Source organism: Pontibacillus salipaludis (genome assembly GCF_014642405.1).
GTDB classification, from domain to species: Bacteria; Bacillota; Bacilli; order Bacillales; family BH030062; genus Pontibacillus; species Pontibacillus salipaludis.
Map to the genome: position 1 here is coordinate 230,687 of NZ_BMIN01000001.1, position 115,343 is coordinate 346,029.

The 115,343-nt window shown below is 38.3% G+C and carries 127 protein-coding genes and 1 other RNA gene (2 of these 128 running past the window's edge); 23 read left to right on the forward strand and 105 right to left on the reverse strand.

Going from position 1 to position 115,343, the window contains the following annotated elements:
* The 4 genes from IEW76_RS01150 to IEW76_RS01165 all read right to left on the reverse strand — a co-directional run.
* On the reverse strand, window positions 1-1,117 hold the 5' portion of the coding sequence (locus IEW76_RS01150) for an ABC-F family ATP-binding cassette domain-containing protein (protein ID WP_188650119.1). It extends 509 nt beyond the left edge of the window; only the first 1,117 of its 1,626 coding nucleotides appear in the window; it begins with the start codon at window positions 1,115-1,117; its stop codon lies off the left edge, out of view.
* Window positions 1,118-1,242: 125 nt separating this feature from the next.
* Complete coding sequence (locus IEW76_RS01155; RefSeq protein WP_188650121.1) at window positions 1,243-2,025, reverse strand: sulfite exporter TauE/SafE family protein; 783 nt, start codon at window positions 2,023-2,025, stop codon at window positions 1,243-1,245.
* Window positions 2,026-2,169: 144 nt separating this feature from the next.
* Window positions 2,170-2,649 (reverse strand): DsrE/DsrF/DrsH-like family protein, encoded by a 480-nt coding sequence (locus tag IEW76_RS01160; RefSeq protein ID WP_188650123.1) that lies wholly within the window; start codon window positions 2,647-2,649, stop codon window positions 2,170-2,172.
* Window positions 2,650-2,728: 79 nt separating this feature from the next.
* Window positions 2,729-2,953: a sulfurtransferase TusA family protein gene (locus IEW76_RS01165; RefSeq protein ID WP_373285915.1), complete on the reverse strand. Its 225-nt coding sequence runs from the start codon at window positions 2,951-2,953 to the stop codon at window positions 2,729-2,731.
* Window positions 2,954-3,127: 174 nt separating this feature from the next.
* On the opposite strand from IEW76_RS01165, the gene IEW76_RS01170 reads away from it, so the two are divergent.
* Entirely contained in the window at window positions 3,128-4,219 is a 1,092-nt protein-coding gene (locus IEW76_RS01170) for an NAD(P)/FAD-dependent oxidoreductase (protein WP_188650128.1), read from the forward strand.
* 534 nt (window positions 4,220-4,753) lie between these two features.
* Here the strand turns inward: IEW76_RS01170 and IEW76_RS01175 are convergent.
* The 5 genes from IEW76_RS01175 to IEW76_RS01195 all read right to left on the reverse strand — a co-directional run bounded on the left by IEW76_RS01175 (window position 4,754) and on the right by IEW76_RS01195 (window position 9,218).
* Complete coding sequence (locus IEW76_RS01175; RefSeq protein ID WP_188650130.1) at window positions 4,754-5,542, reverse strand: carbon-nitrogen family hydrolase; 789 nt, start codon at window positions 5,540-5,542, stop codon at window positions 4,754-4,756.
* Between the two features lie 119 nt (window positions 5,543-5,661).
* A complete protein-coding gene (locus tag IEW76_RS01180; protein ID WP_036779151.1) occupies window positions 5,662-5,865 on the reverse strand; it encodes a cold-inducible protein YdjO-related protein in 204 nt (67 codons plus the stop codon).
* Between the two features lie 144 nt (window positions 5,866-6,009).
* Window positions 6,010-6,210, reverse strand: coding sequence for a cold-shock protein (locus IEW76_RS01185; protein WP_036779154.1), 201 nt, complete (start codon window positions 6,208-6,210; stop codon window positions 6,010-6,012).
* 321 nt (window positions 6,211-6,531) lie between these two features.
* Complete coding sequence (locus IEW76_RS01190) at window positions 6,532-8,325, reverse strand: M3 family oligoendopeptidase (RefSeq protein WP_188650132.1); 1,794 nt, start codon at window positions 8,323-8,325, stop codon at window positions 6,532-6,534.
* A 122-nt stretch (window positions 8,326-8,447) separates the two neighbouring features.
* Window positions 8,448-9,218: a DUF4397 domain-containing protein gene (locus IEW76_RS01195; protein ID WP_188650134.1), complete on the reverse strand. Its 771-nt coding sequence runs from the start codon at window positions 9,216-9,218 to the stop codon at window positions 8,448-8,450.
* Between the two features lie 185 nt (window positions 9,219-9,403).
* Between IEW76_RS01195 and IEW76_RS01200 the strand changes: the two genes are divergently transcribed.
* Window positions 9,404-10,165, forward strand: a complete 762-nt coding sequence (locus tag IEW76_RS01200) for a SurA N-terminal domain-containing protein (protein WP_188650136.1) — start codon at window positions 9,404-9,406, stop codon at window positions 10,163-10,165.
* Window positions 10,166-10,252: 87 nt separating this feature from the next.
* Here IEW76_RS01200 and IEW76_RS01205 read toward each other — a convergent pair whose 3' ends face one another.
* From IEW76_RS01205 to IEW76_RS01215, 3 genes are all read right to left on the reverse strand, one after another.
* The gene (locus IEW76_RS01205) at window positions 10,253-13,891 is read right to left on the reverse strand and encodes a dynamin family protein (protein ID WP_188650138.1); all 3,639 of its coding nucleotides are present in this window, start codon (window positions 13,889-13,891) and stop codon (window positions 10,253-10,255) included.
* Between the two features lie 159 nt (window positions 13,892-14,050).
* The gene (locus IEW76_RS01210; protein WP_188650140.1) at window positions 14,051-14,701 is read right to left on the reverse strand and encodes a nucleoside deaminase; all 651 of its coding nucleotides are present in this window, start codon (window positions 14,699-14,701) and stop codon (window positions 14,051-14,053) included.
* 61 nt (window positions 14,702-14,762) lie between these two features.
* Entirely contained in the window at window positions 14,763-15,701 is a 939-nt protein-coding gene (locus IEW76_RS01215; protein WP_188650142.1) for a helix-turn-helix domain-containing protein, read from the reverse strand.
* 174 nt (window positions 15,702-15,875) lie between these two features.
* Between IEW76_RS01215 and IEW76_RS01220 the strand changes: the two genes are divergently transcribed.
* Entirely contained in the window at window positions 15,876-16,973 is a 1,098-nt protein-coding gene (locus IEW76_RS01220) for a tyrosine-type recombinase/integrase (protein WP_188650144.1), read from the forward strand.
* A gap of 64 nt (window positions 16,974-17,037) precedes the next feature.
* Here the strand turns inward: IEW76_RS01220 and IEW76_RS01225 are convergent, their stop codons facing one another.
* Both IEW76_RS01225 and IEW76_RS01230 read right to left on the reverse strand, forming a co-directional pair.
* Window positions 17,038-17,844: an ABC transporter permease subunit gene (locus IEW76_RS01225; protein WP_188650146.1), complete on the reverse strand. Its 807-nt coding sequence runs from the start codon at window positions 17,842-17,844 to the stop codon at window positions 17,038-17,040.
* Complete coding sequence (locus tag IEW76_RS01230) at window positions 17,844-18,752, reverse strand: ABC transporter ATP-binding protein (protein WP_188650148.1); 909 nt, start codon at window positions 18,750-18,752, stop codon at window positions 17,844-17,846. The genes IEW76_RS01225 and IEW76_RS01230 overlap by 1 nt, the downstream gene beginning before the upstream one ends.
* A gap of 156 nt (window positions 18,753-18,908) precedes the next feature.
* Here IEW76_RS01230 and IEW76_RS01235 point away from each other — a divergent pair, with 156 nt between their 5' ends.
* Window positions 18,909-19,313, forward strand: a complete 405-nt coding sequence (locus tag IEW76_RS01235; protein ID WP_188650149.1) for a hypothetical protein — start codon at window positions 18,909-18,911, stop codon at window positions 19,311-19,313.
* A gap of 263 nt (window positions 19,314-19,576) precedes the next feature.
* Here the strand turns inward: IEW76_RS01235 and IEW76_RS01240 are convergent, their stop codons facing one another.
* Complete coding sequence (locus tag IEW76_RS01240; RefSeq protein WP_229721081.1) at window positions 19,577-20,632, reverse strand: class I SAM-dependent methyltransferase; 1,056 nt, start codon at window positions 20,630-20,632, stop codon at window positions 19,577-19,579.
* Window positions 20,633-21,187: 555 nt separating this feature from the next.
* Window positions 21,188-22,060 (reverse strand): alpha/beta hydrolase, encoded by an 873-nt coding sequence (locus IEW76_RS01245; RefSeq protein ID WP_188650151.1) that lies wholly within the window; start codon window positions 22,058-22,060, stop codon window positions 21,188-21,190.
* 362 nt (window positions 22,061-22,422) lie between these two features.
* Here IEW76_RS01245 and IEW76_RS01250 point away from each other — a divergent pair, with 362 nt between their 5' ends.
* Both IEW76_RS01250 and IEW76_RS01255 read left to right on the forward strand, forming a co-directional pair.
* Window positions 22,423-22,683, forward strand: a complete 261-nt coding sequence (locus tag IEW76_RS01250) for a transcriptional regulator SplA domain-containing protein (RefSeq protein WP_188650153.1) — start codon at window positions 22,423-22,425, stop codon at window positions 22,681-22,683.
* A 73-nt stretch (window positions 22,684-22,756) separates the two neighbouring features.
* Window positions 22,757-23,029: an acylphosphatase gene (locus tag IEW76_RS01255; protein WP_188650155.1), complete on the forward strand. Its 273-nt coding sequence runs from the start codon at window positions 22,757-22,759 to the stop codon at window positions 23,027-23,029.
* A 45-nt stretch (window positions 23,030-23,074) separates the two neighbouring features.
* Here the strand turns inward: IEW76_RS01255 and IEW76_RS01260 are convergent, their stop codons facing one another.
* Window positions 23,075-23,824 carry an SDR family oxidoreductase gene (locus IEW76_RS01260; RefSeq protein WP_036779183.1) on the reverse strand — a complete coding sequence of 250 codons (750 nt, stop codon included), beginning with the start codon at window positions 23,822-23,824 and terminating at the stop codon, window positions 23,075-23,077.
* A 225-nt stretch (window positions 23,825-24,049) separates the two neighbouring features.
* On the opposite strand from IEW76_RS01260, the gene yfkAB reads away from it, so the two are divergent.
* Window positions 24,050-25,171, forward strand: coding sequence for a radical SAM/CxCxxxxC motif protein YfkAB (gene yfkAB / locus IEW76_RS01265; protein WP_373285916.1), 1,122 nt, complete (start codon window positions 24,050-24,052; stop codon window positions 25,169-25,171).
* Between the two features lie 83 nt (window positions 25,172-25,254).
* Here yfkAB and IEW76_RS01270 read toward each other — a convergent pair whose 3' ends face one another.
* A complete protein-coding gene (locus tag IEW76_RS01270; protein ID WP_373285917.1) occupies window positions 25,255-26,217 on the reverse strand; it encodes a TIGR03571 family LLM class oxidoreductase in 963 nt (320 codons plus the stop codon).
* A 190-nt stretch (window positions 26,218-26,407) separates the two neighbouring features.
* Here IEW76_RS01270 and IEW76_RS01275 point away from each other — a divergent pair, with 190 nt between their 5' ends.
* A complete protein-coding gene (locus IEW76_RS01275) occupies window positions 26,408-26,755 on the forward strand; it encodes a winged helix-turn-helix transcriptional regulator (RefSeq protein WP_188650157.1) in 348 nt (115 codons plus the stop codon).
* A gap of 89 nt (window positions 26,756-26,844) precedes the next feature.
* On the opposite strand, the gene IEW76_RS01280 is transcribed toward IEW76_RS01275, so the two are convergent.
* On the reverse strand, window positions 26,845-28,446 hold the full coding sequence (locus IEW76_RS01280; RefSeq protein ID WP_188650159.1) for an amidohydrolase: 1,602 nt from the start codon (window positions 28,444-28,446) through the stop codon (window positions 26,845-26,847).
* Window positions 28,447-28,574: 128 nt separating this feature from the next.
* On the opposite strand from IEW76_RS01280, the gene IEW76_RS01285 reads away from it, so the two are divergent.
* Window positions 28,575-28,949: a cbb3-type cytochrome c oxidase subunit I gene (locus tag IEW76_RS01285; RefSeq protein WP_188650160.1), complete on the forward strand. Its 375-nt coding sequence runs from the start codon at window positions 28,575-28,577 to the stop codon at window positions 28,947-28,949.
* Window positions 28,950-29,111: 162 nt separating this feature from the next.
* Here IEW76_RS01285 and IEW76_RS01290 read toward each other — a convergent pair whose 3' ends face one another.
* The 11 genes from IEW76_RS01290 to IEW76_RS01340 form a co-directional block, all read right to left on the reverse strand.
* On the reverse strand, window positions 29,112-29,315 hold the full coding sequence (locus tag IEW76_RS01290) for a DUF6501 family protein (RefSeq protein ID WP_188650162.1): 204 nt from the start codon (window positions 29,313-29,315) through the stop codon (window positions 29,112-29,114).
* An 84-nt stretch (window positions 29,316-29,399) separates the two neighbouring features.
* Window positions 29,400-30,113, reverse strand: a complete 714-nt coding sequence (gene sfsA, locus IEW76_RS01295; protein ID WP_188650164.1) for a DNA/RNA nuclease SfsA — start codon at window positions 30,111-30,113, stop codon at window positions 29,400-29,402.
* Between the two features lie 51 nt (window positions 30,114-30,164).
* Window positions 30,165-30,767 (reverse strand): alpha/beta hydrolase, encoded by a 603-nt coding sequence (locus IEW76_RS01300; protein WP_188650166.1) that lies wholly within the window; start codon window positions 30,765-30,767, stop codon window positions 30,165-30,167.
* A 270-nt stretch (window positions 30,768-31,037) separates the two neighbouring features.
* Window positions 31,038-32,000 (reverse strand): peptide-methionine (R)-S-oxide reductase MsrB, encoded by a 963-nt coding sequence (gene msrB, locus IEW76_RS01305; protein WP_188650168.1) that lies wholly within the window; start codon window positions 31,998-32,000, stop codon window positions 31,038-31,040.
* Between the two features lie 85 nt (window positions 32,001-32,085).
* Window positions 32,086-32,745: a VrrA/YqfQ family protein gene (gene vrrA / locus IEW76_RS01310; RefSeq protein WP_188650170.1), complete on the reverse strand. Its 660-nt coding sequence runs from the start codon at window positions 32,743-32,745 to the stop codon at window positions 32,086-32,088.
* Between the two features lie 683 nt (window positions 32,746-33,428).
* Window positions 33,429-34,118, reverse strand: coding sequence for a uracil-DNA glycosylase (locus IEW76_RS01315; RefSeq protein WP_188650172.1), 690 nt, complete (start codon window positions 34,116-34,118; stop codon window positions 33,429-33,431).
* 336 nt (window positions 34,119-34,454) lie between these two features.
* Window positions 34,455-34,703, reverse strand: a complete 249-nt coding sequence (locus IEW76_RS01320; protein WP_188650174.1) for a DUF2584 family protein — start codon at window positions 34,701-34,703, stop codon at window positions 34,455-34,457.
* 68 nt (window positions 34,704-34,771) lie between these two features.
* Window positions 34,772-35,164, reverse strand: a complete 393-nt coding sequence (locus tag IEW76_RS01325) for a DUF5365 family protein (protein ID WP_188650176.1) — start codon at window positions 35,162-35,164, stop codon at window positions 34,772-34,774.
* Window positions 35,165-35,296: 132 nt separating this feature from the next.
* Window positions 35,297-38,413 (reverse strand): AAA family ATPase, encoded by a 3,117-nt coding sequence (locus IEW76_RS01330; protein ID WP_188650178.1) that lies wholly within the window; start codon window positions 38,411-38,413, stop codon window positions 35,297-35,299.
* 1 nt (window position 38,414) lies between these two features.
* A complete protein-coding gene (locus tag IEW76_RS01335; RefSeq protein ID WP_188650180.1) occupies window positions 38,415-39,566 on the reverse strand; it encodes an exonuclease SbcCD subunit D in 1,152 nt (383 codons plus the stop codon).
* An 83-nt stretch (window positions 39,567-39,649) separates the two neighbouring features.
* Window positions 39,650-39,850, reverse strand: coding sequence for a hypothetical protein (locus IEW76_RS01340; protein ID WP_188650182.1), 201 nt, complete (start codon window positions 39,848-39,850; stop codon window positions 39,650-39,652).
* A gap of 98 nt (window positions 39,851-39,948) precedes the next feature.
* Between IEW76_RS01340 and IEW76_RS01345 the strand changes: the two genes are divergently transcribed.
* Complete coding sequence (locus tag IEW76_RS01345; RefSeq protein ID WP_188650184.1) at window positions 39,949-40,272, forward strand: YolD-like family protein; 324 nt, start codon at window positions 39,949-39,951, stop codon at window positions 40,270-40,272.
* Between the two features lie 47 nt (window positions 40,273-40,319).
* The gene (locus tag IEW76_RS01350; RefSeq protein ID WP_373285923.1) at window positions 40,320-40,442 is read left to right on the forward strand and encodes a YjcZ family sporulation protein; all 123 of its coding nucleotides are present in this window, start codon (window positions 40,320-40,322) and stop codon (window positions 40,440-40,442) included.
* A 139-nt stretch (window positions 40,443-40,581) separates the two neighbouring features.
* Here IEW76_RS01350 and IEW76_RS01355 read toward each other — a convergent pair whose 3' ends face one another.
* From IEW76_RS01355 to IEW76_RS01395, 9 genes are all read right to left on the reverse strand, one after another.
* A complete protein-coding gene (locus IEW76_RS01355) occupies window positions 40,582-40,803 on the reverse strand; it encodes a YozE family protein (RefSeq protein WP_036779227.1) in 222 nt (73 codons plus the stop codon).
* A gap of 107 nt (window positions 40,804-40,910) precedes the next feature.
* Window positions 40,911-41,693 carry a twin-arginine translocase subunit TatC gene (gene tatC / locus IEW76_RS01360; protein ID WP_188650186.1) on the reverse strand — a complete coding sequence of 261 codons (783 nt, stop codon included), beginning with the start codon at window positions 41,691-41,693 and terminating at the stop codon, window positions 40,911-40,913.
* Between the two features lie 89 nt (window positions 41,694-41,782).
* Window positions 41,783-41,983, reverse strand: coding sequence for a twin-arginine translocase TatA/TatE family subunit (locus tag IEW76_RS01365; RefSeq protein WP_188650188.1), 201 nt, complete (start codon window positions 41,981-41,983; stop codon window positions 41,783-41,785).
* A 19-nt stretch (window positions 41,984-42,002) separates the two neighbouring features.
* Window positions 42,003-42,233: a twin-arginine translocase TatA/TatE family subunit gene (gene tatA / locus IEW76_RS01370; RefSeq protein WP_036779237.1), complete on the reverse strand. Its 231-nt coding sequence runs from the start codon at window positions 42,231-42,233 to the stop codon at window positions 42,003-42,005.
* A gap of 389 nt (window positions 42,234-42,622) precedes the next feature.
* Window positions 42,623-43,114 carry a dihydrofolate reductase gene (locus tag IEW76_RS01375; protein ID WP_036779240.1) on the reverse strand — a complete coding sequence of 164 codons (492 nt, stop codon included), beginning with the start codon at window positions 43,112-43,114 and terminating at the stop codon, window positions 42,623-42,625.
* Window positions 43,115-43,137: 23 nt separating this feature from the next.
* Window positions 43,138-44,070 (reverse strand): thymidylate synthase, encoded by a 933-nt coding sequence (locus IEW76_RS01380; RefSeq protein ID WP_373285924.1) that lies wholly within the window; start codon window positions 44,068-44,070, stop codon window positions 43,138-43,140.
* A 200-nt stretch (window positions 44,071-44,270) separates the two neighbouring features.
* Window positions 44,271-44,861 carry an HD domain-containing protein gene (locus tag IEW76_RS01385; RefSeq protein WP_188650193.1) on the reverse strand — a complete coding sequence of 197 codons (591 nt, stop codon included), beginning with the start codon at window positions 44,859-44,861 and terminating at the stop codon, window positions 44,271-44,273.
* Between the two features lie 9 nt (window positions 44,862-44,870).
* Window positions 44,871-45,725, reverse strand: a complete 855-nt coding sequence (locus tag IEW76_RS01390; protein ID WP_188650195.1) for a DUF72 domain-containing protein — start codon at window positions 45,723-45,725, stop codon at window positions 44,871-44,873.
* Window positions 45,726-45,833: 108 nt separating this feature from the next.
* Entirely contained in the window at window positions 45,834-47,504 is a 1,671-nt protein-coding gene (locus IEW76_RS01395; RefSeq protein WP_188650196.1) for a formate--tetrahydrofolate ligase, read from the reverse strand.
* Between the two features lie 351 nt (window positions 47,505-47,855).
* On the opposite strand from IEW76_RS01395, the gene IEW76_RS01400 reads away from it, so the two are divergent.
* From IEW76_RS01400 to IEW76_RS01410, 3 genes are all read left to right on the forward strand, one after another.
* Window positions 47,856-48,056 carry a cold-shock protein gene (locus tag IEW76_RS01400; protein ID WP_036779253.1) on the forward strand — a complete coding sequence of 67 codons (201 nt, stop codon included), beginning with the start codon at window positions 47,856-47,858 and terminating at the stop codon, window positions 48,054-48,056.
* Window positions 48,057-49,263: 1,207 nt separating this feature from the next.
* Window positions 49,264-49,947, forward strand: coding sequence for a queuosine precursor transporter (locus IEW76_RS01405; RefSeq protein WP_188650197.1), 684 nt, complete (start codon window positions 49,264-49,266; stop codon window positions 49,945-49,947).
* Between the two features lie 13 nt (window positions 49,948-49,960).
* Window positions 49,961-50,350 carry a ribonuclease HI family protein gene (locus tag IEW76_RS01410; protein ID WP_188650199.1) on the forward strand — a complete coding sequence of 130 codons (390 nt, stop codon included), beginning with the start codon at window positions 49,961-49,963 and terminating at the stop codon, window positions 50,348-50,350.
* Window positions 50,351-50,362: 12 nt separating this feature from the next.
* On the opposite strand, the gene IEW76_RS01415 is transcribed toward IEW76_RS01410, so the two are convergent.
* The 6 genes from IEW76_RS01415 to IEW76_RS01440 all read right to left on the reverse strand — a co-directional run bounded on the left by IEW76_RS01415 (window position 50,363) and on the right by IEW76_RS01440 (window position 54,606).
* Window positions 50,363-50,665: a DUF6123 family protein gene (locus IEW76_RS01415; protein ID WP_188650200.1), complete on the reverse strand. Its 303-nt coding sequence runs from the start codon at window positions 50,663-50,665 to the stop codon at window positions 50,363-50,365.
* 27 nt (window positions 50,666-50,692) lie between these two features.
* Window positions 50,693-51,526 carry a sulfurtransferase gene (locus tag IEW76_RS01420; RefSeq protein ID WP_188650201.1) on the reverse strand — a complete coding sequence of 278 codons (834 nt, stop codon included), beginning with the start codon at window positions 51,524-51,526 and terminating at the stop codon, window positions 50,693-50,695.
* Between the two features lie 182 nt (window positions 51,527-51,708).
* Window positions 51,709-51,858 (reverse strand): hypothetical protein, encoded by a 150-nt coding sequence (locus IEW76_RS01425; RefSeq protein ID WP_188650202.1) that lies wholly within the window; start codon window positions 51,856-51,858, stop codon window positions 51,709-51,711.
* Between the two features lie 123 nt (window positions 51,859-51,981).
* On the reverse strand, window positions 51,982-52,494 hold the full coding sequence (locus IEW76_RS01430) for an isoprenylcysteine carboxyl methyltransferase family protein (protein WP_188650203.1): 513 nt from the start codon (window positions 52,492-52,494) through the stop codon (window positions 51,982-51,984).
* Complete coding sequence (locus IEW76_RS01435; protein WP_188650204.1) at window positions 52,491-53,579, reverse strand: type III polyketide synthase; 1,089 nt, start codon at window positions 53,577-53,579, stop codon at window positions 52,491-52,493. The genes IEW76_RS01430 and IEW76_RS01435 overlap by 4 nt, the downstream gene beginning before the upstream one ends.
* 259 nt (window positions 53,580-53,838) lie before the next feature.
* Window positions 53,839-54,606, reverse strand: coding sequence for an SDR family NAD(P)-dependent oxidoreductase (locus IEW76_RS01440; RefSeq protein ID WP_188650205.1), 768 nt, complete (start codon window positions 54,604-54,606; stop codon window positions 53,839-53,841).
* 345 nt (window positions 54,607-54,951) lie between these two features.
* Between IEW76_RS01440 and IEW76_RS01445 the strand changes: the two genes are divergently transcribed.
* From IEW76_RS01445 to IEW76_RS01455, 3 genes are read left to right on the forward strand one after another with little or no spacing between them, the layout of a single operon-like run.
* The gene (locus tag IEW76_RS01445) at window positions 54,952-55,104 is read left to right on the forward strand and encodes a cytochrome c oxidase subunit 2A (protein WP_156969047.1); all 153 of its coding nucleotides are present in this window, start codon (window positions 54,952-54,954) and stop codon (window positions 55,102-55,104) included.
* A gap of 33 nt (window positions 55,105-55,137) precedes the next feature.
* Window positions 55,138-55,644, forward strand: a complete 507-nt coding sequence (locus IEW76_RS01450) for a cytochrome c oxidase subunit II (RefSeq protein WP_036779273.1) — start codon at window positions 55,138-55,140, stop codon at window positions 55,642-55,644.
* Window positions 55,641-57,293 carry a b(o/a)3-type cytochrome-c oxidase subunit 1 gene (locus IEW76_RS01455; RefSeq protein ID WP_188650207.1) on the forward strand — a complete coding sequence of 551 codons (1,653 nt, stop codon included), beginning with the start codon at window positions 55,641-55,643 and terminating at the stop codon, window positions 57,291-57,293. Before IEW76_RS01450 ends, IEW76_RS01455 begins: the two co-directional genes overlap by 4 nt.
* A 35-nt stretch (window positions 57,294-57,328) precedes the next feature.
* Here IEW76_RS01455 and IEW76_RS01460 read toward each other — a convergent pair whose 3' ends face one another.
* The 7 genes from IEW76_RS01460 to IEW76_RS01490 all read right to left on the reverse strand — a co-directional run bounded on the left by IEW76_RS01460 (window position 57,329) and on the right by IEW76_RS01490 (window position 62,897).
* The gene (locus IEW76_RS01460) at window positions 57,329-58,840 is read right to left on the reverse strand and encodes a carboxypeptidase M32 (RefSeq protein ID WP_188650208.1); all 1,512 of its coding nucleotides are present in this window, start codon (window positions 58,838-58,840) and stop codon (window positions 57,329-57,331) included.
* A 149-nt stretch (window positions 58,841-58,989) separates the two neighbouring features.
* Entirely contained in the window at window positions 58,990-60,132 is a 1,143-nt protein-coding gene (locus IEW76_RS01465; RefSeq protein ID WP_188650210.1) for a THUMP domain-containing class I SAM-dependent RNA methyltransferase, read from the reverse strand.
* A 93-nt stretch (window positions 60,133-60,225) separates the two neighbouring features.
* An RNA gene (gene rnpB, locus IEW76_RS01470) (RNase P RNA component class B) lies at window positions 60,226-60,607 on the reverse strand.
* Window positions 60,608-60,717: 110 nt separating this feature from the next.
* Window positions 60,718-61,044 (reverse strand): cell division regulator GpsB, encoded by a 327-nt coding sequence (gene gpsB / locus IEW76_RS01475; protein WP_188650212.1) that lies wholly within the window; start codon window positions 61,042-61,044, stop codon window positions 60,718-60,720.
* A 69-nt stretch (window positions 61,045-61,113) separates the two neighbouring features.
* The gene (locus IEW76_RS01480) at window positions 61,114-61,680 is read right to left on the reverse strand and encodes an SLOG family protein (RefSeq protein WP_188650214.1); all 567 of its coding nucleotides are present in this window, start codon (window positions 61,678-61,680) and stop codon (window positions 61,114-61,116) included.
* 59 nt (window positions 61,681-61,739) lie between these two features.
* On the reverse strand, window positions 61,740-62,183 hold the full coding sequence (locus tag IEW76_RS01485) for a CotD family spore coat protein (protein ID WP_229721082.1): 444 nt from the start codon (window positions 62,181-62,183) through the stop codon (window positions 61,740-61,742).
* Between the two features lie 315 nt (window positions 62,184-62,498).
* Window positions 62,499-62,897 (reverse strand): cytidine deaminase, encoded by a 399-nt coding sequence (locus tag IEW76_RS01490; RefSeq protein ID WP_188650216.1) that lies wholly within the window; start codon window positions 62,895-62,897, stop codon window positions 62,499-62,501.
* Between the two features lie 189 nt (window positions 62,898-63,086).
* On the opposite strand from IEW76_RS01490, the gene IEW76_RS01495 reads away from it, so the two are divergent.
* On the forward strand, window positions 63,087-66,158 hold the full coding sequence (locus IEW76_RS01495; protein WP_188650217.1) for an efflux RND transporter permease subunit: 3,072 nt from the start codon (window positions 63,087-63,089) through the stop codon (window positions 66,156-66,158).
* Between the two features lie 82 nt (window positions 66,159-66,240).
* Here IEW76_RS01495 and IEW76_RS01500 read toward each other — a convergent pair whose 3' ends face one another.
* The 4 genes from IEW76_RS01500 to sigY form a co-directional block, all read right to left on the reverse strand.
* Window positions 66,241-66,561, reverse strand: coding sequence for a YbjQ family protein (locus IEW76_RS01500; RefSeq protein ID WP_036779312.1), 321 nt, complete (start codon window positions 66,559-66,561; stop codon window positions 66,241-66,243).
* On the reverse strand, window positions 66,542-66,730 hold the full coding sequence (locus tag IEW76_RS01505) for a hypothetical protein (RefSeq protein WP_188650219.1): 189 nt from the start codon (window positions 66,728-66,730) through the stop codon (window positions 66,542-66,544). The genes IEW76_RS01500 and IEW76_RS01505 overlap by 20 nt, the downstream gene beginning before the upstream one ends.
* Window positions 66,731-66,922: 192 nt before the next feature.
* Window positions 66,923-67,246 carry a DUF5345 family protein gene (locus IEW76_RS01510; RefSeq protein ID WP_188650221.1) on the reverse strand — a complete coding sequence of 108 codons (324 nt, stop codon included), beginning with the start codon at window positions 67,244-67,246 and terminating at the stop codon, window positions 66,923-66,925.
* Complete coding sequence (gene sigY, locus IEW76_RS01515; protein WP_188650223.1) at window positions 67,239-67,751, reverse strand: RNA polymerase sigma factor SigY; 513 nt, start codon at window positions 67,749-67,751, stop codon at window positions 67,239-67,241. Before sigY ends, IEW76_RS01510 begins: the two co-directional genes overlap by 8 nt.
* Window positions 67,752-67,906: 155 nt before the next feature.
* On the opposite strand from sigY, the gene IEW76_RS01520 reads away from it, so the two are divergent.
* Complete coding sequence (locus IEW76_RS01520; RefSeq protein ID WP_188650224.1) at window positions 67,907-68,047, forward strand: hypothetical protein; 141 nt, start codon at window positions 67,907-67,909, stop codon at window positions 68,045-68,047.
* A gap of 24 nt (window positions 68,048-68,071) precedes the next feature.
* Here the strand turns inward: IEW76_RS01520 and IEW76_RS01525 are convergent, their stop codons facing one another.
* Window positions 68,072-68,449, reverse strand: a complete 378-nt coding sequence (locus tag IEW76_RS01525; protein WP_229721083.1) for a DUF1798 family protein — start codon at window positions 68,447-68,449, stop codon at window positions 68,072-68,074.
* A gap of 45 nt (window positions 68,450-68,494) precedes the next feature.
* The gene (locus IEW76_RS01530) at window positions 68,495-68,806 is read right to left on the reverse strand and encodes a hypothetical protein (RefSeq protein WP_188650225.1); all 312 of its coding nucleotides are present in this window, start codon (window positions 68,804-68,806) and stop codon (window positions 68,495-68,497) included.
* A gap of 172 nt (window positions 68,807-68,978) precedes the next feature.
* Here IEW76_RS01530 and IEW76_RS20925 point away from each other — a divergent pair, with 172 nt between their 5' ends.
* Window positions 68,979-69,107 carry a hypothetical protein gene (locus IEW76_RS20925; RefSeq protein ID WP_256438005.1) on the forward strand — a complete coding sequence of 43 codons (129 nt, stop codon included), beginning with the start codon at window positions 68,979-68,981 and terminating at the stop codon, window positions 69,105-69,107.
* A gap of 48 nt (window positions 69,108-69,155) precedes the next feature.
* On the opposite strand, the gene IEW76_RS01535 is transcribed toward IEW76_RS20925, so the two are convergent.
* The gene (locus tag IEW76_RS01535; RefSeq protein WP_188650501.1) at window positions 69,156-70,097 is read right to left on the reverse strand and encodes a DUF2515 family protein; all 942 of its coding nucleotides are present in this window, start codon (window positions 70,095-70,097) and stop codon (window positions 69,156-69,158) included.
* Window positions 70,098-70,225: 128 nt separating this feature from the next.
* On the opposite strand from IEW76_RS01535, the gene recU reads away from it, so the two are divergent.
* Window positions 70,226-70,819, forward strand: a complete 594-nt coding sequence (recU, locus tag IEW76_RS01540; RefSeq protein ID WP_188650226.1) for a Holliday junction resolvase RecU — start codon at window positions 70,226-70,228, stop codon at window positions 70,817-70,819.
* 18 nt (window positions 70,820-70,837) lie between these two features.
* Window positions 70,838-73,492 carry a penicillin-binding protein 1A gene (locus IEW76_RS01545; RefSeq protein ID WP_188650227.1) on the forward strand — a complete coding sequence of 885 codons (2,655 nt, stop codon included), beginning with the start codon at window positions 70,838-70,840 and terminating at the stop codon, window positions 73,490-73,492.
* A 32-nt stretch (window positions 73,493-73,524) separates the two neighbouring features.
* Here IEW76_RS01545 and nth read toward each other — a convergent pair whose 3' ends face one another.
* The 17 genes from nth to IEW76_RS01630 form a co-directional block, all read right to left on the reverse strand.
* On the reverse strand, window positions 73,525-74,178 hold the full coding sequence (gene nth / locus IEW76_RS01550; protein WP_188650228.1) for an endonuclease III: 654 nt from the start codon (window positions 74,176-74,178) through the stop codon (window positions 73,525-73,527).
* 17 nt (window positions 74,179-74,195) lie between these two features.
* On the reverse strand, window positions 74,196-74,888 hold the full coding sequence (locus tag IEW76_RS01555; RefSeq protein WP_188650229.1) for a DnaD domain-containing protein: 693 nt from the start codon (window positions 74,886-74,888) through the stop codon (window positions 74,196-74,198).
* A gap of 151 nt (window positions 74,889-75,039) precedes the next feature.
* Window positions 75,040-76,332: an asparagine--tRNA ligase gene (asnS, locus tag IEW76_RS01560; protein ID WP_188650231.1), complete on the reverse strand. Its 1,293-nt coding sequence runs from the start codon at window positions 76,330-76,332 to the stop codon at window positions 75,040-75,042.
* Window positions 76,333-76,352: 20 nt separating this feature from the next.
* Window positions 76,353-77,537 (reverse strand): pyridoxal phosphate-dependent aminotransferase, encoded by a 1,185-nt coding sequence (locus tag IEW76_RS01565; protein WP_036779339.1) that lies wholly within the window; start codon window positions 77,535-77,537, stop codon window positions 76,353-76,355.
* 24 nt (window positions 77,538-77,561) lie between these two features.
* A complete protein-coding gene (locus tag IEW76_RS01570) occupies window positions 77,562-78,095 on the reverse strand; it encodes a cell wall elongation regulator TseB-like domain-containing protein (protein ID WP_188650233.1) in 534 nt (177 codons plus the stop codon).
* Complete coding sequence (locus tag IEW76_RS01575) at window positions 78,049-78,222, reverse strand: YpmA family protein (protein WP_084599266.1); 174 nt, start codon at window positions 78,220-78,222, stop codon at window positions 78,049-78,051. The genes IEW76_RS01570 and IEW76_RS01575 overlap by 47 nt, the downstream gene beginning before the upstream one ends.
* Before the next feature lie 257 nt (window positions 78,223-78,479).
* Complete coding sequence (locus IEW76_RS01580) at window positions 78,480-79,265, reverse strand: ComEC/Rec2 family competence protein (RefSeq protein ID WP_188650235.1); 786 nt, start codon at window positions 79,263-79,265, stop codon at window positions 78,480-78,482.
* Between the two features lie 58 nt (window positions 79,266-79,323).
* Window positions 79,324-82,125, reverse strand: coding sequence for an ATP-dependent DNA helicase DinG (dinG, locus tag IEW76_RS01585; protein ID WP_188650237.1), 2,802 nt, complete (start codon window positions 82,123-82,125; stop codon window positions 79,324-79,326).
* Between the two features lie 162 nt (window positions 82,126-82,287).
* On the reverse strand, window positions 82,288-82,671 hold the full coding sequence (gene panD, locus IEW76_RS01590; protein WP_188650239.1) for an aspartate 1-decarboxylase: 384 nt from the start codon (window positions 82,669-82,671) through the stop codon (window positions 82,288-82,290).
* Window positions 82,672-82,693: 22 nt separating this feature from the next.
* Window positions 82,694-83,542: a pantoate--beta-alanine ligase gene (panC, locus tag IEW76_RS01595; RefSeq protein WP_188650241.1), complete on the reverse strand. Its 849-nt coding sequence runs from the start codon at window positions 83,540-83,542 to the stop codon at window positions 82,694-82,696.
* Complete coding sequence (gene panB / locus IEW76_RS01600) at window positions 83,539-84,378, reverse strand: 3-methyl-2-oxobutanoate hydroxymethyltransferase (RefSeq protein ID WP_188650243.1); 840 nt, start codon at window positions 84,376-84,378, stop codon at window positions 83,539-83,541. Before panB ends, panC begins: the two co-directional genes overlap by 4 nt.
* Window positions 84,378-85,367 carry a biotin--[acetyl-CoA-carboxylase] ligase gene (locus IEW76_RS01605; protein WP_188650245.1) on the reverse strand — a complete coding sequence of 330 codons (990 nt, stop codon included), beginning with the start codon at window positions 85,365-85,367 and terminating at the stop codon, window positions 84,378-84,380. Before IEW76_RS01605 ends, panB begins: the two co-directional genes overlap by 1 nt.
* Window positions 85,343-86,554 (reverse strand): CCA tRNA nucleotidyltransferase, encoded by a 1,212-nt coding sequence (locus IEW76_RS01610; protein WP_188650247.1) that lies wholly within the window; start codon window positions 86,552-86,554, stop codon window positions 85,343-85,345. Before IEW76_RS01610 ends, IEW76_RS01605 begins: the two co-directional genes overlap by 25 nt.
* Entirely contained in the window at window positions 86,551-87,687 is a 1,137-nt protein-coding gene (bshA, locus tag IEW76_RS01615; protein WP_188650249.1) for an N-acetyl-alpha-D-glucosaminyl L-malate synthase BshA, read from the reverse strand. The genes IEW76_RS01610 and bshA overlap by 4 nt, the downstream gene beginning before the upstream one ends.
* 7 nt (window positions 87,688-87,694) lie before the next feature.
* Window positions 87,695-88,108: a methylglyoxal synthase gene (mgsA, locus tag IEW76_RS01620; RefSeq protein WP_188650251.1), complete on the reverse strand. Its 414-nt coding sequence runs from the start codon at window positions 88,106-88,108 to the stop codon at window positions 87,695-87,697.
* 13 nt (window positions 88,109-88,121) lie between these two features.
* Complete coding sequence (gene dapB, locus IEW76_RS01625; RefSeq protein ID WP_188650253.1) at window positions 88,122-88,922, reverse strand: 4-hydroxy-tetrahydrodipicolinate reductase; 801 nt, start codon at window positions 88,920-88,922, stop codon at window positions 88,122-88,124.
* Entirely contained in the window at window positions 88,915-89,277 is a 363-nt protein-coding gene (locus IEW76_RS01630) for a nucleotide pyrophosphohydrolase (protein ID WP_188650255.1), read from the reverse strand. Before IEW76_RS01630 ends, dapB begins: the two co-directional genes overlap by 8 nt.
* Before the next feature lie 148 nt (window positions 89,278-89,425).
* Between IEW76_RS01630 and IEW76_RS01635 the strand changes: the two genes are divergently transcribed.
* On the forward strand, window positions 89,426-90,307 hold the full coding sequence (locus IEW76_RS01635; protein WP_188650257.1) for a YitT family protein: 882 nt from the start codon (window positions 89,426-89,428) through the stop codon (window positions 90,305-90,307).
* 125 nt (window positions 90,308-90,432) lie between these two features.
* Here the strand turns inward: IEW76_RS01635 and IEW76_RS01640 are convergent, their stop codons facing one another.
* From IEW76_RS01640 to der, 29 genes are all read right to left on the reverse strand, one after another.
* Window positions 90,433-91,107, reverse strand: a complete 675-nt coding sequence (locus tag IEW76_RS01640; protein ID WP_188650259.1) for a zinc metallopeptidase — start codon at window positions 91,105-91,107, stop codon at window positions 90,433-90,435.
* An 83-nt stretch (window positions 91,108-91,190) separates the two neighbouring features.
* Window positions 91,191-91,952 carry a sporulation protein YpjB gene (locus tag IEW76_RS01645; protein WP_188650261.1) on the reverse strand — a complete coding sequence of 254 codons (762 nt, stop codon included), beginning with the start codon at window positions 91,950-91,952 and terminating at the stop codon, window positions 91,191-91,193.
* A 66-nt stretch (window positions 91,953-92,018) separates the two neighbouring features.
* The gene (lhaT, locus tag IEW76_RS01650; protein ID WP_188650263.1) at window positions 92,019-92,606 is read right to left on the reverse strand and encodes a lipoprotein heptaprenylglyceryl N-acetyltransferase LhaT; all 588 of its coding nucleotides are present in this window, start codon (window positions 92,604-92,606) and stop codon (window positions 92,019-92,021) included.
* A gap of 70 nt (window positions 92,607-92,676) precedes the next feature.
* Entirely contained in the window at window positions 92,677-93,447 is a 771-nt protein-coding gene (locus tag IEW76_RS01655) for a menaquinol-cytochrome c reductase cytochrome b/c subunit (RefSeq protein ID WP_188650265.1), read from the reverse strand.
* A 29-nt stretch (window positions 93,448-93,476) separates the two neighbouring features.
* Entirely contained in the window at window positions 93,477-94,151 is a 675-nt protein-coding gene (gene qcrB / locus IEW76_RS01660; RefSeq protein WP_036779379.1) for a menaquinol-cytochrome c reductase cytochrome b subunit, read from the reverse strand.
* Between the two features lie 3 nt (window positions 94,152-94,154).
* Window positions 94,155-94,667 carry a Rieske (2Fe-2S) protein gene (locus IEW76_RS01665; protein WP_188650268.1) on the reverse strand — a complete coding sequence of 171 codons (513 nt, stop codon included), beginning with the start codon at window positions 94,665-94,667 and terminating at the stop codon, window positions 94,155-94,157.
* A gap of 127 nt (window positions 94,668-94,794) precedes the next feature.
* Entirely contained in the window at window positions 94,795-95,262 is a 468-nt protein-coding gene (locus IEW76_RS01670) for a DUF2487 family protein (protein WP_188650270.1), read from the reverse strand.
* Between the two features lie 135 nt (window positions 95,263-95,397).
* Window positions 95,398-95,952, reverse strand: coding sequence for a ReoY family proteolytic degradation factor (locus IEW76_RS01675; RefSeq protein WP_188650272.1), 555 nt, complete (start codon window positions 95,950-95,952; stop codon window positions 95,398-95,400).
* A 31-nt stretch (window positions 95,953-95,983) separates the two neighbouring features.
* Window positions 95,984-97,246 carry a tetratricopeptide repeat protein gene (locus IEW76_RS01680; RefSeq protein ID WP_188650274.1) on the reverse strand — a complete coding sequence of 421 codons (1,263 nt, stop codon included), beginning with the start codon at window positions 97,244-97,246 and terminating at the stop codon, window positions 95,984-95,986.
* A gap of 15 nt (window positions 97,247-97,261) precedes the next feature.
* Window positions 97,262-98,134, reverse strand: coding sequence for a hypothetical protein (locus IEW76_RS01685; protein ID WP_188650276.1), 873 nt, complete (start codon window positions 98,132-98,134; stop codon window positions 97,262-97,264).
* Window positions 98,135-98,228: 94 nt separating this feature from the next.
* A complete protein-coding gene (gene aroA / locus IEW76_RS01690; RefSeq protein WP_373285926.1) occupies window positions 98,229-99,527 on the reverse strand; it encodes a 3-phosphoshikimate 1-carboxyvinyltransferase in 1,299 nt (432 codons plus the stop codon).
* 16 nt (window positions 99,528-99,543) lie between these two features.
* Window positions 99,544-100,644 carry a prephenate dehydrogenase gene (locus tag IEW76_RS01695; protein WP_188650278.1) on the reverse strand — a complete coding sequence of 367 codons (1,101 nt, stop codon included), beginning with the start codon at window positions 100,642-100,644 and terminating at the stop codon, window positions 99,544-99,546.
* 3 nt (window positions 100,645-100,647) lie between these two features.
* Window positions 100,648-101,745 (reverse strand): histidinol-phosphate transaminase, encoded by a 1,098-nt coding sequence (hisC, locus tag IEW76_RS01700; RefSeq protein ID WP_188650280.1) that lies wholly within the window; start codon window positions 101,743-101,745, stop codon window positions 100,648-100,650.
* Window positions 101,742-102,125 carry a chorismate mutase gene (gene aroH / locus IEW76_RS01705; RefSeq protein WP_188650282.1) on the reverse strand — a complete coding sequence of 128 codons (384 nt, stop codon included), beginning with the start codon at window positions 102,123-102,125 and terminating at the stop codon, window positions 101,742-101,744. Before aroH ends, hisC begins: the two co-directional genes overlap by 4 nt.
* A gap of 2 nt (window positions 102,126-102,127) precedes the next feature.
* Entirely contained in the window at window positions 102,128-103,207 is a 1,080-nt protein-coding gene (gene aroB, locus IEW76_RS01710) for a 3-dehydroquinate synthase (protein ID WP_188650284.1), read from the reverse strand.
* A complete protein-coding gene (gene aroC / locus IEW76_RS01715) occupies window positions 103,207-104,373 on the reverse strand; it encodes a chorismate synthase (RefSeq protein WP_188650286.1) in 1,167 nt (388 codons plus the stop codon). Before aroC ends, aroB begins: the two co-directional genes overlap by 1 nt.
* 157 nt (window positions 104,374-104,530) lie before the next feature.
* A complete protein-coding gene (locus IEW76_RS01720) occupies window positions 104,531-105,307 on the reverse strand; it encodes a CheR family methyltransferase (RefSeq protein WP_188650288.1) in 777 nt (258 codons plus the stop codon).
* A 268-nt stretch (window positions 105,308-105,575) separates the two neighbouring features.
* Window positions 105,576-106,022 (reverse strand): nucleoside-diphosphate kinase, encoded by a 447-nt coding sequence (gene ndk, locus IEW76_RS01725; RefSeq protein ID WP_188650290.1) that lies wholly within the window; start codon window positions 106,020-106,022, stop codon window positions 105,576-105,578.
* Window positions 106,023-106,118: 96 nt separating this feature from the next.
* The gene (gene hepT / locus IEW76_RS01730) at window positions 106,119-107,090 is read right to left on the reverse strand and encodes a heptaprenyl diphosphate synthase component II (protein WP_188650293.1); all 972 of its coding nucleotides are present in this window, start codon (window positions 107,088-107,090) and stop codon (window positions 106,119-106,121) included.
* A 24-nt stretch (window positions 107,091-107,114) separates the two neighbouring features.
* On the reverse strand, window positions 107,115-107,828 hold the full coding sequence (gene menG, locus IEW76_RS01735; RefSeq protein ID WP_188650295.1) for a demethylmenaquinone methyltransferase: 714 nt from the start codon (window positions 107,826-107,828) through the stop codon (window positions 107,115-107,117).
* A gap of 3 nt (window positions 107,829-107,831) precedes the next feature.
* Window positions 107,832-108,629 (reverse strand): heptaprenyl diphosphate synthase component 1, encoded by a 798-nt coding sequence (locus tag IEW76_RS01740; RefSeq protein ID WP_188650297.1) that lies wholly within the window; start codon window positions 108,627-108,629, stop codon window positions 107,832-107,834.
* 150 nt (window positions 108,630-108,779) lie between these two features.
* Window positions 108,780-109,010, reverse strand: a complete 231-nt coding sequence (gene mtrB / locus IEW76_RS01745; protein ID WP_036779413.1) for a trp RNA-binding attenuation protein MtrB — start codon at window positions 109,008-109,010, stop codon at window positions 108,780-108,782.
* A 147-nt stretch (window positions 109,011-109,157) separates the two neighbouring features.
* A complete protein-coding gene (gene hbs / locus IEW76_RS01750) occupies window positions 109,158-109,430 on the reverse strand; it encodes a non-specific DNA-binding protein Hbs (protein ID WP_036779415.1) in 273 nt (90 codons plus the stop codon).
* Between the two features lie 387 nt (window positions 109,431-109,817).
* Window positions 109,818-111,296, reverse strand: a complete 1,479-nt coding sequence (gene spoIVA / locus IEW76_RS01755) for a stage IV sporulation protein A (RefSeq protein ID WP_188650299.1) — start codon at window positions 111,294-111,296, stop codon at window positions 109,818-109,820.
* 981 nt (window positions 111,297-112,277) lie between these two features.
* Window positions 112,278-113,012 (reverse strand): YphF family lipoprotein, encoded by a 735-nt coding sequence (locus IEW76_RS01760; RefSeq protein ID WP_188650301.1) that lies wholly within the window; start codon window positions 113,010-113,012, stop codon window positions 112,278-112,280.
* An 18-nt stretch (window positions 113,013-113,030) separates the two neighbouring features.
* Window positions 113,031-113,228: a DUF2768 domain-containing protein gene (locus IEW76_RS01765; protein WP_188650303.1), complete on the reverse strand. Its 198-nt coding sequence runs from the start codon at window positions 113,226-113,228 to the stop codon at window positions 113,031-113,033.
* A gap of 247 nt (window positions 113,229-113,475) precedes the next feature.
* Window positions 113,476-113,730, reverse strand: a complete 255-nt coding sequence (locus IEW76_RS01770; RefSeq protein WP_036779430.1) for a stage VI sporulation protein F — start codon at window positions 113,728-113,730, stop codon at window positions 113,476-113,478.
* Window positions 113,731-113,805: 75 nt separating this feature from the next.
* Window positions 113,806-114,834, reverse strand: a complete 1,029-nt coding sequence (locus IEW76_RS01775; protein ID WP_188650305.1) for an NAD(P)H-dependent glycerol-3-phosphate dehydrogenase — start codon at window positions 114,832-114,834, stop codon at window positions 113,806-113,808.
* A 15-nt stretch (window positions 114,835-114,849) separates the two neighbouring features.
* Window positions 114,850-115,343, reverse strand: partial view of a ribosome biogenesis GTPase Der gene (der, locus tag IEW76_RS01780; protein WP_188650306.1) — the final stretch only. The gene runs 817 nt beyond the window's last position; the window shows 494 of its 1,311 coding nt (coding positions 818-1,311); the start codon falls outside the window, past its right edge — the gene reads right to left on this strand; its stop codon occupies window positions 114,850-114,852.

A 115,343-nucleotide genomic window follows, 5' to 3' on the forward strand; every position in this document is an offset into this window, starting at 1 on the left:
CGTCCGCTTCCATTTCACCCATGATAATCTTGAATAGAGTTGTTTTCGCGATTTCATTATCGCCTACAAGCGCAATTTTATCATCTTTATTCATTGTGAATGATACGTTATCTAATACTTTTACGCCATCGATTGTCTTGGTAAGTCCGTCTACTTTTAGAAGATCATTCCCGATTTCGCGATCCGGCTTGAACGCTACATATGGGTAACGGCGGCTTGATGGTTGAATGTCATCAAGTGAGATCTTATCAAGTAGTTTCTTACGAGAAGTGGCCTGTTTAGATTTTGATTTATTCGCACTGAAACGCTGAATAAATTCTTTTAGTTCTTTAGCTTTTTGTTCGTTTTTCTTGTTCTCTTCTTTTGCTAATTTTTGAGCTAGTTGACTGGATTCATACCAGAAATCGTAGTTTCCGACATAAATTTTTATCTTACCAAAGTCAAGGTCAGCAATGTGTGTACAAACACTATTTAAGAAGTGACGGTCGTGGGAGACAACAATAACTGTACCTTCAAAGTTAATTAAAAATTCTTCTAGCCATTGAATAGCACGAATGTCCAGGTGGTTAGTAGGCTCATCAAGAAGAAGAACATCTGGGTTACCGAATAGAGCTTGTGCTAGTAATACTTTTACTTTCTCTGAACCTGTAAGGTCAGACATCTTCTTGTCGTGAAGATCTTCTGAAACACCAAGGCCCGTCAATAAACGTGCAGCGTCAGATTCAGCTTCCCAACCGTTCATCTCTGCAAACTCACCTTCAAGTTCTGCAGCACGCATACCGTCTTCTTCAGAGAAATCTGCTTTCATATAGATTTCATTCTTTTCTTGCATGACTTCATACAGGCGTTTATATCCCATCATAACAACTTGCATAACTTCGTATTCTTCATATTCAAAGTGGTTCTGCTTAAGCACAGCCATACGATAATTTGATGCTAATGATACATCTCCGGACTGGGATTCAATTTCTCCGGAAAGAATCTTTAAAAATGTTGATTTACCAGCACCGTTAGCGCCAATTAGACCATAACAGTTCCCGGCAGTGAATTTTATATTGACGTCTTCAAATAATTTCTGATCGCCAAATCGTAAACTAACGTTATTAACATTAAGCATATGGGTTGTATTCCTCCAATATTTAAATGGTACCAACGTGATTATATCACTGTGAGCTCAATATAGATAGTGGTTCAACAAGAAAAAGGAGACGAACACTTTTCTAAAGTCGTCTCCTCCATTATTTACACTCCAAAAAATTCTAACCAAATTTTTATTGCACTTCCTAAAATTAAGAGAGCAAGTATTGTTTGTAGAATCTTGGTGTTTATTTTCTTAGCTGCATTTGCACCTAGTGGTGAAGCCAGAAGACTAGCTACGATCATAATTGCAGCTGGTCCATATTCTACTTGCCCCGTTGTAATCTTACCAATGGTAGCTCCAATCGATGAAATAAATGTGATCGCAAGAGAACTTGCAATCGTCATGCGAGTAGGAATCTTTAAGACTACTAGCATGATAGGCACTAATATGAATGCACCCGCAGCACCTACAATTCCAGCTCCAATACCAGTAACAAATGCTAGCACAGATGCTAATGCTTTTGGAAACGTTACTTCACTCATGTTCTCATCGTCAATACCTTTTTTAGGGATGAACATCATGATAGCTGCTATAGTGGCTAGTAAGCCATATACCAGGTTCACTCCAGTATCAGACATCAACCTAGAACCGTAACCTCCTATGAAGCTACCGAGTAGAATACTTACACCCATATAAGCAATAAGCGATTTATTTAAATAGCCGCCTTTTCGATAAGCCCAAACGCCTCCAATTGTAGCAAAGAATACTTGCACAGCACTGATCCCTGATACTTCATGGGCTGTAAAGGCTGTGAACCCTAGTAATGGAGGTATATATAATAACATTGGATATTTAATGATAGAGCCACCAATTCCAACCATACCGGAAACGAATGATCCTATAAATCCAATGAGGAAGATTGTAATAATAAATGAAAATTCCATGTCGTGTCAGCCTCCCCTATTCCTCTATAACGCTGAACAATACCGATCCAATAAAAAGATCAGTTCCCTATCTTAATTTATGCTTTTACTTTCTCAAAAGATTGGGAGCTGATCTTTGAATCGGACGGACTTAATTAAGAATCATTAAATAAATAAGTTCACATTTCCTTCTTCTGCATCTGCAAGATAAGCGGCTACACCAGCATAGGTAATGTCATCTAATAACTCTGCTTTTTGGAATCCAAGCAAATCCATAGTCATTTGACAAGCTACTAGATTAATCTCTTGCATTTGAGCCATCTCAATAAGAGCTGGTAATGATGTAGTATTGTGTTTTTTCATGACTTTTTTAATCATTTTAGGACCCATACCAGCCATATTCATATTGGATAGTCCCATTTTGTCTGCACCACGTGGCATCATTTTTCCAAACATTTTCTCTAGAAAACCTTTTTGTACATCCACCTGTTCATCTTTACGAAGTGCATTCAATCCCCAAAATGTATGGAAAATCGTAACTTCGTGATCATAAGCCGCTGCTCCATTTGCAATAATATAGGCAGCCATCGCTTTATCGTAGTCACCGCTAAATAGGATGATATTTGTCTTTTTTGTAGTAGACATTTATAGGTTCCTCCTTTTATACTAATACAAGTAGGGGTATAGGAGAGGGTGTGATTTCCTCTCCTACCTTCACCTTTTATTATCCTTTACGGATCCAGAACGTAATAACTCCATCTTCTTCTTTATGATCCATTACTTCGTGTCCGCCAGATTTAGCCCATGCGGACAAGTCTGCAACCGCACCTTGGTCTGTTGTGTGCACTTCTAATACATCTCCAGTATTTAGATCCTGCATCGATTTTTTTGTTTTAATAATTGGCATTGGGCAAGCCATTCCTTTAACGTCTAATACAGTTGTATTCATTTTCATACCTCCAAGTTGTTTTTTTCTTTAAATACCTATATGGGTATCTTAATACGGATTTACACAAACGTCAACCCCTAGGGGTATATTTGTATAAGAAAAGCTAGTGTTGGTTTAGGAGATCTATATCTGATATAGTTTGAGGCAGATGAGAACGAGGAGTGAAAACAACACATGAACAGGTTAGTATTAATTGGTGCAGGCCATGCACATTTACATATTATTGATCAACTACGTAATGAACAACTTCCAGAAACGGAAGTTATTCTGATTTCTCCGTCTCCTTATCAATATTATTCAGGGATGTTTTCTGGATACGCTGAGGGGTTATATAACGAGGAAGAAATCAGAGTGTCCCTTCCACAGTTATGCGAGAAAGCTTCCGTTGAATTTAAAGAGGAGTTCATTGTCTCAATTGATGCAGAGCAGAAAATTTTACTCACCGATCAGGGGAACGTTCTCTCCTATGATGTGGTGTCATTTGATATCGGATCACTCACAGCACATACGGAAATAAAAGGTGTTAAAGAACATGCGAGACGGATCAAACCAAATTATCATTTTCCCGCGATGGTTGATGAAGTTCGACAGACGGATCATTTATCAATAGTCGGCGGGGGAATTGCAGGGGTTGAACTGGCTTTATCTCTGCAGTCCTATAGAACACACCATAACGAGGGTAAAGATGTCACCATTATAAGTGGTGCTGATCGATTACTTCCTGGAGAAACGATAGACATTTCGAAAAAAATCGAACGAATTGTAAAAGATAAAGGTATAAAACTCCAAAAAGGAAGTCACGTCACTGAGATGACAAATGATAAAATTTATACGGATCAAAGTACTGAGATTAAGTATACAGATGCCCTATGGTTAGCAGGTCCAAAAGCTCCTAGTGTATTTAAACAATCGAAGCTTCCCATCGATGATGAGGGTTACCTTCAAGTAGAATCAACATTACAAGTGAAAGAACATCCTTCAATATTTGGAGCAGGAGATTGCATTAGCCTTTCTGAAAAACCTGACCTACCAAAGAATGGGGTGTTCGCAATACGTCAAGCCCCTATACTTTGGGAGAATATCAAAGGGTTTCTTTCAACAGGGGATGGTAGCCATTATATCCCCCAGAGTAAATGGCTTGCCATTATGTCCATTGGCCAAAAAGAGGGTTTTCTTCTCTATGGAAAATGGTCATATAAAGGGAAGATTGCTTGGAATTTAAAGAATCGTATTGATCGTAAATTTATGAAACAATATCAAACATAAAGAAGCGAGCCTATTGGTAGGCTCGCTTCTTTTTATATTGGCTCTGTTGAAGTTTAATGTTGTTATTCTTTATAACAAGCTTGTTCAAAAATGAGGCAGGATTGTTGAATACTCAAGAAGCTCAGACACTTGGTCAGGATGGGTCCGTCGCCAAAAGAGTGGTTGGACAGGCTTGGGGACCACTCGCTTTCCTGCGGGGAGCTGGGAAGTCTCCTCAGCCGGCAAGCCGTCTTGCGGGGTCTCCCCTAGGCTCCTCACCCCGCGGGAGTCTCGCAGTCCCCAAGCCTGCCTTGACGTTAATAAGGTGAACAGACCCGCTTATTATAGTTGCTCTTAAGCCCCAAACCTCCCATATGAGGCTAGTTTCCAGGCCCTCCTTAGGCTCCATTAAAGCAGACGGAAACCTCCTTCCGACTACCGAATACATCTCATCACAACTTGATTTCTTCCATATAAGGGGCTTATGGAACAAATCAACACTAAACAGTAACAAAGTAGCCTTTATTTTAATGGTACGCATGTAGGATAGAGTTTTTATTCGTAAAGGTCAGTTCGGCGATCTTGAAAAATAGGGATTTGTTTTCGAATGCCTTCGACTATACTCATATCAAGTTCTCCGGTAAGGATCATTTCGGTATCATCTGCCTCTGAGATAATATCTCCCCAAGGACTGATGATAATGGAATGGCCACCAAATGAGTTCTTAGGATCACTCCCGATTCGGTTGCATGCTACAATGAAGGACTGGTTCTCTATCGCCCGACTAATGAGCAAGCTTTTCCAATGATCTATGCGAGGGGTTGGCCATTGAGCTACGACAAACAAAACTTCACTTCCACTGGTGGTATGGGTTCTCATCCATTCAGGAAAACGTATGTCATAACATATAAACGCAGCACTCGGGTATCCATTTAATTCAAAGTGGCTTTTATTCTCTCCAGCATGTAAATATAAATGTTCATCCATTAACTTAAATAGATGAACCTTGCTGTATTCTTTCTTGAGATGCCCTTCTTTATCAAATACATACAACGTGTTTGTGTTCTTTCCGTTCTCCTTCTTCGCTACTGATCCTCCTACGATATTTACACCGTATTGACGAGCTAGACGAGATAAGAAGCTTTGACTCGCTTCTCCTGAAGGATCAGCAATTTCATCCAATCTAGTAAGGTCATATCCAGTGTTCCAAAGTTCAGGCATTACCACTACATCTACCTGTTCAAGTGACTCGAGCTGCTTCATTTGTCTTTCAATGTGCTTTTGGTTTTCTACAGGATTTCCATATGTAATATCTATTTGAAGTATGGCAACATGTAAACTCACAAAAATCCTCCCCATCTAGTTTGTTTACACGATAGCGCACATCCCTCTCTTTTTGCAAGAAAATTCTTTCAATACGACATAAAAAAAGACCTCACTATTAGTGAGGTCTTTTTTATTCATCAATTCCATTTAGCGCTGTTATTTTCTACAACTTGTAGCTCTTTGACAGATGTCACCATTTTGCTTTTGCAAATTGGGCATGTAGGGGTTTCTTCTGATTTAAAATTATCCCGCATCCATGCATTGCAATCTTCAGAGGAGCATTCCCAAATTTTAAGGTCTTGTTTCTTAATCTCTTCTTGTTTCTTCTTACCAAATGCCATCTACTGAACGCCTCCTTGGAAAAGACTTATATTAGAAAAACAAACGATTTTTCGTTTGCTCCTCTCATACCTTCATCTTTTAGAGAACTGAAACTTAGAGAAAGTATATATAAAAAGCTACCTTAGGAGGTAGCTTTTTAACTCTTATAATTTAGTTACGTTAGCCGCTTGTGGTCCACGGTTACCTTCTGTTACTTCAAATTCAACGCTTTGGCCTTCTTCAAGAGACTTGAAGCCTTCTTCGTTGATCGCACTGAAGTGTACGAATACATCGTCTTCACCTTGTACTTCGATGAAGCCAAAACCTTTTTCTGCGTTAAACCATTTTACTGTACCTGTTTTCATTAGAGAAAACCTCCATTACTAATTTCTAATATGTTACTTTTATTGAAGTAATAAAAAATCACATATTAGAAAAAGTACTAATGTGAATTAATACTCTTTCTGATATGTGAATCGGAGTATCTTTCAAATCGTAACTCATTACTTATCTTATGTTTCTAATGGTGTTTTATTCGTTCGAGTTCATATTCTGTTGTTTTCTTTATTAATTCTATAATACTCCCTTCTTACACATAAGTCAAGTGAATAAGTGAAACGATTTCATTTTGTATTAATATGAGAGTGGGATCAACTCTTTCTATAAGAGCCAATCCCACCTCCCTTTTATTGGCTTAGGTGAAGGAATTCTTCAACATCTTTCACACATAATTTTATAGCATCTTCCCAGAATTCTGGTTTTTCAATATCAACGTTTAGATGTTTCATGGCTAGGTCTTCAACTCTCATACTACCTGTATCTTTCAATAACGCGATATACTTCTCTTCGAAGTCGCTTCCCTCTTCTAATGCTTTCGCATAAATCCCTAGGCTAAATAAATAACCAAATGTGTACGGGAAGTTATAGAATGGAACACCTGTGATATGGAAATGAAGTTTAGATGCCCACATATGTGGATCATATTCTCCTAGCGCATCACAGTACGCTTCTTTTTGCGCTTCTTCCATTAGCTCATTAAGGCGTTCGACTGAAACTTGACCTTGTTTACGCTCTTCATAAAACCTCGTTTCAAATAAGAAGCGAGCATGGATGTTCATGAAAAAGGCCACACTTCGATTCACCTTGTCCTCTAAAAGGGATAATCGCTCTTGTTCCGTCTCCGCTTTCTTAACAGCAGCATCTGCTACAATCATCTCAGCAAACGTCGATGCCGTTTCAGCCACGTTCATGGCATAGCGTTGATTTAAAGGGTGAACATCATCCATTACATGTTGATGGAAAGCGTGACCTAGTTCGTGAGCGAGTGTAGCAACATTTGAGGCGGTTCCAGAATAAGTCATAAAAATGCGCGTTTGTTTGCTGTCAGGAAAGCTTGTGCAAAAACCACCTGGTCGTTTGCCGCTTCGATCTTCAGCTTCAATCCACCTTTTTTCAAAGGCCATTTCTGCAAATGAAGCCATTTTAGGACCGAATTGATTAAACTGATCCACAATAAACTTTGCCCCTTCATCATAAGAAACTGTTTGTTCCTCATTTGTAATCGGTGCACCGACATCATACCAATTCAGTTTTTCAAGACCAAGTAAATGTGCTTTTCGTTCAAGATATTTTACGAAAGTACCCTTATACTTTGTAATCGAAGACCACATCGTATCAAGTGTTTTCTCACTCATTCGATTAATTTCAAGCGGCTCCTTAAGCACATTATCCCAATTTCTATGCTTATACGTTTGTAGTCGAAATCCTGACAAGTGATTAATCGTTTCGCCAAATAAGTCTTGTTGTTCTGTCCAAGCATTTTGTAACTTGTGAAAAACGGCTTGCCTTACATCTCGATCAGCAGAGCTCAATTTGTTCGAAGCTTGTCCGACAGATAAATGATGAGATTCTCCATCTTCTTCTACTTCTACACTCATCTTGCCAACGATCGTATTATACATTTGACCCCACGCGTGATATCCATCAATGCTTAAGTCATTAATAATTGCCTCTTGCTCAAGGGGTAAGTTTTCATTTGCTCTTCTTCTTTTTTCATTTAATACAAATTGTAAATTGGATAACTCGGGAGAATCGAGTAGGTCATTCCACACGCTTTCTTCAACTTGAACCAATTTTTGATCAAGCTGTGTCATTGTTGTGGAAAACAAAGCTCCCATCTGACTGACTTGCGCTCTTAATAAACTAGCTTTTTTGTCGTCAACATTTTGAGCAGACAAACAACTAATAAATGCACCGCTTTCTCGTATTTGCGTCGTAACGGTTTCTAAGTGTTGAATAATCGTCGCAAGTGCCTCCACTTCATTTACACTTTCAGGGGTAGTAAATTGATTTACCTTTTCACTCAAGCCTTGCAGATTATCATTTAAGGTATGTAAATATTGCTTAAAAGCCTCTGATTCACTGCCTCCCTCAAAGATTACATCTAAATCCCACGTTAAATCATAAGACGTTTTCGTCATTGAATATCCTCCTTCATTATTTCGTAACTCTAAGTATATTAAATTTTCATAATATTTTCTACACTTAAGCACTTTTATTTACAAAAACAAACAACACCCCTTCCACAGGGAAGGGGTGTTGTTTATATAAATATGGCTTCTAGTGTAGGTTCACCATTAGCATATCCTACTGCTACAGCATTATAGATTCCTTCAGACTCTAACATTACACCTGGGACAGTGAGGACAACTTGTTTAGATCCTGCCGGCCTAACTTCTAAGTCTACCTGTGTCGGAGGAAGAGTCACATAGTTGGTTGCCTCCTTAAAGCCTACATTCGGAAATAGAACTTCCCCTCCTTTAACCGCAATGTCGACACGCGGAGCATCTGGGGATAAATGAATGAACCGCGCTTTCGCTTTACCTTGAGCTGGTGTCATATCATCAACATAAGGTACCAGAGTTAGTTCTTCAACATTCCCGGCAGCGGCAACCGTATAAGCCTGACCTGGGTCTACTCGAACATCTTTCGTCAGTACCGCCTCAGATTTTCCAGTTGGAGTAATCTTAATACGATAATCACCCGCCATAACCGGTACGTATTGACTGACTTGTTTAAAGGCTACATTTTGAAGAAGCTGCTGACCATTTACATACACATCAACATTAGGAGCATTAGGTGATGCGTGAAAAACCCTTACATAAGACATGTTCTGATGATTTGCCTGTTGGGTGTTCTGTTGTTCTGTTGAACGGTGCATCCCCGTTAGTTGACGCATGCACTCATAATGCTTCATGTAATACATCATATGTTTATTAGGATCTATATACTTGTAGTAATTAGCGAGCAAATCGTACATTGAAGCATTTTGGATGAGGCTTTGTTCATATTGATTGTAATAGTATGGATTCATTTTGCTTAATTCCCCCTTAAATAGCAATCTTCACTAATGACTATGTGAAATAGTTCCTAAACATGCCTTTAAAATTGGTATTTACATACTGAACAAGCCTCAATGTGAGAGGATGTATTTTACAAGAGTCTTTGTGGTATGATACAGTCTAACAGAATTGAATTTTCAGCAAGGGAGATGTTCTTTTGACATTCAAGAAAAAACTGGCCACATTGCTATTTGGCCTTGTCCTTTCCGTAGGAATCGTAGGGTGCTCAAGTAGCGAAGAAGGCTCTAATGATAATGACTCCAAAGATACTGAAACGACAGAAGAAAGCAAGGATAGCGAAAACAAAGAAGAAAAAAATTCAGAAAACAATGACAAAGAATCTGAAGGAGACGTAGCCGCTGTAGTAAATGGCGAAGAGATTCCTATGTCTCGCTTAAACGATTCCATTGAGCAACAAAAGCAGATGGCGAAGCAACAAGGTATGGAGCTTAAAGATGAACAACTTACACAAATGAAAGATTCGATCCTGACTCAACTCATTAACCTAGAAGTTGTTAAACAAGAAGCGGAATCTTCGGATATTAACGTTTCTGATGAAGAAGTACAAAAAGATTTAGATAACATCATCAAGCAAAATGGTGGCGAAGAACAGTTTAACAAGCTCTTAGAAAAAGAAGAAATTTCTAAAGAGGAAGTAAAAGATCAACTTCGCACTCAAATCATGCTTGATAAATTTATTGCTGAAAACACAGAAGAAGTAAAAGTAACAGACGAAGAGATTCAAAAGCAATATGATCAACTAGCTAAAAGTAGTGAAGGAAGTGAACAGGAAGTTCCGGAGCTAAAAGAAGTGAAAGATCAAATTAAACAAAGCATTCAGCAACAAAAGAAACAACAGCAAGAAAAACAGCTAGTAGACAAGCTGAAAAAAGATGCTGAAATCGAAAAGAAAGTATAATGTATAAAAAGCAGCCATAGCATGGCTGCTTTTTTTATTAGACAAATTCCGCTTTTAAAGCTATTTTTTCTATTACAATCTTGCTTATTAACGAATCGAGTGTTCGATCTTTTGTTTTGTGGTTTTAAGTTTGTCGAGGTCAACACGCTCTTCAAGGGAACTTAGTAAACCATTGTAATATTCTTCTACGCTTCTTTTTGACTTCTCTTGGTACTCTTCAGTGAGTGTCTTCCATTCTGAAATATAATAACGGATAAGCCATTCATCATTGGATTTTATTACCGATTCTACATGAGGTAGCAAACCATCTAGGAGAGCCTCTTTCATTTTTTCTTTCTCATTTTGTTCGAAAAATGCTTTAGGGTTTCTAAATAAACCTAGTGCCTGCTCAATAGCTTTATCTTTCTTTGAAATAGGTAGATCTGGTTGAATCTCTGGTGTCTGGATCTTCTTATCTTCGTAATAAGGAAGTGATACAGATGCTATTTCCCTTTTACACTTCTCCTCGAGGTCATGTTTCCATTCTTTGGCTGTTGTATTTGTGAACGTTTCTAAACGAATGGTTACAGCTCTCAGTTCCTGAAGTAATTCATGCTCAAGCATTTCTTTCAAGTGATTAAAACTTTTTTGAAGTGCTTCTTTTGCCTCTTTACCATTGCCTTTTATTACAGCCGGATTAAACGATTGCTTAAATAGATCAGAAAAAGCTAACGATAAACGCTCTTGAACATAATAGATTTGTTTGGTCACTTTATTTTCAATGGATTGCTCGTAGCGTGTTTTATCTGAACCTTCAATTTGAGAGACTAAGTCTTTTTTCTCTTTTTGATATTCAATTTTCTTTTCTTCTTTTTGCTTCTGGTCTAAAGAGGCGGATTGAATATATTGTTCAATTGTATTCCTTGCTCGCTCTAGATCATGAAAAGCAGCGTGAATAAGGAGTTGTACTAGTTCTTGTTGTATAAACTGATAGAACGACTTTTCAAATTCCACTATTCCCGATGTACCAGTAACAGATGTTATTTCGGATTTTCCTGTACGTTCTTCTATAGCCATTTTACTGGATACAGGAAATAACCGAGGTAAGCGAATTCCATATTGAAGTAATTGTTCTTCTACATAGTTTGTAACGAGATCTAATTCTTCGCTTGTTTTAGCAAGATCTGAAGCGTTAACGACAAAGAACATTTTATCCATACTAAATGCGTCTTTCACTCGTCCGAGTTGTAAAAGGAAGTCCCGATCTGCACCTGAGAAAGCATGGTTATAATAAGTTACAAATAGAATTGCGTCTGCCTCTTTAATGTATTCAAAAGAGGTTTCTGTATGGCGCGCATTAACTGAGTCAGCACCAGGTGTGTCTACAAGGGTGATTCCTTCTCTGGTAAGGGCACAATCGTAGTACAATTCCATCCATTCAATGAAGCAAGATCGCTCTTCATTCGCGACAAATTCCTTGAATTCTTCTACGCCGACTTCAAGCGTTCCTCCAAGATGATCTCTAATGTATGAATACCCATTTGTGACAGCTCTAAGAAAGGACCATCTTTTTTGGTCAGGGGTGATCGAAGATATGCGATCGTTATCTTCTTCTATCCATTTTACTAAGTGATCAATAGTCTTAAATTGATCACTATAGTGATCTGTCGCATAAGCGAGATCCTCTTTTAAATCTTCTAATTCTTTCACTTTTACTCGAACACTACCATGAGGGTATTCCTCTGTAACGGGTAGTATTTTATTAATAGTTGCTGTTGTAGGATTAGGTGACACAGGTAAGACTGCTTCACCTAACAGAGCATTTGCAAACGATGATTTCCCAGCTGAGAAAGCCCCGAATAAAGCGACTGTGTAATGCCTGGATTGTAGGCGACTCTTCTTTTCTAGTAAATCCTGTTGTAACGAACCGAACCCTTGCAAGGGTTGTAGTGCAGCATATGTCTCATCTAATCGCTCAATCGCTTTTTCAATTGTAACCCCTTTTTTGTTTTGAAAATTGGAATTTTCCTCATCCTCATTACTGGATTGGGGCTTATCATTCTTTTTAGGTGCTTTGACATCTAGCTCTACACCTCTACGAACACGATGTTCTCGTGTGAATAGTGTTGAAGTAGCATCATCAAGCGCTCCTTCAATATCATGAGCTCCTTTTCTGATATTCATTAGAGAATCTTTTCTTTCAGATAGGTCATTATGAAGGGAATCAAGCTGTTGTTTATAAGATAAGTATTGATTCTCGGATTCTTCCTTCGCCTTAAGCTGTTCTAATTTCTCTGCTTTTTCATTCTCTAGAAATTGAGAAGCTTCTCCCCAAAGTTTAAGCGCCTCGTCTTTAACCAAACGCTTAATCTCACGTGAAACATCTTCAGAATACTGAAGTACATAATCTCCACCAGACCCAGCACCTTTTTGAATGGTGTTGTCAAGTAAATCAGAAGCAAAAGTAAAGGTGAAATTCTCAAATTTTTGCAAAGTAGTTTCATCGAAAACATTGTATGATTTCGCTGTTTCGACAAGAGCTTTCCTTACCGGCCATTCCAGTTTCGCCTTAGCCTGTTGAGATAATGCTTCATGAAATGCTTCTAGCCTTTCTTCTCGAGCTGCTTCTGTTTTCGATTTCGAGAAGAAAATCCCCACCTTAAAATTTGATTGTTGAGACTCTATATATGAACGGGCTTTTTCTCTAACTTCATAAGGCATAAGGGTCGCATTTCGTAATGAATGATCCACTCGCTTTCTTAAATCATCTTCCGCATTCTCTGGTATGGCTTTCGTTTCATTCATTTGTTCTTGAGATGAAAGATCCCTAACTTCATTTTGAAAAGAAGCTAGTTTCTTTTCAAGACCCTCTTGTACGTCTTTGTTATCTTCCTTTAATTGAGCGATATATTCGGTGATAAGCGTTTTGCTGGATTGATTGATCGTTTCTTTAATAATTGTTCTCTTCTGGTTAATGAATTGATTAAGGGTTGACTTCATTTCCTCGAATTGATTCAAATGTAGTTCGAGATTTGTCAGTGTAGTAAAGAAGACCCCTTCTGTCTTAATACTCCAATTGTTTAGCGCGTCGTATACACTTTGCTTAAAAGAAGAAAATGTTAATTCAGATTCATCGTGTTTATCGATCTGATTCACTATAATGTAAATGGGCTTCCCTTTTTCCTGCATTTCTGATAAAAAGGCTAAATTCACCTCAGATTGAACATGATTGTAATCCATCACATAGAACAATACGTCCACTACATGGAGAGCTGACTCTGTCATTACTCTATCGGCATCATTTGATGAATCAATCCCCGGAGTATCAAGAATGGTTACGTTCTCAGGTAAATGAGTGTCTTGTTTAGTCAGTTCAAGTTCTTTAATGGCATCGCCATCTTTACAGAATTGTTGTATTTGATCCATATTATATGGTTCAGGGTATTCAATTGGATCTTCCTCAGTGAAATAAACACGAGCATACCCCTCCCCCTTTTTAACTTTCACAAGATTGGCGCTCGTTGGAATAGGACTCGATGGTAAAAGTTCCTCTTCAAGAAGCGTGTTAATCATAGTTGATTTCCCAGCTGAAAAATGTCCGGCAAAGCCAATCACAAGCTCTTGATTTTGTTGTTTCTCCAATAAATCCAGCGCTTTCTCAGCTGATTCTTGAGCTTCATACATGGTAAATTGCTTAAATAAACTAGCTAATGGATGTAAAGAATCTTGGTACTGGTCAGTTGTCATGATACTGGTAACTCCTTTATAAACAGTTCATTCTTTATTGTATTGAAATTGTGCGTCAATTGATAACGGTTACCATGATTTTAACATCTCTTCCCTTTTTATTCACGAAAAAACCAGGTACACTTTAATCCATACATGTACCTGGGTGCATTCATTCACCTAGAGGTGTAAACTTTTTGATTGTTTGATTAGTGATTTTTGTATTAATAGATACACATTTTCAAACGGGAGATGCTTGTACTGCTGAAGTGTACCGTGACTTGCAAATTCCCTTCCCACTTCAACGGCCTCAGGGTATTCCCTTTTCATCTCTTCTATAACGAATGTTTTTTTAGGGTCATGTTCAATGTCATAGGCAACGTTTAAAACAATAGATACTTCTTCAATGTTAGCGAACGGGCCTTTCACTTTAATGATTTTTCGACTCATATAAGGCGTCGCCCCTAGTAAATTAACACTCCCCCCGTACTCATCTTTTGCGGCATACTTTAAATTTTTTATACCAGACATGTATAACGCTCCCATGCATAGAGGACATGGTTCTAACGTCGAGTAAAGAGTATAAGAACCTCGGTATGTATGTACACGATTATCGATATTTAAAAGGGCATTTACTTCAGCATGCGCAATTTCATTACAACTAACCCCTTCACCAGGAAGCTCACAATGAACCGCGCATTTTCCTTCAGCAATGATCTCTCCATCTTCATTTGTGACTAATGCAGCTATTGGCTTAGACCCTAGTGAATAGGATTCCCAAGCTAATTCAAAGCCCCTTTTCCACTGACTAGATAATTGATACCATTCCACAAAATCCCTCCTTCCATCTTCTTGTATCTTATTAGACTTTGAAAGAAGAAAATCCTCCTAGTTACAAATAACGACGTAACGCTTTTAAGAGTAATTCTTCTACAGGGAGGCCAAGTTCTTCAGCTTCCTGTTGATACCGCTTCAGTATTTTGGTTGGTATATCAATGGAAGTTGTAGTAAAGCCCGACATTAGGTGAGCAACAAAAGTTTTAGGATCATAATAGATTTCTCCCTTTTCTATATACCGTAGTAACAATTGTAGTTCATCCTCTGTAATCTTTAATTGTCCTAACCTGCATCGAACGTAAAAATCACCTAGATCTGTTTCATAGATTTGTATATTTTTTTTGCCTAGCTGTAAGATCATTTTGTACAACAAATCATATACAGGGTGATCCATATTACGAGGAATAGGTACAGAGAATTCTGCAAATCCTTTTTGTTTAATATAATCTCGCTCCGGCCATATTCCTTTTCCTTCAATATTTTCATGTATATGGATTTCTTTGCCGTTACTCATCAAAGTTTTTAATGGAGATGTACTCACAACCCGCGTCATGACGCCATTTATACGCACCTTATCAAAAATACGGACTTCTCGCGAAATTAGTTGCACCAAAGCCCCATATTCCCCTTCTCGATTCGACACAGTTCGCTCCTTCAAACGGTCTTTAAATCGTTCAATTTCTTCCAATTCAAAAAAGCGCCGCTTTTGTTTTCCGATGATCTTCGTGAAACTTTCCACCTCTCCTTTCCCCACAAACTGCATTAAGTATTGCGGAGAAATTCCAGCTCGTTTCGCTGCCTCCTTTACAGTTAATCCATTCATATCATAAGTCCTTCTAATATGTTCAATCTCTTCTTCCTTGAATCGATACCCCCCATCTCGTCTGTAAGTATCTGGGTTAACCGGCATGATTTGCTCTTGTTTGATCATGTATCGTATTTGCCTCTCTGATTTATGTAACTTTTTGGAAACTTGCTGAATAGACAAGTACATATTCGCTCCCCCTATTACAAAAATATATAATAACTATATATTCTATTATAATTTATACATTTGTAACTGAACATAGAATAATAAACAATTTTTCTAGGTTTATAGAAAAATGCTATGTTATAGTATAGATAGAAAGTTTTGGTTTTGTCATTTAATAAACGAAGGGAGAACATTATGAATAATCAAACAACAATCCAAACCATTCATCACATCACCCAACAACAAATCGATTGGAGTTCTCCTGATTTGTACCATAAGATTATGCAAGTTGGTTTCAGGGATATTCCCTGGGGACAAGTTCCGGATGAGCTGCTTCTTTATTTGTTCCTCCATGACGACCCTACACTTGGGTCACGCCGGAAGACTTCTACCCTAAAAGAGTATTTCCGTGATGTTCGTCAGTTTATCGAATACATACAAACGGATGGCCATACAATCCAAACCATTCATCACGAAGACTTGGGGCGCTATCAGCTGTATTTAGAAAGCTGCTCATACCGTCCCACTACCTTACGTCGCAAAAGTACCGTTGTTAGTCAGTTTCTCTCTTATTTACATAATCGCGATATCGTAAACTACGACCTTACAAAAAGTATGAAACGAATCTCTGTAAAAAAAGAACAACTCGTCAATCGAGACTTTTATGAAGAAGAAGTTGAAGAACTCCTTAAATACTTCAAAGAGCATGACTATTATATGTATACAATGTTGTATACATTGGTTTCAACAGGCCTTCGTATTCAGGAATTTGCAGAAGCTAAATGGTCTGAAGTTTTTTATCAACCAGATGTTGGGCTTTATTTTGTATCTGTTATTGGGAAACGAAGTAAATTGCGAGAAGTCCCTTTATTTGAAGAAGTACTAGAAGTGATTAGTGAATTTAGAATGAGGCGAGGCTTTTCAGGAGACTTAGACGGAGATGAGACCCCTCTTTTCCCTAAGCCTAACGGAGAACATTATAATTTTAAGTATTTAAGTAATGAATTCACTAAACAAATAGAAAACTTGCATACTATATTTCCATTCATCCAGCAACGCTTAGATCGCCAGGAACGTTATGCGAAAACCTCTAATCCTATTAAATTTAAGATTACTCCGCATACGTGTAGACATTACACGGCTTCTTATTACTTATCTAAAGGAGCAGATTTAAAAGCGATACAAGACTTGTTAGATCATGAATCGTCCTCTACCACTGATAATTACCTCCGTCGTAAGCGAAAATTCCAGGACCATGCTGCTGTAAAAATTGGAGGTCAGTTTATGAAATAGTTTCTTCTTGTACTAAAGAGCTAAAAAAGCGCCCAGCTAAATGCTAGGCGCTTTCAATTTATTTTTATAAAGGTAAATCTCTTTTCTTAAATATCCACAAAGACATACTCAAGGCTGCTATACCAATCACTATAAGCCAAAAATAGGAATAAACAGGGGCCGATCCACTTCTTAAAATATCACTTGCTTGAAAGAAAGAGAATAATGTAGCATACTCCAACCAACTTAACTTCTCTGTTAATTTTGCTATAATATCAAACCCGTACATGAGAAAAACCACCAAGGAAGCAGCACCTAAAGCTTTCTTCTCATCGTTCAATAAACAAGATAAGAGGAAATTCAAACTCCCAAGAGCGAAAAATAAAAGTGTCCCCATTAGATTCACTTCTAAAAACGCTTGGACATCCATTTGATTATCGCTTGTAACGATCACCGTTTGAGCCCATATCCCTATAGCTGTCGTCACAACCATAATAGTGAGTAATCCTGTGAGAAATACCGAGAAGTGTATGAGTGCAATCTTGATTCTTGAATAGGGTGTCGCCAGTAAATAGGCCATTGATCCCCGATCTATAAATTGGGAGATGAGTTGATTCGTAATCATAATACTGTAGATTGATAGAATAATGATAAAGATCATATCGTAATACTTGCTTGATAAAAATTCTCCAAGACTCCCCATTCCTGCTTCTAAACCGAAGGCTTGAATAAATCCAGCGGGCATACCTGATATTAGCTCATTCATAACATCCATCTTATCTGCAAACGTTGGGAAAATCCAAATAATGAGGGTCATATATAGTACAGAGACTGCGGTAAACCCAACAATACTCATAGCATGTAGTTGTAACATACGTTTATAAAGGCTCATTATAACTCCTCCTCTTGATCAGAAGGCGCGTTCTTATGATTATAGATATCCATAAAGACCTCTTCAAGTGTTTGAGACTCCATTTCCATATTTGTAACTGAGTGATTTTGTAGGGAAGTAACAAAAGCATCATAGCTTCCTTTTATAGGAACTATAACCCGGTTATAGGATCTACTTTCCACTTGATCAGGAAACTGATCTGCGTAGGAACGAGCCTCTACCTCATCTTCAAATGTGACTTCTACTTTTTTTGTTTGTAAGGAACGAAGATCTGTCATAGAATCTGTCCTTACGATTCTACCTTCCTTAATGATAGAAGCTCTGTTACACGTACGCTCCACCTCAGGGAAATAGTGGGAACTCATTAAAATGGTTTTCCCCCTCCCTCGTTCTTCGCCTAACAAATTAAGAAACTCCCTTTGCATAAAGGGGTCAAGTCCTGATGTAGGCTCATCTAATATGTAAATGGATGGATCGTGCATAAAGGCAGCTACAATACCCACTTTTTGCTTCATCCCTTTAGACATCTTACGTATTTGTATAGAAGGGTCAAATTGAAAACGATCAATTAAAGCGTCTTTTCTTGAGGTACCACGCAATGATCTCATATCTTCAAGTAAGTTAAGAAATTCAGTTCCTTTCATCTTTTCAATAAGAGCAATTTCACCTGGAAGATAGCCTACAAATTTCTGGATGGTAGGCGCGTCTTCCCAGCAGTTATATTTTGAAATAGATAAATTCCCTTCATTCGGATTCATAAAGCCCATTAGCTGACGTATGGTAGTTGATTTCCCAGCCCCATTAGGTCCAAGAAAACCAAATATATCTCCTTCTTCTACCCTAAAAGAAACATTGAATATCCCCTTGCCATTAGAGAAAGACTTTGTAACATTTTCAACGTTAATCATCTAAATCCCCCTTTCTAATGAAAAAGCTGTATTTTAGTGACTTATGATTATCGTAAGCTCCCCCTCTTAGTCTGTCAATTTAATCCTTTAGTGTAAGTATAGTTTTTTTACCCATCGTACATACTATCCGTAACAACATGTTAAAGGATGAAATATATGTCTTCACATGACACATCAATTATTTATCGCCCTCTTGTATACGACGGACAACTGAAAACATATATCGGTAGTCCGAATGCCTATCACACTTCTGTAGAAGCTATTATCGAAGCAATGAATTTTGCAGAGCTTTATAATGAGGATATGTACGACGGAGCTATATTATGGGAAGATTCTGAAGTCACTAGAGGTACTAATAACAACTTAAGAATTTTAAGTGGTACATTAAATAGCGATACTCCACCTACCTTTTTTATTGAGATTAAGCAACTATTGGATAATGGTACCATCAAGGTTTCTGAGAAATCCCGCGCTAAACCAGTAGCAAGAGAACGTAATGAGGCACTTGCTATGCGAGTTGGTGAAGAAATTGACTTAATGGACTATCCTGTGAATGAATAGAAATCAGCTCTTTTGTTGAGCTGGTTTTTTATTTTGTTTCTTGTTTGTTTTTTTTAATTGTTCGGAGTTACTACTAAGTATGATTATATGTTGGAGTTTGTTTTTGAGTTGTTAACTTAGCAGCCCATTTTACAGCCAATTGAACATGAATTCTCATGTGGTAAAGTTAATCTCCTAATGGTTTACGCCCCTTGTATCTATGTCCGCCTTCATTGTATTTTATATAAAAAGAAGAATCCACCTCACATGAGGTGGATTCTTCTTTATCTTGATTGTGCAACTATCCCATTGTGCACTTTAATAAAGCCATGCTGCTTGATGTCAAACCCATTCTCATATACGTATAACCCCATTTGTTCCACAGTCATTAGTTCTCGATACGTATGGTTCATTACATCGGCCATTACATTATAATAGAGCCTTGAGCGTAATTGATTTCTCGGTGTTGTTAAAATAGCATAGCCACCCGGTTTTAAAAACTTTCGGTGCCAGTCCATAACCTCAGGCTTGTAGCCATCAGGGAAATGTTCCAATAACCCTACAGATAAGACTATATCAAATTCTTTACCAAATGGAAGGTTCCTTATGTCATTTACAATATAATCGATTATGAAATCACCTTTGTAATAGACTTTCTGTTGTCCTGTAGATGGATTCTCTCCTAAAAATGGGTATGTATCGGGAAACTCTTCAAAGCGAGTGTTTCTACAGTAATCATCGTAATCAACCATTGTTATATGAGCTCCAGGATACATCGCTCCTAACTGCATACCTTCGTATCCTTCTGCTGCTCCGAGGAATAGTATTCGTGGGTTTGTTACATCTAAACCTTCAAATAATGCTCTTTTCCCCCTCGGATCCCACACCCCATCCTGAATACGGTGAGCATAATTCCAAAGCTGTATTTTGGCCACATCTCCTAAAGCACTTTTAATTTGTTGAGGATTAAAAGACTTTAGGCTTTTGAAAAACTGATTTTTTTGTTCTTTCATTTCGTTCGGTACATCTTTTACAAACCATTCATGAAATGCCTTATTAAAATATTGCCACGATGTAAAAGGTTTCATTTCTTCTCCGTAAGATTCTTCGTATTGCTTTCGATCGTTTGAATATTTCTTGACTTCTAAAGGTTTTCCTACATCTTTCCAACTTAGAGAAGACCAATCTTTCACACGATCCATCTTTACCAACTTATTATATTCCCTTTCTGTAAAGTTTCTTAAATCTACTCGGTGGCTAGGAAGGAGAGCCGTTCTGCCAATATGCTCTTCAATGAAGGGCTTTCCATCTTTAGAAACCCAAATTGAATTTGTTTCCACTACCTCACCTCTTACAGAATTTTCTTACATTATATACGATTCTGATACCGCTTACAATTAAGTTTCTTCTATTGCTATGTCTTAGACGATTTTGTATTTATTGTATGGTTTAATTGTTTTCATTTTTGTTCGGAGTTGCTACTAAGTTTCTATATGGATGATGTTGTTATATTTCTCTTACTTCTCTCAAACGGTATGGGGGGGCTAGCACTTGCAAGATTAAAATCTTTAATGTTCTTATTAAAAAAAGCCCGCTGCCTTATATTCTTAAGACAGATGGCTGGTTCTTACGATAATTCTTTACAAATATCCAAGGATTTAGCGCAGAAAAAGGATTCTTTTTTGAATGTTATGGTTTCTTCCTATCCTAGTTCCTTTTTCGTTGGATCTTAACAACCTAGGTAGTCACTACTAATTAAATAAAACGAATAATGGACTAGATTATTAGGATTACTTGTGTGATTCTTAATTAAGTTTTTTAAATGGTTTTATCATTCGGAGTTGCTACTAAGTTTCGTTCGGATTGACTACGCACCATTAGTTAACATAATATTTTTATGGTTCACTTGTAACTTTAGTTTGTTTATCGAAGATTGTTTTTACCCAATCTAATACTTCATAAACGTTCGAATCCTCAGATATTATAGTATTGTGATTGTGCCCTTTTTGCATTTTATATGGGTGGTTTGTCCGCCCTTTCCACCATTCAGCAAGCTTTGTAGCATTCGTTACTTCATCTTCATCCCCAATCATCATAAACAAAGGAATTTTTGATTTATACAATGTGTTTAACATCCTTGCATCGGGAATACGGGAAATCATTAGACGAAAGCTTAAGTGTAGCAGTTTATTTTCATGGAAATCATCTGGAACCTTTACGACTTTAGTCTTACTGAAAATTTGTACCTTAAATTGGTGGAGTGTGTACAGTAAAATTGATTTTAATAATTTTAATTCATAAATATCATTAAGGTCCTTATTAGAGGAATTTTGAAAGTTGTAAACTGGCAAAGTAGGATGAAAAAATGGAGAGAGAAAAATGAAACCTTCACTTAATTTTGAAACAGTTTCCTTTTTGAGCACTCTCAATAAATTCCCGCATCCCATTGAATGGCCACACCAATATACATTTTGAAGGTCTATTGACTGTAAATACAAACATAAGTCTTCCAAGTCATCATCATACTGCCCCTTATATTGTAAATCACCTCTAATAAGATTAGGGTGATACCCCCTTAATATTGGGATAATTACATTTGCTTCCTTTTTGGCTTTAGAGGCAAATTGTCTTATATGGTGCAATTCAGCAGTAATTCCATGAATAAATATAATGGTAGGCTTGTTTTTTTCGTTCCCTTCGCTATAAAGGTAATATTGAAGATCCGCTTCATCCCTGGCTTTAAATGTACATACTTTTTCTTCTACCATGCTGCACCTCTTTCTGAACTATGTAAGCTACTTGTATACTCATTTCATCTTCTCCTATTAAGGAAGGTTTATTACAAGGTCTGTATGGAAACATTGTCTCAGTATTAAATCCTCATGATTCCTGACCTTTTCTTGAGACCTATATCATAACAACATGAATCATTTAATGAGCCAATTTAAAAGTAGAACAATGAAACATGTATATTCTCCCCCATTTATTTAAATATAAAACGAACTTAAGCGATGAATATACGATAACATTATTATGTAAACTAACGTGACAAATATTAGCAAGATGAAATATGATTAGTTCTTTCTCATTTATATAAACTAATGATAACTATTATAAAGGTGGGATATAAATGGATATGATTGATCCTAAGGAGATTAAATCTGGAGATGAAGTATTTGTGCTCTACCGAAACCCTCACACTCCTACAGTAATGAATATTAAACAAGCAGAAATTGTACCTCATCCTCATAACCCTGAACAAAATGCACTATTTCTTCATGAGACCTATCACCTTATTGAAGAAAATGATGCCCTCTTCACTACAGAGGAAGCTGCACAAGCAGCCTATGAAGAAATATATGGAGACTACCCCTCTGACGAGTATATGTAACCTCTCTCCTAGTTTAATTCATCTCATAAAAGGTAATGGTTCTACGTATCTTAACTAGACATGAGGTGATAGGATGAAACGTATTCATATGATTGTAACTGGTCGTGTGCAAGGTGTTGGGTTTCGTTTCTCTGCACAACAAAAAGCACAAGAATATAACGTAGTTGGATGGGTGAAAAATAAGTCAGACGGGACCGTAGAAATTGATGCACAGGGCGAGAATGATCGCGTACAATCTTATACTGAAGCCATTAAACACGGACCAAGTCCATATGCTAAAGTATCGGATGTAACCATTGAAGAATTAGAAACAACTAATGAATTCCAAACCTTTGAAATTCGCTAAAATAAATGCTGTCCTCATAAAAAAGGGACAGCATTTTCTATTTCTTTATTTACTTTCTTTTTGCATGGGACGAACAATAACTTCGTTTACATTTACGTAGCTTGGTTGTGAAACTGCGTATACAACAGAACGTGCTATATCTTCAGCTTCTAGAGTGATGCGACCTTTTCGATCCGAGAACATCTCAAGCACTTCTTCGTCTGTTATATGTTCAGGAAGTTCTGTTGATACAGCGCCCGGGGATATATTCGTTACCCGTACGCCTGTTTTAGAAAGTTCTTTTTCCATTCCTTGTGAAAGGGCTTTAACTGCGTATTTCGTGGCACTATAAACCGTACTAGACGGAAATACTTCGTGCCCTGCTACAGATGATACATTAATGATATGACCACTCTCTTGCTCCAACATCGTTGGTAGTGTGGCATGGATCCCGAAAAGGACACCTTTAATATTTACATCAATCATTTTCTCCCATTCATCAACTTTATCATTTTTTAAGAATGAGAGAAGCATAACACCTGCATTATTAATGAAGTAATCTACAGATTTAAACTCTTCTTTGGTCTCTTTAACAAGTCGTTCCATGTCCTCTTGCTTCGTCACGTCTGTTTGAACCACTTTCACCTGAATGTTATGTTCTGTTTTTAATGAATCAGCCAGCTTGTGTAAACGCTCTTCGCGCCTTGCAGCTAGTACTACGTTGGTCCCTTCAGCTGCGAAATGTTGAGCTATTGATTCACCAATACCACTACTAGCACCTGTAATAACTGCTGTTTTTCCTTTTAAATGTGACACATAAAGTCCTCCTCTTTTATCTTTTACTTAATCACATTACCCTTTTGTGAAATGGTGTATTCACGATTTAACGCATATCAGCACATTGTGTTCAGACAACAGCAACCTTAACAGAGCCTTTTATTAAAGGCTTATCAAACATTATGTTATGGTTCTTTTAATGATCCTTTAGTGATACAATAGTGACTAGTGTGTTTAATTTTAAATAGAAAGGGAGTTTCATATATGAAAGGCATGAAGCTCAAACCCATTACGCCCCATAATGATCCATGGGAAGCCTATATGGATGTAACAGAACATGGAGAGATGATCCTCTCGAATGTCGAATTTACAACGACGCATCTTTGTAATATGCGATGTGACCACTGTGCGGTGGGGTACACGCTTCAAAATAAAGATCCTGATGCACTACCTTTTGAATTGTTAAAAGAACGGTTAGATGAGATCCCTCACTTACGAGCGCTTAGTATCACAGGGGGAGAACCTGTCTTAAGCAAAAAGTCTGTTGAACAGTATGTGGTTCCGCTACTGAAATATGCACATGAACGTGGTGCCAGAACGCAAATCAATTCAAATTTAACTCTGCCCTATGAAAGGTATAAGCCTATTATCCCCTACCTTGACGTTTTACATATTTCTCATAACTGGGGAACTTTAGAAGAGTTTATTACTACTGGCTTTGCCAGAATGGAGAAAAAACCTTCTGAGGACATTAGAAAAGGCTATTTCAATCGAATGGTGGAAAATTCTCAGAAACTCTCTGCTGAAGGAGTTATGGTATCCGCAGAAACGATGCTTAATAAGCGAACATATCCGTACTTAGAACAAATTCATGACCATATTATTGAAATGGGCTGTGCGAGACATGAAGTTCATCCTATGTACCCAGTTGATTTCGCAAGTGGACTTGAAACCTTGTCTCTAGATGAAATGCGTGATGGAATTAATCGATTATTAAATCATCGATCAGAAGATATGTGGATGCTATTTGGAACTCTTCCATTTTACCCGTGTAGTACTTCAAAAGAAGACTTGGAATTACAAAAGCGCTTGTTTAGTGAGAAAAATGTTACGGTTCGTAATGATCCAGATGGACGTTCTCGATTAAATATTAATATTTTCAGCGGTGAGATTATCGTGACAGACTTTGCAGATGAACCACCACTTGGAAATATTCAAAACACCTCTCTTCCATTAGCTTATAATCGATGGAAGGAAAGTACATTAGCACAAAGTTTAAATTGCCATTGCCCAGCTGCTGCTTGTTTGGGTCCGAATGTCCTTGTAAAAAATACGTATTACAAAGATGTTGATTTTAAAACGAGAGAAGCTAAGATTACTCGTTAAAGTTCAAAGACCGCTAAGAGAGTCACTCTTAGCGGTCTTTGTTTGTATTGTACTTTCAATTTAAATCAACAGATATCGTGCAATTACTTGTAATCGTGATGCGGCGGAAAATAAGGGATAACCTCTTCCCCAAGTTCCCTCATAACTTCTTCTGCTGGCCTAGTACTATCTCCTAGAGAAACGAGAACGTGGTTTACTCCAATCGCTTCATATTCCTTTAACCACTTCACAAGTGCTCGGCTCCCCACTCGGTATCCTAGGGAGATTCTTTCAGGCTCTTGATCTTTGTTCTCAGCAAGATCGAAGACAACAGGTTGGAAGAAAGGCTTAAATGTTTCTGCTTCAAATCTCGCAACCTCTTGTCTGAATTGTTGTATAAGCCCTTTTTGTTCATCAACCGATTGAGGATAAAACATCCACCCATCACCATGTTTGGCTACATATTCTAAAGTCTGTTGTGCGTATCCAGTAATAAACATAGGTATTTTACTCGTTGGCTTTGGTACGAGTGTAACATTCTCCATTTTACCAAGGGCTGTTTCCGTATTTGAATAATCCGTATACAAAAGGTGCTGTAGATAATCAAAGCTTTCTCTAAACAAATGGCCTCTTTCCATAATAGGAACGTTCATCGCTTCGAAATCCCTGCGACGATCTCCAGATGAAAGTCCAATCATTAATCGTTCAGGTATTAAATTCTCTATACTTGCTATCTCTTTTGCAAAACGAGCAGGATGGCGTAAAGACAACACAGAAGCTGCTGTCCCCAAATTTATTCGCTTTGTATGAGCTCCCATATAAGTAAGATAAATAAAGCTATCTAATATTTGCCCTGTAGCTGGATCATCAAAGGTAGGGTCTTCTAACAATACATCCTGGAACCATATTGAACTAAATCCTAGCTTTTCTGCAAGTTGAACCCTTTCAATCTGATGATCTAATGTTGGCTTCTCTTTTCCGTGATTTTCAATTGGCATGTTAAGACCAATCGTTAAATGATTCGGTTTAATCATACGACTAAAACCATAATGACTTTGCCAATTCATAATAATATCCTCTCTAATTTACCTAGTTGAGTAAAGATTATATAACACATAGAAGTATGATAGAAAGAAACCTTTATTTCAAAAAATTAGCTTAGCATTACACAAATTGCACATTGTTTGGCAGAACACTTTGAACAACGTTATAATCTGAAGGTAGTAAAAATGCATTCCTGCTGTTAGGAGGATTCCCGTGAAGCACTATAATATACCCGTAGAAGCAACGTTAGATGTAATTGGTGGGAAATGGAAGGTAGTTATTCTTTGCCACCTTATTGATAATGGCACCAAACGGACAAATGAGTTAAAGAGACTAATTCCTGAGATCACCCAAAAAATGCTAACCCAACAATTAAGAGAGCTTGAAGATGATGGAATCATTGAGAGAAGAGTCTATAATCAAGTTCCACCTAAAGTAGAGTACTCCCTGACTGAATATGGTTGGAGCTTGGAAAAGATTCTAACATCTTTATGCTCTTGGGGAGAAGAACACATTGCACAGACAGGCGATGGATTGAAAAAAGAACCAATTGAGTCATAAATCCCACCAAACTTAATTTTGCACTTATTTTTGTGTTTAATAGCCAAACAAAGGACCAAATCACACTAAGATTTGGTCCTTTCTCATAATTAGCTGTCTTTACGATTATATACACAAGTTCCTTTAGTCCACGTTTCTTCAACTGTAATGGATCGCAATTGGAGAGGATCTATTTCTGAAGGGAATTTGTTTAAAAATACAAAATCTGCTTGGTACCCTTCTTTTATCAGACCCTTCCGTTGTTCCTGAAACTCTAAGTGTGCGGGTGTTTCTGAAAAAGCTTTAAAACTCTCGTCAATTGTAAGCTTTTCCTGTGGCATCCATCCTCCTTTAGGATTATGATTGTCGTCCACACGATTTACTGCTGCAAAAACAGAATCAATTGGGTTGATTGACCCAATTGGCGCATCAGAACTAAGTGTAATAGGTATTTGGTGAGTCAGCATCTTCTTAAAAGAATCACAATAAGGTAGTAGCTCTTCTGGACTCCAATTACCTTTCTTGTCCCATTCCGCCATAAGAAATGTAGGTTGTGTTTCTATATAAGCCCCTACCTCTCCTAACCGTTCTAATAGGTCCTCCCCTAACGTTTGGGCATGAATAATGCGATGACGCAATTGATGCGTATTTGCCTCTTCTTGCTCTAATGCAATGAGTGCAGATTCTACAGCTCGATCACCAAGAGCATGCATGGCTACTTGCATCCCTGCCTCAGAAGCTTTGCGGATCATGCGATTTAAGTCCTCTTGCGGATAAATAAGTTGACCTGTCGTTTCTGGCGCATCTGGATATGGTTGTCTCATAGCAGCTGTATGAAGACGCTGTGTACCGTCTAAGAATATTTTGATTGATCCAACCTTAACGTGATTTGTCCCTTCACCTGTTCGAAGTGACATATCTCGTATAAAATCATCTAGATCTTTCTCATCGTACACATAATGATGCAAGAATGCCTCTATATGCAGGTCTCCTTGTGCCTCAACCTGTTCATATGCATCCCACAATGTTTTATAAGAACCAACAAAGCTTCTGTCATCTGAATGTACGGATGTAACTCCATTTTGAAGAAGAAATGGAATCGCTTCACATAAAGCTTTTTTAGTATCTTCGATCGATCTTTCCCATAGGTGATAATTAATAAAATGAACCATTGTATCTTTAAATCGTCCAGTTAAATTTCCTTCTTGATCCCGTTCTTTAAAAACCTCAGGTTGCTTATAGAAATCTTCTTCCTCTTCCAATTTCTTTAAAAGCTTATTACTAATGACACACTCATGTTGGTCATGATGCATAAAGTACATATGTTTATTTACATCAATTTCATTTAAATCTTCTGACGTCAGAAGATGATCAATGTCTGTAAATTGAGCATCATCAAAACCTTTTCCAAAAATCCAATTCTTATCCTCAATCGAAGTGTAATGCTCTTCAACCTCCTGTTTCATGTCTTCCCATGAAGTTACATCAGTAAGGTCGAGTTCTTTTTTTAGTAAACCAAATCTTAATAAATGCATATGTGAATCAATAAACCCTGCTGCAACTGTTCTTCCCTCTCCATCAATTGCCCCTATTTCTCCACTAGAACCTTCCTGAACTTTTGTGAAAACTCCATCTTCAATATGTAATGAATACGTTTTGTCTGGATTGTAAAGACGATCTGGTGAGTAAATACGCACGTTTTCTATAATCATGGTTATCCTCCTATTAAATAAAGTGATCCCAAACTACTTTACCCGACTCTGAAAACCTAAAACGTAAATGGATATTAAGACCTGCACGAACATAGATATAAAGTAGCATGCAGAAAAGGAGGATTTATATGGCTATTAAACTGATCAAAATTTCATCACTCTACTTTTTGATTGCTATTATTCTTGGTTTAATTATGTCTATAACTCATGATTACAGTCTTACACCAGTACATGTCCACATGAACTTATTAGGATGGACATCATTAACATTAGCTGGCATTTTGTATCATTTATTCCCTCAATTAGAACAGTCAATTTCAGGGAGAATTCACTTTTGGCTTCATAACATCGGCCTACCGATTATGATGACCTCACTATTTTTATTAATTTTACTTGAAAACGAAAGCTTTGGTATCGGTGCTGCAATTGGTTCAATCATCACAGTTATTGGAATTATAGCTTTTGTTTGGAACGTCTTCATTCATCTTAAGCGTCCTTCTTAGGTTATTGGCTCTTTTTTTTATGTTGTTACTTTATATAATAAGTTACTTCAAAAATAGGGCAGTACTCTTGAAGACTCCAAACTGAGACACTTTATTTGTTTTAACCATACATCTAGAGAATAAAAGTAAAGCGGATCTCTGCCAGAGATCCGCTTTACTTTATTATACTTCTTTAAAATAATCTTTTTTAAATCCACCCATACGCCCTGTATTGTCTACAATGAAAATAAACTCTTCTGTTTCGTTTTTAACATCGTATACTTTGCCTGGGGTTAGTACTCGGTCAACCACGTATTTTTCAGCATCTGCATGCACACATTCTACTCTTTTAATGGTTTCTGTTTCATACCATGACTTATGAATCATCAAGACAACTCCTTTATGTACAACTATAATTATCTTACTATAGATGAATCATTAGATTCAATATATTCGCCACTTCTATCTTTCTTAAACGAAGACTGGGATCTCTTCCTGCAATGAAATTCCCTCAGGTGTAATCGTTGTTGAATAGGCTAAGAGGTTAACCCCAGTTTGTTTTGCCTCTTGTAAAGCCTTTGCAAACGTTGGATCTATATGATCAGCTGGACGGACAGAATGAAGGCCATTACGTTGACAAACAAATAAAATTGATCCTAGCCAAGCATTTTCCTCTGCTACAATTGATGTTAGCTCCTTCACATGCTTTGTTCCCCGTTTTGTTATTGCGTCAGGAAAATACCCAACCCCTTTTATACCTAAAGAGACACTTTTCACTTCAATTAAATGGTGCAGCCCCCCTTTAGCTACATAAAAATCCCACCTGGAATGACCTTTACTATATTCTCGGGCTTTGTAAGTAAAACGTTCAAAGGTCTTTAATTTATTCTCTTTTAAAGCCTTCTCAATTAGATGGTTCACCAAAGTAGTTTGTAAAGAAACAAGAGTTCCATCTGAAGGATCATGAACTAAAACAGCTGACCATTTTGTTTTACGGTCTTTCTTATCACTATAACGCAAATATACAGATGCACCGTATTGAAGCAATTCTTTCAAACGCCCTGGATCTGGTAGATGGACCCTTACCATTTCTTCTGTGTCGTCAAGTTTACAATGAAGTATAAATCGGTTCGGTCTTTCTAGAAATGTCGCTTTATATAGTTTTTGTTCAAACGGGATAAACATGCTTCTCCATCCTTTAGAAAAAGGATGTTCAGATTGAACATCCTTCTAAGTTTAGTATATGCTAGTATACCATTTCTTTGCTTCTGAGACCTCAGATTCCGTTAAACGATGTCCATAACTCTCCCAGTGCATATTGACTTTTGCTCCCGCTCCTTCAAGTAAACTTTTTAACTCCTTCGTTTCCTCAGGCTTACAGATTGGGTCATTGGTTCCTGCGCCGATAAAGATAGGCAATCGATTCATATTGGGTAAGTTTAAACTTCTGATTGGAACCATAGGATGGAATAGCACCGCGCCTTTTAAAACTTCTTCATAATGGAACAATAGACTCCCGGCAATATTCGCACCATTCGAGTAACCAACTGCTATTACATGTTTACGATTAAAGTCATACTCTAGTGCAGCCCACTCCAAAAAATTAAACAGTTCCTCTGTACGATATACAAGATCCTCTTCATCAAATACACCTTCTCTTAGTCGTTTGAAGAAACGAGGCATTCCTTGTTCATTAATTTGACCTTTAACACTTAGTACGGAGGCTTCACCATCAATCATTTCTGCTATAGGTAACAAATCTTCTTCTGTGCCTCCTGTGCCATGTAAAAGAAGCAATACTGGTTTACCTGCTTCACCTTGCCTGAATAGATGCTTCATATCAAACACTCCTCTTCACTTCTGCTAACAATGTGCCGTTATACCTTTTTAGTTTACATAATATAATTATAGTCACTAAATAACTGTTTTCAAATTTATATTATCTCAGTTTCGAGATAGTGTCAATAAACAAACTCTCTGTTAACATTTGACCTCTTTAAAAAGAGTTTCATCTCTCCCATATATTTTTCTTGACTCCATTACGTAATGGAGTCAAGAACTGAACTACATTAAAAAAACCTCCGTTGACGTATTCAACGGAGGGAGGGATCATTTGAATAAAAATTGTAAATATCCGTAACCTTTTTCTTCTAATTCATCTTTCGGTATAAATTTTAAAGCCGCAGAGTTAATGCAATAGCGTAATCCACCTTCCTCTTTGGGGCCATCATCAAAGAGGTGTCCTAGATGGGAGTCTCCTGTCCGACTTCTAACTTCTGTACGAATCATACCGTGAGATGTATCTAAATTTTCTTCAACGAAATAAGAATCGATTGGGCGTGTAAAACTTGGCCAACCGCACCCAGCATCATATTTGTCCCTAGAACTAAATAAAGGCTCGCCTGACACAATTTCTACATAAATCCCCTCTTCCTCATAATCATGGTATTCGTTTCGAAACGGGGGTTCTGTTCCGTTCTCTTGTGTCACCTTATATTGCATAGGTGTCAGTTCTTGTTTTAACTGATTAGAGTCTTTTTCCATTTTCCAATGATTTTCAATAAAATCTTTTCGACCTGATCCTTGTTTATAGCGCTTATAATGATAAGGTTGTTTTTTGTAGTAGTCCTGATGCTTTTCTTCTGCTGTATAGAAGGTTGAAGCAGGTAAGACTTTTGTAACAATTTCGTCTTTGAACTTACCACTTTCTTCTAACTCCTGTTTTGATTTTAAAGCTAATTCTTTTTGTTTTTCGTTATGAAAGAATATAGCTGTTGAGTAAGATTTCCCTCTGTCGGCAAATTGCCCAAAAGCATCGGTTGGATCAATTTGTTGCCAGAATACTTGTAGGAGGCGTTCGTAAGGGAAAATATCCGGATCAAATGTGATTTGAACAGCTTCTACATGTCCGGTTGTATCTGTTACGACATCCATATAAGTCGGATTCTCAGTGTGGCCTCCTGTATAACCAGAGATCACTTCATGAATACCTGGGCGCTGGTCAAATGGTTCTACCATACACCAGAAGCAGCCACCTGCAAACGTTGCTTTTTCAAGATTGTTACTTGTCACGATGCATTCCTCCTCTAATCAAAACAATCCTCTCGTACCCACTATTGTTTCCTTTTAGAGGAGAAAAATCAAGAATCTTGCTTATTTATATATACATCCGAGGTGTAGAAGGGCCGTTTCTTTCAGGTATTGAATTCGAAACAGATTCTTTCGCGTTTCCTTTACTTTGAGAAGAAGCACTAGTAGAGGTATTGGTTCCTTCTCTCACTCGAGAACCACGCTGCTCGGTATTCTGTCTTGGTTCTTCTTGTGAGGTCGATTCCTCTTCTTCACGCCCCTCATCTGGTTCGTTCATAATCTTCATTAAACGGAACATTGTAGGAATATTACGCATCATTGGGCCATACTCCTGCACCATCGGCATAGCTGATTGAGCCATTTTTAATACCTGTTGAACATTATTTAGCATTCCAGTGGCCCCTCCGCCCGTACCAGCTAACCCTTGTGCAGCTCCTCCTAGTGAAGGAAGACCACCTCCCCCTCCGGAAGAAAGAATTCTAGAAAGCAAGCCTCCTCCACCTCGTGTTTGACTTCCTACTTCCTGAACACCCATATTAGACATTCCAGGGAATCCTTGCATCCCCCCCATTCCATTAAACCTTTGAAAATTCTGAGGAAATGGGCTTTGAAAGCCTTGTGGTCCAAAACGTTGCGGCATTTGAGGGATCCTACTAGGTCCCTGGTTAAACATTCTTCCTAACTGGGGCCTAGGCCCGGGACCAAATGATCTCATACCTTGATTCATCGGTTCCCCTCCTTTATATAATCACTACTTGTAATGTACGTTAAGCAGGGAGAGATGGTGTAGGCGAATTCACTATTTATTTAAAAGCTCTGTTAATGTTTGATGTCGTAATCTTTATAATAGGTTTGTTCAATAATAGGGCAGATTTGTTGAAGGCTCGAAGCTGAGACACTGCGTCGTGTATGTGGCCGTTACGCTTATAAGTGCTAGGGCAGGCTCGAGGACAACTCGCTTTCCTGCGGGGAGCTGGGAAGCCTCCTCAATCGCTACGCGCTTTCCGGGGTCTCCCCTAAGCTCCTTACCCCGCGGGAGTCTCGCAGTCCCCGAGCCTGCCCTAACGTTTATTGGGTGAACGGCCACTCATCATGATTGCATAAAAGCCCCCACCTAACATATTCGGCTCGCTCCCGTCTCTCCCCATTTGGCAAAGGTGGGCCTGGAAATTGCGAGACTCCTGCGGGAGAAAGAGCTAGACGAGATCCCGCAGAGAGCGAAGCGAACGAGGAAGCTCGACAGCTCACCCGCGGAAAGCGAGTGATTTCCAGGACCACCTTACGCTCCATAAAAGTTGACGGGAGCGTTTCTCTATTCATAGCAAGACGAGATCACCTTGAATTCAAGTCTTCCGCATTAGGGGGCATATATGGAACGAGTAATTTTACTAATACGGATAAGTCCTGAATTTACTCAGGTTCATAAGGGTCATGGGGGAGTTGCCAATCTATGGACCCGAGACCCTTTTCTGATAGAAATTCATTTGCTTTAGAAAAATGATGGCTACCAAAGAAGCCACGGTAAGCTGAAAGAGGGCTGGGATGTGGGGCTTTTAAAACAAGATGCTTATTCGTATCAATCATTTTTTCCTTTTGCTGGGCAGGTTTCCCCCAAAACATAAAGACCATAGGATTTTCTCGCTTGTTCAGAGATTTAATAACAGCGTCTGTAAAGGTCTCCCACCCTTTCTTTTTATGTGAATGAGCTTGACCTTCTCGTACAGTTAATACAGTATTTAATAGTAAAACTCCTTGTTTAGCCCAAGGTAACAAGTAGCCATGTGGAGGGGCATTAAAACCAACATCTTCTGATAACTCCTTATAAATATTCCTTAGTGAAGGCGGAACGGTCACTTGCGGATTAACTGAAAAACTAAAACCATGTGCTTGATCTTTTCCATGATAAGGGTCTTGTCCCAGCAAAACGACCTTAGTATTTGAGTAGGAAGTGTAGTGAAGCGCATTAAAAATATCGTGCATAGGCGGGTGAACCGCTTCATTTGCATATTCTATTTTCAAAAAATCTCTTAATCTTTGATAATAATCTTTGTGAAATTCCTCTTCTAGAATCTCTTTCCAGTCATTCTTTATAATATCCAATCTTGTTCACCTCACGCGTATTTATGTAAATAAAAAGCAGGCACCTAAGGTACCTGCTCCGGAAGTATAGCATTCTAGATTGTTCAATTCAATCTGTTGTTAGCTCGCTTGCAATAATTAAAGCAAAGCTACCACTTAAAATACATCCAAATAACATCGCCGTCATCATTGGTATCCCTTCCTTCTCCTAAGTAAATGATCTTCTACTTTTAGTATAAGGGAAGGGGCATCCTTTTGAACGTGTGAGTTATGGCAATTTCATGAAAATACGCTAAGGAATAATCACCTATTTCCCGGGCAAGCGCATGTTTCAACACAACTTTACTATTACTGTCGTTAATTGACGCTATATAACGAAATTAATTGATATATCAAGCGTGTTTGTCCATTCGCCCAAGTCATTTCGACAATTTTCGCTGTCCCTGTCTGTTCAGACTCAGCTGTTCGAGATATTTCCAACAATTCATCCACCGGAAATAAACAGTATTCGTCTAAATATAATTCAAATACATTTTCTTTCTCTTGGACACGCTTTTCTTCACCAAGTGTGATTATTTTCGTAGCTAATGAAAGAGGCATTGTCATCCTCATCCCCTCCATCTCTTCCTTTTTCCTTTATCCTACTCCAGAGAAAGATCGTTGACAAGAAATTTCTACAAAATCCATTGATTCTCAGGCTTCCCCATAAGTGATAATACTTCATTATTTTTTGTATATAAGAAGTCATCATATCTAAGTGGGAAATAAATAGAGTGTTTTTCTAAAATCTTTGTATTACGATCAAATTGCTTTGAATGTTTCTGGTCTCCTGTACAATCAGAAATACACTCTAACAAGCTTTGAAGCGTTTGAAGTGCAGCTGTTACTTCTAGTATCTCTTTAAGAGTGTACTCTTCTATGCCTTCAATAGAAAGGACGCCAAAGTTTTTAAGATCTTCTGCATAACTTCCTGAGAAGAAAAAAGGAAAAAGCGAATCGAAAAAATATGTAATCTTCTCTTTCACATATTCTTGTTGCTCAGGTGTTGAAGCTGTCACGATTTTCATAATGGTAAAGGCCTCCTAGACTTACTACATCATCTATTTCCAGGTTCAAAATGGAATAGACAGGGATTTACTCTATCCATTACTATATCATGTGAAATTGTCAGAATTTAAGCTGTAAATACTTCCAGTAATTTAGTGGAAGGTAAAATGACATGTTGATCCTTTAGGGGATGGCTGGATCTGTAGCTTTGCAGGTATTTCCTGCTTTAATTGTGGAACGTGAGATATGATACCTAGCATTCGATTCCCTTTTTGAAGATCTTTTAGGCAGTCTATTGCTTGTTCTAAAGAAATTTCATCCAGAGTACCAAATCCTTCATCGATAAATAACGTATCCAATTGTACTCCACCAGCGTGAGCCTGAACCACATCAGCCATACCTAGAGCAAGGCTAAGCGCCGCTTTAAAGCCTTCTCCTCCTGATAAAGTTTTTACTGAGCGCTTTTGTCCTGTGTAATGATCAAGTACTTCGAGGTCTAAACCACTTTGAGCTCCACCTTTAGCTCGTTCCTTACTCCGTTCAAGCTGATAACGGTGCTCTGTCATCTGATCTAACCTAATATTTGCTTGAAGGATAATCTCATCTAGAAATGCTGAAAGAACATAACGTTCGAAAGATAACTTATATGCGTTATCCCCTTTAGCTAATTGAGCTAATTCCCCCACATAATAATACCTTAGTTCTTTCTCTTTTTTTTCATGTGAAAGTTCTTGAAGCTTTTTATAAATTCTCAATTGCTCATTAATTTGCAGATGCAATACTTGCTGTTTCTCTGTGATATTCTGGAGTTTCTGCTCTAGAGCTCGTACAATGTCATCGTAGTAGGATAAATCCGGTACTTCTTCATTTTCTAATTGTTTTTTTAGGGCTTCATATCCTTCCATGATCGATTGATACCTTGCGTAAAAATTCTCTACCTCTTTTTGTTTTTGTTCTACAATTTCAGAGTCCATTTTGGCTTCACTGTACTCATCTGTTGACCTAAAGCCCATTTCTTTGATAGTTTTCTCAAAAGACTCTCTAGCAGTTCTAACGTGGCTTCTTGTTTCTTCTAAGAATTGCTTATGACCTTCAACTTCTGTCTCTAACTTCTGTTTTTGTTCTTTTTCTTGTTGATACAAATTAGCCAACTCTTGTAATGCTTTTTGTTGTCTGGAATATTCGTTTTCCATTTTATTCAGTTCTCGTTTAAACGCTTCAATATCTGTAGTAATATCAGCGACTTCTTCTCCTAATTGAGAGAGCTTCGTAGAAACTTGTAGCCATCCGTCACGCTTAGATGAAGATTCTTTACGTGAATGTTCAAGCGAATTACTCCGTTCACTCATCTGTTGACTTATTTGCTCCATCTCATGACGAGCGGCCTCAGATTGCTTAATCTTTACCGATAGCGTCTCTTTTTCTTTTTTTAAACCTTCGTATTGACTTTGCCAATAGTGCATCTGTTCATGGCGACTTTTCTCTAAAAGATGATCCTTTTGTAAATCATCTTGAAGCTCTTTAGTCAATTGATCCGTTATTTGACGTTGGGTTTGACCTTCAGATTTGATCTTAATATAATTTTCCTGTTCTTCAGTAAGTGTCTTTTCTGCTTCTTCTAGTTTTCTGCTTACTCGGTCTATTTCCTCATCCGAGATTGGGTCTTTCTGTGTGTAGGCTTTATCCGGGTGTTCCATAGAACCACAAACAGGACATGCTTCTCCATCATGAAGATGATTGGCTAAGACAACAGCCTGGTTCTGCTGTTTGGACTGTTCCAATTGTTTAAGTTTTGATCTTGTGCTATCTACTTGTTCCTTAGCTCGTTCCAACCGGGTATTTGCTTGATGATAGGTTCGAATCATGGACTGTATTTTTTCTTCTTCTTTTATTAAATGGTGTAATTTATCAATTCTTAAACCGTATTCTTTTTCCTGACTTTCCAATTCATAGAACTGTTTTGTTAATCCTTGAGAATTGTGCGTGTCTTTAGAAAGTGATTGCCATTGATCATTTAATTTCTTTAATTGCTCTTCTAATCCCTTAACAGAAGCCTCAGCTTCTTCCTTCTTCTTTCGTAAGGACACCTCTTCAGTTTGCAACGTTTTAAAGCGTTCAACCTTCTCATAATCTTTCTTCTTTTGCTGTATTTTCAATTTTAATGACTCTAGCTCTTCTTCTTTAGAGAGAGCTTCTTCATAGTTTTTCTTTGTTTGGTCAAATTTATTTTTTACTTCATGAAGCGTTTTTTCCTTTTGAACAAGTTGTTCCTGTTGTTTTTTCTCTTCTCCTTCTCTTTGAAGAACCTGATCTTCATATGGCTTTACGTGTTGTGCTTTTTTAGCAACATACACTTCCTCTTCAATTTTTTTAATAGAAGGCTTCTGATGATCTAACTGACTCACCTCTTTTTCTTGCTTTTCTAACTTAAGGAACAATTGATTTAACTGTTTTTTCTCATAAAACGTTTCCTGAGCGCTTGCTAAAGCTTTCCGTTCATTTTCAATTTTTTCTTTATTGTCTTCAAGTTGTTGCTGGTCTGTTTCTATATCTTTGTGGAGCTTATTCATCACGTCAGCAGAAGAAGTAAGAGAACGACGCGTTTCTTCATCCCATTCTAAACGATTGATTTCATCATCTTCTTTATATTCGATTTCCTGAATAGATTCTTTTAATTCTTTTGACTCCTCTTTTAAACGATCTGTCATCTGCTCATAAACGTATGTTTGAAAGATTTTTTGAAGAATTTCTTCTCTTTCTTTACTATTTTCAGATATGAGACGTCTAAACTCTCCTTGTGGAATCATAATCATCTTCCTAAACTGCTCATAATCCAAATGAAGCATGCTTTCAATTGATTCATTCACTTCTTTGATTTTAGATGCTAATAAATCATGATCCCCATCTTTAATCCTATAAAGTTCAGCTTTAGGCGGCTGTTCTGTGAATCCCTCACCTTTTTCTTTCCTTTTTAATTGGCGTGGGGTTCTCCTAACTTCATAAATGTGTTGTTTTAATTCAAACCTAAACTTCACTTCCGTTTGTTGATCTTCATCAGCAAAGTGGCTACGTAAAGTGTCCTGGTCCCGATCACTCCCACTCGCGCGGCCATATAAAGCATACACCATGGCATCAAAAATACTTGTCTTCCCTGCTCCTGTTGGACCTGTAATTAAAAACACTGTCTCGTGTCCTAACTGTGTAAAATCAACAACCTGGCGTTTTGAATAGGGTCCAAACGCTTCTATTACCAGCTGTATGGCTCTCATGTTATTGGTTCCTTTCTTCTTCTTGAATTTCATTTATAACCGTAGATATCGCATTTCTTCTGTCTTGATCCATTTCATTACCTTTCACTTCTTTATAGAAGGATTCGAAAAGTTCCATATGAGACATTTGCTTCCTTTCCTGTACGCTAGATAACTGTTCCGTGTGCGCCTTTCCAATCAATCCAACGCGTTCAAGACTTAAAACATTAGGAAATTTCTTGCGGAGTTTACCCATAGGGTCAAGGATCTGACCTTCGTCTAACAATTTAATATGAAGATAGTCTTCCATACCTTCTTCATTAACCTCGAGAAGCTCATGTATGTAGCCTTCTTTAACTCTCATATCTCTTTTTGGCTTTAGTCGTTCCTGTCGTATTGAGGATACACCGTTCCCATCTAATTCAACTATGGTTACACCTTTTTTGTGATTGGCCTCTGAGAAGGAATACTTCAGTATAGAACCAGAATAACGAATGGTTTCTTTTTTAACCTTTTGGGGTTGGTGGAGGTGCCCAAGTGCTACATAGGAGAAATCATTGAAGAGTTCTGCGCTTATATATGGCGCTCCTCCGAGCATAGACAAACGCTCCTCTGATTCAGACTCCATTCCTCCAGCTAAAAATGCGTGGCCTACAAATATGTGACGGTCATCAGTCACTTGATCAGCTTTGATACGCTTTAAAATCGCTTCCATTGCTTGGTGGTGTGTTTCAATAGTTTCATCATCAAACTCTTTCCTTACTTCACTTGGCTCTATATAAGGAATTAAATAGAAGTTTACCTGACCGTATTTATCCGGAATACGAACAGGCTTCCAAGCATCCTTAAGTCTCGCTTGTAAATAAAATTGCTGACGCTTAAAAAGCTCACTTCCAAAATTCAATCTGTCAGGACTATCATGATTCCCTGATATAGCTAAAACGGGGATGTTTAAGTCATAGATCAGCTTAACTAGAGTACGGTTTAATAAATCAACAGCTTCTTTTGGAGGTACTGCCCGATCATACAGATCTCCAGCGATAATAACCACATCCGGTTGTTCAGCTTTCACTAACTCTATAAATTGATCAAGAATATATTCTTGGTCTTCTGTCATATGTAATTGATGGACAAGCTTACCTAAATGCCAGTCCGCGGTATGAATAATTTTCATTGTACTTCCTCCCTTATAAACATCGTACCAAATTCCACAACACAATGCAGACTAACAAAATCATGAAAAAGCTATTCATGATTTTAAGCAGGTAAATTCGGATAGGCAGCCAGTATATTTCTCTTTAAAAAACTACGCATTTGATGACGCAAGTAACAATATCCATATACCGAATTTCGATTATAAGATACTACCTTAACTTTCCGCTGTGTTAACGTCCCGTCTTTAGCCATGTAAACAATCTCAACGAAGTGACCAGGTTGTTTCCATACTTTTTGCTCCATAAGTACCAACCTCCTGACCTAATTATATACGAACATGCGTTCTTTTTCTATTGTTTCACAAACACTTGTTCGTTATACTGGATACTGAGGTGAGATATGTGCTACGAGATCGAGGAACAATGAAGTGGACTTCACTTATGTTGCCAGAACACGTGGAAATGATGAAAGAGATGTGGGAAGAAGACGGAAAGCTTCTACCCCCAACACTTGACGAGCAGGCATTAAGTGAGCTTAATGAGGCATGTATAGAGGCATACGAAAACCAAACTCTTGTAAAAATTACAGTGTATTCAAAAGGAGAATTAAAGCAGCTAGAAGGTAAAATTACTCACTTAATCCCTCAAGAGCAATCGCTACGAATATTAACTGTCACAGGAAATACTAAAGCAATAGGGATTAGACACATATACAACATTGATTAATCTTCAAAATTCCGCATATGCCCATCCCAACTCCTCCTTAGTTCCATATAGTAATACTATCTATAATTAAAGGAGGCGTTCACATGAGCTATGGTTACGGAAACAACTTCGTATTAATCGTGGTCCTTTTTATTTTGCTTATCATTGTTGGTGCAACATTCGTTTGTTAATAAAACAAAGGGTGCGTATGAAAAGTGGATCGCCTCACCGCTTAAATTTGTTATAAACAAGCTTGCTATTCTATCAAACAAAAAAACCGCCCTTCTGGCGGTTTTTTCATTAGTATTAAAACGATTTACAAAACATTTATTACATTACTTCTTCCATTTGGTATTGCTCCCATAGTTCATCGAAAATGCTTAAAGCAGATGAGAATGGTATATTCCATTCTAAATATCGGCTGATTTCATCGTAAGAGTATGACTGTTTCGGGAAATTTGAGTCTTCAAACATCCAGTCAGCTAACCGACTTTTGTCATCTGGCACTAATTTACCGCGAAATGTCATCATAAAATGATAAAAAGATCGCATTCTTTCTCCCCCTTGCTCTATATTGCTTTTTACTTTTGTAACATGTAGTCTGTCAAAAAGCAATCATACTGAAAAAAGATACCCTATAATGGGTATCTTTTCAAACGTTATGAATCTGTTGAAATGTCTTCCATTTTTCTCGCTTGCTTTCTGGCCACAACACTTGAAAGAATGATGGATACTTCATAAAGAATGATTAATGGGATCGCCACTACAATCTGTAGGATAAAGTCTGGCGGGGAGATAATTGTCCCTATAATAATTAGTACAAAGTAAGCATATTTTCTAATCTTTCGTAGCAAACCAGGTTCTACTATTCCGAGACTTGTTAAAAACATAACAATAATTGGAATTTCAAAGAAAATGGCAAAAGGTAACGTAATTCTTAGCAGAAAACTGAAATATTTATCAGCAGTAAACATCATCGTAAACATGTCTTCCCCTAAAGCAACCAAGAAATCAAAAATCAAGGGTTGAATAAGGAAATACCCAAATGATAATCCACCAATAAACAACAGAAAAATAGCTGGTATATAGGATAGTGACAGTTTTTGTTCTTTAGGAGTTAGAGCGGGCTTAATAAATAGCCATACCTGAAGACAAAGGATTGGGAGTGTTCCTGCAACTGCAATGATACTTGCCAGAGTAATATATACCCACAGCACATCGAATGGGCCCAATACCGTCAATTTTGTAATCTCATTCCCTAACTCTTTGGATCGTTCCTGAAATCCTTGCATGAAGAATTGGAAGATTTCTTCAATAAAGATAAACCCACCAATAAAGAAGAGGATAAAAACGCTTATCGTTATGATTAATCGCTTCCGAAGTTCCCCTAAGTGCTCCGTTACATTCATTTCTTTATCTATACTATTATGATCTTGTTCCATTGTTGCACCTCCAGATGGGAGCGACGTGTCCTTTTTCATGAAAGAAGATGCAAGAGCGTATGCCTCTTACATCTCCACATTCAACTACTTTATGCATTTTTGTCTTGGTTTTGATCAATCTTCTTGGAATCTTCAGAGTCAGAACTAGTAAGATCTGAAGTAGCTTTCTTAAACTCTCGAAGTGAACTTCCTACTGCTTTCCCTACTTCAGGAAGTTTAGAAGGACCAAACACCACAAGAGCAATCACAAGAATAAGTATTAATCCGGGTACACCAATTTGTCCTAACATAAATCACCACTCCATGTTGTTATTGTTGTTGAGTGTTAGGGGATGCTTGATCTTGGTTAGAAGAAGTCCCTTTTGATTCAATCACTGTATTGTCATCTTCTTCACTCGTTAATTCCCGGGCAGATTTCTTAAATTCCTTTAATGTTTGGCCAGTAGCTTTTCCAATTTCAGGCAACTTTTTTGGTCCAAAGATAATTAGTGTAATTGCAAGGATCAGAATTAACCCTGGAATGCCAATTGTCGATAGCATAGCTTCACCGTCCCTTGTCCAAATGGCAGTTTTAATGCTGCACATTTTTTCTATTTGGATCTATTACCTTGAGTTTCTCACAAAAACAGAGACTCTAAACAGATCCACTACAAAAATATTTAAATACCTAAGGGAAAAATATGTCTTTCGTCTTCGATTGTAAGCCTTTTTATTTGTTTTGTCTATGTTTCCTCATTAATTCTAAAAACTATATTAAAGAGTTATTTCATCTTTTTGTACATGCGTACCTCTCTAATTATAGCGGAGCATTAATTGCTATTTTAACGGAGGGCTTTCATTCATTATTATTATAGTTTCCAAAAACAAGCCTTCTAATGACAATCATTCCAAAAACTCATGCAGGAAAGCTGCATGAGTTTCGTTTAAACTTATTGTTTACGATCGTATTGGCAAAAGTAGTATTCATATGGGTTTTTTTCGTCTTGAACTCCGCGCTCTTTCTTCGTTAAAGTCCACTCATCTTCGTTAAACTCTGGGAAATATGTATCCCCCTCAAAATCTTCTTCAATCCATGTGATATACATTCGATCCGCTTCATTGATCGTTTGTTCAAAGATATGACTGCCACCTATAATAAGGTATTCTGTATTAGGATCTTCTTTCTCCCATTCAAAGACAGGATCTAGACTGTGAATGACATCGCACCCATCTTCTTGAAAGTTAGCATCACGTGTCAATACAACATTCTTGCGATTCGGAAGTGGTCCATTCATGGATTCAAATGTTTTCCTTCCCATTATAATCGTTTTCCCAGTTGAAACCGATTTGAAAAATTTCAAATCATTAGGGAGACGCCATGGTAAATCATTATCTTTTCCTATAAGACGATTCCGATCCATCGCCACTAAAAATGAAATCATATATTCATCCTCCTTTATCAAGTCTACACAGCAACTGGTGCTTTAATACGAGGGTGTGGGTCATATCCGTTTAGCTCAATATCATCGGTTTCTACTTCAAATACAGACTTTCCCTCCATGTTAATTGAAATGGATGGTAGGGGCTTCATTTCTCGAGCAAGCTGCGTTTTAATTTGCTCTACATGATTCGTATAAATATGAGCATCTCCAAGTGTATGAATAAACTCGCCTACCTCTAAATCACATTCTTCTGCAATTAAATGGGTAAGTAGTGCATAACTTGCAATGTTAAACGGTACCCCCAAGAAAACATCCCCACTGCGCTGATATAACTGACAACTTAACTTTCCGTTAACCACGTAAAATTGAAATAGAATATGACAAGGAGGCAATGCGGCCCTCTCTGGAGCAATATCCTCAGGATTCCAAGCTGATACAATTAGACGTCTTGAATCTGGCTTAGTCTTGATATCATGAATAACTTGTTGAATTTGATCAATCCATTCTCCTTGAGAAGACTCCCAATTACGCCATTGCTTTCCATACACATTTCCTAAATCTCCATATGTTTTAGCGAATGAGTCATCTGATAATATACGTTTTTTAAATGTATTCATTTGTTCCTTATATTTTTCGTTAAAAGCTTCGTCCTCTTGGCTACGAAGTCCAAAGTTTGTCATGTCAGGGCCTTGATAGTCAGAACTTTCAATCCAACGCTTGAAAGGCCATTCGTTCCAAATATTATTATCGTGCTCCAAAAGGTAGCGTATATTGGTGTCACCTTTTAAAAACCACAAAAGTTCACTTTTAATAAGACGAAACGGTACTTTCTTTGTGGTTAAGAGAGGAAAGCCTTCTGATAAATCAAATCTCATTTGATAGCCGAACGTAGAAAACGTGCCTGTACCGGTACGGTCTCCTTTATGTTCGCCATAATCCATTATGTATCGACACATATCTAAATACGATTTTTCACTTGTTTGCACAATCTTCACCTCATTTTTTCACTAAACTAGTCCGAGACATTATACCATATCTCAGATTCAAGTAAGATGTTTGATCTCAGTAAAATATAACAATTTTTCTTAGGCGAAAAGGGTTGCTAGACCCTATCACTGATAGAAACTTACAGCCATTTAGTTTGCCCTTAAATCTATTACATCCACTCCTCGTAAAACTCATGAAGGTACGTTTCAAGAAAGTCATGTCTCTTTTGACCAATCTCCATCGCTGAAGGAGTGTTTAGAAGACCTTGAATCTGAAGCAGTTTATCATAAAAGTGGCGTATTGTCGTCTCCTCAGAAGTTTCACTATGTAAAGCTTGACCCTTAGCTCCACCATAGGAGAATGCACGTGCAATACCAATAGCTCCAATAGCATCTAATCGATCAGCGTCTTGTACAACTTTCCCCTCTAGGCTCCGAGGAATGCGATGGCCTGTTTTAAAAGAGACTGCTTCCATTGCCACTAAAATCTGCTCCTGTTCTTCTAGTGAAATTTGACAATATTCAAATAAGTCCATAACTTCTTGCTTAGCTTCTGAAAGATTCTCAGTCAGTTTTGGATCTTGAGTATCATGGAGCCATCCTGCGAGTTCTGAAATAAAAGGATCGCCTCCCTCTAACAAAGCCAATCGCTTTGCCATTTTCGCAACCCTTCTCATATGATAGAAGTCATGTCCAGTAGCGTCATGGCAAAAACGATTGTATATATAGCTTGATACTTGCTCCAACACGTTGTTCTCCATAAATTTCTCCTATTCTTGGAATAAATCCATTTGTCTTGGGTTTAACTGCTCATACTCAATCTGGCATAAGTCGATAAATTGTTTAGCATTATCCGCGGCGTCTCCACCAGAGTTATTGTTGAACAATACCGTTACATGTTCGGATTGTTGAAGTAAATACTCAACATTATCCTTCCATTCTTGAAGTTCTTCATCATTGTAGCGGTACAAAAAACGTACCTCTCTCCAATCTTCACGTCCATTTTTGTTCCACCCATGCACGTTACGACCGTGTAGTCTTACCAGTGTATCTTTGGAATGTGTAGCTTGAAGAACCGTTGGTGCAGATCCCTCACCAGCTTGAGGTTCATCAACAATTCCATGAATCCAGTTTCCCTTTTTCATAAATGATAGAGTTTGTTCTCTATATTTACTTGAGTACCAAGATTGGTTACGAAATTCTAACGCAAGTGGTATGTCTCCCATCAATTCACGAATGACTCTTAGTTTTTGAACATTTTCCTTTGATACAGAAAACCACGGCGGAAATTGAAATAAAACAAAACGAAGCTTACCTGAATCAAGTAACGGTTGGATCGACTCTATATAAGCTTCGAACATCTCTCGAACTTCTTCTGAGGACATTTTTTCTCTTTGGTGGCCAGTCATTTTACTAAAAGCTTTCACCACGAATGTAAAACCAACTGGTGTTTCCTTAACCCATTTTTCATAATTCCGTTTAGGTTGGATTGCATAAAATGCACTATCTATTTCCACAACAGGAAAATGAGAGGCATATACCGCTAATTTATCTTGACTTTTAGTTCCGGCAGGATATAGTTGATCATGATCTCCCCAACCCGTTACGCCTATTGATAAGTTCATATGTACCATCCTCCCCCCCTTATCTTCACCTCTATATTACGAAGGAACGAATTAAACTGTAAAGCAAAAGAGATTGCCCTTCAGAAAGAGCAATCTCTAACACTCAGCTTAGAATAAGCCTACTGCATTTCCAGATGAGTCTATATCCATGTGGAGTGCAGCTGGTTCTTTAGGTAAGCCTGGCATGGTCATAACATCACCGGTCAAAGCCACGATGAATCCTGCTCCAATGGAGGGGCTAAATTCTCTAATCGTAATCGTGAAGTCAGATGGTCTTCCTATAAGGGAAGGATCATCCGAAAGTGAGTACTGGGTTTTAGCCATGCAAACAGGGAGATTTGCCCATCCTAGCTTGTCGTATAATTCCATTTGCTTCTTAGCCTGATTGGAAAATTCAACTCCTTTAGCACCATATACCTTTTTAGCAATTTTCGATATTTTTTCTTCAATAGAGTCTTCAAGGTCATACGTATAAGTAAATGAGCTAGCTTCCGTTTCAACAGTATCAATTACAGATTGAGCAAGATCTAGCCCTCCTGAACCTCCCTTAGAATGAACTTCAGTTAGTGCAACCCGTACATTTCGTTCTTCACACCATTTTTCTATAAAGGCTAGCTCCTCTTCAGTATCCGTAGGGAAACGATTCAAAGCGACTACAAATGGAAGACCAAACGATTGAATCGTCTCCATATGTTTTTCGAGATTGGTGATCCCTTGTTGAAGGGCGCGTACGTTTTCTTGTGCCAATTCGTCTTTCGATACTCCACCATGCATCTTCAAAGCCCGAGCAGTAGCAACAATGACGACGGCGTCTGGAGTGAAATCTCCTGCTCGTGTTTTGATATTTAGAAACTTCTCTGCCCCAAGATCAGCACCAAAACCTGCTTCCGTAATGACATAGTCCCCTAATTTTGAAGCAATTGTTGTCGCCATTACACTGTTACACCCATGGGCAATGTTGGCAAATGGCCCACCGTGTACAATTGCGGGTGTATTTTCAATCGTTTGGACAAGATTTGGCTTGAGCGCTTCTTTTAACAGAAGCGTTAAAGCTCCTTCCATACCTAACTGTTCTACAGTAACGGGTTGATCCTCATACGTATAACCAAACACAATTCGAGCAATTCGTTTTTTTAGATCCACCAAGTCTGAAGCGAGACAGAGAATAGCCATAATCTCAGAGGCTACACTAATATTAAATCCATCTTCCCTAGGAACGCCTTTTAACGGGCCACCTAGTCCTACCACAACTTCTCGTAGCGCACGGTCATTTAAATCTAAAACTCTTTTCCACCCAATCTTTCTAGGATCGATATTCAATTCATTTCCTCTGTGAATATGATTATCTATAAAAGCCGAAAGGGCATTGTTTGCACTAGTAATCGCATGTATATCGCCTGTGAAATGAAGGTTGATATCTTCCATGGGTAAAACTTGCGAATAACCTCCCCCAGCAGCGCCTCCCTTTAATCCCATTGTTGGACCTAAGGAAGGCTCCCGAAGTGCAATTACAGTTTTTTTATTCAGCTGATTCATAGCCTGTCCTAACCCAACAGTAACGGTAGACTTCCCTTCACCTGCCGGGGTAGGGTTAATGGCCGTTACGAGCACAACCTTTCCATTCTTACGTTCTGACAACTTATGTAGTAATGAATCAGATAATTTCGCTTTGTATCGTCCATATGGTTCAAAGTCCTCGTGATCTAGATTTAGCTGATGCGTAATTTCTTCTATTGGTTTTATATTAGCTTGTTGAGCAATTTCAATATCTTTTTTCATGACAGTTCTCCTTCCATTAATTCTTTTATAGTTTAGATGAAATAAGACTAAAAATGCAAAGAACGGGTATTTTAAATGGTGAAGGGCAGAAGATCATTTGCAGTAAGTTGAGAATATACAATTTGTTTTAAAAATTCTCATTACTCCTTGACTTCCTTTATAAAAATAAGCTATATTAGACCTAAGCAAAGAAGATGTGGAATCATGAAAGACGAGGTAACTTCAATAGAAGTGTTCGGGATTTGATGATCCTACATTTCTATTGGAGTTACCCTTTTTTATGTATTCTTACATCGACTTTGTATTATTACGTCTCACGTCATTACGTGAATGTTTTAGGAGGATTTTACAATGCAAAACGGTACAGTAAAATGGTTTAACGCAGAAAAAGGTTATGGTTTCATCCAAGTAGAAGGTGGAAACGATGTATTCGTACACTTCTCTGCGATCCAAGAAGAAGGTTTCAAAACACTTGAAGAAGGTCAAAGCGTTTCTTTCGAAATCGTAGAAGGCGACCGTGGCCCTCAAGCTGCTAACGTTGTTAAAAACTAATTAAATTATAAAAAACGCACGTCATATAGCGACAGCTCTTTAGAGCTGTCGCTTTTTTATTTGCCTCTGTTAACGTGGTGTTATTGAATAGCTTTCACAAGAAAAGGGCAGTAATCATGAAGACTACAAGCTGAGAGAATGTTTCCGTGAACTTTAATTGAGCGTAAGGTGGGTCTGGAAACCACTCGCTTTCCTGTGGGGAGCTGGTGAGCCTCCTCAACCGGCACGCCGGTCTCCGGGGTCTCCCCTAGATTGAAAAGTGCAGGCGTGGTGCCTAGGACCGTACGGATAAGACAGCTTTTTGGAAAAGACGCTTAGGCTTTGGAAAAAAGATGACTTATCACGCTAGGTCCTCCATGCCGGAACTAGACTGGCTCTTCTGCCCACGGGAGTCTCGCAGTTTCCAGACCCACCTTTTCCATATAAGGATGAACGAAAACATGCCATATAGGGTGACATTAGATCTCCTGATGCCAACTTCAGGGCCGTTCACCTCATTAAAGCTAGGGCTTGCCCGGGAACAACTTGCTTTCCTGCGTGGAGCTAGGAAGCCTTCTCACACGTCAAGCTATCTTCCTGGAGCTCCCCTAGAATAAAGAGTGCAGGCGTGATGCCTAGGGATAAAAAGAAGTTCGACTAGGATCGTCACATCCTGTGACAACATCGAACGCCCCCGCCTCGCTTTGGGTCGGATAAGACAGCTTTTCGGAAAAGGCGACTAGCATTTGAAAAAATAGATGACTTATTACACTAAACCCTCCCCGCCGGACCAAGATTGGCTCCTTTTCCCGTGTAATTTTCGCAGTCCTGGGAAAACACCCAGTTAATTTGAATAACGGCCCCACTTCTCAAAAGAGGGGGGAGATCGCCAAGATATGGCAACGTTTTTGTTTAACTCTAACACGGTAAAGGTGGTCCTTTGAAAATACGAGACTCCCGCGGAAAGACGGGCTTCAGAGATCCCGCAGGGAGTGAAGCGACTGAGGAAGCTCTGGAGTTCGTCCGCAGGAAAGCGAGTGTTTTCAAAGGACCACCTTCCTCTTATCAGAGTAAACAACAACGTTATTCTTTACTTTAAGTAGACTCTCAAAAGTACAGTTTAGGCAACATATTGAAAAAAACATCAACACCACGTATAATGGTCTATCGTTATGCATAGCGCAGTTCGAAACTTCCTGCGATATCAAAACTAGAAAGGATTGAAAATATGAACGAAATTTTATGGATCCTATTCGCCCTTATTAACTTTTCAATGTTAACGTTAATTTATAAAGGGTTTGGAAGACAAGGTCTATTTGTATGGATTGGCATGGCCACTGTTGTAGCCAACATTCAAGTTACTAAAACGATTGAGATGTTTGGATTAACTGCAACGCTTGGAAATATTATTTATGGAACAGTATTCTTGGCTACCGATATTCTGAATGAGAAATATGGTAAACAGGAAGCAAAAAAAGCGGTTTGGTTAGGTTTCTTTACTCTAATTAGTATGACAGTTATGATGCAAATAGCGGTTAAATGGTTCACACCTGTAGGTTCAGAAGTCCAAGCGGCTCTTGAAACTATATTTGGATTATTACCCCGCGTTGCTGCCGGAAGTTTACTAGCCTATATCGTAAGTCAGTATGTGGACGTATTCATCTATTCTAAACTTAAGAGTAGGTTTGCTGGCGATCGCTTTCTTTGGGTTCGAAATAACGGAAGTACAATGGTTAGTCAGTTACTTGATTCCTTTGTGTTCACCCTAGTTGCTTTCTTAGGAGAAGTGCCGACAAACGTTTGGTTTGAAATCTTTATTACAACGTATGTTATTAAATTTATTGTTGCTGCTTTAGATACACCTTTCTTATATTTAGCGAAGCGATTTAATAAAGCATCTAACCATTCATAAAGGAGGTCAGCATATGCTTGAAGTATATGTAGATGGCTCTTCAAAAGGAGACCCAGGCCCAAGCGGAGTTGGAATCTACATTAAAAATGGAAAAGACCATCACACCTATTCGATTCCAATTGGGATAACATCTAATCATGAAGCAGAATTTACGGCTCTCATAAAAGCACTTGAAATTTGTAAGGAAATGTTTCCGGAAGAGATCATTAGTGTACGCTCGGATTCAAAGCTTGTGGTCGACTGTATTGAACACTCATCCACGAAGCAAGATCGCTTCCTCCCTCTTTTAAGAGAAGCGGAACAATTAGGAAATCATTTCCCTTTCTTTTTTATTAAATGGATACCAGATAAGCAAAACAAAAAAGCAGATGAACTCGCACGGGCTGCTATACACGCTAATTAAAAAACCACACTCCTATTTGGCTAAGGAGTGTGGTTTTCTTCTTTTGTATAGCCCTTTTTGTTCAATCAGTATCCAAGCATCTCGTTTAGTACGAGGATGGTTTTCTTGTAAATACTCTAATACTCCAATGAAAAAACTTCCATCGAATTTCATTTGAAACTGAATCGTAATTTTTAATGCGAAGATTACGAGCCAGTCTTCAGAGTTCGTATAATTCTTGCCGAAATAAATAAAATGAATATCTTTATCCTTTAATCGAAATCCTTTCGACCATAGATCTTCTATAAAATACCCAAGTGATTTGGATAGCGGCATGTACTACACCCTTTATGTATAATCTGATTAAGAAGAGACAGAGATATCTATCGGATTCTGATCATTGGTAATCCAATCGCTCCAGCTACCCACATAGAGTCGAACTTGCTTAAATCCCGCTTCATATAATGCAAGTACATTAGGTGCAGCTGTAACACCGGAACCACAATAGATAATCCACTCTTCCGGGTTTCCATATTGCAGAAAATGAGTTCTTAATTCCTCTTTAGATTTCCATCTTCCTGATTGATTTAAAACCTTCGTCCATTCTGCATTTACAGCGGAAGGAATATGACCTGCTTTTCGATCTATTGGTTCACTTATACCTGCAAAGCGCTCATAACTTCTTGAATCAAGAATGATTGTTTGATCATCATAGATGTGTTGAGCTACGTAGGTCTGATCCGCTATCATACAAGATTGAAATTCTGCTTTATATAGGGAGCGGTTGTTCACTGGAATTTCTGTAGTCATACCATACCCTTTTTCATCCCAAGCTTTCAATCCACCATCTAAAACATAAGCTTCTTTATGCCCCATATACATCATCATCCATACAAATCTTGATGCCATAGCACCATTCTGATTATCGTAAGCTACAATGATATCACTATTATGAATACCCGCTTCTTGAATAACATCTAAAAAATCATTCATGTTTGGCAGAGGATGACGCCCCCCTGATTGCCCAACAACCCCACTCATATCCTTCTCCAGATCTACGTATACTGCGCCAGGTATGTGCCCTTCTTCATACTCTAATCGTCCTTTGTCTGGATTTTGTAAATCAAACCGACAATCCACCAATCGAATAGAGTCGAGTTGGTCTTGAACCCAATTAACCGAATGAATGTACGTCATATCTATCCATCCTCCCTTCTCTTTAGCCTCTATGTATTAGTATACCGATTTTTGTATCGCTTGAAAACGTTCTACTTGAATTGAACTGATTGTAAGTCGTTAAAACGAACCATATTCTGGGGAGATAAGGACACTAATAACCTAAGATTCCTAATTCTCACCATATAAAAAAGCCAGGTATATTACCTGGCTGATAAAACATCTTCATATTTTCTTTGTTTCGCTTCTGCTGATCTTAATGTATGTCTACCTTTAAACAAATCTACTAAGTACATTGCCTTTTCATCACGAAGCTTAGCTAGTATGCCAACCATCAGTATTGAATATAGCACTACAATTCCCATTATAAGAAAAATCATTTTAGCCCCTCACTTCCGATGATAATGATTTTCATTTCTAAATAGAGTATAGCAGGGTTGAGAAGAGTTTTCAATGAGAATGAGAAATAATTTCAATCATTCAGACAGTTTAGTCAGAGCTCTCTCTTCATGAGGAATGCGAATTTTCATAAGAGCCAAATGAAGTAGCGGAAATAAAACAGCTGACATATAGGCATTAAATAACAGTGGAATTATGACAAACTCTAAACCCACCACTACATAATTGGGATGCTTCATCCATTTATATGGTCCCTTCGCTACAAGTTCTGCCCCTGGTAAAACAATGATTTTTGTATTCCAGAACCTTCCTAGCGAAGTTAAGCACCAGATTCGAAACCCTTGAGTAACAAAGAATGCCCCTAATAAAAAGCCTTTCCAATCTGAGATGACTAGCTCCTTATTCCATGCTTCTAAACCAACTGAAACGAAGAACAACGAGTGTACTAAAACAATCCATTTGTAATGGCCACCAGCAACTTCTATTGCACCATGGCGTAACATCCAGTTCTCATTACGTTTTGCTACTGCCACTTCAATAAGTCGTTGTGCTATGATAAACAAGTATAATACAACAAACCATAAAGTCATTCCGACCACTCCAATCCAACTAATTCAGAGCTAAACCCAGGCCCTAATGCTGCTAGTACGCTAGCTGTCCCTGCCTTTGGAAACTCTTCCATCCAATGTTTCAAAACATGTAATACTGTCGCAGAAGACATATTGCCATGATTTTTTAAAACATCGTATGAATATCTGAATTTTTCTTTAGAACTCCCCAATACTTCCTCATAAGCTTGAAGAACTTTTTGGCCTCCAGGGTGAGCTACGTAGAAAGATAAGTCCCCCTCTTTCTTATTTATACTTCTTAAAAAGTGTTCAATGTGTTCTTTCCAAAACGTTTCAACGAGTGCAGGTATGCTTTTAGCAAAGACTACTTGAAAGCCATCCTCATTCACATTCCACCCCATTACATCAAGAGCTTGCTTTTTTAATTTAGAGCTTGATTGAATCATTTTTGGAGCTGTAGAAGTTCTTTTGGATGCAATTGGAGAATGTTCTCCCGTTACTAATGCTGCTGCAATTCCATCACCAAATAAAGCAGTCCCTATGAAATTGCTCTTTCTTCGATCGCCTTTTTGAAAAGTAAGTCCACAAAGTTCAACGCACACTACTAGAATAGTTGCTTCTGGATACATATGCGCAAAATCCATAGCTCTAGCAAGACCTGCACCTCCGCCAGCGCATCCCAACCCCCAAATAGGAACACGTTTCACATCATCCCTAAAATTTCGTTCATTCATTAGACGCGCATCAATAGTTGGTGTAGCTACTCCTGTACTGGATACATAAAGGATATAGTCTATTGATTCATAAGGGACCTCTTCTGTCAGGAATGATTCATTAGTCAGACAATGATCAACAGCTTCTAAAGAATACTGAAGTGCTTTTTCTTCATATAAATCATTTCGCTCCTGAAAAGAATGCTCTTTGCCAAACCATTCCTTTGGTACAACGAATTGACGTTTTTCAACCGCTGCGTTTTCAAATACAGGTAATAGCCTGTTAATCTCTCTTTCTGATCGAGGAAACACTTCTTTCACAAAAGATTGTATATCCTTTTGCGTTATTTCATATTCGGGAATACTCACACCGACCGATGTAATCCATGCCATACTATCCCTCTTCCATTTTTCTTTTAGCTTGCCTCCCCCTTTGAATATTACTCACAGTTTTATACATTTTAACTATGTAGCTTTTATAATGAATTTGTTTCAAAGGATACTGATACTACTCATCTCTTTAAACCTCAGCATATGTGTTCAAGATGTACTATGAATCGGCAAGCAGTATGATTTACCTTAATCTATATAAATAGGCGCTAGGAGTCATAAAACTCCTAGCGCCAAAAACTACAATTATTAAATTTAAAAATTAAAAACCATAAACACTCATTCCGCCATCTATAAATAAAGTTTGACCAGTCATGTAATTACTACCTTCTGAAGCCAAGAATACAGCAGCTCCCGCTAGTTCTTTTAACTCGCCAACCCTTCCCATTGGTGTGCGCTCTTTTATTTCTTTAACGTATTGTTCATCTTCAAGAAGCTTCTCCGTTAGAGATGTTGGGAAGTACCATGGACCGATTGCATTCACATGAATATTGTGTTTCCCCCATTCTAAAGATAGTGTCTTGGTCATCTGAATCAATGCTGCCTTCGTCATTCCATATACTACTCCTGTGCGAAGGGCTACATGACCTGCCACTGATGAGACGTTAACCACTTTGCCTTCCCCTCGTTTTTTCATTTGTTCACCTGCAAATTGCGCCAAGAAGAAAGCACTCTTCATATTTGTCTGTATGATCTGATCCCACTCAGATTCTGTTACATTAAATGCCTCGCTTCTAATGTTGACTCCAGCGTTGTTCACCCAAATATGAATGTCTTGATAAGGAGTGGTTTCTTTTATTTGATTTATAATCTCCTTATAATTTTGTACATTTCCTACAATAGGGTAGGCAATTCTACCTATTTGTTCAATCTCTTTACAAACTGTATGTACATCTTCTTCGGTTCTTGAAATAACAATAATGTCTGCCCCGGCTTCTGCATAAGCCATCGCAATAGCATACCCGATCCCCTTCGTTGCACCGGTTACTGCAGCAAGTTTACCTTCAAGGTTGAAACTAGGCAAAAACATAAAACTCTCCCCTTCCAACTATAATGTTTGTTTAGTATACCATTCCATTTAAAGAGAACGCCATTTTCACTACCCTCGCAGTGTAAACAAATATACTCTGATTAATTTGTAAAACAAGAAGTGCTTTAAAAACCATTCATTTATAGTCACTTTGTCACTGATTGTTCATGAAATCGGTGTCAAATAAACGTCACAAACGGCCGGATCCATTGATATTAAAGGTTTATTCGAGAGTTTTGAACTATTTGTGAAATGGATCTCCAACTTGTTTCTAAACAGAAAAAATACAGTATGATAAAAATGTAAAAACCAAACAGGGGTAATTTGGAAGGAGTGGAATGGAAGATGGCAAAAACTCAATTGAATGATCCAAATACACAGACAAAAACTCAAGCAGAAGAAGCGGATCTAAAAGGAACGTTTATCGCGGTTTTATTTGTAGGGGCATTCTTGGTCGTAACTTGGTTTGGAGTTTGGGGGATTTTTGTAAATCGGTAAGTCATAATCAGATTTGTTTAAGGGGGAAAGACAATGCATTTACACAAATATGAAAAGATGTGGATGTTAATTGGTGGAGGAGCGTTATTAATCTTTTTAATTATGTTAGGCGTAGGGGCATTTTATCAAGGGACTAAACCACCTAGCTGCTTAACCACAATCGACCCGCAAAATGTAGAGGCTCATGATTCATTTAAAAAAGAGAACTTAGGCATGCAGCAGCTAGATGATAACCGTTATGTAGTGAACGTCATTGCTTCAGCCTTTAACTACGATTTCGGAACAGATGAAGAAGGAAATGTAGTACGTACGATTAGAATTCCTGTAGGCTCAGAGGTCATGTTCCAAGGCACAAGTACAGATGTAGTTCATGGGTTTGAATTAGCAGGCACCAATGCAAATATGATGCTTGAACCTGGTTATATCAATACGGTAGAGACCACTTTTAACAAGCCAGGAACATATACATTTGTTTGTAATGAATATTGCGGAACTGGTCACCATTATATGACCGCTACTGTGGAGGTGTATGACGAATGATTGCTAACCAACTAACAAAGAAAGATTCAAAGCTATCTATGGCCCACATGTGGGTTGCCTTTATTTCACTTCTGATAGGCGGACTAATGGGACTTTTACAAACCCTAGTAAGAACAGGGAGATTCACATTACCATTTGGAATTGATTATTATCAAATCCTCACTGTGCACGGAGTTATTCTTGCTTTAGTGTTAACCACATTCTTTATTATCGGATTCCAATTTTCTTTAATGAGTAAAACGGTTGGTATGAGTGATAGAGAAAGAGTTTGGGCTTGGATCGCCTTCTGGGTAATGCTTGTTGGTACGATTGCAGCTGCAACTATGATTCTGTTAGGTAAAGCAAGTGTATTATATACCTTCTACGCTCCACTTGCGGCTCATCCTATTTTCTACTTTGGCCTAACACTCGTTATTGTAGGCACGTGGATCGCTTGTTTCGTTAATTTTCACCAGTTATATAAATGGAAAAAAGCAAATAAAGGAGAAAAATCTCCATTACTAGCCTTTATGGTCGTTATTAATATGATAATCTGGTTTATTAGTACAATTGGCGTGGCAGCAACAGTACTTATTCAATTTATCCCTTGGTCTTTAGGGATCGTGGATGAAATTAACATCCTTGTGAGTCGTACATTATTCTGGTATTTTGGCCATCCGCTTGTATACTTTTGGTTGTTACCAGCTTACATGGCATGGTATGGAATTATCCCTAAAATTATCGGTGGCAAAATATTTAGTGACGGTTTAGCACGTCTGGCATTCATTCTATTCCTGTTGTTCTCTATTCCAGTTGGATTTCACCACCAATTATTAGAACCTGGTATTGATCCATTTTGGAAATACATCCAAGTTGTATTAACATTTGCTGTTGCCATCCCTTCACTATTAACTGCTTTCAGCATGTTTGCAACTTTTGAAACAGCTGGCAGAGCAAAAGGGTTTAACACCCTATTTGGTTGGTTTAAAGCACTTCCTTGGAAGGATGTTCGCTTTTTCGCACCTATGGTTGGAATGATTGCATTTATTCCTGCAGGTGCAGGAGGTCTGGTCAATGCATCTAACCAGTTAAATCTTGTTGTTCATAATACAATCTGGGTTACGGGTCACTTTCACCTGACATTAGCGACAACTGTTATCCTTACATTCTTCGGGATATCCTATTGGCTCGTTCCTGTATTAACAGGTCGCAAACTGGATGAAAAAACGAACCGTTTAGGAATTATTCAAACCATTGTGTGGGCCATTGGAATGTTCTTTATGTCAGGTTCCATGCATATTGCCGGTTTACTTGGCGCTCCACGCCGCTCCGCCTTTTCTGAATACAATGGCAGTGAACAAGTAACAGAATGGATCGGATATCAATACGGTCAAGCCATTGGTGGATCCATTCTTTTTATCGGCATCATAATCATGATGTACACATTTCTTTACATGACTTTCTTTGCTCCAAAAGGTGTAGAAGAATTCCCAATAGCAGAAACAGCTGAAGATGCTGAACCTACTCCTATGATCTTTGAGAACTGGCGCTTATGGATTGGCATCGCAGTGGTCTTAATTGCTTTCGCTTACACGATTCCATTTATAGACATCATTCAAAATTCACCACCAGGATCACCAACGTTTAAAGGTTTAATAGGTAATTCATAAAAAATAGGAGACCCTTTAAGGGTCTCCTATTTTTATTAAAATTGATACACTTTACTATATTTGTCCGATAAATGCTGTACTAGGTGATTAGCATTTAATTTTTCACCAGTTACATCCTCTAAAATCTCAAGAGGCTTCTTTGATTTACCAAATTTATGAATGTTTTCAGTTAACCAATTCTTTATGACAGTAAAGTCACCTTTTTCAATTGATCCCTCTACATCTATCTCACTCTTCATTGTGTTATGGAACTGAGCTGCATACATATAACCTAGTGCATAGGATGGGAAGTAACCGAACATTCCGCCAGCCCAGTGAACATCTTGAAGGACACCAACTTTATTGCTAGTTGGACGAACGCCAAGGTACTCTTCCATTTTATCATTCCATAACTCAGGAAGGTCCCCTACTTCTATCTCTCCACTGATTAGCGCTTTTTCGAGTTCATAGCGGATCATAATATGGAGACAATAGGTTAATTCGTCTGCTTCAATACGAATAAATGATGGTTTGACTTCATTTACAGCTGCAAAGAAATCTTCGAATGAAACTTCCTTAAAAGATTCAGGTGCATGCTCCAAGAACAAGTCATAATGGTTCTGCCAAAATGCTTTAGTCCTTGAGACAAAATTCTCCCAGAATAAGGATTGTGATTCATGAATCCCCATTGAAGTGCCACCTTGAAGAGCAGTATATGCAAGCTCAGAACTGATATTTTGTTCATATAGAGCATGCCCACCTTCATGAATTGTACCGAAGACAGCGGTCCGGAAATCTGATTCATCATATTTTGTAGTAACACGGACATCCCCTTGGTTTAACCCTGTCGCAAATGGATGTACTGTTTCGTCAAGTCGACCAGCATCAAAATCATATCCCATACGCTTTAAAATTTCTAAACTAAATGCTTGTTGTTGTTCTTTAGGGAAATGACCTGTAAGGACAGAAGCATCAACTTCCACACTTGAATTTTGAATCTTTTGCAGTAGTTCAGTCAGTGACTTTCTTACAGCTGGGAATACCTCGTCAAGGACATCTACAGTTACTCCGGGTTCAAAATTATCCAAGAGTGCATTATAGATATGCTTCTCATAACCCCAATATTCTGCGAATCGCTTATTAAATTCCACCATTTTCTCTAAGTATGGTTTAAACATCTCAAAGTCGTTTTTGTCCTTTGCTTCTTCCCACACAGACTCAGCTTTAGACTGTAGTGCTACATATTCTTTAAACTCATCAGCAGGTATTTTTCGAGCTTGATTATAGTCCTTTTCACATTCTTCTACTGACTTCTGAACAATTTCATGATCAGTTTGACCCTTTAATGTGTCGATGTATTCTTTCATTTGATCAGATGTTTGCATTTCATGTATTTTAGATGAAAGGGTAGCGATTACTTCTGAACGACCTTCTACACCCTTCTTTGGTGCGTATGTACGTAAATCCCATCCCATCAAACCAATAGCTTCACCTAATTGTGTTATTTCTTTCACATAGTCCATAAATTTCTGCTCAATCGGCTGTAATTCTGTTTGCACTGTACTCATTTCTTTCCTCCTCTTCTCCGTTTACAATAAACGATAGATCTCCTACAATTATACTAATTATTCAGTATACTTCAACAAATATATCTTATAGACATAACAAAAAGTCAGGCACTTGCTAAAGGGGTAGCAGTGCCTGACTAAGGTGTAATTTAATATTCTTTCTTCCCAAAATACTGATAGTAATCGATCTTAATAAAGCCATTGTATAACTTACGTCGCTTCGTAGCTGGGAGACCGTAAAGTTTTTCGAATTTTTCATTCGAAGTTATAACATAAACACTCCATGAAGGATGATCACGCATGATTAAACCGAAATCTTTATACATCTGTTCGACTTCTTCCTTGTCGCCGATGCGTTCTCCGTATGGAGGGTTCCCAACAATATAACCATTTTTTTCTTTTGGATTAAAGTCTTTAACCTGCATTTGCTTCCAAGTAATCAAATCACCAAGTCCTGCTTCAATTGCATTCGCTTTTGCAGTTTCTATCATACGACCATCTACATCTAAACCAGTTATATTTAACTCCTGGTCATAATTAGCAGCCTCTTCAGCTTCATTGAAGGCAGCTTCCCATAGATTATAAGGGATGAAGTCCCATGATTCTGAAGCAAACTCCCTATTAAACCCAGGGGCAATATTTTGACCAATTAAAGCTGCTTCAATCGGAATCGTACCAGAACCACAGAACGGGTCTACGAATGGCTCATTTGGGTTCCAATTCGTAAGTTGTACAAGAGCAGCAGCCATTGTCTCTTTTAAAGGTGCCTCACCTTGGCCAGTCCTATAACCACGCTTATGAAGCCCTGCACCACTTGTATCCATTGTAAGTAGAGCATGATCTTTATGAATGGCAATTTCAACTTTATGTTCAGGTCCTGACTCTTCAATACGAGAGGCAAGTCCATACATTTTTCTCATTCGTTCAACGATCGCCTTCTTAACAATTGATTGGCAGTCCCGAACAGAATAAAGTGTAGACTTTACAGATTTACCAATAACAGGAACCGCTCCATCTTCAGGTATATAATCTTCCCATGGCAAAGCTTTCGTTTGTTCGAATAAGTCGTCAAATGTGGTAGCTTTGAATTCGCCAATTACAAATTTTACTCGATCAGCACTTCTTAACCACAGGTTACTACGAGGAATAGCAGATAAATCTGCTTCATAACGAACCCGGCCATTTTCTACAGTAACATCTTCATAACCCAATCCCTTAACCTCTTTAGCTACTATTGATTCAAGCCCCATGGCTGTAGTTGCAATTAAGGTTACTTTTTTTGGTTTCGGCATGCATAAGCACTCCTTTTAACGTAATAAAAAAACCCTTTCTAAGCTCGAGCTTTAGAAAGGGTTTGTGATGAACATTAATTGACCAGATGAATGCTTTGTAAGCCATGTTCTGTACCTTTGTACTGCTATCGGTGGTCAACCTCGTACGAAAGGTGGTAATCATCTATCTACAAGCGTAAAGCTTGTCTCTTCATATTGGTTGAATTTCCTCAGAAGAGTGCCCCTACCTAATTTTGGGTTGCTCGCTCGTGGGGTTTACCTCGTTCCACTTTGATTGTTTCCAATCAAACTTCGTCACTGTGGCACTTTCAAGATCGCAACACCTTATCTATAAGACGTAGGTGTCTTCCCTGCCGTTAGTGTGAACACTACCTTGACTTATGGTTTCGTCAAGCACGAACACTACAAGCATCTCAGCCTGTGCGAGCATGGACTTTCCTCTACATGCTAAAACATGCAGCGATTACCCAAGCATTCATCAACCGCTCAATTATTTTAATCTCTTTTCTTGGTTTCGTCAATCTGTTTCTGCAAATAGTATACCATGAAACCAAGGATACTTCATCAAGTATATTTTTCCATATCCTAAGAATCTGCGTACTTTTTGCCGAAAACAGCCTTTTCTAAATTCGATAATCGTTGTAGAACATCGTAATTAACCTGACCTGTTTGTCTTGTAGGTGCAGGTGCTGCTTCAGAGGAACGAACTCGTTGTTTAGGTGCATCCCCTTGCTTTTTCAACTTAGCATTTTCTTGTTTCAACCGTTCAATCTCTTGATGAAAAGCTTCATAATCTTGGATAATTACATCTAAGAATTGATCTACCTCATCTTGATTATACCCACGAATACCTGTTTTAAAATCTTTATCCAATATTTCTTTACCTGACAATTGAATACGATCTAAACCCATCTCTCTCACCTCAGATTTATACACTTATCATAATTCTTGCAGATGATCCCACGAATGTCAATTTAATCTTTATGAATGATTCCAATACTCTGGGTCCTCCATCTGCATTTCACGGACAGTGTCATCAATATCAAAAGGGGTTACGTAAAAAATAGAATAGTCATGTGCTTCTTGATATTTTTTCGCTTTCTCGAGAAAATATCCCGGACTCCCACCTGTTTCTTCATCATATAGGATAAGACATCCATCTGTTTTGTCTAACAACCATTGATCTTTTGCTCTAAACTGGTAAGGTCCTTCATAGTCTTTATTATATAAGGCTTGTACATGATCAACTTCTTCCGAAAGACGTCGATACTCTTCTTGCTGGGCTTCTGGCCACTTACTTTCCTGGTTATTAAAAGGAGGAAATATGCCAACATGCACATTGTATTGTTCCTTTAAAGCTAATAAAACTTCACACGCCCACAATTCCACCCCCATTTGACCAGAGATAAGAACCCACTCCACTCCTTCTTCAATAAGAGGAAGCAACCTCCTACGTAGCGTTTCTTTAACAAATACAATGTTTGGATCATCGACCTTAAAAATTCCCATCTCCATTGGTTTATAACCTGTCACGGTGATAACTCTCATTAAAAAACTCCTTTAATATATGTAAAATGAGCTGGTAAACCAGCTCATTCACGACTGTATTAATCTCTCCAACAACCAGGACCTTTAGGCCCCATACCCATGCCAGGACCTTGCATTCCTGGTCCCATACCAGGCCCTTGCATTCCAGGACCCATAGGACCTGTTGAAGCACCCATTACTTGACCTCCAGGACCTTGTTGACCCATAGGACCTGTTGAAGCGCCCATTACCTGTCCTCCAGGACCTTGTTGACCCATTGGTGAAGTTGGACCCATGTTTACATTTTGCTCAGAAAATTCGAATACATCAGATTGAGTTTGAGGGAAGAAGTTTTTGTTTACTGTGTTTACATGGTTAACATTCGTAGTGTGTGTAGGGTAAACGTTATTTACCTCTTGTTGAAAGAAGTTGTGCTTAACACATTGCTTCGTAGGGAAAACATTTGTCTTAGCTGGACTCACCATTGAAGGTTGGCAAGGATGACACATTTTCTTGTGATGCATAATCATTTCTCCTTTCTTTATCTTAGGTTCACTAATAACCTATGTCAAAAAGAAGAGACATGTACTAAGACAGATACCTAATTCTTACAAAGTAAACTTACTATCCAAGCCTAATTTTCTACACGCATTCTCTATAAACGGCTGAACAGGCTCTCACAGCAGAGAGTTTTTCAAGCCCACCACACACTCAATAAAAATAGATGGCAATATCCTCAAAGCTTTGGGACTTATATGCTTAATGAACTTGATTAGAGCTTAAATTATGTACACAAATAAAGGGAGAGCGTTCTTATCAGAACCTCTCCCTTTTAAGTCTTATTTTGTAAGATCATCTTGATTAAACGAATATGGCAATAGTTCACGTACAGTAAGGGTTTTGACCTCACCGCTTAGGTTTGTCGTATGAACTTTTGTATCTTGTTCAAAGAATTCACTAATCACTTGACGGCAAGACCCACATGGTGGCACTGGCCGGTTTGTATCTGCAACAACTGCAATCTCTTCAAAATCTGTTTCACCTTCAGAGATTGCTTTAAAAATGGCTACCCGTTCAGCACAACAAGTTACCGGGTACGCGGCATTTTCAATGTTACAGCCTTCATAGACTTTTCCCGATTTCATTAAAATTGCTGCACCTACTGGGAACTTAGAGTATGGTACATAAGCTCTGTTTCTAACTTCTTTAGCACGATCAATTAATTGTTCTGTATTCATTTAAAATGACAGCCCTTTCTGGTCAGGAAAATAGATAAATGGATAATCATTATATGAGATAAATGTCTAGGTGTAAAGCGTTTCCACCAATTATTTTCACTATAGCCGATTCATAATTGACCTATAGTTCAAGGTCGCATATGTTAATATTGTAATATAAACTCTTATTAGAGATGAAGGAGGATACTAATGAATTGGGTGCTTAAATATCGGAAAATTGTGTGGATATTTATTCTTTTACTTATCTTTACAGGCATCTTTACATACGCCCAGCTGCCTAAAAGAGAGATTCCAGAAATTAATGTGAACGTTGCTACGATCTCAACTGTATACCCAGGAGCAACCCCTGAAGAGGTGGAAAGTACGATTACAAACCCCTTCGAAAAAGACATGGAGGATATAACAGGTATAGATACTGTGGAATCGGTCTCTTCAACGGGGTTCTCTTCTGTTACATTAACATTAAGTGGGGACGCAGATCGTCAAACCGTTTTCTCTAAAGTACGACAAACTGTATCTGATGTATCGAGATCTTTCCCTGATAATGTACAAGAACCAAGTGTACAAACAGATTTTAGAATGTCAGCTGTCGCATCTTATCACCTTACAGCAGACGAATTTAGTCAACTTTATGACATTCGCGAGACAGCACAAAATTGGAAAGAATCTTTAACGGGGATTGGAGGAATTGATCAAGTTCAAATTAAAGGCTTACCAGAGCAACAGTTACTTATAGAACTTGATTCAGACTCATTAAACGAACAAGGGGTCTCTCCTTTTCAAATTACACAAAGATTAACACAAGAACTTTCACCTGGAGCAATTGGTACAACGGAAGAAGAAGGAAAGCAATACCAATTGTTGTTGGAGAAAACCGAGAACTGGGAACAACTACAATCTCTAGCAATCGGAAAGAATCAAAACGGGGATCCACTATTCTTAAATGATGTTGGTTCAATTTCTCTTACTTTGAAAGAGACAGAAGACCTTATCACGTATAAAGGCAAACCTTCTCTTTCTTTTACAATTTTAGCTAATGAAGGCCAAAACATATCCGCTTTGCAAGATAAAATTACAGAAGAAGTAAATACGCTTTCTGAAGATTTACCTTCAGCTATCGATGTTGATCGCTTCTATACGCAAAGCACAATCATTGAAGAAGTCTTTACGAGTCTAATTACCTCTTTTGCTATTTCTGTTGTGGCCGTGTTGATTATTATGCTATTTGGCCTACCAATCTCAAGTGCTATTCTTGTAGCTATTGCCATACCAATATCAGTCATTATTGGCTTAATTCCACTCCCTTATGTAGGAGTTGACTTAAATCAAATATCCATTATTGGAATTATTATAGCTATTGGTATATTAGTTGACGATGCAATAGTTGTGAATGACAATATACAGCGCAGATTCCAAATGGGAGACAGTGCTTGGCAAGGAACCATTCAGGGTGTGAAAGAAGTTCGTGTTTCAATTATAACTTCGACACTTATGATTATTTTCAGTTTCTTTCCTCTTACCTTTATATCAGGGTCTAATGGAGACTTTATACGAGCGTTACCTACTACACTTATAACAACGATTATCGCTTCAACAATTATAGCATTAACGTTAGTACCTACTGTTCAATACGTACGTCGAAAGCGTAAAGACCAAGAAGAAGCTCCTAAAAAAGTAGGAATACTCGGTTCATTCTTCAATTGGGTTGAAGATACGTATGCGAATCGAGTGTTGCCTAGAGTAACCAAGAGACCATTTATTTTTGGTTTCTCTGGCTTGTTAGCTTGTGTATTGCTGGCCCTTCTAGTGACAAGAATTCCTTTTGAATTCTTCCCAGAGGCAGACCGACAAGAAGTTACGATTTCGGTCACTTATCCTCAAGAAACAACGCTTGAAAATACTCAGGACCAATTAAACGCCATGGAAACGTTTCTTCAAGAAAAAAGTGACAAGATTGATGAAACGGCTGTATTCACAGGTTCCGGAATGCCAAACCTTTTCAGCTCAGGGTTACAACAAAGTGGAGAGTATACGGGCCAGGTCCTAGTAAGGGTAGACAAAAGCAAAATAAGTGCATCAGAATTCATTAATGAATGGGAACGACCGTTACGAGAAGAATATCCAGATGCAGAGATTTTCTTAGAAACCATCGTTTCAGGTCCACCACCAAGTGCACCTGTAGAAGTAAAGATTCAAGGTAAAGAAATTGATGAGCTTCTAAGCCTATCGAATGAATTAAAAGAGAAAGTTAAGTCTCTTGAATCTACAGAGCTTGTAACATTAAACATGAATGATGAGCAACCTTATATTGAATATAATTTAGATCGGGAGAGAATGGCTGACTTAAACATTTCCGTTGATCAGGTCTCTTCTCAGATCCAAGCTGCAAGCGCAGGGATCCCCTTACCTGCATTTGATAACGGAGTAGAAAATTATTCTATGAAAGTCTTACTTGATGACGGGGACGATGCAGGTGTTAATCTAAGTAACTTACAAATTGCTGCTCCTTCAACAAATCAAAATGGGCCACCTCAAGTTATTACACTTGATGAGTTGATTACAGAGGAAAAAACAGAACAAATCGGGAGCATCCCTCATATAGACGGGGAACGCACCATCACAATGAAAGCCTATGGAGAAGAAGGGTCAAATAGTTTCCAAGAAGATGCAAATCAAATCGTATCTGATTTCGAAGAAACATTACCTTCTGGATACTCATTTACGCAAAGTGGGCAAGCAAGTGCTCAACAAGAGTTCTTTATTGAAGTATCCAAACTGTTTGTTATTATCTTGTTCTTGATTTACCTCGTTATTGCGATTCAGTTCAACTCATTACTGATGCCTTTACTCATTACAAGTACTGTCTTCTTAGCAGTAACAGGTGCGATCATTGGACTCTTTATTTTCAATCAGCCTCTTAGCTTCTTAGCAGTCCTAGGTATTGTATCCTTATCAGGAATTGTAGTCCGAAATTCTGTCATTCTAGTCGAATTCATTGAACAGAACTACCGAGCATCTCAGTCTATTATTGATGCTGTTATTGAAGCAGGAAGAGCGCGTATACGCCCAATTATACTAACGACTTTAACCTCAATCGCAGCACTAGTACCAATTATAGTTAGTGGAGATGTATTATTTAGACCTCTTGCCGTATCAATTGTAGCAGGGCTTGCGTTTTCCACACTCTTAACACTACTATTGCTTCCAGCTTTCTACCTTATTTTATATCGTATACGAAACGGCAAGAAATCATTGTCTTAATAAGTACAGTAAAACCAATTAAAGCCGAGAGACAATTGTCTCTCGGCTTTCATTTTATCTTTATGCTGAATATATCTATTCTCTATGTTTCTTCAATGATAACAGCAGTTCCGTAAGCTATAATCTCGGAAGCCGCACTCGTTACACTCGAAGTTTCTAAACGAACGGCTATAATGGCATTCGCCCCTTTTTCCTTAGCATGTTCTGTCATCCGCCCAATGGCTAATTGACGAGCTTCATCCATCATCTTTGTATAATCTCGTATCTCTCCACCTACTATGTTTTTAAGTCCAGCAAGTATATCACGACCAATATTTTTAGATTGAACTGTACTTCCTCTTACAAACCCCTTCACCTCTTTAATGGTTGAGCCTGTTACAAAATCAGTAGTCACGATAATCATTGCGTTCTTCCTCCTCTTTTAGACGATCTTTCACTAGCATAAACAGGACAATACCAAGAAGCACATAAGACGAGACATAAAGGATGATTCCTGTCTTAACATCAATGAACAAACGAATAAGCCCAATCATTTGAAGTAGTAAGCTTAAAAAGATTAGGCCAGCTCTCATTTCCTTTTCTCCCATAAGAGCTTCTTCATTACAAAAAATGCAACAGTGGGCATAGGAACCTGTACTAGACCAATTAAAGCCCAAAACCAGGGAGCTTTCCCTATTTTTTTAGCTTGTACGAACAAAAAAGTACTTTGACTAACTAATAATAATGCAATGAGACACCAAACTAAGATCGGCACTTCATGAGGTTCAACTTGGGTCATACCGCATCACCTTCACTTTTTCCTTGTAGAAATAAACAGCAAGACTTGTAATGACTCCTAATTGGGACAAGCCGAAAAGAATTGGTGTATAAAAATAAAGGATAGCTAGTAGTGTCAAAATAATCACAGACATCCCCCATAAAAACATTAACTCTTTCCAAATATGTTGATGCCTTTGAATTTGTTCTGTTTGAACAAGATGCAATAGATGATTAAAGTCAGGTTGTTCCACATCAATGGATTCATGAAAATCCTTTAAATCGTTCGTCACTTTATCCTCAAACGTCTGTTTCTCATTATGTTCATTCATCACCCTGCATCTCCTTTCTTAAGAGCTCTAATCCATAATGCACTCTGGATTTAACAGTGCCTGCCTTTAAACCAATCATCTGACCAATCTCCTTATATTCATAGCCATACAAATGTTTCAAAAGGATCGGTATGCGATATGAATCCTCAAGAGAAGAAAGAACTTCCAATGTTTCAGACCAACCATTTTCCATATTTGACTTAAAATCAAATGATCCCTCATTTTCTTTCAGATATTGTTTCCTTCGTTTTTCTTTCCGCTTCATATCTAAAAAAATGTTCGTAGCAATTTGAATAATCCACGTTGAAAACTTGGCCCGTTTTTCATATTTGTGAATAGAATGAATGACTTTCACCATCGTTTCTTGAGTGATGTCCTTAGCCATTTCTTTATTTCCGGTAAGTTGGACAGTATATTTAAAGAGAAATTCATAATGATCTTTTAACACTTCGGCAAGGGCATGTTGATCGCCTTTTTTTATCTTGTTTAAAACTTCCTCTTCCATAACCACTCCCCTTTTATCATCCTTATAGATATAACGAATAAGAATAACAATTCGTTCATGAATATTTAAATTTTTTTCTTATTTTCCATTTAAATTCGTAAAGCATAGTTCATCATCTCCTAAGAAATAATAAATATGAAAGGAGGCGAATGTTAATGGGACGAGGTAAAGGGTATAAAGTCAAACGTCAAAATCACGAAAATGAAAAGCCCCTAACTGCGAAACGGTTTGCAGAAGTGGGAGAAGAAAGACCATCAGAAATGCATACAAAAAAAGGTGGAGCCATTAAAGAATAGCTTCACCTCGTTGCTAGAGAGCACCTATTCATCGGTGCTCTTCTTTTGTAATCCTTCTACTAGTTGATCCAATACATAATGAATCGAATTGTATAATTCCATGAAACGTTTTTTAGGAACGTCAATGTAATAACTGTGAAGAATAACAAGTTCTATATTTTCTTTTGTGTTTTTCAATTGTAACGGGTGAACAGATTGTCCCGGATGGTCCTTTAGGTATTGTTCAGCCTGACTAGCCCATCGATCATTTAAAGTAAAAAGCGGAGCTGTTTCTAGTTTCACACGTTCAAATAAGGCTCGGTCTTTCTTCTCTGCTGGTTTTTCTGATTGTACGAACTGGATTCTTAATCCTTCAAGTTGTTCTTTTATTTGTAGAATATCCTCATATAATTGTGAATTCACAGTTGCTCACTCCCATGTCTACTTTAACATGAATATGAACAACAATCACTTGAAAATTCGGTGCCAAAGTTTTTTTATCTTAGAGGATTGATTGGGTTCCACGATATGGTCTACTACATTCTTTTGTTCCTTTTGGAGCTTCTTAACTTCACTTTGTAGCCGGTATAATTCAGATTGCAAATCTTCAATTTCGTGCCTATGAGCCAATACCATTGTCATAACAACTTCATCTGCTTTTCTTGAAACTTTCTCGTCCACCATTTCAATTCGGTCCATGAGCTCAACCCAGTTTTGTTCAAATTCAAACTTAGATACACCTTTTTGAAGCATTTCAATCTTCTTAGCAGCTACAGCCATTTGGCACCCTCCTCGAGAATTGTTTATATAAGATTTCTCTCTTAGGTCCGATAACCCTCCACACCCGACAAAACTAGAAGAAAAGCTACAAAGAAAGTGAATATCGCCAAAATCCCCCTTGTTTCGTATGATTTTTTTAAACTGTCGCAAACTATTGTCGAGGAGGGATATCATGGGTAAAAAAGGTCGTAATACACAAGCAAAGAAGCCTTTAAAGAACGAGGAACCAAAACAACGCAACGAGAACTTTAAAGGCGATGGGAATCCTAAACTAGACGGTGAGAATCGCCCAGCTACTTAAAGCTAAATAATAATAAAGAACGAGCATCTATTAGTGGATGCTCGTTCTTTATTGTGGACTTTTTAACTGTTGAAACGCCAACATCGCAAAACGCTTAGCATAAAAGCGATGACTTACATCCATATTCGTTTTATAACCCTCATCACGCCACCAGTTTTTCTTCACGGAACGCCCTGAAAGGTACCAATCTGGTCGAATATTATCCCTGTGATGAATGATTGGATACATCACCCTTAGCATAGGAGTTTTCGCAACTGGCAATAGGAAATACTGCTCATACTCTGTTCTTGATCCGATGGGTTCTGTCTGGACAGCAAATTGGTGAAACAAGGGATAAAATTGTGGATGAAATAGTAATTGATACAGCTTCTTACCTAATGAGATTCGTTTCGAAACATTCGTAAAATCATGAACTGAAGCGCCATATAGTTTTCCAGTAGTTGTCGGGAAAAGAACAGCACTTAAATGAAAAAAGTCTTGAGATAAGTACGGTACCCTATGAAATACTCGTTTCTTGAAGAAGGGGTGTTGAATAACAGGCTTTTCAATAACATTTTGTTCATTGATAATGAGTGCTTTGACAAGACGTTTTTTGTCTTTTGTATGCCAAAAACTTTCCCACTCTCTAATCATAAACTGAGATACATTTATCGTTGATAAATGTCGAAATAACGGTTCCCCTTTTTCAATCGATCGTTTATAGAGAAGTAATTGAGGGTAAGCATCTCTGAATATGAGCCAGTTAGCTCGTTCAAAAGTAGCAAATAATTGCTGCCTTACATCTCTAGACAATAAATCCTTCATTGGATGCACTTTAAGATCAGTCATATTCCACCCAGCATTTCTTGAGACCATACTAGCAAGAAATGCCCATTGTATCTCCTTGTTTGTCAAATAGAATTCCTGATAGCATTTTGTCCTTGAAATGTTATCTTTATTACCTTTTTCTGTAGCATTAATGATGTCTTGAATAAAAGAAGGATGCTTCATCTTATTCAAAGGATCACCTCTCTCGTATGTATTCAGAAATGCAATGTTTTAGGGATTTTTCACATTTTTGTTCTCATTTTTTCATCATTTCTGATATGATACTATCATGCACAGGGAGGGCACATTTCATGAATTATCCAAACGGAAAAAAAGGACGTTCCCCCTCTACCGGGAATAAGCGTCCTTCTCAGAAACCGGACTTCTCTAATCGCGGCATGACATTAGAAGAAGATATTAACCAAACAAATAAAACCTTTTTAGAACTAAACCGAGCTGTCATTCATAAGAAACCTACACCCGTACAGATCGTTAACGTAGATTTCCCAAAGCGCAGTGCTGCTGTTATTAAGGAAGCTTACTTTAAACAAGCTTCTACTACAGACTACAATGGAATTTACAAGGGTAGGTATATTGATTTCGAAGCGAAGGAAACTAAAAACAAAACATCTTTCCCACTTGCTAATGTTCACCAACACCAAATTGACCATATGAAACAAGTGTGTGAACATGGGGGAATCTGCTTTTTAATTATTCGATTTTCCACTTTAGGAGAAACATATTTTCTCGAGGCAGAAAAACTTTTTCCTTATTGGGAGCGTCAAAGAGATGGGGGAAGAAAATCGATCCCCTATCAAGAGATTGTAACAAAAGGGTATATCATCCCTCTTAAATATCATATACGTGTAGATTATTTACACGTCTTGGATGACTTATACTTTTAGAACGGAGGAAGATGGGAAATGGCCGAAAACAGCCAATCTCGAGCTGCTAGAAAGAAGCAGCAGAAACAAAGCAAAGAAAAAGGAAAGAAATCGGTAGTTAAACGAATCTTCACCACTTTATTAATTATAGGTCTTGTAGGAGCTCTCTTAGGCGGTGGTCTCTTTGTGTATTACGTCCAAGGTGCACCTAATTTAGATGAAGCGAAATTATCTGATCCGTATTCAACTAAGCTATATGATGCAAATGGAGATCTGTTTGCAGAACTCGGTACGCAGAAGAGAACAAAGATTACGTATGAAGATGTCCCTCAAGTGTTAGAAAATGCAGTACTTGCAACAGAAGATGTTCGCTTTTTTGACCACTTTGGTATAGATCTTCAGCGCATTGGCGGTGCTATTTATGCCAATATAACAGAAGGATTTGGAGCTCAAGGAGCGAGCACCATTACCCAACAGGTCGTGAAACGATCCTTCTTAAGTCCGAAAAAATCAATAGAGCGTAAAGTTCAGGAACAATGGCTCGCACTTAAGCTAGAGCAGAAATATTCGAAAGAGCAGATTTTCTCTATGTACTTGAATAAGATTTATTATGGGAATAACGCGTACGGTGTAGCCAGTGCAGCAAAACTTTACTTCAATAAGGATTTAAATGAATTAACATTGCCTGAAGCTGCATTATTAGCTGGACTGCCGCAGCGTCCATCTGCTTACGACCCATATAAGAACCCTGATCTCGCTCAAGAACGCAAAAATGTCGTCCTTGATTTAATGGTTCAGCACGAAAAGATTTCAGAAGCAGAAGCAAAAGAAGCAAAGGCTGTAAAAGTACAATCCATGCTATCTGAAAAAACGGAAACAAATATCCCTTACGATGCCTTTATTGAACAAGTACTAAAAGAGATACAAGGTAAAGTTGATGATGTAAATGTGTACGAAGACGGACTAAAAGTGTATACAACACTAGATCCTAATGCACAACAAAAAGCGGAACAGCTTTTAGATGAAAACGGTGGAATCTCCTTCCCTGACCAAGAACTGCAAACGGCAGCTACCGTTTTAGATACAAACACAGGAGCAATTAGAGCGATTGCAGGAGGACGAAATACAGAAGGTATTAACGCAACATTTAACTATGCTATTGATGGGGAATCTCAGCCAGGATCTACCTTTAAACCAATTATGGATTATGGTCCAGCAATTGAACATTTAAAATGGTCTACTCACCACCAGCTTAATGACGAACCATATAATTATTTAACAGGTGAGAAAAACGAAATTCGAAATTGGGATGGAAGATTCATGGGGCAAATGTCTGCTCGTGAAGCATTAGCCCGTTCACGCAATGTTCCAGCAGTTAAAACCCTAAATGAAGTAGGCTTAGAAAAGGCTCTGTCCTTTGCAGAAGGCTTAGGCATTGAATTTAATGAAAAAACTAAGGTTGAATCAAACGCCATTGGTGGCGGTGAAAATGTGACAACACTAGAGCTAGCTGAAGCCTATGCAGCATTTGGTAATGAAGGTGTCCATAATGAGGCATTCTCCGTTACCCGAATTGAATTCCAAGACGGATCAGAACCTCTTGAATTTGAACAAAAATCCAATGTGGCAATGAATGATTCTACTGCCTATATGGTTACAGACATGCTAAAGGATGTTGTGAGTTCTTCAATAGGTACAGGTACTAGAGCAAATGTTTCCGGACTTCCTTTAGCAGGAAAAACAGGTACAACAAACGAAGATAAAGATTCATGGTTTACTGGTTACACCACAAATTATACAATATCAGTTTGGACTGGTTACGGTAATGATAAGCGATCAATACCTGACGATAATTATTCAAAGTATATACCACAGCTATACTTCCAAACACTCATGAGCCATATCTCACAAGGGGTCGAAACCGCTGACTTCAAAAAGCCTTCTTCTGTTGTAGAATCAAAAGTAGAGGCTGGCACAAGTCCTGCTAAACTCCCAAGTGAGTATACACCAAGTAATTTAATCCGATACGAGCTATTTGTAAAAGGAACAGAACCAACAAATAGGTCTCAAGCCTATGATCAGTTAAATCCTGTGGAAGGCTTGCAAGCAAATTATGACCAAGGAAAGCAAAGCATCACCCTTTCATGGCAGTATAAACAAGACAAAGATCGTCCTGTAACCTTTACTGTTAAAGGAGCATCAGGAGGACAATCGCCTCAAACCATTACAGAAGGCATCAAAGAAACGAAGATCCAAATTCCTAATGTCCAACCTGGGGAGACTTATTCCTTTGAGGTCACTGCTGTAAGTGAACGAAATAATGGGAATACGAGTTCACCTAAAACCGTTCAGATAGATGTACCTGAGAAAGAGGATGATCTATTAGACGGCTTAGATGGTGAAAACGATAAAGATGAAGAAGATAAGAAGGACAAAGAGGATAAGCAAGACAAAGACAACAAAGAAGATAAACAAGAAAATGACAGCAATAATGATAATGAAAATGGTACCAACAACGATAATGGAAATGGTAGCAATCAAGAGAACAACAATGACTCAGGAAATACTGACGACAACCAAAATGAAGACCAGAATTCAGACGAAGGCACCGATTCAGATGACCAAACAAATCCTGAACAGCCTTCAGACGACTCTACTGAAGAAGAAGAAACAAATGAAGAAAATAACGGTTAAAAAAAGATCGATCCTTATTGGATCGATCTTTTTTATTTACTTGCTTTTTTCATTCTCTTTTGCCCTTCCCTACATAGTTCTAATAAGGGACATACTTCACATTGCGGATTTTGAGCTTTGCAATGATACCTGCCAAAGAATATCATTCTGTGATGAGTAGCACTCCACTCTTCTTTTGGGATTTTACGCATAAGTGTTTTCTCTACCTCAAGGACTGAATCCTTCCATCTGCATATCCCTAACCTTTTAGATACACGTTCCACATGTGTATCCACTGCAATGGCTGGTTCTCCAAAAGCCACAGCACTTACTACATTTGCTGTTTTACGACCAACACCCGCTAATTTTTCTAGCTCTTCTTTGGATGATGGTACTTCCCCGTCATATTCATCAATAAGCATTTGGCTTAACTTCCTGATATTTTTAGACTTGTTTCGATACAAGCCAATTGAACGTATATCTTGTTGAAGTTCTTCAAGAGGAACATCTACATAATCCTCTGGAGTTTTGTACTTCTTGAATAAATCCTTTGTCACCTTGTTGACCAAAGCATCTGTGCATTGGGCTGACAGAACTACAGCAACAAGAAGTTCAAAAGGGTTCTCATGTTCTAGTTCACAATCCGCATGTGGAAACATGTTTTCTAATGAATCTAAAACAATCTTTATTTGGGAACGATTCAGCATCTCCTCTCCCCTTCCTTCTATGCGTCATCATCAAGCCAATTATAATAAATGGAGACATCTCGTTGAGCATTCTGTTCCTCAGAAGATTGATTTGACTTACCTTGTTGACTTCTAAATGATTTACTGGCTTCTCTAGCATCTTGGACAGAACGAATCCCTTTTTTCTTCCATTCGCGTAAAATACGATCTATATACTTGAAATTTAATTTCCCCATTAATACAGCTTCTCTCAAAGCTGCTTTTATGAGTGCGGGCTTTTGTTGATCTTCATCAATCCATATATTTATCGTTTCAATTTCAAATGGAGACAAAGCCCTCCCAAATTCTTGTTCAAACAACACAAACATATTAGGTTGCTCAGGATCATCTTGTTTCGTTTGATACACATCTTCTTGTTCTTCAACAAGTGCTTCCCACAAGCCATTTAAAGAATAAACCTCATTCAGCACTTGCTCATCTGTGTTTTGCTCAATAGATAGGTAGCCCTTTTGAATTAACTTTCTAAGGACCTGTGAGCATTCATATTCGTTTATAGAAAGAAATTCAGACAGTTCAGAAGGGGTAGGAAAATCATTTCCTTCCGTTTGAAAGCGGTGGATGTGTAAAAGGACCATTACATCACTTTCTGTTAATCCTAGTTGTCTGTAATTGGTTAATAATCTCTTTGGTAATGCTAATTGCTCTTTCATTAATGTTGCAATTCCGTTCATATCGTCCTACTCACCTCTACCTTTGTTTACACCGAAGTTATCCATTCACTGATTGTAACATGATTAACGAGTAAAGCCGACAGCCAATGAATGAAAAAGCTCCCAAACTTTGGGAGCTTTTACTACGATGAGTGTATCATCGCTTATTGTCTTATGGGTATAGACGGTTTAATAAACGAGGGAACGGAATGGTCTCCCGAACATGCTCAATTCCTGTGATCCAAGCAACTGTTCGCTCAAGTCCAAGACCGAAACCAGAGTGAGGAACACTACCGTATTTACGTAGTTCTAAATACCACTGATAGGCATCACCAGTAAGTCCATGCTCCTCATAACGTTGTTCCATAAGCTCTAAATCATCTATACGCTGACTTCCACCAATGATTTCACCATAACCCTCAGGCGCGATTAAATCAGCACACAGGGCCACATCCGGACGCTCTGGGTCAGGCTTCATGTAAAAGGCTTTAATGTCTAATGGGTAATGCGTAATGAATACAGGCTTATCATAGCTCTCTGCAATAGCAGTTTCGTGTGGAGCTCCGAAGTCCTCGCCCCATTCGATATCGTCAAAGCCTTTTTCCTTTAGTAATTTAATTGCATCATCATAAGTGATGCGAGGGAATGGCGCTTGGATTTTTTCAAGCTTCTCAGTATCCCTCTCTAGTGCATGTAATTCTAATTTACAATTTTCAAGTACAGATTGTACAACATGTGAGACATATTGCTCTTGGACTTCAAGGCTATCATTATGATCCATAAATGCCATCTCAGGTTCAATCATCCAGAACTCGATTAAGTGACGGCGAGTTTTAGATTTCTCAGCACGGAATGTAGGGCCAAATGAGAATACTTTGCCAAATGCCATAGCAGCAGCTTCCATGTATAGTTGACCACTCTGAGAAAGGTAAGCATCTTCTTCAAAATACTTTGTATGGAACAACTCAGTTGTACCTTCTGCAGATGATCCCGTTAAGATTGGTGGATCAATTTTAGTATAACCATTATTGTTAAAGAATTCGTAAGTTGATCGGATGATTTCATTACGTACTTTCATAATGGCGTGCTGTTTCTTTGAACGTAACCATAAATGACGATGATCAAGAAGGAATTCAGGACCATGATTTTTTGGTGTAATTGGATAATCTACAGACTCATGAATGATTTCAAGAGAACTAACCTGCATCTCGTATCCAAAAGGAGACCTTGTATCTTCCACGATTTTTCCAGTAACGTATAACGAGGACTCTTGCGTTACACTTTTTGCCAGGTTAAATGCTTCTTCCTCTACATCTGCTTTCACAACTACGCCTTGGATAAATCCAGTTCCATCACGTAATTGTAAGAAAGCAATCTTACCACTTGAGCGCTTGTTTGCTAACCACGCGCCGATTGTTACTTCCTCATTAACATGCTTATGTGCTTGAGAAATAGTTGTTTTCACTTTCTTTCCCTCCAAAAAACTTAAGATTGATGCTTCTCTACAAAACGATGAATTCGTTTTGCTGCTTCTTCTAATTGGTCAAGAGATGTAGCATAAGATAACCGAACGTTTTGATCAGCTCCAAAACCTGAGCCCGGCACAAGTGCTACTTTCTCCTCTTCTAAAATTCCTTTTACCCAATCGTCAACAGAATCAAAGCCTGTGAGTTGTACCGCTTCTGAAACGTTTGGGAACAAATAGAATGCGCCTTGAGGCTTCACGCACGTAATACCAGGAATCGCTGTTACCCATTCATAAAGTTTCTCTAGTCGCTGACTGAATGCTTCCTTCATGGTCATCACTTCTTCTTGAGAAGATGTGTAAGCCGCTAAAGCAGCATATTGAGCTACTGTTGTTGGATTTGACGTAGAATGGGAAGCAAGATTTGTCATAGCTTTGATTACTTTCTTACTCCCAGCAGCATATCCAATTCTCCATCCTGTCATAGCATGCGATTTAGAAACACCATTAATAATAACGGTACGTTCCTTTAACTCCTCAGATAGTTGAGCAATGGAAGTATGTGAAACGCCACCGTATATAAGCGTTTCATAAATTTCATCTGAAACAATCATTATATCTTTACGGTTACACACTTCCCCTAGCGCTGTTAGCTCTTCTTTAGAATAAACCATACCTGTAGGATTAGACGGTGAATTGATAATGACAGCCTTCGTACGATCTGTAATAGACTGTTCTAATTGTTCGGGGGTCAATTTGAAATGGTTCTCTTCCTGAGCTGAAACAATAACTGGATTCCCTCCAGCTAGCTTAATTTGTTCAGGATAGCTCACCCAATATGGAGCAGGAACAATAACTTCATCGCCGTCGTTAAGTAATACTTGAAATAATGTATATAGAGCATGCTTAGCACCAGTAGTAACGATCACTTGGTCGGGATCATATGTAAGGCCCTGATCATTTTCAAACTTTTCTACAATGGCCTGCTTGAGTTGTTTAATGCCTCCAGATGGAGTATATTTCGTATGCCCTTTATCCATCGCATTCTTAGCAGCATCTAATATGTGCTCCGGGGTATTAAAATCAGGCTCCCCTGCTCCTAAGCCAATGACATCGTGGCCTTGAGACTTAAGTTCATTTGCCTTGGCTGTAATAGCTAGTGTACTTGAAGGTGTTAACGTTTGAACGCGTTTTGCTAATTCCATTCCATATGCCCTCCTCTTATACGTCTATTGTTGTAAACGAAAAACTTCAAATCGCTTTCCGTTTTCCATTTTATAATAGTCAAATACATAACGGTTGTTTTCATCTCTATAAGTGATTTCCCATAGTGGCACACCTTGGTGTATTGCAGGAGTAATCTCAATGAAAGTGCAATTAGCACATTGGTCCTCCCAAATATTAAGCATTTCTTCTTCAACAACCATATCCGTATTCATAACATATGTTACAGATTCTTCTTTTTCATTTGTTACGGGAATAAAGGCAAATCCTTTTACTCCATTGTCGTCCACGCCTGCTACTATATCATATTGATGCATTCCATGGTAGCGAGAAACTGAATTTACGGACATTAACGGGGTTTCTTTTTGAGCTACTTGTTTAGATGTTGTGTAAGTGTCTGTCTTATCAATCTGAACAGAATAATATAGATAACCCAGGTATCCAAACATCAAAACAAATGCAATAATAGCGATTATAAAAACTTTACCCGACTTATGTTCTATAGATGGTAAATACGGCCGTATTCTCATCATTCTCATCCAATGCTAATCCAAACATTAAATTTTGATCTTTTAGTGTACGATTTAAAGAATCCACGATCTTGTATAAGTCATTGGATTTCTCAACCCGAGTTGTAGACATCACTTCAACCTTTTGTCCTTCCATAATAACCCTCCGTCTGTCTTGTCGATATTTGCATGTGCTTATCAAAATCTGGATCACATAAAACCCTCTTGCGGTGCACATCATAAAAGTACACCAATGGAAAGCACCTTTTTATTATAACAATGATCCATTGACAATTTGATGATAAGCTACACATTTTTCAAAAATTTCTTCCTAACCCATTCTTGCTGCACGAAGTTATATCGTGCAGTTTTTTTTATAGAAAAGGGAAAAAGCCCACAAGAAGTGAGCATTTTTTAAGATAATACTTCATAATCCTCTAAATTACAAAGAATTGTAGTCGTTCCTGTCTTCTTGAGCTGATATACTTCAATCCACGATTCATGCAAACGTTCCAAAAGTCCCTCATTAGGACGTGACCCCTGCAATGGAAACACCATTGCTACATGAGGATCAACCTCTTCTAAAAAATGAAGCGTAGGAGACTGTGTACGTGCATAATCCGCAATCTTAATGACTTCAGCTTTTAATGGATAACTGTCGGCTATTTTTTGCTCTAATTCTAACTCACCGCTAGCTAAATACATAAGCGATGTCTTCCCATACATAAAGAATAAACTCATGTCACTTTCTCCCATTGAAGGCAAGACTCGAACAGACAAACCAGGGTTCAATTCATGAAGTTCTCCTTCTTTCCAAATAACTTCCTTAGCATGATTGTTTGATTTAGAACAAATTTCTTCTAAGTCAGCTCCATGAATAACAGACTCCACGTGATACCTTTCGACAATTCTTGAAGTATTGCCACAGGTTGATTTCTCTTGATTAGTAAGGATGATCGAATCTAATTGATCTACCCCTATATTTGTAAGCTGCGCTAACAGATCATCTTCACTTTCTTTAGAAGCTGTGTTCACAAGAAAATCTTTTCCTCTCCCAGTTTGAATAAGCATGGCTTCTCCGTCTGGAAGTGAGAAAAAAACAAATATCGCTTCATTTTTATCTAATAACATTCTCTCTGCATCTACATGGTGACTAGGAAAAGAGATAACAATGAGAAACATGATAAGCAATATTCTCATACCATTCACACCCTTACGTAAACTATGCCATTAGGATGTGCGTTTTCTCATCACTCTATTATAGCCAGTCTTTAGCTTGCTTGATTAATTTAGTGGTGCTGTCAAAATGTACAGGCAGCTCGGGGATTGAATCCAAGAAATACTTTCCGTATTTAGCTTTCATAATCCTATCGTCACAAACGAATACAATACCTCGATCAGAACTAGAGCGTATTAATCGTCCAAACCCTTGTTTGAACCTGAGCACTGCGTTTGGCAATGAAAGTTCCATGAAAGCATTTTTCCCTGACTCTTTTATGCTTTGAGACTTTGCCTCATAAACTGGATGATCAGGAGGCTGAAATGGAAGACGAACAATAACAAGGGAAGTAAGGTCTTCTCCTGGAATATCTACACCCTCCCAAAAAGAACTCGTACCAAAAAGTATAGCTTTATCAAATGCTTGGAAGTTCTTTTTAAGACGTGTTCGACTTCCACTTGATATCCCTTGAGCAATTAGCATAAATTCTTCTTGATCCATAAAATCTTTCATGACATAATACGTTTTCTTTAACATATCGTAGGATGTGAACAACACAAGCATCCGCCCCTCTGTTACATCTGCTAAAGAATATATAGCTTCACATGTAGCATGGATAAAAGCTTCCTGTTCTCCATATTTCACACTTGGGAAATCATTCGGGATGAGCAACTGAACTTGTTCGTCATAAAGAAATGGTGACGGGATTTTATATTGAATCGTTTCTTCATCTGGTAATCCTAAACGCTTTAACATGAACGAAAAAGAATCCTTCATGGTTAGAGTAGCACTTGTGAGTATGACACTTTCCTTTTTATCAAAGAAATGCTCAGAAAGCATGGATGCTACTTCAATGGGCTCGCTGTAAAGGAAAACTGCATTCTTCGCCCCATAAGCCTCTAGTTCAATCCACTTCACAAGGTTTTTTTGATCTTCAATCAGTAGCTCCTGAAGGCCATTTATAATGGTTTCTAAGCGCTCCATGTACATCGTAATATCCTCTGTCCACCTTGTAGCTTCATTACTTGTTTCCGCCATGGTAATATACTGCTTACATTGGTGAAGGAACTGAATCGCGTCACGCATATAGAACGATACACGATGAGTCATCTCTTCAATCGTATTCCAAGTTGTAACATCCTCTTGATCCTTTTGATAACGATACTGAAAACGACCAACATCATTTAAAGTGATTTCAGCATTATGTTTTTTTACAACATAAGAAAAGATAAACCGAAACAATTCATCTGCTTCTTCCCTTATACGCTGCATATACTTATCCCACTTACGTATATCTAAACGCATCGATAGCTCAGGGTACGCTGATAAAACGTTATGCATCCAATCACCGTTTTGATTTCCACCCATCTCATTGACCAAATACTGAATGGTTACGTAATCTAGTCTTAACCCAAAGTGTTTAGCAGCTGAAGATTCTAAGTGATGCGCTTCATCAACAATAATTTTCTTATAGGAAGCTATAAGACCATTCTGACGAATAATATCAGTGCATAGTAAAGAATGATTCGTTATGATAATGTCCGCCTTCTGCGCACGTTTCTTAGCCTGTTGATAAAAGGACATACGATACCAAAGTGACTTAGGATCTGCATACCCTTCAGCTTCAGCGGATACTTTTCTCCAAAAGATTTGACCACTTGAGGGCAACTGAATTTCATCTCGATCACCTGTAGTCGTTTCAGTTAACCACACCAAAATCATCGCTTTCGTTAAGGCGACATCATAATTGTCAGACGTAGGTGAGAAGAGTTCGTGTTCGAACTTTTTCAAACTTAAATAATGTTGCTTCCCTTTCAATAATGCAGATGAAAAAGAAAATGGTAATGCTTTTTGCAAAAAAGGAAGTTCTTTTTCTACAAGTTGTGATTGCAATTGAGTGGTATGGGTACTCACCACCACCCTTTCCCCTGTTTCCATTGCTTCATAGAGGGCAGGGATAAGATAACCAAGTGATTTCCCAGTTCCGGTTTCTGCTTCAATCATCGCATGAGTTTGTGACTGAAAAGCGTCATAGATCGTTGTAGCCATTTCCCTCTGGCCTTTTCGGTCCTCATACTTATCCATATACTTGTGAAGGTAGCCGCCTTGTTTAAATGTGTTCTCTAAGAAAGGGGCAAAACTTTCTTGAGATGTATGGGAAACCTCATCAAATTCATCTTGTTTACGAACGGCAATGCCTCTGAATAAATCCATTTCTGTATGATCTAAACTGAAAGCTTTTTCATTAACGATTCCTTGTAATAGCTCGCTTACATCACTTTTCAATTTTGCTTCAAGCTGAAGTAAGTGTGATAACGTTTCATAAGGAAGACCTTTAGCTTTATGTAATAATTTCAAGAGGATTTCTCCCGTCACATAGGCGTCCGCAAGCGCACGATGAGGATCTTTGTGTGAAACGTTAAAAAACTCCGCTAGCTGCCCTAATTTGTATCCAGGAGCTTGTGGCATAAGAATACGGGCTAATTCTACAGTATCTATAACAGGCATAGATAGTTTATTACCTGTAACTTCTCTAATAGCATAATCTAAGAAACCGAGATCAAATTCTACATGGTGTGCCACGAAATAGGCCCCATCTAACCGGGATACGACGTCTTCTACAATCTCATCAAATAACGGTGCACCTTGAACATCTGAATCTTGAATGCCTGTTAATTGACTAATAAAGCTCGGAATGGGTTGTTCGGGGTGGACGAACGACTTATATTGATCAGTTATGACGCCATCTACAATCGTTACCATACCAATCTCTATAATTTTGTCACCTTTTTTCGGACTATGACCCGTTGTTTCCAAATCAACAACTACAAACTTCGCCATTTGTTCACCTTCTTTGCTGCATGCTAAATAGTATCTATACTCAAAAAATAAAGAGGCTGTACCACTCAAATGAAGATGCCCCCAATACTTTACCCACATAATCAAAAAACTTATGAATGGGCTACTTGTATAGGGGAGCGATCCTCTTGAAAGGGACACCCTCTACATGATCGTTAATGGTGTTTCTTGTTCGATCATTTCTTCGATTTGGTTCTGGTCATTCATAATGGCTACTTTAGGTTGGAAGGTTTCTAATTCTTCTTCACTTAAAAGTCCATAGGAAACAATTATTACAATATCACCAGGTTGCACGAGTCGAGCAGCAGCGCCATTCAAACAGATCACTCCACTATGCCTTTCACCTGGTATTACGTATGTTTCTAAACGAGCTCCATTATTATTATTCACAATTTGCACTTGCTCATGAGGCAATATACCAACTTTCTCTAAGATATGTTGGTCGATCGTAATGCTGCCCACATAATTTAAATTTGCCTCTGTCACGCGGGCCCGATGAATCTTCGATTTCATCATGGTGCGTAGCATCTCTTCTCCCCCTATATTCCTGTTACTGGTTTACTCTAATATTATCAATCAACCTGGCCTTTTCAAAATGAACAGCCAGAGCTATAATCATGTCTCCACTACAAACTTCTAATGACTCAAGTTGAGGGTATGACAAGATATCAACATAGTCTATTTTACCATGGGTATGAGTTTTAATGAAGTGTGAAACAGCTTCAATAACAGCTTGTGGGGATTTCTCACCATTGTTTTCAATCAGTGATTTACCATGTAAGAGAGATTGATATAAATATGGAGCTTCTTCTCTCTCATGCACATTCAAGTAAACATTCCTGCTACTTTTAGCTAAAAGGTCCTCTTCTCTTACTGTTGGAACAGGAATTAGCTTTACAGGAATATTATAATCCTCAATAAGTGCATCTACAACAGCTACTTGTTGGGCATCCTTCATTCCCATGTAAACATTGTCGGGCATCACGATGTTAAAGAGCTTTGCCAAGACGGTTACAACCCCATCAAAATGACCTACTCGAGACTTGCCACACAGAGCGTTTACTCTTTTATGAACGGTCATTTTAACAGATTGTTCTATTGGGTACATCTCATCCACATGAGGAAAAAATAAAATATCATTTTCTTCCTGCTCTGCTATCTGTTGGTCATGTTTTTCATCTCGCGGATATCGATCGAAATCCTCATTTGGCCCAAACTGTAGCGGATTAACGAAGATACTCGTTACAACAAAATCACATTCTTTCCTTGCTTCTCTCATAAGACGTTGATGCCCTTCATGCAAGTAGCCCATAGTAGGGATAAAACCAATTACTTTCCCTTCTTTAACCTTTTCTCTCATATAAGCTTGCATCTCTGAGATGCTTTTGATTACTATCATTTAGGTGTTCCTCCGTAAAGAGAGGGAATAAGTTCATCTTTCATATTAAAGCTATGGTCATTTGTAGGAAATGACTTATTTTTCACATCTTGAACATAGGTTGATAAAGCATTTGTGATCGTTCCATTAAGGTCAGCATATGACTTAACGAACTTAGGCAACCGCTCCACACCAAACTCTACCACATCATGAAAGACGAGTACTTGTCCATCTGTCCCCTCACCTGCACCTATGCCTATTACAGGTATAGATAATTCTTCCTCGATCAATGCAGCGAGCTGTTTTGGTACACATTCTAACACTAAAGCAATTGCCCCATTCTTTTCGACTTGTTTTGCATCTTCAATAAGAGCTTCAGCTGCTTCTATGTCTTTTCCTTGTACTCGGTAACCACCTAATACATTTACAGATTGAGGCGTTAGCCCGAGGTGAGCTACAATCGGAACTCCAGCCATGGTTAGTTTATTTATAATAGGGAGCACATCTCCAGCTCCTTCAAGCTTAAGACTTTGGGCTCCTGTTTCTTGCATGATTCGTTTAGCGTTCTCCATCGTTTCAGATAAAGATGCATGATAGGACATAAACGGCATATCCACAACCATATAAGTCTCTTTAGCTCCTCTACGTACAGCTTTCCCATGATGGATCATGTCTTCGACTGTAACTGGGATGGTAGATTCGTAACCTAAAACCACCATACCTAATGAGTCTCCAACCAAAATCATATCTACGCCTGATGATTCGGCTAGCTTGGCAGTTGGATAATCGTATGCTGTTAACATGACAATTGGGTCTTTAGCTTCTTTCATTTTTTTAAGCTTGGTATGGGTAAGCATTATTCTTCTCCCCTTCTCCACTTAATTTCTGCTGAATACAAAACATGCTCTTTCCCTTCTTCATCTCTAACCTTAAGAGCACCATCATGCTCAATCCCCATAATTAGAGCATTCCATTCTTGCTGATGAGTTGTAATGGCTACATGCTCACCAATTCGATATCCAAAGGCTTCCCAACGAAGTTTCACACTTCTAAATCCTTCTTCTATAAACTCCTGATAACGTTTTTCGAACGTATTTAAGATTTGTTGAATAAGCGTGTGAATCTCCCAATTCTCTCCTGTTTCAATTTTTAATGATGTCGCTTGGTTCATAATTTCTTCAGGAAACTGTTCTACACTATGATTCACATTAATACCCATGCCAAGTACGATATAATTTATTTGATCTTGCTCGGCTTGGAGTTCTGTTAAGATACCTGAAAGTTTCTTTCCGTTCGTCAGTAAATCGTTTGGCCACTTGATCTGTGGTGAAATCCCACAATATTTTTTAAACACCTCAGCTAAAACTGTAGCAGCTAGGAGAGTGATTTGAGGGGATTTATGGGGCTCAAACTTTGGCCTCAATATTATACTCATCCATACACCGTCCCCTTTGTGCGAATGCCAGGAACGGTTTAAACGCCCTCTTCCTTTGGTTTGTTCGTCAGCTACGATAACCGTACCATGTGCTGCTCCGTCTTGTGCTTCTTGATGCGCAATAACTTGTGTAGATGTTACGCTAGGTTTATGGATCATATCTTGACCTAACCACTTGGTCTTCAAGCCCCAAGAGAGCGTATTCGTACTAACCTTGTCAGGAAAAGTAATAATTTTGTAGCCTTTTCTTGGCGAAGCCTCAATTCCATAACCGTCTTTCTCTAATTCCTTCATATGTTTCCAAACAGCTGGTCGGCTAATATTTAATTGCTGTGAAAGCTTTTGACCCGAAAGATATTCTTCAGGATGGTTAGATAGTATTTCAATCAGCTTTCCTCTTGTTGATTCCATTGCTTCACCCACATTTCAATTGCTTCCTTATTATTCTTAAAATCTCCCAATACAACAGCTCGTTCAATCTTGTCCATATATGCTTTTATCCAAGGACCAGGTTTTTGATCTGGAAACCATTTTTTCAAATCATTTCCAGTAATAGCGAGCGCACTTATAGATGCGATTGGTAAAGCAAGTAAAGTTTCTCTTAACGTCTCAATTGAGTACTCTTTGTTATCTAAAATGGATAATATCCTTTTAAAAGAGGATAAACGCTCTTCCCCTAGTTGATAGACAACCCATTCCAAAGGCTCAATTCTTAACATCTTATAGGCTTTCACTAATACCTCGGCTTCTTTTTTAACTTTCTTTGAACACTTCCACTGTTCACTAAATGAGGAAACAGATAGTTCTTGATTAGATATTACGAAAATCGCAAAAGCCTCTTCTATGCCTTTTAAAGGTTCCCAATCAAAGTCATTACTGTGTTCGATTAAAGTAGGATGGGCACTAAAAACAGGCATGTGTGTGGGGAGATTGGACTTATTCAAATGTTTAAATGAAGACCGAACCCACTCTCCTGTTAAGAACTTTTCGAATTCTATTGCTATACGTTCTACTGCAATTTTTTCCAGTAGGTATGCATATTCCTGAACAGCTCGAAAAGTCGTACTACTTATAGTAAATCCTAATTGACTTGTAAAACGAAGGGCTCTCATCATACGAAGAGGATCTTCTTGAAAACGTTCCGCTGCATCCCTTACTGTTTCTATGGAACGATTAAGTATAGAATCTTTACCCCCGTAAGGGTCAATGAATTCTCGCTTATAGCTCATAGCAATTGCATTCATTGTAAAGTCTCTTCTAGATAAGTCCTCTTCTATTGTAGCTACATATTTTACTTCATCAGGATGACGAAAATCGTTGTATTCTCCGTCCACTCTATAAGTGGTGACTTCATATGGAATACCTTCATAGTAAACAACTACTGTTCCGTGATCAATTCCAATGGGTATTACTTTCTCAAACATAGCCTGTACTTGTTCTGGTCGAGCAGAGGTGGCGATATCAATATCGCCAATCTCCCTCCCCATTAGATGATCTCGTACAGATCCTCCTACGAAATAAGCTTCATGTCCTTGTTTCATTAAAGTAAACAACACAGGCAATGCTTCTACAAAAGGCTTCTCAAGTTGCTTGTTCATACGCTTTCCTCTAGTAAATCTGCATAGACTTGTTCGTATTGTTTCACAATCGTTTCAGAAAGAAATTCGCTACGCACACGTTCTAGACCTTTGTGAGAAAATTCTTCCCACTTATCTTGATCTGAAAGTAGACGTAGCGCATGTGAGGCGATTTGTTCAGTGTCTCCTACCTCACATATATATCCAGTTTCTTCATGTACAATAACTTCTGGTATGCCCCCGATGTTTGTTCCGATACAAGGTACACCACAAGCCATTGCTTCAAGTAAAACAAGACCAAAGCTCTCTTTCTCAGATAGGAGAAGTTTTAAGTCAGATATTGAAAGAAGTTCTGAGACATTTTCTTGTTTACCGAGGAACAATACGTCATCTCTCAAGCCAAGTTCATTCACAAGCTGACACGTTTTATAATAATCTGGTCCATCCCCAACTAAAAGAAGTTTGGCTTTAGATTTTTCACGGATTGTTTTAAAAGATTTTATGACATCAGGGACTCGCTTTACTTGGCGAAAGTTCGAAATATGTATAATAACTTTATCATCGTCTTCTATACCGTATTCTTCTTTCAAATGAGATTCATCACGTTCCCGGTACTCTCGTTCATCCACGAAGTTATAAATAACATCCATTTCCCTTTCAACATTAAGCATCTCTTTCGTCTGATTGACGAGACTTCTAGATACTGCTGTAACTCGGTTAGAGCGTTCGATTCCAAATCGGATCATATTTTGCAAACTCGGATCGACGCCAAGAACCGTAATGTCCGTTCCATGTAAGGTCGTTACAATTTTTACATCATGATGAATCATTTCCTTGGCCAATATGGCACAGATCGCATGAGGCATTGCATAATGAACATGCAAAATATCAATCTTCTCTCGATTAATGACTTCAGCCATTTTATTAGCTAAAGCCAAATCATACGGGGGATATTGAAAGACCGGATAATGCGTCATCTCTACCTCATGATAATAAATATTTGGATAAATCCTTTTTAACCGAAATGGGATATTAGAAGTAATAAAGTGTATTTCATACCCCTTTTCAGCTAACAATTTTGCGAGTTCTGTCGCGATAACCCCAGATCCTCCAACAGTTGGATAACAGGTTATACCGATCTTTGTTCTTTCCATACTCGTTTCACCCTTGCTGCTTATTCTTATGAATGATCTCTCTCCAATGGAAATCACCATGTTCAATGGCTCGGACCATTATTTCTGCTGCTGCTAAATTCGTTGCAAGTGGGATTTGATAGACGTCGCATAATCGCATTAATGCACTAACATCTGGCTCGTGAGGTTGAGCTGTTAAAGGATCTCGAAAGAACAGAATAACGTCCATGTCATTTTGTGCAACATAAGCACCGATTTGTTGATCGCCGCCTAGAGGGCCTGATTGAAAGCGATGAAGAGATAATCCAGTGGCTTCCGTAATTTTCGTACCCGTCGTACCAGTAGCATAAAGGCTATGTTTTTCTAAAATATGTTGGTAAGCTGTAGCAAATTGAACCATATCTTCTTTCTTTTGATCGTGTGCAATTAATGCGATATTCATTACTATCTACTCCCTACTCTAATAAATTTTCTAATCCGTAGATAAATGCGTTCAATTCCATTACTTTCTCAACAGACAATTTCACACCTGTCATAAAGGACTCTCGGTTGATGGAATCATGTTTAATCGTCAGCGTTTCTCCGCTAGATCCAAACATTACTTCTTGATGAGCAACTAATCCTGGCAAACGAACACTATGAATATGCATACCATCTACATCAGCTCCGCGAGCACCTTCTAGTGTTTCTTTCTCTTCTGCATGACCTTGTGTCTTAGCCTCTCGTACTTCCTGAATTAATTCGGCTGTTTTCACTGCAGTACCACTAGGAGCATCCAGTTTCTGATCGTGATGTCGCTCTATGATCTCTACATCAGGGAAGTACTTTGCTGCCCATTTTGAGAATTGCATCATTAATACTGCTCCTAGAGCAAAGTTCGGAGCGATAACGACACCAAGGTCTTTCTCTTCTGTTAATTGTTCTAGTTCCTGGAGCTGTCCTTTCGTAAACCCAGTAGTTCCAACTACAGGGCGGATTCCATTAAGGAGTGCAAGCTTTGTGTGTTTATATCCAAATTCAGGTGTAGTAAGGTCAACTAAAACATCCGCTTCAATCTCGGAAAAGCACTGCTCAATATCTTGATACACTGGAGCATCAGAATCAGGCAACCCCTCTATATCTTTTACTTTTAATCCATCGTTTTTATGATCCACACAGGCTACAAGTGTAAAGTGCTCAGTTTTATGGATCATTTTAACAGCCTCTCTCCCCATTTTACCTCTAGGTCCTGCCACTATGATTTTTGTATTAGTCATATTTAAGTTCCTCCTCTTGATCCCGCTTCGTCCAGCGATCTTTATCTCTTGTCTCAAATTTATTCATTACAGTTTCAAAGCTCTCTGTCATATCAATATCTAGGGAATTTGCAAAGCATAGCATTACAAACAAAAGGTCGCCCAGCTCTTCTTCCATAGAATTCTCATCTTCAGATGATTTCTTTGGTTTCTCACCGTAATGATGATTGACCTCTCTAGCAAGTTCTCCTACCTCTTCTGTCATCCTAGCCATCATACTTAGAGGTGAGAAATACCCCTCTTTAAATTGTGATATATAAGCATCAACGCGTTCTTGCATCTCCTTAGATGTTAGTGCGTTTGAATGTAATTTCATAAGAACCCTCATTTCTACAACTTTCATATGTAATCTCTTATCATGTTAGCTAAAAGGCGGGCTTTTGACAAATTTTTTTCACTATTATTGCTCCATCATCTCTGTTTGACTATAATAGATGGAGTGTGACGAAAGGAGGCGCTTCTTTATGAAGATGGGGGTTAAAATTAAAAACATCCTATTGATTCTACTCGGTTCCGCTATTTTCAGCTTTGGTGTTCTTTATTTTAATATGGAAAACGATCTCGCTGAGGGTGGATTCACGGGTATATTACTTATTCTTGACCACTTTGGTCTAAATATTGCAATTATGAACTTAGTCTTAAATATTCCGGTGTTCTTCTTAGGGTGGAAACTACTCGGAAAAACAACGTTGATCTATTCAATTATAGGAACCTTCGCCGTTTCATTCTTCTTGTGGGTATTTGAGTTGCCTATATTTATGAATCATGTAGAATTTGCTCTAAAGGATGAAATGATAATCGCTTCTCTTATGGCCGGGGTGTTCATAGGGGTTGGCCTTGGTATCATTTTCAGAAGTGGTGGAACAACTGGAGGAGTTGACATTATAGCTCGACTTGTCCATAAATATGCAGGCTGGAGTATGGGACGAACCATGTTCTTATTCGATGCATGTGTCATATTAGCTTCCGTACTGATTTACTTGAACTATATACAAGGTATGTACACCCTTGTAGCGGTCTTTGTAGGCGCGAGAGTGATTGACTTTATTCAAGAGGGTGCATACGCAGCTAGAGGTGCCACTATTATATCTGAACGATCCAATGCTGTATCAGATAAAATTATGAAAGACATGGACCGCGGTGTTACAATTTTAGTTGGAAAAGGTAGTTATACAGGCGAAAGTCGCGATGTACTATACTGCGTGGTTGCTCGAAATGAAATTGTTCGGTTAAAAAACATTATTAACTCAATCGATCCACATGCATTTGTAGCTGTTACCTCTGTTCACGATGTCCTTGGGGAAGGTTTTACATTAGATGAAGATAAAAACCCGATTGAACGTTAGAGTAGCGTGATACAAAAAGAGCTCAATAAATTGAAGCTCTTTTTTTGACTCATTTAAAAGTTATCTTTACGCAAAAAAACGCTTAGAGCACATTCATTGGCTCTAAGCGTTTTATAAGCTATTTATTATTCTTCATTCATCCCAGTGAATAGAAGCACAAGGCGTACTAGTTCAAGAAGAGCTACAAGAGCGCTCGCTACATACGTCCAAGCTGCTGCATTTAAAACTTTCTTAGTCTGACGCTCCTCATTGTTCCGGATGATACCAGTTGATACGAGCTGATTCATAGCTCGAGTTGAGGCATTAAATTCAACAGGAAGCGTAACAAATTGGAACAAGACAGCTAAAGCAAAGAATGCTATTCCAAGCCCAAGTAGCACTTGACTAAAGAAAGCACCAGCGATAATTAAGAATATAGACGCATTTGAGCCAAAGCTCGCGACAGGTACAAGTGCATGCCTAAATCTTAAAAAGGCATAGGCTTCGGCATCCTGAATTGCGTGTCCTACTTCATGCGCTGCCACTGCTTGAGCAGCCGCGGATGGTTCATGGTAGTTCCCTGAAGATAATCGAACAACTTTACTCCGTGGATCATAGTGATCGGATAACATGCCTTTCACTTCTTCCACTCGTACATTGGAAAGTCCGTTGTCATCTAATATTTTACGGGCTACCTCGGCCCCAGTCATATTTGATTCGTTTCGGACTTTCGAATATTTTTTATACGTTTTTTTCACTCTCATTTGCGCCCAAATCGGGATGATAATGATTAAAGCCAAATAAATTAGATATTGACCCATCTATTCATTCCTCCACTAATGTTATCGACCTTTTTATATAAAGATCTTATTAAGGTCAATTTTAGTCAAAAAGCATGGAAAAGTCAACTATCCCGCTCTCTCTTTTTTTCGGTATCATCTGTTTTCTCACCCTTATATTTTCTCCAACCTACATACATTAATGTGAATGAAATCAAACTACCAACAGAACCCATTAACCAAATAAAACCTGGCTCTTCTGTTAAACTTTTTTTACGCTTTACTTCAACCTCTTTCACTTCTTGGGCAAAAACACTAATCTGTTCTTCCTGTAAGTCCTCGTCAATAAGTGCCTGCATTTCGTGCAACTTTTTCATGTGACTTTCTAATATATGAACACTCTCCTTCGTTCCTGAGACTTTTACGGCTGGAAGAAGTCGTTCATATAAAGAATATACATTTTGAAGTCTATCCTTATTTTTTAAAGATTCATTCGTCATTTCCGTTAACAGATGGTCCTTCCAAGATAACCATAGTGGATCTACTTTATTCCATGTCGCCTCATAAAGTAACACAAGCGTTAGACTTTTATGGTATTTCTCCTCTGGAACCACACGTGAATCATTAAGTGCTTGCTGCGTTTCATTTAAAACATCCTGGAATACCACACTATATTCTTTATCGTCGATACTATAATCTCTTCTCAACTTCGTTAATACTGCATCAGCTGCTTCATATCTACCTTCTTCGACATATTGTAAGAAGCGATAGGTTGTTTCTTTCATCTCATCTGAAAAGGATGTTGCACTACTATACCCGATGTGAAACAAGCTAAGTCCAAAGCAGACCAGCAATCCCCATAATATTTTCTTTTGTATCTTTTTCATAACGCTCCCCTCTCAAACCACTCTTGCTTCAATGTATGAGAGGACAAGTAGAATTAGTACAAGTAGTTATAGGTGATTTGCTTGTTTACGTTGATAATGAACAGTTAGCAAATAAGCAATTCCAATCGAAAGTATACTTAGCCAAAAGGTGAAATAACCAATTTCTTGACTGAAGTCACTTAATTTTGAATAGATTGGCATCATGCCAAACACATAATCGATAATGTCATTGTGCAATGTCCAAATACCAGCAATAACGATATGAATAACTTTAATTTTATAAAAAGGAGCATATAGTAAACCTTGTATAGCCATCGCCCCATGAGAAGCAATTAACATATATCCCTGCCATGGAAGATATCCTGTCACAATTAGCGTCAATATGTTCATCACAACTGCCCATATTCCATACTTAAATAAAGTAATAATGGCAAGTGCTTCTATAAGTGGAACACTCTTTTTTATTAAGAAGAAAAATAAGAATATGCAAAAAAACAAACTGGCTGTCGGACTATCAGGTACAAATGGTAAAAAGATCGTTGGAGTGATCTCAAGTTGGCTTTTATACCACCAGTACCCATAAATAGTACCCAGTAAATTCACAACAAGTAAAAGTAAAACAAATGGTTTAAACGTTAACAGATAACGGAGCACGTCATCCCTCCTTTTCTATAACCAGAAAAAGAAGCTGACCACAAAGCCAGCTCCCTTTCATGTACCTTATTTATTCGCTTTCTTCACTTCCAACACCTGTAATGAAGTTCGCGAGTTTGTCTAATTCTTCATCAGAACCTTGGAAAATGTTAGCAGGCATGCCACCAATTCCATTTTGTGCAATATCTTTAATCTCATCTGCAGAATATTCAACACCAATTAGTGCTGGACCATTTCCACCTTCAAGATTGTCACCGTGACAAGAAGCACAGTTTTGCGAGTAGATTTTGTATCCATCTGATGACTTATCAATTTCAACATCTTCTACAATTTGACCTGACTTTGCACGTTGCTCCCAGTCAACATGATCTGCTGCTTCCCATGTTAAGAAAACAGTAGCAGCTAAACCAATTAACATCATAGCGTTCGCAATAGGACGTTCAAATGGACGACGTCCTTTTCCTGTATCTAAGAATGGAGCTAATAATAGCGCACCAAACGCAAGACCAGGAATAATAAATGCACCTAATACTATATATGGTCCACTTGCAAACTCGTATTTCAAGAACTGGTAAAGGAATAAAAAGTACCAGTCTGGTAACGGAATGTAACCAGCATCTGTTGGATCAGCTAGTTTTTCAAGTGGTGATGGAGCTACAACCGTTAGCGTTAAAAATCCAATTAGGAAAACAGCTCCAACCAGCCATTCTTTTAACAAGAAGTTTGGCCAGAATGCCTCTGTTTTACCAGGGTATTCCGAATAGTCTTTTGGTATATTAGGTTTCTTCTCTGCCGGTACACGCGAGTCACCGACAAACTTCATACCTTTTCCCCTATGCACAGCGATCCCTCCTTTACATCAATCAAGTCCTATAGCGGACCAGAAATTCCTTGTTTACGAATCATAACAAAGTGCGCTGCCATTAATCCGAATAATGCAGCTGGCAGGAAGAATACGTGGATAGCAAAGAAACGAGTTAACGTTTGTGCCCCAACGATATCCGGGTCACCAGCCAGTAGTGTCTTCACTTCCGTACCAATAAGCGGTGTTTGTTCGGCGATTTGAAGACCTACTTGTGTAGCGAAGAATGCTTTATTATCCCAAGGAAGTAAATAACCTGTGAAACCAAGACCGAGCATAACAAAGAAAATTAGTACCCCTACTACCCAGTTTAATTCACGAGGTTTCTTATAAGCTCCTTGGAAGAATACGCGTAATGTATGTAAGAACATCATCACGATTACGAGACTTGCACCCCAGTGGTGCATACCACGTACAATTTGACCGTAAGCTACCTCTTTTTGAAGATAGTAAACAGACTCCCATGCGTTTTCAATGTCTGGTACATAATACATCGTCAAGAACATACCAGATAATACTTGAATAACCGTTACGAAGAACGTCAGTCCTCCGAAACAATAAACGAATGCTGAAAAATGATGAGCAGGGTTCACGTGTTCAGGAACTTCGTGATCCGCAATATCACGCCATAAAGGTGTAATATCGACACGCTCGTCCACCCAATCGTAAAGTTTTTGAAGCATGAATTACACCACCTTATTTGGAATGACTTCTCCTAAGTACAGCATGCCATCTTGAATTTTGACCTTGTATTGATCTAGCGGAGCTAATGGAGGTGTACCTGGTACGTTCTCTCCATTCTTCTCATAAAGACCCCCATGGCAAGGACAGTAGTATTGATTCTCGTTTCCTTGACCACCTTCCCATTTCACAATACAACCTAAGTGTTTACAAATTGGTGAAAATGCAATTACATCTCCACTTTCGTTTTTGTAAACCCATGCTGTTTTCGACACTTCAGATACATACCACGCATCCTGTTGTTCGTAAGAGAAATCTACACGAGTTGGTTCTTCTGTAATGTTTTTAACTTCGGTACCCGTAGCGTGAAATTCTCCACCTTCTTTCGGCTGAAGCACTGGATCCACTGCCATTCGAACCATCGGTGAAAGCATAGCCGCTGCCATAAACCCTCCTACACCTGTTAGCGTGTAGTTCAGAAACTGACGGCGGGATACTGGTTGTTTTTTATCGCTCATTGTTTTCCCCCCTCTATCCAATATGATCCAACATTCATGGTAAATATTCACACAGTTTACTAGGACATTATAATGATAGCGCAAACTAATTAGACGGTCAATATTGGAATTGAAATCGCTTTAGAAATTATTCTTGCCAATATGCTGTAATTAATTCGGTTACTTGTTCGATTTGAGATCTAAGTACTTTTTTTGCTTCTTCATTATGTATATCTTGAACTTGAGGGATAGGCATCCAAATTAAAGAAGGATTAAGCTTTCTCTCGGCTTTTTTCCATTGTTGATCAAACGTAAAGAAAAGAAGATGCTTAAAGCCTTCTGCTTCCATTCTCTCTGCCCATTCATTAATACGCTCGATTTCTTTATCAATAGAAGTTTCTTTAAGGTACGTAAAAGACGGGGCCAAAAAAATCCTTCCTCTATATTCTTCTTCTACTTCTTTCATAAATAACGTTAAAAGTTCAGACTGATTAGCCAACTGCGTAAGCTCCTTCTCTGAACCTGATAGTGAATACGGGATTAGTGGTACAATTCCAGTATCCACAAATTCTTTAGATTGTGCATATAGGGACACATCTTGTCCGTTCCATTTCATTGTATTCCCCCCCTTCCAAACGATTCTTCCCTTTCATTATAGCCTCTCGGTATAGAAATCGAAAGGTATAATCATCAAATCTGCCATTGTTTTCTGAATTTACCCTCTGTTAAAAAAATTAACCCCCTAATCAAATTAGGGAGTTACATTTCTCTTGAGTTCATTTAACTGTTCACTTAATCTCTCGAACGTTTCTTTATCACCGCTATCTAATGCTCGGTCAATCTTTCTTCTAAGCTTTTGAGTTTGGTAGTTCGAAATGGACGTCTGCAAAACCAATTCAGCTAATTCTTGATCCTTCTCGGTGATAAAGTAATCTTGAGGCATAAAAGGATTTTCCTCCAAAACGGCTGCATAAGAGGCGCTCTGGTGAGAATTTTTGAAATTGAGTTGGATATAAACAGGTTCATTTCGGTTCAAACGGATATCATGAAATGACTTTTCTGCGTCTGTTGTCATGATTTGATCCTTATAGAAGCGGAAAGGGACTTCATCAACACAGTGAGTTGAAATAACAATACCTCTTGGACAGAACCGTGCTTCTTCCACAAAGTGTACGTTCTCCATAATCGAATCATGATTGATTAAATAGTTTAGGATCCAAACACTTTCCCTGCGCTTTAATTGAAAATGATTTAAAAACCAACGAACAAATTCCTTCTTATCCTCTACCGAGACCGGCATTTTCACTTTTATGCCCTCCTTTTTAAAAAGAGAAATACTATTCCTCGTCACCAGACTGTAAACGGGCCATAAATGTCTCCACTTCTTCATCAGTTGGTTCTATAGTGAGATATCGCTCAAATACACTTTGAGCTTCCTTCACTCTTCCTTCTTCAACAAGGAAATAACCATATTCTTTAAGGAAGTCACTATCATCTTTAAAGGTATTATATGCTTCTTGATAGTCGTTTAATGCCTCATTAAAATGTTCTAATTCATTATTTGCCTGAGCTAGATACCATTTGTACAGCGGTTCTTCCTCATTCATTTCAGAAAGGTACTCTAAAATGTCTTTAATGGCTTCGTAATCTCCATCTTCTTTTAGACGCTCTACTAAGAATAAGGCAGCTTCTTTAAACCCTGGGTCGATTGATATGGACTGCCTTATATGCTGATAGCCCTCTTGCTTCTTCGTGAGACGAAATGCTAACATACCCGCTAAATAAAATAGGTCCTTATTAAATTCATCTTTCTTTAATCCCTTGTTTGCCATATCATAGGCTTCTTCAATCATACCTTCTGATTCATATGCTTCAGCAAGTAGAGGGTAAGCAGATTGATAGAATGGATCTTCTTCAATTAGCTTGTTCCACACGCGAATAGCAATATCCACCCGGTTAGCTTGATAAGCAGTGAATCCATAACGGAACAGAATATCTGGAGTCATTTCATCAGCAGCTTGGAAGTAGTCTAAAGCTTGATCAAAATCACCTTCAATAGCAAATGCTTCTGCAAGACGTAAGGTAATGTCTGTCTCACCCATCTTCTGGTCACGACGTAAGGCTTTCTCGTAATAAGGAATACTCTTTTGATATTCACCAATAGAGAAAGCAAGTTCGCCTAATGCGAAGTCGACAACAGGTTCATTTGGAGAAATATTTTTTGCTAACAACAGCTTCTGTTCAGAAACTTCGAAAAGTCCTTGGGTTTGATAAAGATCTGCTAGTTGAACTAACGCTCCTAAATATTGTTCATCCTCTTTAGGAATTTGATTTAAAAGATCAATCGCCTTTTCATCATCTTCCTGATCTACATAGATTTCAGCAAGTAAAAGCGTTAATTCATGTTCACCTGGGTAACGTTGTTTAAGCTCCTCTAAAACGTCTTTAGCTTCTTCAACCATTCCCCATTGCATAAACATTTCTGCGATTGTATATTTCTCTTCATCACCCGCACGGGATAACTCTGTACGTAGTGTTTCTACAGCTTGCTCTGTTTTTCCTGCATTCATATATTGAATGGCTTGTTCTATGCCTTGCATGTCTACACCCTTTCATCAACTCATAAAATGGTTTGGGATGGAAGCTTTCAGGTAACAACCAACCCCTTCCATATCGTTTACTTCTACATGAGAACGAATAATTTGACCACGTAACACTGTAACACATGGAATAGCTTTATGATAAAACATTTGATCAGGTGTATCAATTTGTGTATGAGTTTGTATCCGAAAAATATTGAAATCCGCATCACCTGAATACATGAATTCTCCCTTATATGGGTAAATTCCTGTCGCTCTTAAATTTTCTTTTGCTATAGGACACTCATCCAAAACCTTAGGTAGCGTACGAACATTATGATAGTTTGCTAAAGTTAACCACTCTTCATAAGAAATAGAGTTTTCCTTCGTTACTACTGGTGCGATTGGCAAAAAAGAAGGGTCTTGCGCTTGTGCAATCCACCCCCATATCTTACTATTCAACTCTTTTTTTGATTGAACCTGAAATAGTAGAAAGGGTACACGTTCTATCCCAAAATACCGTACCATTTCAGGAGTCAACTTTGTAAGAGGTACACGAGGGGCAATCATATAATCAAGTCCAAGGCCATCTAACATACATTTCATCTTTTGGAATTCTTCCATCATATATCTTGTTGAAGTAATGGGACACTGAACAACCAGCAGTGTTGTACCTCTGAACATATAACGCCTTACAAGAGCGGACTGATATTCAGTTTGATAAAGAGGAAACTGTAAGTCTATATGAACTTTACCTGGTGCAACCCATAAAGGATCGATGATAGAGCTAAAGGTGGTTCGGTTTAACTTATAAGGCTGTATCCATTTCCCATCCTTTATCCCAAGAGATAAGGGTTTCCATTCTTTATTTACTAAAGCTTGCTCTGCTTGTATACAATAAGCCTTCATACAACTTGTCCCCTTTACTAGCTTTTGGTACAAGGTATGAAGGCTTTATCTTTGTTATGCTTTTATTATCAATACTGAGCTCTCAACAACTTACTCAATTAGGTTTAGACAAAGCATCTAAGTGATCAAAGAAGTTTGGATAAGAAATCGAAATACACGATGGGTTATCTAGAATGATTTTTTCTTCACATACAACAGATGCAACAGCCACCATCATTCCAATTCTGTGATCGTGATAAGAAGAGTAGGTACCACCATTCAATGGATTTGTAGACCCTTCAATGATCATTCCATCTTTAGTAGCTTCCACCTTAGCACCCATCTGTTTAAGTGTATCTACAACAGCCTGGATGCGGTCAGTCTCTTTGTATCTTAGTTCTTCTGCATCTTTAATAATCGTTTTACCTTCAGCTCTAGAAGCCACAAGAGCAATTATTGGAAGCTCATCAATTAAACGGGGAATTAAATCACCTGATAGTGTAGTCCCATGCATAGGCCCACCCTTCACAGTAATGTCACCTACTGGTTCATCCCCAATATGACGAGTAGTATTTATTGTCATAGATACTCCCATGTTATTAAGAACATCAACGATCCCTGTACGGGTAGGGTTTAATCCCACATCTTTCAATGTAATCTCACTATTTTCTTTAAGAGCCGCTGCACACATAAAGAATGCAGCAGAAGATATATCACCAGGAACTTCAATATCCACTCCTGTCAACGTCTGACCTCCTGAAATATGAATGAGATCTCCTTCTCGTTTTACTTTCACACCAAATGCCTCTAGCATACGTTCTGTATGATCTCTGGTCTTAACAGGTTCCATTACTGTTGTAGTACCATTAGCAAATAGACCAGCAAGCAAAATAGCTGATTTCACCTGAGCGCTATTTACAGGCAAGCGATAATGAATAGGCTTTAACCCCTGACCTCTAATACTCAAAGGCAAAAGGTTTCCATGCTCCCTACCATCAATTAAAGCTCCCATTTCACGTAAAGGATCAACAACACGATTCATAGGGCGCTTAGAGAGAGAGGGATCGCCGAATAAAGTATAATGATTAGGTGTACCCGCTAGTATACCAAGAAGTAAGCGAGTCGTTGTACCTGAATTACCTAAATTTAAAGGAGTCACCGATTCTGAAAGACCATGTAGCCCCTTTCCGTCAATCCTTACCTCATCATCATTCTGTTCAATAGGAACACCCATTGATTGAAACACTTTGATTGTTGTCAAGCAATCTTCACCTGTCAAAAAACGTTTCACTGTCGTTCTACCTTCTGCTAGAGAACCAAGCATAATCGCTCTGTGTGAGATTGACTTGTCTCCTGGTACATGTATTGTTCCATTAAGGGAATGTGGTCTTGGTTTAATTTCCATTTGGTCCATATATTCACTACCTTTATTATTCAATAGTAACTTCATATCCGTTCGATTGTAGAAGGTTTTTTGCACGTTTTTGATCTTTCTCGGTTTGAAAACTTAGACGCAAAGCTCCCGTGATCCCTTCCCTGATCTCTAGTATTTGAATGTTCACAATACTGATTGTTTCCTGTGCCACGATGTGCGTGACCTCAGACAAGGCACCAGGTTGGTCATGAATGTCTACGTACACATCATAAAAAGATGGGATAGCTCCTTTTTGTTTAACAGGGAGACCATCTCGATATTGTTTAGCTTGTTCCAAATATGTATGTAATTCATCATGTTCCAATGTCTCTACAAGTGATTTAAGATGGTTCATCTCATGGATCCAATCAGTAAGGAGCGAAATCATGGTCTCTCGATTTTGGAAAAATATATCATTCCACATTTTAGGATGACTTGAAGCAATTCTTGTAATATCCCTGAATCCACCTGCAGCAAGTTCATGTAAAAATGGATGTGTGCTATGCCATGACCGAGCTTGATGAACAAGTGCTGAGGCAATTAAATGAGGAAAATGAGATATGACTCCAGTCATCTGATCATGCGCTTCAACATCAACTGTAACGAAATAACTCCTGGTTGAGTGTAATAATTGTTCAAGCATGGAGATATGTTTTTCTTCAGCGTTTATCCCAGGGATGAATAAATAATAAGCGTTTTCGAATAAATGGGCCTTAGCTGCTTCTATACCATTCTTATGCGAGCCTGCCATAGGATGGCCGCCTACAAAGACAATCTGTTGGTTGGTTAGTGATTGAGCCATGTCCATGACAGGTTTCTTCACAGAACACACATCCGTCACAAGAACTTCTTTATTCAGTTCCATGTCATCGAGCTTGTGGATATAGGACCTTGTAATCGAAGTAGGAGTAGCAAGAAAGACAATGTCCGCTTGCAATACACCATCCTCAAAGGAATTAGCTCTTTGATCTATGATGTTATTTTCGAGAGAATAATCAATCGTCCTATCATTTCCATCAAAACCTATAATGGTTATATTTTTATTATTTTGAAGATTTAGGGCAATCGAACCACCGATTAACCCTAAACCTACAACAAAAATTGTCGTTTGCTCCATCGGTTAACTATTTTCTACCTTTGCCAATTTTTCTTCCATTGAGTTCATTACTTCTTTCATGTGATCTTTCTTTCCAATCGTTAAACGAATGGAATGTGGAATCCCAAGGGCTTCACCAGATCGAACGATGAATCCATTCTGGAGAAGGTGTTCTGTCATTTCATCCCCTGTAATTGGTAAGTGAATGAGCAGAAAATTCGTTTCAGAAGGGTAGTAACGCAGTCCAAGACGATCGCAAAAGTCTTCTAACTCTTGTTTTGTTTCTACATTTTGTTCGAAAGTTTTTTCGATAAACGCTTTATCTTCCAATGCTAAGACAGCAGCATGCTGAGCAATGACTGAAGTATTAAATGGTTCACGTGCAGGCTCAAGTTTTGTAATAACAGATTCTTGAGCTATACCATATCCAATACGTAAAGCAGCAAGTCCATAAGCTTTTGAGAACGTTCGTGTAATAATTAAATTCTCGTACTCTTCTAATGAATTAAGGGCATTTGGGAAGTCTTCTGTGCCAACATACTCCATATAAGCCTCATCTAGAACAACAAGTACATGTTCAGGGCAGTTCTTCATAAACTGATCAAACTCAGCTTGAGTAAATATGTTACCTGTAGGATTATTAGGGTTACACAACCAAATAACACGAGTTTGTTCATCGATAATCGATAACATTTCATCTAAATCATGATAGCCATTTACTAAAGGTACCTCCCGAACTTCTGCGCCTTCAATAAGGGCATTGTGTCGGTATTGTGGAAAAGTTGGCGTTGCCATAATTGTATTGGTACCTGGTTCTAAATAAGTGCGGCAAATGATTTGCATAATTTCATCAGACCCATTCCCAAAGATCAATTTTGTTTCATCTACATGAAGTTCAGCAGCTAGTTTCGTTCTTAACTTTCTAGCGTAGCCATCTGGATAGATCTCAAGATTCGTAACTGCATCTTGAAGATGTTTTTGCACATGACTTGAAAAGCCGAATGGATTCTCATTAGAAGCTAACTTTATAATTCTCTCTAATCCATATGCTTCCTTTACCTCATCGATTGTTTTGCCTGGGACATATGGCTTTAATTGATTAAAGATTGGTTTTGTTCTCATGATAAACCCTTCCCTTCTTCTTGAATAAGATCCGGACGTAATTGCTTTGCTTCATACTGATAGATATGACGGATATCTCTTTGTTTGGCTTCTGTATTCACGTGCATCATAACTCGAATACAACGTTCAAGAGATTGGGGAACCGGTACTTCTCTCATACACATCACCGGCACAAACGTCCAACCTTCTATCTTCCGAACCGCTTTTGCTGGGAATGTTGCATTTAAATCTTCTGTAGTTGAAATTTGAATCGATGCAACTTTTTCAGGATCAATCTCGTTCTCATCAATCATTTCTTCTAGCAATGCATGAGTATTTGTCACAATTTCCTCTGCTCTATTCTCCTTAACTGTTGTAGCTCCTCTAACTCCTCTAATCATACTTAACTCACCTCTTTGTGATACTCTTTTAATTCTTCTTTAATCTGATCTACTGTAAAGGAAACAACTTCCGGCTTACCTCGCTTGGATAATAACACCAACCTTATTTCTGATTGAATATTCTTCTTATCCCTTGTCATTCTATGTAGTAATTCATCTGTATTTAACTGATCTAATAAAGCAATAGGATAATTATGCTTAGAAATCCATTCTCTAAACCTTTGGCGATTAAGGTCGACATTATAATAAGACTCACTAACTTTAAGAGCAAAGTCCATCCCGATAGCAACAGCCTCTCCATGCGTGACCTTACCGTATCCCAGCTCTGCTTCAATGGCATGACCTAGCGTATGACCAAAATTCAGAAAACGGCGAATACCTTGCTCCCTTTCATCATCAGATACAATTCTTGCCTTAACAGCAATCCCTTGGTATAGGAGAGAATTAATCCAGTCACTTTCCAAATCTGAAAAGCTATTTAATTTATAACATTGTTCTAAAAACGCATGATCCTGAGCAATCCAAGCATGTTTAATAACTTCAGCCATACCTGATCGCCATTCAGTTTTACTTAGTGTCCGTAAGGTTTCAGTATCGTAGATAACAGCAACTGGTTGATAGAAGTGACCAATCAAATTCTTGCCAAGTTCATGATTAATAGCAACTTTTCCACCTACACTACTATCATGTGCGAGTAATGTAGTTGGAAGCTGAACATAATCTATGCCTCGCATATAACTGGCTGCTACATAACCAGCAAGATCACCTACCACTCCACCTCCAAGGGCGACAATTAAAGACTCCCGATCTATACCATTTTCAATAGCTTTAGTATGACAATCATAGAATACAGATAGACTTTTAGATTGTTCCCCAGCAGGAACAACGTAGCTTGATACTGTCGTCTCCTTAGAAAAAGCATCTTTAACATCCTGTAGATATAAAGGGGCGACATGGCTATCTGTTATCACGAAAACTTGCCTATACGAAGTAGGCAAGTAATCTGTGATTGTATGTCGTAAACCTTCTCCAATTGATATGGAGTATATACCAGAGTCATGTTCGACTTGTAGCTGCTCCATTAGAAGCACCTAATTTCTTCTCTGTATTGATCTAAGCTTTCTTTTAATTTAGGGAACTGGTCATGCGGGAATTGTTCTGTTAATGCACGCGCTAATTCCCATGCGACAACATGTTCCATTACCACTGCTGCAGCTGGAACCGCACATGAATCTGAGCGTTCAATGCTTGCTTTAAATGGCTCTTTTGTATCAATATCCACACTTTGTAACGGTTTATAAAGTGTAGGGATTGGTTTCATCACACCTTTTACAATTAAAGGCATGCCAGTAGTCATACCGCCTTCAAAACCACCTAAGCGATTAGTTTTACGGTAATAACCTCTCTCTTCTGACCAAGCGATTTCATCATGAACTTCGCTACCATTGAGATGACCTGCTTCAAAGCCTACTCCAAACTCAACACCTTTAAAGGCATTAATGCTGACAACACTTCCAGCTATGCGAGAATCAATTTTACGGTCGTACTGAACATATGAGCCAATACCTGCTGGCATGCCCTCAACCATTACTTCGACAATACCTCCAATTGAATCCCCTTCTTGCTTTGCTGTATCAATTGCCTGCATCATTTTCTCTTCTGCCTCTTTATCGAGAGTTCTAACAGGTGAAGCTTCTGACATATCCTTACGTTCCTGTAGAGACATCGTTTCATCATAAGAAGCTGTGATACCACCAATTGTATTCACATACCCTGTAATCTTAATATCAAGTTCTGCAAGTAGTTTTTTCGCGATTGCACCAGCTGCTACGCGGGCAGCAGTCTCTCTTGCAGAAGAACGCTCTAATACATTTCGCATATCTCTGTGACCATATTTTAATGCTCCGTTCAAATCTGCATGCCCAGGACGAGGGCGACTAATTGTGCGACGTACTTCTTCATCGTCACCTATAGGATCTTCTCCCATTATATTTCTCCAATGAGTAAAATCATCGTTTGTTAGAACCAATGATATTGGAGAACCAAGTGTATATCCATGTCGAACGCCACCTGTAATATTAATTAAGTCTTTCTCGATCTGCATACGGCGTCCTCGTCCATATCCTCCCTGCCTGCGGATTAGTGATTCGTTAATGTCCTCAGTTAGTAATGGCATGAGGGAAGGGATCCCTTCTACGATTGTGGTAAGTTGTTTGCCGTGTGATTCGCCTGCAGTTAAATATCTCATCTAAACTCTCCTTTTCTCAGCTATACTTTATGAATTTTGTATTACTATATCATATCCATTAGGAACTGTGTTCATCAAATATGAAAAATTGCACAATCTATCTAAAAATCCAAAAAAGTCAGAATATTCACAGTAGTATTAACGGGGCCGATCCTTCTTATCCTTTCTTCTTGTAGAAGAATGTATCAGCAATGTCAAATTGATAGTTATGGGAGTTAAAAATTTGTTCTGTGCTTCCAACAAACAATACACCATCTTTATTTAAGGATTGGCTAAATCGTTTATAGACTTCATTTTTTGCTGGTTCTGTGAAGTAAATTAAAACATTTCTACAAATAATCAAATCAAAATTAGATTCGTAACGGTCAGAAAGCAGATTATGTTTCTTGAATGTTACGGTTTTTTTTATATCATCTGTTACTTCATACAAGTTACCTATCTGCTTAAAATATTTGTCCTTTATATCATGAGGTACTTCTTTTAAAGAGCGCTCGGGATAGACACCTGTTTTTGCGCGCTGCATGACATTCTCATCAATATCAGTAGCAAGTATATGTATATCTCTCAAGGGAAAATAACGACTAAGGACCATCGCAATTGTATATGGTTCCTCGCCAGTTGAACAAGCAGCACTCCAAACTTTCAAAGACTTCTTCCCTCTCATTAAATCAGGTAATAGTTTAGATTCTAGTATTTCCCACCGTTTTTGGTTCCTATAAAATTCGGAAACATTAATGGTCATTCGATCTAGAAATTCAAAAAATAAATCTTCATCTCTTGAGATAGCTTGAAAGTATCGTTCAAAGCTAGCAAATCCTCTTTTATCTCGCAAGGTTGTCAACCTACGTTTCATTTGTCCCTCTTTATACAAAGAGAGATCTACCCCCGTTTTACGCCTTATTTGGTTTATAAACCCATAGTAGTCATCTACCATTTATATCGTTCTCCTCCACTCTAATGCCCATCTCTCAATTTCTATAGTATTAAAAAGTCACACAATGTAAGTATACTTGAAGAACGCGATGTTAAAAAGCTTAATACATCATTTCACATTTATAACAACTATTGCATTCATTCAAGGAGGAATTTGAACTTAAAATAAGCAAGAGGCCGTAATCTAGAAATCGATTACGGCCTCTTGCTTATATCCTTTGTTTCCCTAACTTACCATTAAGAGAAGACCACCTTGCTGAATGATAAGTCTAGTAAAGCCAGTTTTGATCGTTTTTCTCATAGTTAAGGATTTCTTCCCCATTGAAAAACAGACCAATTTCTCGTTGTGCGCTTTCTGGAGAATCGGAACCGTGAATAACATTCTTACCTACCGTTAATCCGAAGTCCCCTCTCACAGTACCCGGCATTGCTTCTGAAGGGTTAGTTTTACCCATCATCTGACGAGCTGTAGCAATAACATTTTCGCCTTCCCATACCATAGCAAAAACAGGACCAGATGTGATGAACTCAACAAGTTCACCAAAGAAAGGCTTTTCTTTGTGCTCGCCGTAATGTTCTTCAGCTAGGCTTGATGGAATTTGCATTAACTTCCCACCAGCTAATTTAAATCCCTTCTTCTCAAACCTATTTACAATATCCCCGATTAAATTTCGTTGTACTCCGTCTGGTTTGACCATAATGAACGTTTTTTCCATTTTCTCCACCTCTTAGTTATGTAGAATTATGAAAGCGTTTAAATGTTTAACCAGATGAAATTCTATCAAATTTTTGGAAAAGTAGCAAACGTTTTCTTAAGATTTTCGTTTGCCAATATATTTAGCAATTTTCATAAAGGTTTGTTTTTCCTTTTGATCAGGTAGAACCTCCAGAGCTTCATATGCTTTTTCTAAATATTGTTCGCTTAAGGCGAGTGATCGCTCAATAGCACCTGAACCTTTAATTTTAGCAATTACCCAAGCCATATCGTCTTTAGTAACCTCTTGTTTTTGAAACAAATCTTTCAGTTCTTGTTTAAATGTGTCGTCTTGATTAATAGCATACAGTACTGGAATGGTAATATTCCCTTGCATCAGATCGCTTCCAGCAGGCTTCCCGAGCTCCTTTTCTGTTGCAGTGAAATCTAAAACATCATCAATTACTTGGTAAGACATACCTACATAATATCCGTACTTAAACAGAGCCATTTCAACCCTTTCATTTGCCCCCGCAGCAACAGCTCCGAGACGACAACTTACAGCGATTAAGAGGGCCGTTTTACGTTTGATTCTACGGAGATAAGTACGAAGATTTTGTTCCCAATTAAACTTGTCCTTAATTTGCTCTATTTCACCAACACAGACCTCTACAATTGTTTTAGAAAGAATCTGGTGAGCCTTTACGTTTTCTAAATTAGACAAACTCTCAATGGCTCTGGCAAATATGTAATCCCCTGAATACATTGCCACCCGATTATCCCACTTAGCTTTAATCGTTTGCTCTCCTCTTCTAAGCTCAGCATCATCTATGACATCATCATGCACAAGAGAAGCCATATGAATAAGTTCTAAAGCTACAGCCACATGTTTGATTCTTTCAATGTCATAGTTGCCAAACTTAGCCGCTAATAAAACAAAAACAGGACGGATTCGCTTTCCTCCTGCCTGTAACAATTGGGTAGAAGCTTCTCTTAAAATACTATGATCAGCCTGAATAGTTGTATTAAGAGTTTTTTCTATTTTATCAATATCTTGTTTTAAGTATGGATAGATCATCGCTAATTTCATTGGAGTCACCTTTATATCATTTTCTTACTTCAACGGCTTTGTTCCGAGATGCATCGCAGCAACTCCACCCGTGTAACCTTTTACTTCAACATCTTTCAATCCAGCTTGTTCAAACATCTTTTTTAATTCTAGTCTACCAGGAAAATCTTTCGCAGACTCCTGAAGCCATGAATATTCTTCATAACTTTTTGCAAACAGGCGACCTAAGAAAGGCATAATATGTTGAAAGTAGAAATAATATGCTTGCCTAAATCCTAAAGCAGTGGGCTGAGATGTCTCTAAGCACACAACTAAACCTCCTGGCTTTACTACCCGAGTCATTTCCTTCAGGACTTGCAAATAGTCTGGGACATTTCTAAGCCCAAAACCGATCGTAGCATAATCAAAACTATTCTCCTCATAAGGAAGTTCCATTGCATTTCCATGTTTGAAATCGACGTAATCCAGGCTCAGCTTGTTTTTCTTCTCCACTCCTACACTTAGCATATTTTCGCTAAAATCAAGACCCACGACTTTACCCTTTTCTCCAACTTTCTCTGCAAGTGCTAAAGTCCAATCGCCTGTCCCACAGCAAACATCGATTGCACATTCTCCTTTTTGAACGTTCATCCGATTCATTACATCCTTACGCCATGCTTTATGACGTTGAAAGGAAATAATTGAGTTCATAACATCATATCGGTTATAAATTTTCTCAAAAACATGATGAACACGTTGTGATTTCGTTTGTTGATCCATTGTTTATCCTTCCTCCACTGCTTGATGTTTCAAATAAAATGAATGGTATATATGATGCTGGAGGTACGTTTTTAGAGTACTAAAGCTACCTGGCAAATGAGTCAGAGATTGCTCAACTGAAACCATTTGGTTCTTCATGTACTTCTCTATTGTTCGCAGTGCTTGTGCTCCATTTTGATGAACAAGTGTGCTTTTAATAAGTAATTCAATCAATGGGGAATTTTCACGTTTTCGAAAACGACGATCTTCATATTGCAATCTTTTGGCTAAAAGCCAATCTCCTGCTACCTTATTCATCATTGGTTGGTTTACGAATTCAGCTACACGTTGAATTAATAACGACTCCACTTGTTTTAAAGCATCCATTACTTGAGCAATAGAAGGAAAATCTTGATTGTAAATCTTCATTTTCAATTCATTGATCTCTTTAATGGCAGAAGCTAGTGTATGAATCATTGGTAAATCCTCTATTTTAGACAAAAGGTAATAATATAACCCACTGTAATAGTCACCAGCTAATACGGTAAGCTGACGACTCTTTGTTACATGGTCCTCTTCGTTCATTGTTGAAGAATTCACAAGTTCATGAGTATCTAAAGCTATTTGTACTAGCATCGTTGAAATTATATAATGCTTCTGCTTGTCTTCACTTAGATCTGTATCTTGCAATAAAGACGTTAGAAACATGAGTTTATCTTCACAGATTACGGGATCAGATATATATTTGGCTAAATAAGGATGTTGGATTTGATGTTCAATACTAGTTCTTAAGTGTTCAATATTCACATTTGTATTATTCACTGACATCACCCAAAACCTTTCGTGCCGTATCTCGGCTAACTCTCGTCTATTATAGCATATCTAACAGTCTCAACACATTTATGAGTACCTATAGTGTGCCCATTATTTCTAAATGATTATATGTATAAAAGAAAAAGCAGAGCGTTCAGGTCACTCTGCCTCGGTGTTCATCTCGCCGTGACTTGTCTGAATTACTGCTTTACCCCTAACTTTAACCGCTGAGGTATGTTCTGTGAACTGGGCAATCATAACCTCACCAGTATCGAGTTTCTCGGAATGATGGAACCGTGTATCTGTACCCCTAGTGAGGCCAATTACATTGACTCCATCCTCAAGCGCTTTAATCACAAAAAAATCTCCGCTAGACTTTTGGTTGCTCATCTCAATCCTCCTAGAGCTAATCTTTATTTACTATCTCTTAAAATAACATGCGTGTCAATTCATATACATCGAGTTAAGTGTCTAAATGTGAAAATAAGGCTGACCCATAAAATTGAGTCAGCCTTACTCATTATGCCCTATATGTAATTACTTTACGGAATCCTTAAGGGCTTTACCTGGTTTGAATGCTGGTACTTTGCTAGCAGAAATCTCGATTTCTTGGCCAGTCTGTGGGTTACGACCTTTACGAGCCGCACGCTCACGTACTTCAAAGTTACCAAAACCAATAAGTTGTACTTTATCACCGTCTTTAAGCGTTTCAGTGATTGAATCAAAAACTGCATCTACAGCTTTTGTAGCATCTTTTTTAGAAAGATCACTTTTCTCTGCAACTGCATTGATAAGATCTGTCTTGTTCATGCTATTCACCTCCTCCCAGGAAATGGTTACGCATTCATTTGTGCCAAGTTGGAAACATGTTGTTACCTACATTTGTGCACATTTTTGTAACGTCTTATACCTATTTTCACCAAGAAAACTTGATGACAAGCCTTATATTAAACGATGAGGAGCGTGATTTCAATAAAAACCATAAACTTTCTTTAACAAAAAGACTGATATACCAAGACTTCAAGCCCTTTTATGTATATAAAACATTTGTTTTTTGAATTATCAGACAAAAGCTACACCCCTTGATATGAAAGGCTTTCATTCATATGGATAAGTTTTCTATTTTACATCTATTAGGGAATTACCCTCTCTTTAAAATTTCTTTAAAAAAAATAAAAAAAAGCGGTGGTTAACCGCTTATAAAATAATAGCGATTAGCCCTCCGCTGCCTTCATTAATAATTCTTTCGAGCGTTTCTTTTAATTTATATCGAGCATTTTCTGGCATTAATGCAAGTTTAGCACCAATTCCCTCTCGTACAATAGAACTTAACGAACGACCAAAAATATCTGAGTTCCAGATTGATAATGGATCTTCTTCAAAGTCCTGCATTAAATATCGAACTAATTCTTCACTTTGCTTTTCAGTTCCTATAATCGGTGCAAATTCAGACTCAACATCGACTTTCACCATATGAATTGATGGCGCTACTGCCTTCAATCGAACCCCAAATCTTGAGCCTTGACGTATAATCTCCGGCTCATCTAAGAACATATCTTCAAGAGCTGGGGCTGCAATGCCATAACCTGTCTGTTTTACCATTTGAAGAGCTTCTGACACTTGATCATACTCTCGTTTGGCATGAGCAAAATCTTGCATAAGTTGTAGCAAATGATCTTTGCCTCTTATTTCTTCCCCTACAATTTCTTTTAGTACTTGGTCATAAAGATAATCTGGTGCTTGAAGGTCAATCTCAGCTACCCCTTCACCCATCTCCATACCAGCTAACTGAGCCTTGTCAATATAATCATAATCCGAGAATTGACCGACCACTCTGTCTACGTCTCTCAATCTCTTAATGTCTTTCACGGTGTCTTGAATAGCATCCTGATAGTTTTTACGTAGCCAATGTCCTTCATTCAGAACCATTACCCAGCTAGGTAAGTTAACATTAACTTCTAGAACAGGGAATTCGTATAATGCTTCACGAAGAACATTGTAAACATCGCTTTCTCTCATTCCCTCTACACTCATAGAAATTACAGGTATATCATATTTTTCCTGTAATTGTTTTCTTAACAACTCAGTGTCCTGATGATGAGGGCGAACGGAGTTTACAATCATAATATACGGCTTTCCGACTTCCCTTAACTCTTCAACCACTCTTTCCTCAGCTTCCACATAATCTACCCTCGGAATTTCTCCAATCGTGCCATCAGTAGTAACGACTACCCCAATTGTAGAGTGCTCTGTGATTACTTTTCTTGTTCCAATTTCTGCGGCATCATGAAATGGTATAGGTTCCTCATACCATGGAGTATTAATCATCCGAGGCCCATTTTCATCTTCGTAACCTTTGGCCCCTTCAACTGTATATCCAACACAATCTACAACTCTGAAATTCACATCCAAGCCTTCGTCCACATGCACTTGTACTGCTTGATTTGGAACAAACTTCGGCTCAGTAGTCATGATTGTCTTACCAGCTGCAGATTGCGGAAGTTCATCCTGGGCTCGTGCACGTTCACCTTCATCTTGGATATTTGGAAGGACAACAAGCTCCATAAACTTTTTAATAAAGGTTGATTTACCTGTTCTCACCGCTCCTACAACACCTAAATAAATATCTCCATCAGTCCGTTTAGAAATGTCTTTAAAAACATCAACTCTTTCCAAGTGATCCCCTCCCGATCCATTTACTTCGCTTGGACAAACAAATGATGAGTGCTAACGAATCTTTGCATTACAAGTCTATGATGTTGTCCTACTGTTTTATGACTTGTTTTTAAAACCTAGCTAATAGAATCTAGTCCAGTCAAAGGTTACTTCCTTTTGACCTACTACTATTGTTACTATATAAAAACTAAAGACTGATTATGCTATAGTTTTGCAGGTTGACGTAAATTTTCTATACCTTGTTCAAGAATAGGGCAGGATTGTTGAAGACTCGAAGTTGAGAGAATGTTTCCGTTTGCTTTGATTGAGTGTAAGGTGCTTCGGGAAATCACTCGCTTTCCGCGGCGAGCTGGAAAGCCTCCTCGTTCACTAGCGCTCTCTGCGGGGTCTACCCTAGTTTAAAGGTGCAGGCGTGGTGCCTAGGACCGTACGGACAAGACAGCTTTTTGGAAAAGGCGTTTAGCCTTTGTAAAAAAGATGACTTGTCTCGCTAGGTCCTCCACGCCGGAACTAGCAAGGCTCCTATTGCCGCAGGAGTCTCGCAATTTCCCGAAGCACCTTTGCTATATGTAGAAGGGACGGAAACATGCAGTAAATGAGAGGTCTTCGGTCCTCCCACACTTAAGCTGTGGGGCCGTTTTATAAACTTTAAACAGGGGGGTCTGGGTAATGGGGAGACTCATGCAGGAGAAAGAAGTAGACGAGACCCCACAGAGAGAGTAAGCGAACGAGGAGGCTCTAAAAAGAAAGGAGAAGTTCGACTAAAACCGTCACGTCAATAGCCAACGTCGAACGACCCCACATCATGTGGGGCCGCTTGCGGAAAGCGAGTCGTTCCCCAGATACTCCCAGCACTTAACAAACGTAACGGCCCTATCCACACAATAGCGTCTCAACTTCAATTTTTCCATATAAGGGGGCTTAAATAGAAAATATAATATAAAAAACCTTTCAACTAAGTTGAAAGGTTTTTTTGGAGCGTTATGAAGGGTTGTCTGCGTCAACACCCCTAAAGACAGGTTCGCCGTCTTTAATTGTATAAGGAAGAGAGTGAGAAGGCACAATAGGAGAATCTTTCACAAGTATGTAGCGGATGTCATCTCCACTTGTATACGAATGCTCCTTCTCTTGTAAGGCTTTGTAGAGTTCTTGACGATAATCCAAGTATATTTTCCCTTTGGCATCCATCACAACTGGGAGTTGCGTGTCTGAGAATGGGCTTTTTATAGTAGGACTCTTTTCTAAACCGATCTTCTGATGATCAATTTTATAGACGTCTTTCGCAATTCTTTCTCCATAAGGAGCATATTGATGCTCATTTCGATATGCTGTTATGCGATTATTAATTTTTTGTAGTTCTTGAGTGGCTCTTAAATCCATAACTTTTACAGTTGGATCGTCTTCTACATCAATTAACACATATTGGTACACGCCACCACGTTCGAATGAATTACCTGGCGCCTCTGATATGAGGTTCTCTTCTCGTAATCGTTTATACTCAATCGGATACTTCTGGAATATATTTGTATCTTGATCTCTTGTCTTAATTGGCAGAGAATAAGGATTACTTTTTTTATATTCATCGACAGCTGATTGAAGTGATTCTAATTGTACTTGATTAGGAATTTGATTCTTGGATAAACGCTCGTCCGGGTACAAACACCCAGTTAAAATGAAGGCAGCTATTAAGAGCACCGTCATTTTCTTGATATACATGAGTCATACCTCCACTCCTTAAGATGTCGGTCCACTAAAGACGATATAAAAAATGATAAGACCTGCTAGTATCATAAATATGTACGCTAAGAAAGCAGTGATTCCACTTAAAATCCCCTTTAACTTATGACGGCTAAGCATAATTAAACCGATCGAAAGGAACATAAATATAATACCCGCAAAAGAAATATACATATTTAGCATCGATTCAGACAACGTATTCAGCTCCTTTTGCATATGTCTACATTTCACGGCATTTATTATACCATAATTTTTAACCTTACCATATGCTAGCAAGAAACCCAATTCATTCTTTCACATACCAAAAAACCGAGGCGAATGGGGCGATTTCACCTCGGTCTGACTAAATATTACCCTTTACATACAACTCTAGTTGATATCCTGCTGCGTTTTATAGTATGCAATCGTTCATGTATTGGTATACTCATGTGCCTATTTGTAATTATTTTTTAAACATTTGATTTAGTTGGTTCATATCCATATTATTATTCGTTATGGCCTTAACAATTTTATCTTCTTTCTCCTTAGACACAGGTTTACCTGCCATTTTGGATAACTGCTTCACAAGATTACGAACTGTTTTCTCGTCTTTAAAGTTCGCATTCTTAACAGAGTCAGCAACTTTCATGATTTCATCAGGAGAGATATTGGCTTTATTTTGAAGATGCTCAAATGCTTTCTTTTGGAATCCGCTCACGTAACTTCCTCCTTATAATAAACTTTCAACACATTATATGCGGAGGAAGTATAAGCGTGAGGTGTTCAAAGAAATTTAATCACTTAATACGTTCGTTAAATCTTCCATTTCATGTCGACGACCTCTTGTCATTAACTGATCGACAACGTCTTTCGCTTCAGCACCTTGGAATAAAATTTGCTCAATTCCAGCAGTAATAGGCATCTCAACGCCTTGTTCTTTTGAAAGTTTATAAGCGGCGTTCGTAGTTCTAACACCTTCTACTACCATACCCATATGCTCTAAAACGTCTTCAAGGTCTTGACCTTGCCCCAACATATAGCCTGCTCTGTAGTTACGGCTGTGTTGACTTGTACAAGTTACAATGAGATCCCCCACGCCTGTTAATCCGGCAAATGTTAGAGGACTTGATCCCATAGAAGTACCTAAACGCGCAATTTCTGCAAGCCCACGAGTAATGAGAGCAGCCTTTGCATTATCTCCATAACCTAAACCATCTGAGATACCAGCACCTAAAGCAATAATATTCTTTAAAGCACCGCCTAATTCCACTCCAACAATATCAGGGTTTGTGTAGACACGGAAATGCTCGTTAATAAAGAGATCCTGCGCCAATTCGGCTGTTTTCATGGTTTCAGATGAAACGGTAACAGTAGTTGGTTGTCTTAGCCCTACTTCTTCTGCGTGTGAAGGGCCACTTAGAACAACAACATCATCATAAAAATCACTAGGCATTTCCTCAGTGATCATTTCAGAGACACGCTTTAAAGAGTCAGGATCAATACCTTTAGTAGCATGGATAAGCGTTACTTTGTGATCTAACACCTTTTGCAACTGTCTACATACGTCTCTAATCGCTTTAGTTGGAACAACTAGCACAATAGCAGTAACATCTTGTACAGCTTCCTTTAAATCTGTGTATGCTACAATTGATTCTGGCAAAGACACTTCTTTCAAGTATTTCTTATTCATGTGTGATTCATTTATTTCATTAGCTTGTTCTTCTCGGTGTGTCCATAAACGAACATCATGGTGGTTATCGGCTAACACAATGGATAGAGCTGTTCCCCAGCTTCCTGCCCCTAGTACGGCTACATTTGCCATGCCTTCACTCTCCCCTTATTTTCGTCTACGTGCATAAATCTTTATTGGAGTTCCCTCAAAACCAAATGCGTCACGAATTCGGTTTTCTAAAAAGCGTTCATATGAAAAGTGTAATAAATCTGGGTCATTTACAAACACCACAAAGGTTGGTGGTGATACAGCAACTTGCGACATATAAAAGACTTTAAGCTTCTGCCCCTTCAATGACGGCGCCGGGTTCATCGCTAAAGCATCCATAATTACTTCATTTAGTATATTGGTTTGAACACGTTTCGTATGATTCTCACTCGCTTGTAAAATGCTAGGCAATAAAGTGTGAACGCGTTTTTTAGTTTTAGCTGATAAGAAAACAATCGGCGCATAGTCAAGGAACTGAAATTCTTGACGTACTTTATCTTCAAATTTTTTCATTGTTTTATCATCGCGGTCAACTGCATCCCATTTGTTTACAACGATGACAACTGCTTTCCCTGCTTCATGAGCATACCCAGCAATACGCTTATCCTGTT

Excerpts from the sequence above, each read along its gene's own strand:
- IEW76_RS01155 (WP_188650121.1), bottom strand. The coding sequence starts at position 2,025 with ATGGAATTTTCATTTATTATTACAATCTTCCTCATTGGATTTATAGGA.
- IEW76_RS01160 (WP_188650123.1), bottom strand. The coding sequence starts at position 2,649 with ATGTCTACTACAAAAAAGACAAATATCATCCTATTTAGCGGTGACTAC.
- IEW76_RS01165 (WP_373285915.1), bottom strand. The coding sequence starts at position 2,953 with ATGAATACAACTGTATTAGACGTTAAAGGAATGGCTTGCCCAATGCCA.
- IEW76_RS01170 (WP_188650128.1), top strand. The coding sequence starts at position 3,128 with ATGAACAGGTTAGTATTAATTGGTGCAGGCCATGCACATTTACATATT.
- IEW76_RS01180 (WP_036779151.1), bottom strand. The coding sequence starts at position 5,865 with ATGGCATTTGGTAAGAAGAAACAAGAAGAGATTAAGAAACAAGACCTT.
- IEW76_RS01185 (WP_036779154.1), bottom strand. The coding sequence starts at position 6,210 with ATGAAAACAGGTACAGTAAAATGGTTTAACGCAGAAAAAGGTTTTGGC.
- IEW76_RS01190 (WP_188650132.1), bottom strand. The coding sequence starts at position 8,325 with ATGACGAAAACGTCTTATGATTTAACGTGGGATTTAGATGTAATCTTT.
- IEW76_RS01195 (WP_188650134.1), bottom strand. The coding sequence starts at position 9,218 with ATGAATCCATACTATTACAATCAATATGAACAAAGCCTCATCCAAAAT.
- IEW76_RS01205 (WP_188650138.1), bottom strand. The coding sequence starts at position 13,891 with ATGACAACTGACCAGTACCAAGATTCTTTACATCCATTAGCTAGTTTA.
- IEW76_RS01215 (WP_188650142.1), bottom strand. The coding sequence starts at position 15,701 with ATGTACTTGTCTATTCAGCAAGTTTCCAAAAAGTTACATAAATCAGAG.
- IEW76_RS01220 (WP_188650144.1), top strand. The coding sequence starts at position 15,876 with ATGAATAATCAAACAACAATCCAAACCATTCATCACATCACCCAACAA.
- IEW76_RS01225 (WP_188650146.1), bottom strand. The coding sequence starts at position 17,844 with ATGAGCCTTTATAAACGTATGTTACAACTACATGCTATGAGTATTGTT.
- IEW76_RS01230 (WP_188650148.1), bottom strand. The coding sequence starts at position 18,752 with ATGATTAACGTTGAAAATGTTACAAAGTCTTTCTCTAATGGCAAGGGG.
- IEW76_RS01235 (WP_188650149.1), top strand. The coding sequence starts at position 18,909 with ATGTCTTCACATGACACATCAATTATTTATCGCCCTCTTGTATACGAC.
- IEW76_RS01245 (WP_188650151.1), bottom strand. The coding sequence starts at position 22,060 with ATGGTAGAAGAAAAAGTATGTACATTTAAAGCCAGGGATGAAGCGGAT.
- IEW76_RS01250 (WP_188650153.1), top strand. The coding sequence starts at position 22,423 with ATGGATATGATTGATCCTAAGGAGATTAAATCTGGAGATGAAGTATTT.
- IEW76_RS01255 (WP_188650155.1), top strand. The coding sequence starts at position 22,757 with ATGAAACGTATTCATATGATTGTAACTGGTCGTGTGCAAGGTGTTGGG.
- yfkAB (WP_373285916.1), top strand. The coding sequence starts at position 24,050 with ATGAAAGGCATGAAGCTCAAACCCATTACGCCCCATAATGATCCATGG.
- IEW76_RS01270 (WP_373285917.1), bottom strand. The coding sequence starts at position 26,217 with ATGAATTGGCAAAGTCATTATGGTTTTAGTCGTATGATTAAACCGAAT.
- IEW76_RS01280 (WP_188650159.1), bottom strand. The coding sequence starts at position 28,446 with ATGATTATAGAAAACGTGCGTATTTACTCACCAGATCGTCTTTACAAT.
- IEW76_RS01285 (WP_188650160.1), top strand. The coding sequence starts at position 28,575 with ATGGCTATTAAACTGATCAAAATTTCATCACTCTACTTTTTGATTGCT.
- IEW76_RS01290 (WP_188650162.1), bottom strand. The coding sequence starts at position 29,315 with ATGATTCATAAGTCATGGTATGAAACAGAAACCATTAAAAGAGTAGAA.
- sfsA (WP_188650164.1), bottom strand. The coding sequence starts at position 30,113 with ATGTTTATCCCGTTTGAACAAAAACTATATAAAGCGACATTTCTAGAA.
- IEW76_RS01300 (WP_188650166.1), bottom strand. The coding sequence starts at position 30,767 with ATGAAGCATCTATTCAGGCAAGGTGAAGCAGGTAAACCAGTATTGCTT.
- vrrA (WP_188650170.1), bottom strand. The coding sequence starts at position 32,745 with ATGAATCAAGGTATGAGATCATTTGGTCCCGGGCCTAGGCCCCAGTTA.
- IEW76_RS01320 (WP_188650174.1), bottom strand. The coding sequence starts at position 34,703 with ATGACAATGCCTCTTTCATTAGCTACGAAAATAATCACACTTGGTGAA.
- IEW76_RS01325 (WP_188650176.1), bottom strand. The coding sequence starts at position 35,164 with ATGAAAATCGTGACAGCTTCAACACCTGAGCAACAAGAATATGTGAAA.
- IEW76_RS01330 (WP_188650178.1), bottom strand. The coding sequence starts at position 38,413 with ATGAGAGCCATACAGCTGGTAATAGAAGCGTTTGGACCCTATTCAAAA.
- IEW76_RS01335 (WP_188650180.1), bottom strand. The coding sequence starts at position 39,566 with ATGAAAATTATTCATACCGCGGACTGGCATTTAGGTAAGCTTGTCCAT.
- IEW76_RS01340 (WP_188650182.1), bottom strand. The coding sequence starts at position 39,850 with ATGGAGCAAAAAGTATGGAAACAACCTGGTCACTTCGTTGAGATTGTT.
- IEW76_RS01355 (WP_036779227.1), bottom strand. The coding sequence starts at position 40,803 with ATGCGATCTTTTTATCATTTTATGATGACATTTCGCGGTAAATTAGTG.
- tatC (WP_188650186.1), bottom strand. The coding sequence starts at position 41,693 with ATGGAACAAGATCATAATAGTATAGATAAAGAAATGAATGTAACGGAG.
- IEW76_RS01365 (WP_188650188.1), bottom strand. The coding sequence starts at position 41,983 with ATGTTAGGACAAATTGGTGTACCCGGATTAATACTTATTCTTGTGATT.
- tatA (WP_036779237.1), bottom strand. The coding sequence starts at position 42,233 with ATGCTATCGACAATTGGCATTCCAGGGTTAATTCTGATCCTTGCAATT.
- IEW76_RS01375 (WP_036779240.1), bottom strand. The coding sequence starts at position 43,114 with ATGATTTCATTTTTAGTGGCGATGGATCGGAATCGTCTTATAGGAAAA.
- IEW76_RS01380 (WP_373285924.1), bottom strand. The coding sequence starts at position 44,070 with ATGTGTCGATACATAATGGATTATGGCGAACATAAAGGAGACCGTACC.
- IEW76_RS01385 (WP_188650193.1), bottom strand. The coding sequence starts at position 44,861 with ATGGAGAACAACGTGTTGGAGCAAGTATCAAGCTATATATACAATCGT.
- IEW76_RS01390 (WP_188650195.1), bottom strand. The coding sequence starts at position 45,725 with ATGAACTTATCAATAGGCGTAACGGGTTGGGGAGATCATGATCAACTA.
- IEW76_RS01395 (WP_188650196.1), bottom strand. The coding sequence starts at position 47,504 with ATGAAAAAAGATATTGAAATTGCTCAACAAGCTAATATAAAACCAATA.
- IEW76_RS01400 (WP_036779253.1), top strand. The coding sequence starts at position 47,856 with ATGCAAAACGGTACAGTAAAATGGTTTAACGCAGAAAAAGGTTATGGT.
- IEW76_RS01405 (WP_188650197.1), top strand. The coding sequence starts at position 49,264 with ATGAACGAAATTTTATGGATCCTATTCGCCCTTATTAACTTTTCAATG.
- IEW76_RS01410 (WP_188650199.1), top strand. The coding sequence starts at position 49,961 with ATGCTTGAAGTATATGTAGATGGCTCTTCAAAAGGAGACCCAGGCCCA.
- IEW76_RS01415 (WP_188650200.1), bottom strand. The coding sequence starts at position 50,665 with ATGCCGCTATCCAAATCACTTGGGTATTTTATAGAAGATCTATGGTCG.
- IEW76_RS01420 (WP_188650201.1), bottom strand. The coding sequence starts at position 51,526 with ATGACGTACATTCATTCGGTTAATTGGGTTCAAGACCAACTCGACTCT.
- IEW76_RS01430 (WP_188650203.1), bottom strand. The coding sequence starts at position 52,494 with ATGACTTTATGGTTTGTTGTATTATACTTGTTTATCATAGCACAACGA.
- IEW76_RS01435 (WP_188650204.1), bottom strand. The coding sequence starts at position 53,579 with ATGGCATGGATTACATCGGTCGGTGTGAGTATTCCCGAATATGAAATA.
- IEW76_RS01440 (WP_188650205.1), bottom strand. The coding sequence starts at position 54,606 with ATGTTTTTGCCTAGTTTCAACCTTGAAGGTAAACTTGCTGCAGTAACC.
- IEW76_RS01445 (WP_156969047.1), top strand. The coding sequence starts at position 54,952 with ATGGCAAAAACTCAATTGAATGATCCAAATACACAGACAAAAACTCAA.
- IEW76_RS01450 (WP_036779273.1), top strand. The coding sequence starts at position 55,138 with ATGCATTTACACAAATATGAAAAGATGTGGATGTTAATTGGTGGAGGA.
- IEW76_RS01455 (WP_188650207.1), top strand. The coding sequence starts at position 55,641 with ATGATTGCTAACCAACTAACAAAGAAAGATTCAAAGCTATCTATGGCC.
- IEW76_RS01460 (WP_188650208.1), bottom strand. The coding sequence starts at position 58,840 with ATGAGTACAGTGCAAACAGAATTACAGCCGATTGAGCAGAAATTTATG.
- IEW76_RS01465 (WP_188650210.1), bottom strand. The coding sequence starts at position 60,132 with ATGCCGAAACCAAAAAAAGTAACCTTAATTGCAACTACAGCCATGGGG.
- gpsB (WP_188650212.1), bottom strand. The coding sequence starts at position 61,044 with ATGGGTTTAGATCGTATTCAATTGTCAGGTAAAGAAATATTGGATAAA.
- IEW76_RS01480 (WP_188650214.1), bottom strand. The coding sequence starts at position 61,680 with ATGAGAGTTATCACCGTGACAGGTTATAAACCAATGGAGATGGGAATT.
- IEW76_RS01485 (WP_229721082.1), bottom strand. The coding sequence starts at position 62,183 with ATGCATCACAAGAAAATGTGTCATCCTTGCCAACCTTCAATGGTGAGT.
- IEW76_RS01490 (WP_188650216.1), bottom strand. The coding sequence starts at position 62,897 with ATGAATACAGAACAATTAATTGATCGTGCTAAAGAAGTTAGAAACAGA.
- IEW76_RS01495 (WP_188650217.1), top strand. The coding sequence starts at position 63,087 with ATGAATTGGGTGCTTAAATATCGGAAAATTGTGTGGATATTTATTCTT.
- IEW76_RS01500 (WP_036779312.1), bottom strand. The coding sequence starts at position 66,561 with ATGATTATCGTGACTACTGATTTTGTAACAGGCTCAACCATTAAAGAG.
- IEW76_RS01505 (WP_188650219.1), bottom strand. The coding sequence starts at position 66,730 with ATGAGAGCTGGCCTAATCTTTTTAAGCTTACTACTTCAAATGATTGGG.
- IEW76_RS01510 (WP_188650221.1), bottom strand. The coding sequence starts at position 67,246 with ATGAATGAACATAATGAGAAACAGACGTTTGAGGATAAAGTGACGAAC.
- sigY (WP_188650223.1), bottom strand. The coding sequence starts at position 67,751 with ATGGAAGAGGAAGTTTTAAACAAGATAAAAAAAGGCGATCAACATGCC.
- IEW76_RS01520 (WP_188650224.1), top strand. The coding sequence starts at position 67,907 with ATGGGACGAGGTAAAGGGTATAAAGTCAAACGTCAAAATCACGAAAAT.
- IEW76_RS01530 (WP_188650225.1), bottom strand. The coding sequence starts at position 68,806 with ATGGCTGTAGCTGCTAAGAAGATTGAAATGCTTCAAAAAGGTGTATCT.
- IEW76_RS20925 (WP_256438005.1), top strand. The coding sequence starts at position 68,979 with ATGGGTAAAAAAGGTCGTAATACACAAGCAAAGAAGCCTTTAAAGAAC.
- IEW76_RS01535 (WP_188650501.1), bottom strand. The coding sequence starts at position 70,097 with ATGAAGCATCCTTCTTTTATTCAAGACATCATTAATGCTACAGAAAAA.
- recU (WP_188650226.1), top strand. The coding sequence starts at position 70,226 with ATGAATTATCCAAACGGAAAAAAAGGACGTTCCCCCTCTACCGGGAAT.
- IEW76_RS01545 (WP_188650227.1), top strand. The coding sequence starts at position 70,838 with ATGGCCGAAAACAGCCAATCTCGAGCTGCTAGAAAGAAGCAGCAGAAA.
- nth (WP_188650228.1), bottom strand. The coding sequence starts at position 74,178 with ATGCTGAATCGTTCCCAAATAAAGATTGTTTTAGATTCATTAGAAAAC.
- IEW76_RS01555 (WP_188650229.1), bottom strand. The coding sequence starts at position 74,888 with ATGAACGGAATTGCAACATTAATGAAAGAGCAATTAGCATTACCAAAG.
- IEW76_RS01565 (WP_036779339.1), bottom strand. The coding sequence starts at position 77,537 with ATGGAATTAGCAAAACGCGTTCAAACGTTAACACCTTCAAGTACACTA.
- IEW76_RS01570 (WP_188650233.1), bottom strand. The coding sequence starts at position 78,095 with ATGAGAATGATGAGAATACGGCCGTATTTACCATCTATAGAACATAAG.
- IEW76_RS01575 (WP_084599266.1), bottom strand. The coding sequence starts at position 78,222 with ATGGAAGGACAAAAGGTTGAAGTGATGTCTACAACTCGGGTTGAGAAA.
- IEW76_RS01580 (WP_188650235.1), bottom strand. The coding sequence starts at position 79,265 with ATGAGAATATTGCTTATCATGTTTCTCATTGTTATCTCTTTTCCTAGT.
- dinG (WP_188650237.1), bottom strand. The coding sequence starts at position 82,125 with ATGGCGAAGTTTGTAGTTGTTGATTTGGAAACAACGGGTCATAGTCCG.
- panD (WP_188650239.1), bottom strand. The coding sequence starts at position 82,671 with ATGCTACGCACCATGATGAAATCGAAGATTCATCGGGCCCGCGTGACA.
- panC (WP_188650241.1), bottom strand. The coding sequence starts at position 83,542 with ATGATAGTAATCAAAAGCATCTCAGAGATGCAAGCTTATATGAGAGAA.
- panB (WP_188650243.1), bottom strand. The coding sequence starts at position 84,378 with ATGCTTACCCATACCAAGCTTAAAAAAATGAAAGAAGCTAAAGACCCA.
- IEW76_RS01605 (WP_188650245.1), bottom strand. The coding sequence starts at position 85,367 with ATGGAATCAACAAGAGGAAAGCTGATTGAAATACTATCTAACCATCCT.
- IEW76_RS01610 (WP_188650247.1), bottom strand. The coding sequence starts at position 86,554 with ATGAACAAGCAACTTGAGAAGCCTTTTGTAGAAGCATTGCCTGTGTTG.
- bshA (WP_188650249.1), bottom strand. The coding sequence starts at position 87,687 with ATGGAAAGAACAAAGATCGGTATAACCTGTTATCCAACTGTTGGAGGA.
- mgsA (WP_188650251.1), bottom strand. The coding sequence starts at position 88,108 with ATGAATATCGCATTAATTGCACACGATCAAAAGAAAGAAGATATGGTT.
- dapB (WP_188650253.1), bottom strand. The coding sequence starts at position 88,922 with ATGACTAATACAAAAATCATAGTGGCAGGACCTAGAGGTAAAATGGGG.
- IEW76_RS01630 (WP_188650255.1), bottom strand. The coding sequence starts at position 89,277 with ATGAAATTACATTCAAACGCACTAACATCTAAGGAGATGCAAGAACGC.
- IEW76_RS01635 (WP_188650257.1), top strand. The coding sequence starts at position 89,426 with ATGAAGATGGGGGTTAAAATTAAAAACATCCTATTGATTCTACTCGGT.
- IEW76_RS01640 (WP_188650259.1), bottom strand. The coding sequence starts at position 91,107 with ATGGGTCAATATCTAATTTATTTGGCTTTAATCATTATCATCCCGATT.
- IEW76_RS01645 (WP_188650261.1), bottom strand. The coding sequence starts at position 91,952 with ATGAAAAAGATACAAAAGAAAATATTATGGGGATTGCTGGTCTGCTTT.
- qcrB (WP_036779379.1), bottom strand. The coding sequence starts at position 94,151 with ATGCTTCAAAAACTTTACGATTGGGTGGACGAGCGTGTCGATATTACA.
- IEW76_RS01665 (WP_188650268.1), bottom strand. The coding sequence starts at position 94,667 with ATGAGCGATAAAAAACAACCAGTATCCCGCCGTCAGTTTCTGAACTAC.
- IEW76_RS01670 (WP_188650270.1), bottom strand. The coding sequence starts at position 95,262 with ATGAAATGGAACGGACAAGATGTGTCCCTATATGCACAATCTAAAGAA.
- IEW76_RS01680 (WP_188650274.1), bottom strand. The coding sequence starts at position 97,246 with ATGCAAGGCATAGAACAAGCCATTCAATATATGAATGCAGGAAAAACA.
- IEW76_RS01685 (WP_188650276.1), bottom strand. The coding sequence starts at position 98,134 with ATGAAGGCTTATTGTATACAAGCAGAGCAAGCTTTAGTAAATAAAGAA.
- aroA (WP_373285926.1), bottom strand. The coding sequence starts at position 99,527 with ATGGACCAAATGGAAATTAAACCAAGACCACATTCCCTTAATGGAACA.
- IEW76_RS01695 (WP_188650278.1), bottom strand. The coding sequence starts at position 100,644 with ATGGAGCAAACGACAATTTTTGTTGTAGGTTTAGGGTTAATCGGTGGT.
- hisC (WP_188650280.1), bottom strand. The coding sequence starts at position 101,745 with ATGAGAACAAAACCAATCTTTAATCAATTAAAGCCATATGTCCCAGGC.
- aroH (WP_188650282.1), bottom strand. The coding sequence starts at position 102,125 with ATGATTAGAGGAGTTAGAGGAGCTACAACAGTTAAGGAGAATAGAGCA.
- aroB (WP_188650284.1), bottom strand. The coding sequence starts at position 103,207 with ATGGAGCAGCTACAAGTCGAACATGACTCTGGTATATACTCCATATCA.
- aroC (WP_188650286.1), bottom strand. The coding sequence starts at position 104,373 with ATGAGATATTTAACTGCAGGCGAATCACACGGCAAACAACTTACCACA.
- IEW76_RS01720 (WP_188650288.1), bottom strand. The coding sequence starts at position 105,307 with ATGGTAGATGACTACTATGGGTTTATAAACCAAATAAGGCGTAAAACG.
- ndk (WP_188650290.1), bottom strand. The coding sequence starts at position 106,022 with ATGGAAAAAACGTTCATTATGGTCAAACCAGACGGAGTACAACGAAAT.
- hepT (WP_188650293.1), bottom strand. The coding sequence starts at position 107,090 with ATGAAATTAGCGATGATCTATCCATACTTAAAACAAGATATTGATAAA.
- menG (WP_188650295.1), bottom strand. The coding sequence starts at position 107,828 with ATGGATCAACAAACGAAATCACAACGTGTTCATCATGTTTTTGAGAAA.
- mtrB (WP_036779413.1), bottom strand. The coding sequence starts at position 109,010 with ATGAGCAACCAAAAGTCTAGCGGAGATTTTTTTGTGATTAAAGCGCTT.
- hbs (WP_036779415.1), bottom strand. The coding sequence starts at position 109,430 with ATGAACAAGACAGATCTTATCAATGCAGTTGCAGAGAAAAGTGATCTT.
- IEW76_RS01760 (WP_188650301.1), bottom strand. The coding sequence starts at position 113,012 with ATGTATATCAAGAAAATGACGGTGCTCTTAATAGCTGCCTTCATTTTA.
- IEW76_RS01775 (WP_188650305.1), bottom strand. The coding sequence starts at position 114,834 with ATGGCAAATGTAGCCGTACTAGGGGCAGGAAGCTGGGGAACAGCTCTA.